Annotated in this window: 107 protein-coding genes and 1 pseudogene (2 of these 108 cut by a window edge); 82 read left to right on the top strand and 26 right to left on the bottom strand. The window is 69.5% G+C overall.

Annotated features, from left to right (window positions below):
* The 6 genes from NF4_RS07495 to NF4_RS07470 form a co-directional block, all read left to right on the top strand.
* Nucleotides 1-823, top strand: partial view of a phosphatidylinositol mannoside acyltransferase gene (locus tag NF4_RS07495; protein ID WP_063126546.1) — the 3' portion only. The gene continues 149 nt to the left of window position 1, outside the view; only the last 823 of its 972 coding nucleotides appear in the window; the start codon falls outside the window, past its left edge; it ends in the stop codon at nucleotides 821-823.
* Nucleotides 820-1,944: a glycosyltransferase family 4 protein gene (locus NF4_RS07490; RefSeq protein WP_063126545.1), complete on the top strand. Its 1,125-nt coding sequence runs from the start codon at nucleotides 820-822 to the stop codon at nucleotides 1,942-1,944. The genes NF4_RS07495 and NF4_RS07490 overlap by 4 nt, the downstream gene beginning before the upstream one ends.
* Nucleotides 1,944-2,993, top strand: a complete 1,050-nt coding sequence (locus NF4_RS07485) for an NUDIX hydrolase (protein ID WP_063126837.1) — start codon at nucleotides 1,944-1,946, stop codon at nucleotides 2,991-2,993. Before NF4_RS07490 ends, NF4_RS07485 begins: the two co-directional genes overlap by 1 nt.
* Nucleotides 2,994-3,374: 381 nt before the next feature.
* Complete coding sequence (gene pdxS / locus NF4_RS07480; protein ID WP_198165249.1) at nucleotides 3,375-4,295, top strand: pyridoxal 5'-phosphate synthase lyase subunit PdxS; 921 nt, start codon at nucleotides 3,375-3,377, stop codon at nucleotides 4,293-4,295.
* A 117-nt stretch (nucleotides 4,296-4,412) separates the two neighbouring features.
* On the top strand, nucleotides 4,413-5,306 hold the full coding sequence (locus NF4_RS07475) for a LysR family transcriptional regulator (protein ID WP_063126544.1): 894 nt from the start codon (nucleotides 4,413-4,415) through the stop codon (nucleotides 5,304-5,306).
* Nucleotides 5,307-5,422: 116 nt separating this feature from the next.
* On the top strand, nucleotides 5,423-6,157 hold the full coding sequence (locus tag NF4_RS07470; protein ID WP_063126543.1) for an SDR family oxidoreductase: 735 nt from the start codon (nucleotides 5,423-5,425) through the stop codon (nucleotides 6,155-6,157).
* Nucleotides 6,158-6,350: 193 nt separating this feature from the next.
* On the opposite strand, the gene NF4_RS07465 is transcribed toward NF4_RS07470, so the two are convergent.
* Nucleotides 6,351-6,965, bottom strand: coding sequence for a nucleoside/nucleotide kinase family protein (locus tag NF4_RS07465; protein ID WP_063126542.1), 615 nt, complete (start codon nucleotides 6,963-6,965; stop codon nucleotides 6,351-6,353).
* A gap of 94 nt (nucleotides 6,966-7,059) precedes the next feature.
* Here NF4_RS07465 and NF4_RS07460 point away from each other — a divergent pair, with 94 nt between their 5' ends.
* The 3 genes from NF4_RS07460 to NF4_RS07450 all read left to right on the top strand — a co-directional run bounded on the left by NF4_RS07460 (nucleotide 7,060) and on the right by NF4_RS07450 (nucleotide 9,419).
* Nucleotides 7,060-7,878 carry an acyl-CoA thioesterase gene (locus NF4_RS07460; protein WP_063126541.1) on the top strand — a complete coding sequence of 273 codons (819 nt, stop codon included), beginning with the start codon at nucleotides 7,060-7,062 and terminating at the stop codon, nucleotides 7,876-7,878.
* A gap of 110 nt (nucleotides 7,879-7,988) precedes the next feature.
* A complete protein-coding gene (pdxT, locus tag NF4_RS07455; protein WP_063126835.1) occupies nucleotides 7,989-8,651 on the top strand; it encodes a pyridoxal 5'-phosphate synthase glutaminase subunit PdxT in 663 nt (220 codons plus the stop codon).
* A gap of 12 nt (nucleotides 8,652-8,663) precedes the next feature.
* On the top strand, nucleotides 8,664-9,419 hold the full coding sequence (locus tag NF4_RS07450) for a YebC/PmpR family DNA-binding transcriptional regulator (protein ID WP_063126540.1): 756 nt from the start codon (nucleotides 8,664-8,666) through the stop codon (nucleotides 9,417-9,419).
* Here NF4_RS07450 and NF4_RS07445 read toward each other — a convergent pair whose 3' ends face one another.
* Nucleotides 9,420-9,914: an SRPBCC family protein gene (locus tag NF4_RS07445; RefSeq protein ID WP_063126539.1), complete on the bottom strand. Its 495-nt coding sequence runs from the start codon at nucleotides 9,912-9,914 to the stop codon at nucleotides 9,420-9,422. It lies immediately after the preceding gene.
* Nucleotides 9,911-10,309: a metalloregulator ArsR/SmtB family transcription factor gene (locus NF4_RS07440; RefSeq protein WP_063126538.1), complete on the bottom strand. Its 399-nt coding sequence runs from the start codon at nucleotides 10,307-10,309 to the stop codon at nucleotides 9,911-9,913. Before NF4_RS07440 ends, NF4_RS07445 begins: the two co-directional genes overlap by 4 nt.
* A 154-nt stretch (nucleotides 10,310-10,463) precedes the next feature.
* Here NF4_RS07440 and NF4_RS07435 point away from each other — a divergent pair, with 154 nt between their 5' ends.
* The 4 genes from NF4_RS07435 to ruvB all read left to right on the top strand — a co-directional run bounded on the left by NF4_RS07435 (nucleotide 10,464) and on the right by ruvB (nucleotide 13,346).
* A complete protein-coding gene (locus NF4_RS07435; protein ID WP_063126537.1) occupies nucleotides 10,464-10,988 on the top strand; it encodes an O-acetyl-ADP-ribose deacetylase in 525 nt (174 codons plus the stop codon).
* A gap of 94 nt (nucleotides 10,989-11,082) precedes the next feature.
* The gene (ruvC, locus tag NF4_RS07430; protein ID WP_030521547.1) at nucleotides 11,083-11,652 is read left to right on the top strand and encodes a crossover junction endodeoxyribonuclease RuvC; all 570 of its coding nucleotides are present in this window, start codon (nucleotides 11,083-11,085) and stop codon (nucleotides 11,650-11,652) included.
* Nucleotides 11,649-12,251 (top strand): Holliday junction branch migration protein RuvA, encoded by a 603-nt coding sequence (gene ruvA, locus NF4_RS07425; protein WP_063126536.1) that lies wholly within the window; start codon nucleotides 11,649-11,651, stop codon nucleotides 12,249-12,251. Before ruvC ends, ruvA begins: the two co-directional genes overlap by 4 nt.
* 6 nt (nucleotides 12,252-12,257) lie before the next feature.
* Nucleotides 12,258-13,346 carry a Holliday junction branch migration DNA helicase RuvB gene (ruvB, locus tag NF4_RS07420; protein ID WP_063126535.1) on the top strand — a complete coding sequence of 363 codons (1,089 nt, stop codon included), beginning with the start codon at nucleotides 12,258-12,260 and terminating at the stop codon, nucleotides 13,344-13,346.
* Nucleotides 13,347-13,368: 22 nt separating this feature from the next.
* Here the strand turns inward: ruvB and NF4_RS07415 are convergent, their stop codons facing one another.
* Nucleotides 13,369-13,614: a DivIVA domain-containing protein gene (locus NF4_RS07415; protein ID WP_063126534.1), complete on the bottom strand. Its 246-nt coding sequence runs from the start codon at nucleotides 13,612-13,614 to the stop codon at nucleotides 13,369-13,371.
* A gap of 192 nt (nucleotides 13,615-13,806) precedes the next feature.
* Between NF4_RS07415 and yajC the strand changes: the two genes are divergently transcribed.
* The 23 genes from yajC (at nucleotide 13,807) to NF4_RS07300 (ending at nucleotide 41,236) form a co-directional block, all read left to right on the top strand.
* Nucleotides 13,807-14,184, top strand: a complete 378-nt coding sequence (gene yajC / locus NF4_RS07410; protein WP_063126533.1) for a preprotein translocase subunit YajC — start codon at nucleotides 13,807-13,809, stop codon at nucleotides 14,182-14,184.
* A 104-nt stretch (nucleotides 14,185-14,288) separates the two neighbouring features.
* Nucleotides 14,289-16,163: a protein translocase subunit SecD gene (gene secD / locus NF4_RS07405; RefSeq protein ID WP_063126532.1), complete on the top strand. Its 1,875-nt coding sequence runs from the start codon at nucleotides 14,289-14,291 to the stop codon at nucleotides 16,161-16,163.
* Between the two features lie 2 nt (nucleotides 16,164-16,165).
* Nucleotides 16,166-17,374 (top strand): protein translocase subunit SecF, encoded by a 1,209-nt coding sequence (secF, locus tag NF4_RS07400; protein WP_084532926.1) that lies wholly within the window; start codon nucleotides 16,166-16,168, stop codon nucleotides 17,372-17,374.
* An 18-nt stretch (nucleotides 17,375-17,392) separates the two neighbouring features.
* Nucleotides 17,393-19,078: an ABC transporter substrate-binding protein gene (locus tag NF4_RS07395; RefSeq protein ID WP_063126531.1), complete on the top strand. Its 1,686-nt coding sequence runs from the start codon at nucleotides 17,393-17,395 to the stop codon at nucleotides 19,076-19,078.
* Nucleotides 19,079-19,107: 29 nt separating this feature from the next.
* Nucleotides 19,108-19,680, top strand: a complete 573-nt coding sequence (locus tag NF4_RS07390; protein ID WP_063126530.1) for an adenine phosphoribosyltransferase — start codon at nucleotides 19,108-19,110, stop codon at nucleotides 19,678-19,680.
* 185 nt (nucleotides 19,681-19,865) lie between these two features.
* Nucleotides 19,866-21,443, top strand: a complete 1,578-nt coding sequence (locus NF4_RS07385) for an ABC-F family ATP-binding cassette domain-containing protein (RefSeq protein WP_063126529.1) — start codon at nucleotides 19,866-19,868, stop codon at nucleotides 21,441-21,443.
* A 176-nt stretch (nucleotides 21,444-21,619) separates the two neighbouring features.
* Nucleotides 21,620-24,016: a RelA/SpoT family protein gene (locus NF4_RS07380; RefSeq protein WP_063126528.1), complete on the top strand. Its 2,397-nt coding sequence runs from the start codon at nucleotides 21,620-21,622 to the stop codon at nucleotides 24,014-24,016.
* A gap of 439 nt (nucleotides 24,017-24,455) precedes the next feature.
* Nucleotides 24,456-26,102, top strand: a complete 1,647-nt coding sequence (locus NF4_RS07375; RefSeq protein ID WP_063126527.1) for a cutinase family protein — start codon at nucleotides 24,456-24,458, stop codon at nucleotides 26,100-26,102.
* A gap of 57 nt (nucleotides 26,103-26,159) precedes the next feature.
* Nucleotides 26,160-27,092: a DUF8176 domain-containing protein gene (locus NF4_RS07370; protein ID WP_063126526.1), complete on the top strand. Its 933-nt coding sequence runs from the start codon at nucleotides 26,160-26,162 to the stop codon at nucleotides 27,090-27,092.
* 14 nt (nucleotides 27,093-27,106) lie between these two features.
* On the top strand, nucleotides 27,107-27,976 hold the full coding sequence (locus tag NF4_RS07365; RefSeq protein ID WP_063126525.1) for a MinD/ParA family ATP-binding protein: 870 nt from the start codon (nucleotides 27,107-27,109) through the stop codon (nucleotides 27,974-27,976).
* Between the two features lie 364 nt (nucleotides 27,977-28,340).
* Entirely contained in the window at nucleotides 28,341-28,961 is a 621-nt protein-coding gene (locus NF4_RS07360; protein ID WP_439956742.1) for a hypothetical protein, read from the top strand.
* A gap of 96 nt (nucleotides 28,962-29,057) precedes the next feature.
* Entirely contained in the window at nucleotides 29,058-29,357 is a 300-nt protein-coding gene (locus tag NF4_RS07355) for a hypothetical protein (protein ID WP_039825607.1), read from the top strand.
* Between the two features lie 7 nt (nucleotides 29,358-29,364).
* The gene (locus NF4_RS07350; protein ID WP_030521531.1) at nucleotides 29,365-29,634 is read left to right on the top strand and encodes a hypothetical protein; all 270 of its coding nucleotides are present in this window, start codon (nucleotides 29,365-29,367) and stop codon (nucleotides 29,632-29,634) included.
* 31 nt (nucleotides 29,635-29,665) lie between these two features.
* The gene (locus NF4_RS07345; RefSeq protein ID WP_232330349.1) at nucleotides 29,666-30,316 is read left to right on the top strand and encodes a DUF8175 domain-containg protein; all 651 of its coding nucleotides are present in this window, start codon (nucleotides 29,666-29,668) and stop codon (nucleotides 30,314-30,316) included.
* Complete coding sequence (locus NF4_RS07340) at nucleotides 30,313-31,119, top strand: DUF8175 domain-containg protein (protein WP_063126523.1); 807 nt, start codon at nucleotides 30,313-30,315, stop codon at nucleotides 31,117-31,119. Before NF4_RS07345 ends, NF4_RS07340 begins: the two co-directional genes overlap by 4 nt.
* Before the next feature lie 5 nt (nucleotides 31,120-31,124).
* Nucleotides 31,125-32,687 carry a conjugal transfer protein TraG N-terminal domain-containing protein gene (locus NF4_RS07335; RefSeq protein WP_232330348.1) on the top strand — a complete coding sequence of 521 codons (1,563 nt, stop codon included), beginning with the start codon at nucleotides 31,125-31,127 and terminating at the stop codon, nucleotides 32,685-32,687.
* Nucleotides 32,684-34,174 (top strand): SCO6880 family protein, encoded by a 1,491-nt coding sequence (locus NF4_RS07330; protein WP_063040030.1) that lies wholly within the window; start codon nucleotides 32,684-32,686, stop codon nucleotides 34,172-34,174. The genes NF4_RS07335 and NF4_RS07330 overlap by 4 nt, the downstream gene beginning before the upstream one ends.
* A gap of 7 nt (nucleotides 34,175-34,181) precedes the next feature.
* A complete protein-coding gene (locus NF4_RS07325; protein WP_063814521.1) occupies nucleotides 34,182-36,230 on the top strand; it encodes a putative type IV secretion/conjugal transfer ATPase in 2,049 nt (682 codons plus the stop codon).
* Nucleotides 36,227-36,535, top strand: coding sequence for a transposase (locus tag NF4_RS07320; protein WP_063040026.1), 309 nt, complete (start codon nucleotides 36,227-36,229; stop codon nucleotides 36,533-36,535). Before NF4_RS07325 ends, NF4_RS07320 begins: the two co-directional genes overlap by 4 nt.
* A 16-nt stretch (nucleotides 36,536-36,551) precedes the next feature.
* On the top strand, nucleotides 36,552-38,228 hold the full coding sequence (locus NF4_RS07315) for a peptidoglycan DD-metalloendopeptidase family protein (protein WP_063126522.1): 1,677 nt from the start codon (nucleotides 36,552-36,554) through the stop codon (nucleotides 38,226-38,228).
* Entirely contained in the window at nucleotides 38,225-38,830 is a 606-nt protein-coding gene (locus NF4_RS07310) for a hypothetical protein (protein ID WP_232330347.1), read from the top strand. Before NF4_RS07315 ends, NF4_RS07310 begins: the two co-directional genes overlap by 4 nt.
* A gap of 28 nt (nucleotides 38,831-38,858) precedes the next feature.
* Nucleotides 38,859-40,808 (top strand): type IV secretory system conjugative DNA transfer family protein, encoded by a 1,950-nt coding sequence (locus tag NF4_RS07305; RefSeq protein ID WP_084532925.1) that lies wholly within the window; start codon nucleotides 38,859-38,861, stop codon nucleotides 40,806-40,808.
* Complete coding sequence (locus tag NF4_RS07300) at nucleotides 40,805-41,236, top strand: DUF4913 domain-containing protein (protein WP_232330346.1); 432 nt, start codon at nucleotides 40,805-40,807, stop codon at nucleotides 41,234-41,236. Before NF4_RS07305 ends, NF4_RS07300 begins: the two co-directional genes overlap by 4 nt.
* An 80-nt stretch (nucleotides 41,237-41,316) precedes the next feature.
* On the opposite strand, the gene NF4_RS07295 is transcribed toward NF4_RS07300, so the two are convergent.
* Entirely contained in the window at nucleotides 41,317-41,910 is a 594-nt protein-coding gene (locus tag NF4_RS07295) for a hypothetical protein (RefSeq protein WP_063126520.1), read from the bottom strand.
* 324 nt (nucleotides 41,911-42,234) lie between these two features.
* On the bottom strand, nucleotides 42,235-43,122 hold the full coding sequence (locus NF4_RS07290; protein ID WP_063126519.1) for a peptidylprolyl isomerase: 888 nt from the start codon (nucleotides 43,120-43,122) through the stop codon (nucleotides 42,235-42,237).
* 192 nt (nucleotides 43,123-43,314) lie between these two features.
* On the opposite strand from NF4_RS07290, the gene hisS reads away from it, so the two are divergent.
* A complete protein-coding gene (gene hisS, locus NF4_RS07285; protein ID WP_063126830.1) occupies nucleotides 43,315-44,577 on the top strand; it encodes a histidine--tRNA ligase in 1,263 nt (420 codons plus the stop codon).
* Nucleotides 44,578-44,678: 101 nt separating this feature from the next.
* A complete protein-coding gene (locus NF4_RS07280) occupies nucleotides 44,679-45,323 on the top strand; it encodes a hypothetical protein (protein ID WP_063126518.1) in 645 nt (214 codons plus the stop codon).
* A 48-nt stretch (nucleotides 45,324-45,371) separates the two neighbouring features.
* On the opposite strand, the gene NF4_RS07275 is transcribed toward NF4_RS07280, so the two are convergent.
* The 4 genes from NF4_RS07275 to NF4_RS07260 form a co-directional block, all read right to left on the bottom strand.
* On the bottom strand, nucleotides 45,372-46,460 hold the full coding sequence (locus NF4_RS07275; protein ID WP_063126517.1) for a 2-oxoacid:ferredoxin oxidoreductase subunit beta: 1,089 nt from the start codon (nucleotides 46,458-46,460) through the stop codon (nucleotides 45,372-45,374).
* Nucleotides 46,457-48,418, bottom strand: a complete 1,962-nt coding sequence (locus NF4_RS07270; protein WP_063126516.1) for a 2-oxoacid:acceptor oxidoreductase subunit alpha — start codon at nucleotides 48,416-48,418, stop codon at nucleotides 46,457-46,459. The genes NF4_RS07275 and NF4_RS07270 overlap by 4 nt, the downstream gene beginning before the upstream one ends.
* A gap of 246 nt (nucleotides 48,419-48,664) precedes the next feature.
* The gene (locus NF4_RS07265; RefSeq protein WP_063126515.1) at nucleotides 48,665-49,681 is read right to left on the bottom strand and encodes an Rv2578c family radical SAM protein; all 1,017 of its coding nucleotides are present in this window, start codon (nucleotides 49,679-49,681) and stop codon (nucleotides 48,665-48,667) included.
* A gap of 31 nt (nucleotides 49,682-49,712) precedes the next feature.
* The gene (locus NF4_RS07260; RefSeq protein WP_063126514.1) at nucleotides 49,713-50,714 is read right to left on the bottom strand and encodes an NAD-dependent epimerase/dehydratase family protein; all 1,002 of its coding nucleotides are present in this window, start codon (nucleotides 50,712-50,714) and stop codon (nucleotides 49,713-49,715) included.
* A gap of 200 nt (nucleotides 50,715-50,914) precedes the next feature.
* On the opposite strand from NF4_RS07260, the gene NF4_RS07255 reads away from it, so the two are divergent.
* Both NF4_RS07255 and NF4_RS07250 read left to right on the top strand, forming a co-directional pair.
* Nucleotides 50,915-51,232 (top strand): type VII secretion target, encoded by a 318-nt coding sequence (locus NF4_RS07255; RefSeq protein ID WP_063126513.1) that lies wholly within the window; start codon nucleotides 50,915-50,917, stop codon nucleotides 51,230-51,232.
* Entirely contained in the window at nucleotides 51,229-52,845 is a 1,617-nt protein-coding gene (locus NF4_RS07250) for a hypothetical protein (RefSeq protein ID WP_063126512.1), read from the top strand. Before NF4_RS07255 ends, NF4_RS07250 begins: the two co-directional genes overlap by 4 nt.
* 18 nt (nucleotides 52,846-52,863) lie before the next feature.
* Here the strand turns inward: NF4_RS07250 and ypfJ are convergent, their stop codons facing one another.
* Nucleotides 52,864-53,790, bottom strand: coding sequence for a KPN_02809 family neutral zinc metallopeptidase (gene ypfJ / locus NF4_RS07245; RefSeq protein WP_063126511.1), 927 nt, complete (start codon nucleotides 53,788-53,790; stop codon nucleotides 52,864-52,866).
* Nucleotides 53,791-53,936: 146 nt separating this feature from the next.
* On the opposite strand from ypfJ, the gene aspS reads away from it, so the two are divergent.
* The gene (aspS, locus tag NF4_RS07240) at nucleotides 53,937-55,763 is read left to right on the top strand and encodes an aspartate--tRNA ligase (RefSeq protein WP_063126510.1); all 1,827 of its coding nucleotides are present in this window, start codon (nucleotides 53,937-53,939) and stop codon (nucleotides 55,761-55,763) included.
* Nucleotides 55,764-55,770: 7 nt separating this feature from the next.
* Here the strand turns inward: aspS and NF4_RS07235 are convergent, their stop codons facing one another.
* On the bottom strand, nucleotides 55,771-56,766 hold the full coding sequence (locus tag NF4_RS07235) for a hypothetical protein (protein WP_063814520.1): 996 nt from the start codon (nucleotides 56,764-56,766) through the stop codon (nucleotides 55,771-55,773).
* Nucleotides 56,767-56,957: 191 nt separating this feature from the next.
* Between NF4_RS07235 and NF4_RS07230 the strand changes: the two genes are divergently transcribed.
* The 7 genes from NF4_RS07230 (at nucleotide 56,958) to NF4_RS07200 (ending at nucleotide 66,223) form a co-directional block, all read left to right on the top strand.
* Complete coding sequence (locus tag NF4_RS07230; protein WP_063126509.1) at nucleotides 56,958-58,124, top strand: protein kinase family protein; 1,167 nt, start codon at nucleotides 56,958-56,960, stop codon at nucleotides 58,122-58,124.
* A 577-nt stretch (nucleotides 58,125-58,701) separates the two neighbouring features.
* On the top strand, nucleotides 58,702-60,078 hold the full coding sequence (locus NF4_RS07225; RefSeq protein ID WP_084532979.1) for a replication-associated recombination protein A: 1,377 nt from the start codon (nucleotides 58,702-58,704) through the stop codon (nucleotides 60,076-60,078).
* 36 nt (nucleotides 60,079-60,114) lie between these two features.
* Nucleotides 60,115-62,793, top strand: coding sequence for an alanine--tRNA ligase (alaS, locus tag NF4_RS07220; protein ID WP_063126507.1), 2,679 nt, complete (start codon nucleotides 60,115-60,117; stop codon nucleotides 62,791-62,793).
* Nucleotides 62,793-63,386 carry a Holliday junction resolvase RuvX gene (ruvX, locus tag NF4_RS07215; protein ID WP_063126506.1) on the top strand — a complete coding sequence of 198 codons (594 nt, stop codon included), beginning with the start codon at nucleotides 62,793-62,795 and terminating at the stop codon, nucleotides 63,384-63,386. Before alaS ends, ruvX begins: the two co-directional genes overlap by 1 nt.
* Nucleotides 63,383-64,855: an endolytic transglycosylase MltG gene (locus tag NF4_RS07210; protein WP_063126505.1), complete on the top strand. Its 1,473-nt coding sequence runs from the start codon at nucleotides 63,383-63,385 to the stop codon at nucleotides 64,853-64,855. The genes ruvX and NF4_RS07210 overlap by 4 nt, the downstream gene beginning before the upstream one ends.
* The gene (locus NF4_RS07205; RefSeq protein WP_063126504.1) at nucleotides 64,845-65,672 is read left to right on the top strand and encodes a shikimate dehydrogenase; all 828 of its coding nucleotides are present in this window, start codon (nucleotides 64,845-64,847) and stop codon (nucleotides 65,670-65,672) included. The genes NF4_RS07210 and NF4_RS07205 overlap by 11 nt, the downstream gene beginning before the upstream one ends.
* A gap of 80 nt (nucleotides 65,673-65,752) precedes the next feature.
* Nucleotides 65,753-66,223 (top strand): B-4DMT family transporter, encoded by a 471-nt coding sequence (locus tag NF4_RS07200; protein WP_232330345.1) that lies wholly within the window; start codon nucleotides 65,753-65,755, stop codon nucleotides 66,221-66,223.
* Nucleotides 66,224-66,415: 192 nt separating this feature from the next.
* On the opposite strand, the gene aroB is transcribed toward NF4_RS07200, so the two are convergent.
* From aroB to NF4_RS07180, 4 genes and pseudogenes are all read right to left on the bottom strand, one after another.
* The gene (gene aroB, locus NF4_RS07195; protein ID WP_063126502.1) at nucleotides 66,416-67,534 is read right to left on the bottom strand and encodes a 3-dehydroquinate synthase; all 1,119 of its coding nucleotides are present in this window, start codon (nucleotides 67,532-67,534) and stop codon (nucleotides 66,416-66,418) included.
* 368 nt (nucleotides 67,535-67,902) lie between these two features.
* A pseudogene (locus tag NF4_RS39095) lies at nucleotides 67,903-68,421 on the bottom strand (shikimate kinase); the annotation flags it as partial.
* The gene (gene aroC, locus NF4_RS07185) at nucleotides 68,421-69,638 is read right to left on the bottom strand and encodes a chorismate synthase (RefSeq protein WP_063126828.1); all 1,218 of its coding nucleotides are present in this window, start codon (nucleotides 69,636-69,638) and stop codon (nucleotides 68,421-68,423) included. The pseudogene NF4_RS39095 and the gene aroC, both read right to left, overlap by 1 nt.
* Nucleotides 69,639-69,735: 97 nt before the next feature.
* Nucleotides 69,736-70,227: a prepilin peptidase gene (locus NF4_RS07180; protein ID WP_063126827.1), complete on the bottom strand. Its 492-nt coding sequence runs from the start codon at nucleotides 70,225-70,227 to the stop codon at nucleotides 69,736-69,738.
* A gap of 166 nt (nucleotides 70,228-70,393) precedes the next feature.
* On the opposite strand from NF4_RS07180, the gene NF4_RS07175 reads away from it, so the two are divergent.
* From NF4_RS07175 to NF4_RS07155, 5 genes are all read left to right on the top strand, one after another.
* Nucleotides 70,394-71,530 carry a M24 family metallopeptidase gene (locus NF4_RS07175; protein WP_063126500.1) on the top strand — a complete coding sequence of 379 codons (1,137 nt, stop codon included), beginning with the start codon at nucleotides 70,394-70,396 and terminating at the stop codon, nucleotides 71,528-71,530.
* Nucleotides 71,531-71,566: 36 nt separating this feature from the next.
* The gene (gene efp / locus NF4_RS07170; RefSeq protein WP_063062821.1) at nucleotides 71,567-72,130 is read left to right on the top strand and encodes an elongation factor P; all 564 of its coding nucleotides are present in this window, start codon (nucleotides 71,567-71,569) and stop codon (nucleotides 72,128-72,130) included.
* 1 nt (nucleotide 72,131) lies between these two features.
* Nucleotides 72,132-72,644 carry a transcription antitermination factor NusB gene (gene nusB, locus NF4_RS07165; RefSeq protein ID WP_063126499.1) on the top strand — a complete coding sequence of 171 codons (513 nt, stop codon included), beginning with the start codon at nucleotides 72,132-72,134 and terminating at the stop codon, nucleotides 72,642-72,644.
* Nucleotide 72,645: 1 nt separating this feature from the next.
* Nucleotides 72,646-72,903 (top strand): YciI family protein, encoded by a 258-nt coding sequence (locus tag NF4_RS07160; protein ID WP_063126498.1) that lies wholly within the window; start codon nucleotides 72,646-72,648, stop codon nucleotides 72,901-72,903.
* 100 nt (nucleotides 72,904-73,003) lie between these two features.
* Nucleotides 73,004-73,537 (top strand): DUF4334 domain-containing protein, encoded by a 534-nt coding sequence (locus NF4_RS07155; protein WP_063126497.1) that lies wholly within the window; start codon nucleotides 73,004-73,006, stop codon nucleotides 73,535-73,537.
* Here the strand turns inward: NF4_RS07155 and NF4_RS07150 are convergent, their stop codons facing one another.
* Complete coding sequence (locus tag NF4_RS07150; protein ID WP_063126496.1) at nucleotides 73,538-74,512, bottom strand: quinone oxidoreductase family protein; 975 nt, start codon at nucleotides 74,510-74,512, stop codon at nucleotides 73,538-73,540.
* 14 nt (nucleotides 74,513-74,526) lie between these two features.
* On the opposite strand from NF4_RS07150, the gene NF4_RS07145 reads away from it, so the two are divergent.
* Nucleotides 74,527-75,162 (top strand): TetR/AcrR family transcriptional regulator, encoded by a 636-nt coding sequence (locus NF4_RS07145; protein ID WP_439956741.1) that lies wholly within the window; start codon nucleotides 74,527-74,529, stop codon nucleotides 75,160-75,162.
* An 11-nt stretch (nucleotides 75,163-75,173) separates the two neighbouring features.
* Here the strand turns inward: NF4_RS07145 and NF4_RS07140 are convergent, their stop codons facing one another.
* The gene (locus NF4_RS07140) at nucleotides 75,174-75,794 is read right to left on the bottom strand and encodes an alpha-ketoglutarate-dependent dioxygenase AlkB (protein WP_063126495.1); all 621 of its coding nucleotides are present in this window, start codon (nucleotides 75,792-75,794) and stop codon (nucleotides 75,174-75,176) included.
* Between the two features lie 337 nt (nucleotides 75,795-76,131).
* On the opposite strand from NF4_RS07140, the gene NF4_RS07135 reads away from it, so the two are divergent.
* Nucleotides 76,132-77,649 carry a serine hydrolase domain-containing protein gene (locus NF4_RS07135; protein WP_232330344.1) on the top strand — a complete coding sequence of 506 codons (1,518 nt, stop codon included), beginning with the start codon at nucleotides 76,132-76,134 and terminating at the stop codon, nucleotides 77,647-77,649.
* A 130-nt stretch (nucleotides 77,650-77,779) separates the two neighbouring features.
* Here NF4_RS07135 and NF4_RS07130 read toward each other — a convergent pair whose 3' ends face one another.
* Complete coding sequence (locus tag NF4_RS07130; protein WP_063126824.1) at nucleotides 77,780-78,364, bottom strand: TetR/AcrR family transcriptional regulator; 585 nt, start codon at nucleotides 78,362-78,364, stop codon at nucleotides 77,780-77,782.
* A 119-nt stretch (nucleotides 78,365-78,483) separates the two neighbouring features.
* On the opposite strand from NF4_RS07130, the gene NF4_RS37560 reads away from it, so the two are divergent.
* Both NF4_RS37560 and NF4_RS07125 read left to right on the top strand, forming a co-directional pair.
* Entirely contained in the window at nucleotides 78,484-78,630 is a 147-nt protein-coding gene (locus tag NF4_RS37560; RefSeq protein ID WP_157120041.1) for a hypothetical protein, read from the top strand.
* Between the two features lie 99 nt (nucleotides 78,631-78,729).
* Nucleotides 78,730-79,608 carry an alpha/beta fold hydrolase gene (locus NF4_RS07125; RefSeq protein WP_063126494.1) on the top strand — a complete coding sequence of 293 codons (879 nt, stop codon included), beginning with the start codon at nucleotides 78,730-78,732 and terminating at the stop codon, nucleotides 79,606-79,608.
* Nucleotides 79,609-79,610: 2 nt separating this feature from the next.
* On the opposite strand, the gene NF4_RS07120 is transcribed toward NF4_RS07125, so the two are convergent.
* Nucleotides 79,611-80,528, bottom strand: coding sequence for a TIGR03564 family F420-dependent LLM class oxidoreductase (locus NF4_RS07120; RefSeq protein ID WP_063126493.1), 918 nt, complete (start codon nucleotides 80,526-80,528; stop codon nucleotides 79,611-79,613).
* A 107-nt stretch (nucleotides 80,529-80,635) separates the two neighbouring features.
* On the opposite strand from NF4_RS07120, the gene NF4_RS07115 reads away from it, so the two are divergent.
* The 20 genes from NF4_RS07115 (at nucleotide 80,636) to NF4_RS07015 (ending at nucleotide 104,196) form a co-directional block, all read left to right on the top strand.
* Nucleotides 80,636-81,217 (top strand): TetR/AcrR family transcriptional regulator, encoded by a 582-nt coding sequence (locus NF4_RS07115; RefSeq protein ID WP_063126492.1) that lies wholly within the window; start codon nucleotides 80,636-80,638, stop codon nucleotides 81,215-81,217.
* A 196-nt stretch (nucleotides 81,218-81,413) separates the two neighbouring features.
* Nucleotides 81,414-82,046, top strand: coding sequence for a bifunctional pyr operon transcriptional regulator/uracil phosphoribosyltransferase PyrR (pyrR, locus tag NF4_RS07110; protein WP_063126491.1), 633 nt, complete (start codon nucleotides 81,414-81,416; stop codon nucleotides 82,044-82,046).
* Nucleotides 82,043-82,999, top strand: a complete 957-nt coding sequence (locus tag NF4_RS07105) for an aspartate carbamoyltransferase catalytic subunit (RefSeq protein ID WP_030521483.1) — start codon at nucleotides 82,043-82,045, stop codon at nucleotides 82,997-82,999. The genes pyrR and NF4_RS07105 overlap by 4 nt, the downstream gene beginning before the upstream one ends.
* A 71-nt stretch (nucleotides 83,000-83,070) precedes the next feature.
* Nucleotides 83,071-84,393, top strand: coding sequence for a dihydroorotase (locus NF4_RS07100; RefSeq protein WP_063126490.1), 1,323 nt, complete (start codon nucleotides 83,071-83,073; stop codon nucleotides 84,391-84,393).
* Nucleotides 84,393-84,890: a PH-like domain-containing protein gene (locus NF4_RS07095; RefSeq protein WP_030521481.1), complete on the top strand. Its 498-nt coding sequence runs from the start codon at nucleotides 84,393-84,395 to the stop codon at nucleotides 84,888-84,890. The genes NF4_RS07100 and NF4_RS07095 overlap by 1 nt, the downstream gene beginning before the upstream one ends.
* On the top strand, nucleotides 84,887-86,005 hold the full coding sequence (gene carA / locus NF4_RS07090; RefSeq protein WP_063126489.1) for a glutamine-hydrolyzing carbamoyl-phosphate synthase small subunit: 1,119 nt from the start codon (nucleotides 84,887-84,889) through the stop codon (nucleotides 86,003-86,005). The genes NF4_RS07095 and carA overlap by 4 nt, the downstream gene beginning before the upstream one ends.
* Entirely contained in the window at nucleotides 86,005-89,364 is a 3,360-nt protein-coding gene (gene carB / locus NF4_RS07085; protein WP_063126488.1) for a carbamoyl-phosphate synthase large subunit, read from the top strand. The genes carA and carB overlap by 1 nt, the downstream gene beginning before the upstream one ends.
* 11 nt (nucleotides 89,365-89,375) lie before the next feature.
* The gene (gene pyrF / locus NF4_RS07080) at nucleotides 89,376-90,200 is read left to right on the top strand and encodes an orotidine-5'-phosphate decarboxylase (protein WP_063126487.1); all 825 of its coding nucleotides are present in this window, start codon (nucleotides 89,376-89,378) and stop codon (nucleotides 90,198-90,200) included.
* 732 nt (nucleotides 90,201-90,932) lie between these two features.
* The gene (gene mihF / locus NF4_RS07075) at nucleotides 90,933-91,253 is read left to right on the top strand and encodes an integration host factor, actinobacterial type (protein WP_030521477.1); all 321 of its coding nucleotides are present in this window, start codon (nucleotides 90,933-90,935) and stop codon (nucleotides 91,251-91,253) included.
* 20 nt (nucleotides 91,254-91,273) lie between these two features.
* Complete coding sequence (gmk, locus tag NF4_RS07070; protein WP_063126823.1) at nucleotides 91,274-91,846, top strand: guanylate kinase; 573 nt, start codon at nucleotides 91,274-91,276, stop codon at nucleotides 91,844-91,846.
* A gap of 62 nt (nucleotides 91,847-91,908) precedes the next feature.
* On the top strand, nucleotides 91,909-92,187 hold the full coding sequence (gene rpoZ, locus NF4_RS07065; RefSeq protein WP_063126486.1) for a DNA-directed RNA polymerase subunit omega: 279 nt from the start codon (nucleotides 91,909-91,911) through the stop codon (nucleotides 92,185-92,187).
* Between the two features lie 42 nt (nucleotides 92,188-92,229).
* Nucleotides 92,230-93,450: a bifunctional phosphopantothenoylcysteine decarboxylase/phosphopantothenate--cysteine ligase CoaBC gene (gene coaBC / locus NF4_RS07060; RefSeq protein WP_063061121.1), complete on the top strand. Its 1,221-nt coding sequence runs from the start codon at nucleotides 92,230-92,232 to the stop codon at nucleotides 93,448-93,450.
* Between the two features lie 274 nt (nucleotides 93,451-93,724).
* Nucleotides 93,725-94,936, top strand: coding sequence for a methionine adenosyltransferase (gene metK / locus NF4_RS07055; protein WP_084532923.1), 1,212 nt, complete (start codon nucleotides 93,725-93,727; stop codon nucleotides 94,934-94,936).
* 158 nt (nucleotides 94,937-95,094) lie between these two features.
* Nucleotides 95,095-97,743, top strand: a complete 2,649-nt coding sequence (locus NF4_RS39090; protein ID WP_439956745.1) for a primosomal protein N' family DNA-binding protein — start codon at nucleotides 95,095-95,097, stop codon at nucleotides 97,741-97,743.
* Nucleotides 97,744-98,081: 338 nt separating this feature from the next.
* Nucleotides 98,082-98,753 carry a PadR family transcriptional regulator gene (locus tag NF4_RS36325; protein ID WP_084532922.1) on the top strand — a complete coding sequence of 224 codons (672 nt, stop codon included), beginning with the start codon at nucleotides 98,082-98,084 and terminating at the stop codon, nucleotides 98,751-98,753.
* A gap of 134 nt (nucleotides 98,754-98,887) precedes the next feature.
* Nucleotides 98,888-99,841 carry an esterase/lipase family protein gene (locus tag NF4_RS07035; protein WP_063126821.1) on the top strand — a complete coding sequence of 318 codons (954 nt, stop codon included), beginning with the start codon at nucleotides 98,888-98,890 and terminating at the stop codon, nucleotides 99,839-99,841.
* Nucleotides 99,842-100,152: 311 nt separating this feature from the next.
* Nucleotides 100,153-100,695 (top strand): peptide deformylase, encoded by a 543-nt coding sequence (gene def / locus NF4_RS07030; RefSeq protein WP_063126482.1) that lies wholly within the window; start codon nucleotides 100,153-100,155, stop codon nucleotides 100,693-100,695.
* A complete protein-coding gene (gene fmt / locus NF4_RS07025) occupies nucleotides 100,695-101,615 on the top strand; it encodes a methionyl-tRNA formyltransferase (RefSeq protein WP_063126481.1) in 921 nt (306 codons plus the stop codon). The genes def and fmt overlap by 1 nt, the downstream gene beginning before the upstream one ends.
* A gap of 854 nt (nucleotides 101,616-102,469) precedes the next feature.
* On the top strand, nucleotides 102,470-103,780 hold the full coding sequence (locus NF4_RS07020) for an RsmB/NOP family class I SAM-dependent RNA methyltransferase (RefSeq protein WP_063126820.1): 1,311 nt from the start codon (nucleotides 102,470-102,472) through the stop codon (nucleotides 103,778-103,780).
* Nucleotides 103,781-103,848: 68 nt separating this feature from the next.
* Nucleotides 103,849-104,196 (top strand): MmcQ/YjbR family DNA-binding protein, encoded by a 348-nt coding sequence (locus NF4_RS07015; protein WP_063126480.1) that lies wholly within the window; start codon nucleotides 103,849-103,851, stop codon nucleotides 104,194-104,196.
* Between the two features lie 51 nt (nucleotides 104,197-104,247).
* Here NF4_RS07015 and NF4_RS07010 read toward each other — a convergent pair whose 3' ends face one another.
* From NF4_RS07010 to NF4_RS07000, 3 genes are all read right to left on the bottom strand, one after another.
* A complete protein-coding gene (locus NF4_RS07010; RefSeq protein WP_063126479.1) occupies nucleotides 104,248-106,398 on the bottom strand; it encodes a molybdopterin oxidoreductase family protein in 2,151 nt (716 codons plus the stop codon).
* A gap of 194 nt (nucleotides 106,399-106,592) precedes the next feature.
* Entirely contained in the window at nucleotides 106,593-107,366 is a 774-nt protein-coding gene (locus NF4_RS07005; protein ID WP_063126819.1) for a SigB/SigF/SigG family RNA polymerase sigma factor, read from the bottom strand.
* Nucleotides 107,367-107,482: 116 nt separating this feature from the next.
* Entirely contained in the window at nucleotides 107,483-107,905 is a 423-nt protein-coding gene (locus NF4_RS07000) for an ATP-binding protein (RefSeq protein ID WP_030521463.1), read from the bottom strand.
* 237 nt (nucleotides 107,906-108,142) lie between these two features.
* Between NF4_RS07000 and rpe the strand changes: the two genes are divergently transcribed.
* Complete coding sequence (gene rpe, locus NF4_RS06995; protein ID WP_063126478.1) at nucleotides 108,143-108,814, top strand: ribulose-phosphate 3-epimerase; 672 nt, start codon at nucleotides 108,143-108,145, stop codon at nucleotides 108,812-108,814.
* Between the two features lie 39 nt (nucleotides 108,815-108,853).
* On the opposite strand, the gene NF4_RS06990 is transcribed toward rpe, so the two are convergent.
* Entirely contained in the window at nucleotides 108,854-109,318 is a 465-nt protein-coding gene (locus NF4_RS06990) for a hypothetical protein (RefSeq protein WP_063126477.1), read from the bottom strand.
* Nucleotides 109,319-109,980: 662 nt separating this feature from the next.
* Here NF4_RS06990 and NF4_RS06985 point away from each other — a divergent pair.
* The 4 genes from NF4_RS06985 to NF4_RS06970 all read left to right on the top strand — a co-directional run bounded on the left by NF4_RS06985 (nucleotide 109,981) and on the right by NF4_RS06970 (nucleotide 112,936).
* On the top strand, nucleotides 109,981-110,601 hold the full coding sequence (locus NF4_RS06985) for a riboflavin synthase (protein WP_063126476.1): 621 nt from the start codon (nucleotides 109,981-109,983) through the stop codon (nucleotides 110,599-110,601).
* Nucleotides 110,602-110,679: 78 nt separating this feature from the next.
* The gene (locus tag NF4_RS06980) at nucleotides 110,680-111,924 is read left to right on the top strand and encodes a bifunctional 3,4-dihydroxy-2-butanone-4-phosphate synthase/GTP cyclohydrolase II (RefSeq protein ID WP_063126475.1); all 1,245 of its coding nucleotides are present in this window, start codon (nucleotides 110,680-110,682) and stop codon (nucleotides 111,922-111,924) included.
* A gap of 28 nt (nucleotides 111,925-111,952) precedes the next feature.
* Nucleotides 111,953-112,432: a 6,7-dimethyl-8-ribityllumazine synthase gene (ribH, locus tag NF4_RS06975; protein WP_039825524.1), complete on the top strand. Its 480-nt coding sequence runs from the start codon at nucleotides 111,953-111,955 to the stop codon at nucleotides 112,430-112,432.
* A gap of 3 nt (nucleotides 112,433-112,435) precedes the next feature.
* Nucleotides 112,436-112,936, top strand: coding sequence for a PH domain-containing protein (locus NF4_RS06970; RefSeq protein ID WP_084532919.1), 501 nt, complete (start codon nucleotides 112,436-112,438; stop codon nucleotides 112,934-112,936).
* Between the two features lie 89 nt (nucleotides 112,937-113,025).
* On the opposite strand, the gene NF4_RS06965 is transcribed toward NF4_RS06970, so the two are convergent.
* Nucleotides 113,026-114,372 carry a DUF1254 domain-containing protein gene (locus NF4_RS06965; RefSeq protein ID WP_063126474.1) on the bottom strand — a complete coding sequence of 449 codons (1,347 nt, stop codon included), beginning with the start codon at nucleotides 114,370-114,372 and terminating at the stop codon, nucleotides 113,026-113,028.
* 72 nt (nucleotides 114,373-114,444) lie between these two features.
* On the bottom strand, nucleotides 114,445-115,343 hold the 3' portion of the coding sequence (locus tag NF4_RS06960; RefSeq protein WP_063126473.1) for a gamma-glutamyltransferase family protein. Its footprint extends 1,054 nt past the window's final position; only the last 899 of its 1,953 coding nucleotides appear in the window; its start codon lies off the right edge, out of view — the gene reads right to left on this strand; the stop codon is at nucleotides 114,445-114,447.

Below are 115,343 nucleotides of genomic sequence, written 5' to 3'. Positions count from 1 at the left end.
CAATCTGGCCCGGGTGGTCGGGATGCCCGCGGAAGCCGTATCCGACGAACTCGTCCGGGAGAGTATGCGTTCCTACGCCCGCTACTGGCGGGAGGCGTTCCGGCTGCCGACGATGGATCACGCCGAACTGGTGAGGTCGGGCCGGATCACGGTGATCGGCCGCGAACACCTGGACGCCGCGCTGGCCCGCGGTCGCGGAGTGGTGTTCGTCCTGCCGCATTCGGGTAACTGGGATATGGCCGGTACGTGGCTGGTCCAGAACTACGGGACGTTCACCACCGTCGCGGAACGGCTGGAACCGGAATCGCTGTTCGAACGGTTCGTCGCCTACCGGGAGAGTCTCGGCTTCGAGGTGTTCCCGCTGACCGGCGGCGAGCAGCCGCCGTTCACCGCGCTGGTGCAGCGGTTGCGTGACAACAAGATCGTCTGCCTGATGGGGGAGCGTGACCTCACCGGTCGCGGTGTCCCGGTCACCTTCTTCGGCGAACGGACCTGGATGCCCGCCGGAGCGGCCGCGCTCGCCGTGGAAACCGGTGCCGCGCTCATGCCGGTACACGTCTCGTTCACCGTGGACGACCGCGGCCGTGAGGGCTGGCTGGTCCGTACCCGGGAACCCCTGGATGTGACGGACGGTGTCGCGGCCGCGACGCAGGCGCTGGCGGATTGTTTCGCCGCCGGTATCGCCGAGCACCCGGCCGACTGGCATATGTTGCAGCCGCTGTGGGAAACGGATCTGTCCGAGGCCCGGCTGGACCGTATCCACGCCGAACAGGCCCGGCGCGAGACGTATTCGATCGAGGCCGGTGGAGACCGCGCCCTATGAGAATCGGCATGGTCTGTCCCTACTCGTTCGACGTACCGGGCGGCGTGCAGGCGCATGTGGTGGAGCTCGCGCAGGTCTTCCTGGAACGCGGCCACAAAGTGAGCGTGCTGGCGCCCGCCGCCGAGACGACCGAGCTCCCCGATTTCGTCGTCTCGGCCGGGCGCGCGGTGGCGATCCCGTACAACGGCTCGGTGGCCCGGCTCTCCTTCGGGCCGACCGCCTACACCCGGATCCGTCGGTGGATCGAGAGCAACGAATTCGATGTCCTGCACATCCACGAACCCAACGCGCCCAGTCTGTCCATGCTGGCTCTGAAGATCGCCGAGGGCCCGATCGTGGCCACCTTCCACACCTCCACGACGAAGTCCCTGATACTGGCGACATTCCAGGGTGTGCTGCGGCCCTATCACGAGAAGATCAGCGGCCGGATCGCGGTATCGGAACTGGCCCGCCGCTGGCAGGTGGAGGCGCTCGGTTCCGACGCGGTGGAGATCCCGAACGGGGTCGATGTGCAGGCGTTCGCCCGCGCCCCGCGACTACCCGGCTATCCGCGACCGGGCGGCACCGTACTGTTCCTCGGACGCTACGACGAGCCGCGTAAGGGGATGCAGGTCCTGCTGGGGGCGCTGCCGGCCCTCGTCGCGCGGCATCCCGAGGTGGAGGTCCTGATCGTCGGTCGCGGTGACGAGGAACGTCTGCGCCGGGAGGCCGGTCCGCTCGCCCGGCACCTGCGCTTCCTCGGCCAGGTCTCGGACGCGGAGAAGGCCTCGGCCATGCGCAGCGCCGATGTCTACGTGGCACCGAATCTGGGTGGGGAGAGTTTCGGGATCATTCTCATCGAGGCCATGGCCGCCGGGACCGCCGTGGTGGCCAGCGAACTGGACGCTTTCCGCCGGGTACTGCGCGACGGCGCCGCCGGGTTGCTGGTGCCGATCGGTGACGCAACGGCTCTGGCGGACGCCCTGGACACGGTGCTCACCGACGAGGCCCGGCGCGGCGATCTGGTGCGTACGGCGACACAGGTGGTCGGCACCTACGACTGGCCGGTGGTGGCCGAACAGATCCTGCGGGTCTATGAAACCGTGGTGGTCGGCGATCTGCGAGTGCGGGTGGCCGGATGATCACCTTCTCCGCGACCACGGTTCTCGTTCTCGCGTTCGTCGCCGCTCTCGTGGTCGCACTAGGGGTGTGGGCTTATTCCACCGCCAACCGGCTCGACCGCCTGCATGTGCGCACCGATCTGGCCTGGCACGCGCTGGAGGCGGCGCTGGCCCGCCGGGCCGTGGTGGCCCGGGCGGTGGCGACGTCGCTGTCCGGTGCGCACGCCGGCCCGGACCCCGATACGGCCGAGTCCGCCCGGCGACTCACCGCACTGGCCGACCGTGCCGAGCGCACCGGCCGCGAAGACCGGGAAACCGTGGAGAACCAGCTGGCGGCCGCCCTGTCGGCCGTCGATATCGCCCGGCTGCCGACCCAGCAGGTCGCCGAACTGGCCGATGCCGAAGCACGGGTGCTCATCGCCCGCCGGTTCCACAACGACGCCGTGCGTGACACCCTGGCGCTGCGGACCCGCCGCCCGGTGCGCTGGCTGCACCTCGGCGGCACCGCCCCCATGCCGACCTATTTCGAGATCGCCGAACGAGCCACTCCCGCGGCCTCCACCGGACTGGAGGTCGACACCACGCGGGTCTCGGCGCGGGTGGCACTGCTCGACGAACAGGACCGGATCCTGCTCATGCGCGGCCACGATCCGCTGGCCCCGGAGGTGTCGTTCTGGTTCACCGTCGGCGGCGGGGTGGAACCGGGGGAGAGTCTGCGTGACGCCGCAGTGCGCGAGGTGTACGAGGAAACCGGGTTCACCGCCGATCCGGCCGCCCTGCGCGGCCCGATCTGGCGGCGGGTGGCGGTCTTCCCCTTCAACGGCGATCTGATCCGGTCCGAGGAACTGTTCTTCGCGCTGCGGGTACCCCGATTCGAACCCGCCGCGGCCGATCTGACCTACGTCGAGCAACGCTCCATCACCGGTAACCGGTGGTGCGGTCCGGACGAGATCCGGGCCCAGGTCGCCGCAGGTGAGATGGTGTATCCGTACCAGTTGGACGAACTGCTCGCGGAAGCCGCGGCCGCGGCCGACGGCGCCGGCGATCCGGAGGTCCGCTCCATCCGGTGAATGTGACCGGGCTCACTGGCGTGGTAGGGTCGCAGACGGTTTGACACGCCGAGGATGTGTCGATTCGGTGTGTGGAGGTGAGTACGTGTCCTACATCCTGTTCGATTACCTGTTGCCGATTCTGGGTCCCGGCGCCGCCGAGTACTGGGCGAAGTTGCTGGTGGTCGATCCGATCTGAATCGGTTCGCAGCGCCCCGCCGGGCCGGTGTCGCACCGGTCCGGCGGCGCCGTTTTCCGGTCCAGTAGCCGGCGGTAGCCGGTAAATCGCAGGTGGTTGCCAGGCCAGTGTGCGTCAACTGGCTATGAAGCCGGTTTGTCGCCCCACCTAGAATCGTGGTGTTCATCGACGATCCCCACCTGGCAACAGACACAGGAGCTGCCGTGACCACGCCCGAGACCACCCAGACCCCCGACGCGACCCGCGAGGCCGGTACCGCCCGCGTGAAGCGCGGTATGGCCGAGATGCTCAAGGGCGGGGTGATCATGGACGTCGTCACCCCGGAGCAGGCCAAGATCGCCGAGGATGCCGGTGCCGTCGCGGTGATGGCGCTCGAACGGGTACCGGCCGATATCCGCGCCCAGGGCGGGGTGTCCCGGATGAGCGATCCGGACATGATCGACGGGATCATCGAGGCGGTTTCCATCCCGGTGATGGCCAAGGCCCGGATCGGGCATTTCGTGGAGGCGCAGGTGCTGCAGAGCCTCGGTGTCGATTACATCGACGAATCCGAGGTCCTCACCCCCGCCGACTACGCCAACCACATCGACAAGTGGAATTTCACGGTGCCGTTCGTCTGCGGCGCCACCAATCTCGGTGAGGCGCTGCGCCGGATCACCGAGGGCGCGGCCATGATCCGCTCCAAGGGCGAGGCGGGCACCGGCGATGTCTCCAACGCCACCACGCATATGCGCAAGATCCGGCAGGAGATCACCCGGCTGGCCTCCCTGCCCACCGATGAACTGTTCGTCGCCGCCAAGGAACTCCAGGCGCCCTACGAACTGGTGAAGGAGATCGCCGAAACCGGGAAACTGCCCGTCGTGCTGTTCACCGCCGGCGGTATCGCCACCCCGGCCGACGCGGCCATGATGATGCAGCTCGGCGCCGAGGGCGTGTTCGTCGGTTCGGGCATCTTCAAGTCCGGCAACCCGGCACAGCGCGCGAGCGCGATCGTCAAGGCGACCACGTTCTACGACGACCCCGATGTGCTCGCCAAGGTCTCGCGCGGACTGGGTGAGGCCATGGTCGGTATCAATGTCGACGAGATCCCGCAGCCGCACCGGCTGGCCGAACGCGGTTGGTGATCGGCGCGCAGAACTCCGGCCGCACCGCGCCGCCCCCGTGCCGGTCGTGCGCCGGCAGCCTCCATCCGGTGCCGCGGTGCGACACCGGATCGCGGTGGGCTCGGTAACGCGGCGCGGATGGAACTGCGGCAGCTGCGGTACTTCGTCGTACTCGCCGAGGAACTGCATTTCGGTCGCGCCGCCGACCGTTTGTTCATCACCACGCCCACCCTGAGCCAGCAGCTGAAGGTACTGGAACGGGAACTCGGTACCCCCCTGGTGCTGCGCGGCCGCCGGACCGAATTGACTCCGGCGGGAGCCGCACTGCTGGTATCGGGTCGTGCGGTGTTGCGCGCCGCCGACGAGGCGGTCCGGTCGGCCCGGCGAGCGGGCGGCGTCGACGATCCGCGTTTGCGTCTCGGGCTGGTCAACGGCGCACCGCCCTGGTTACCCACCCGGATCGGCGAACTGGCCCGGGCCGCGGTTCCGGGCGCTCGGACGGTGCTGACCAGCGGTACCACTACCGAGCAGGCCGAGTTGCTGGCCGCGGGCGCGGTGGATCTGGCTCTGCTACGGGCACCGGTCCAGTTGCCTGCCGCCTTCGCCCAACGCCCCGTGGCGGCCGAGGAACTCGGGGTTCTCATGTCGGCCGGTCATCCGCTCGCCGACGCCTCGGCCCTGACTCCGGACGATCTGGATGGGCACGAGCTCATCCTCTTTTCCCGCGACGTGGCTCCCGGACTGCATGACCGGCTGCTCGGTGAGCTCCGCGCGCGAGGCGTCCGGATGCGGCTCAGCGACAGTGTGCTCGGTCATGCCCAGATGGTTTCGGTGCTGCCGTCTCGTGATGATGTGGTGGGTCTGGGGTCGCCGCGGGCACGGCGCCCGGGCTTGGTCTGGCGTGCCTTTCCGGGTGATCCGCTGATCGTCACCTACGTCGCGGCCTGGCCGCGCGACAGTCGCCATCCGGTGCTGCGGGGCGTGCTCGCGACGCTGCCCGCCGGTGCGCTCACCGGACCCGCCGAACTCTGAACCGCGCTCCGCGGGCGGAGCACACAGGCGCTTTCACCTGCGGTGTTCGCCGGAACCGAACGGTGGTGTGTGATCACCACATGGACCGGGGATCTCGCCGGTGGTCGACTGGCGCCATGACAGCAGATACCACGGCGGCCGAACGGGTCGTCATCATCGGTGGCAGCTCCGGAATGGGTCTGGCGCTGGCCCGGGAACTCGTCGGCACGGGTGCCGAGGTGGTGATCGCCGGCCGGTCCGCCGCCCGGCTCGCGACGGCGTCGGCCACGCTGCCCACAGGGCCCGGTACGGTGCACACCCGGCAGGTCGACATCACCCGGGAATCCGAGGTCGAGACGCTGTTCGCCGACCTCGGCCGGATCGACCACGCGATCGTCACCGCCGCCGATGTGCGGGGTATGTATGCGCCCATCCGGTCCTTCGAACCCGCGGCGACCCGGGCCCTCGTCGAGACGAAACTCTTCGGACCCGCGCTGGTCGCCAAGTACGCCGATTTCGGTCCCGGAGGTTCGCTCGTGCTGACCTCGGGTATCGCCGCCTATCGGCCGGGCCCGGGTTCGGCGCTGGTCGCCGCCGTGAACGGCGGCGTGGCCTCGCTGGCCTACGCGCTGGCCCTCGAACTCGCGCCGACCCGCGTCAATGTGATCTCGCCGGGTTGGGTGGACACCCCGATCTGGGAGTCGATCGGTGGTGGTGACCCGGTGCAGCGACAGCGCGACATGGCGGCGCGGCTACCGGTGGGCCGGATAGGGCGGCCCGGCGATATCGCGGCCGCGATACTCGCGCTCATGCGCAATCCGTTCGTCACCGGCACCGTGCTGCACGCGGACGGCGGCCACCGCTTGGTCTGACGTTTCGGTACCCGCGGCGGCGAGGGTCCCGATCCGCGCCGGCGAGTGGCGCGGATCGGCGCTCTGGCCGCAGAGAGATTCCCGCCGGGTAGGAGGTCGCGTGCGTTGGGATGTCTCCACAGAGGAAGTCGAGATCGGCTCGGCCCTCCCCGGTCCCCGGTGTGGACTGGCGGATCGGCCGTTTGTCGCGCGGTCAGCCGGTGCCTGTCCGCAGCGCCGGCCGGTCGGGATGGTCCCAGCGCACGAAGTATTCCGCTGTCCCGCCGTGTGCACGATCGTGGGCCAGCAGTGCCGGTACGGTCCAGGCCTGGTCGTCCGGGGTGCCGCGGGTGAGCGCGGCCGCGCTGAGGTCGAGGTGGACGGTGCGGTCGAAGGGCAGGTCGCGCCCCAGCAGCATGGGGCCCGCCACGAACAGCACGGTCCCGGGCAGCGCGGTGCGCCGGCGGGCCCGCGCGGAGCGATCGGCGGCCTCGTCCCACAGCGCGGGCAGCCAGGTGCCGGTGTGGTGCACCGCATCGAGTACTTCGCGCCGCAGCGCCGAATAGTCGAACCAGCTCGTGCGATACGAGGTGTCGTCGCGGCCGAATTCCATCCGCAGCGAGGCGGGCCGGACATAATCGTGCAGGGACACCGTTTCGGCGGGCCGTCCGTCCGCGCGCACCCGCTCGGCGGCGCGGTCCGCGAACCCGAGCGGGCGCGCCGCGTCGGCGCCGTCGACACCGACCACCCGGTACCCGTCCAGCATCCGCAGGTCCCGGGTCAGTAGTTCGGCGAGAGCGTCGGGGGTGGTCGGAGTGAAACGCGGCACCGGACCATCACAGCAGGTCCGGCCGGGCGGTCGGTGACGGGGATTACCCGTGACCGGATCGTGGAAAAACGGGGGCTCGGGATAATCTCGGCGGATGGCGACTATCGAAGAGGCACTGGAGATCGAACGCCTCGAGCGGGACATCTTCCGCGGCGCGTCCACCAAGACCCAGCTGCCGCGTACGTTCGGCGGCCAGGTGGCGGGCCAGGCGCTGGTGTCGGCGGTCCGCACGGTGGAGCCGCGGTTCCAGGTGCATTCCCTGCACGGCTACTTCCTCCGGCCCGGTAACCCCGAGGCGCCCACCGTCTACATGGTGGACCGGATCCGCGACGGTCGCTCCTTCTGCACCCGCCGGGTCACCGGTGTGCAGGACGGTGACGCGATATTCACCATGTCGGCGTCCTTCCACATCGGGGACGAGGGCCCGTCGCATCAGGACGAGATGGCCGATGTGGCCCCGCCGGACCATCTTCCCGATGCCAAGACCAGCATGGATCCGGAGCGGCTGTGGGCCATGCGGGAATGGGAGCACTGGGATATCCGCCCGGTGCCGCAGGATCAGGTGACCCGGCGGCCCGGTGTGGTCTCCCCGCAGCAGGTGTGGTTCCGCTACCGGCATCCGCTGCCCGACGATCCGCTGTTCCATGTGTGCACGCTCGCCTATATGAGCGATATGACGCTGCTCGGCTCCTCCAAGGTCACCCATCCCGACGAGCCCACCCAGAACGCCTCGCTCGACCACGCGATGTGGTTCCTGCGCCCGTTCCGCACCGACGACTGGCTGCTCTACGACCAGTCGTCGCCGTCGGCCGGGTTCGGCCGGGCCCTGACCGGCGGGAAGATCTTCGATCGTGGCGGCCGGCTGGTGGCCGCGGTGGTGCAGGAGGGGCTGATCCGGACCCTGCGTTCCTAGCCGGGATGGTCCGCGGCCCCCGGGTGTCCGTCCGGGACCGGCGTGACCCCGCGCACACCGGCTCGGCTCGTAAGCTCGCACACGTGAACGAGTCTGCGGTGTCCCCGGAAGTGGCGGCCGCACCGGATGCCGGTGCCGCGCCCGACCAGCCCACCATCGGCGTGCTGGCTCTCCAGGGCGATGTCCGGGAACATATCGCGGTGCTCGCCGAATGCGGTGCCCGCCCGGTCCTGGTCCGCCGCCCGGACGAGCTGGCCGCCGTCGACGCGCTGGTCCTGCCCGGCGGGGAGTCCACGGCGATCAGCAAACTGCTCGAGATCTTCGAACTGCTCGAACCGTTGCGCGCCCGGCTGCGCGCCGGGATGCCGGCGTTCGGGTCCTGCGCCGGGATGATCCTGCTGGCGAGCGAGGTGCTCGACACCCGCGCCGATGCGAAACATCTCGACGGAATCGATATGACGGTGCGCCGCAACGCTTTCGGGCGTCAGGTCGACTCGTTCGAAACCGATATCGAATTCGCCGGGCTGCCCGGCGACCCGGTCCGGGCGGTGTTCATCCGCGCGCCGTGGGTCGAACGGGCCGGTGACGGGGTGGAGGTGCTGGCCCGGGTGCCGAGCGGTCCGGCCGCCGGCCGGATCGTCGCCGTCCGGCAGGGTCGCGTGGTGGCCACGGCCTTCCACCCGGAAGTCACCGGTGATCACCGTGTGCACCGAATGTTCGTCGATCTGGTCCGTGGCGTAGCGTTGTCGAGCGATACCGTGCCATCGACCTGAAGGAAGTAGGGAATGAGCGGCCACTCCAAATGGGCCACCACCAAGCACAAGAAGGCGGCGATCGATGCTAAGCGTGGCAAGCTCTTCGCCAAGCTGATCAAGAACATCGAGGTGGCGGCCCGGACCGGCGGTGGCGATCCGGAAGGCAACCCGACGCTGTTCGACGCCATCCAGAAGGCCAAGAAATCGTCGGTTCCCAACGACAATATCGAGCGGGCACGTAAACGCGGCGGCGGCGAGGAAGCCGGCGGCGCCGACTGGCAGACCATCATGTACGAGGGCTACGGCCCCAATGGTGTCGCCGTCCTGATCGAATGCCTCACCGACAACCGCAACCGGGCCGCCGGTGAGGTGCGCGTCGCCATGACCCGCAACGGCGGGAACATGGCCGATCCGGGGTCGGTGTCCTACCTGTTCCACCGCAAGGGCATCGTCACCCTGGAGAAGAACGGTCTGTCCGAGGACGATGTGCTGATGGCGGTGCTGGACGCCGGCGCCGAGGAGGTCAACGACCTCGGTGAGTCCTTCGAGATCATCAGCGAGCCCGGCGACCTGATCGAGGTCCGCAAGGCGCTGCAGTCGGCCGGTATCGACTACGACTCCGCCGAATCCGGTTTCCAGCCGTCGGTGAGCGTCGCGGTCGACGCGGACGGCGCCCGCAAGGTGTTCAAACTGGTCGACGCGCTGGAGGACAGCGACGACGTCCAGAACGTGTACACCAATGTCGATATCTCCGACGAGGTACTGGCCGAACTGGACGCCGACTGACTAACCGGCGAGGCCGGCGTAGTAGTTCCGCAGGGCGGGGTAGTAGTCGTCGAAATCGGGGTGTCGCGCATCCGTGCGCGACGCCCCGAGCGCGTCCAGGTAGTAGTCCCAGCCCGGCCCGATCTCGGGCAGTTGGTCGGGCGAAATCCGGTGGTGGACGAAGACGAGTTCGGTTTGCCCCTCGTGTTCGGTGAGCGTGACCTCGAGATGCCAGCTGCCGTGCTCGTCGACGGCGCTCAGGGCGAGGCGATACGGCGGGTCGCACGCGTCGACGGTGTACTCGCTCCACGGCTGCCCCTCTTCGTAGGACAGCCGCACCTGTATCGTCCGGCCCGGTCCCGGCTCGCCCTGCCACGGCCCGAACCAGCGGGCGGTGCGCTCGGATTCGGTGATACTGGCCCACACGTCCGCGATGGGTGCGCGATAGGTCCGGGTGAGGACCAGATCGTGGCCGGCCGGTGTCTTCTCCAGGCGTCCGGTGGGGCGGATGGTCATGCCGAGTTCTCCTCGTTGTCGGTAGCTTCCGGGGCGCCCGGTGGCGGCCCCGGCCGAGCTCGGGCGGCGGTGGACCTGCGCTCGCGCCGGGTCCGGTGGACCTCGGTGGCCAGCGCGTCCAGCCGGTGTTCCCACGCGGCCGGTTCGTCCAGCGCGGCGAGCCAGGTGCGCAGCTCGCGCAGTGGTGCGGTGTCGAGGGCGTAGTAGCGCTGCCGCCCCACCAGTTCGTCGCGGACCAGGCCGCTGTCGCGCAGCACCCGCAGGTGCCGGCTGATCGCGGGCCGGCTGATGGGGAACCGGGCGGCGATCGCGCCCGCGGTGTGCCGGGTGCCGCGCAGCATCTCCAAGATCTCCCGTCGTATCGGGTCGGCGATCGCCGCGGCCACCTCGTCCACGGGACAAAGCGTAACCAGTTGGTTACGCTTTGTCCAGGGGACGCTCCGGGGTAGGTCACGGACGACGGCGGCAGTGCCGGGCGCGTAGGTATCGATCGAGGGAGCGCGGGCGTGCCACCTGGGGAGGGCCGGCGGGCGGCGGCACAATGGCGGCATGGTCGCTGTGACTCTCGTGCACGGGGATATCACCGAGCAGCAGGTCGACGCGGTGGTCAATGCCGCCAACTCGGAGCTGCTCGGCGGCGGGGGTGTGGACGGTGCGATACACCGGCGCGGGGGTCCCGAGATCCTGGCCGAATGCCGACGGCTACGGGAGACCGACTACCCCCGCGGACTGCCCACCGGGCAGGCGGTGGCGACCACGGCCGGTGACCTGCCGGCCCGGTGGGTCATCCATACGGTCGGCCCGGTGTGGTCGGCCCGCGGCGACCGCGCGGCGCAGCTCGCCCCGCTGCTGGCTTCCTGCTACCGCGAGTCACTGCGGGTCGCGGACGAACTGGGCGCGCGGACAATCGCGTTCCCGGCGATCTCCACCGGTGTGTACCGCTGGCCGATGGACGACGGGGCCCGGATCGCGATCGACACCGTCCTCGCCACCGCGACCCGGGTCGAGGAAGTCCGGTTCGTGCTGTACGACGCCGCCGCGTACGACATCTTCGCAGCGCAACTGGGTCGCTGACCCCCCGCCGACCCGGGCCCGTGTCCCTGGCGCCGAGATACCCGGTCCTGCACTAGACTTCGAACAACTGTTCGTTCTGGGAAGGGATTCGTCGGTGCGGGTGATGGGCGTCGACCCCGGGCTCACCCGGTGTGGGGTGAGCATGGTCGAAGGGGGCGCGGGGCGCACCGTACGGGCGATCGCGGTGGATGTGGTCCGCACACCGGCCGAGATGGACCTGGCCCGGCGACTGCTGCGGATCTCCGATGCCGCCGAGGAGTGGATGGAAACCCACCGTCCCGAGGTGGTGGCGATCGAGCGGGTGTTCGCGCAGCACAATGTGCGCACCGCCATGGGCACCGCGCAGGCGGGCGGGGTCATCGCACTGGCGGCCGCGCGCCGCGATATCCCGGTCATGTTCCATACTCCCAGTGAGGTGAAGGCGGCCGTCACCGGTAACGGCGGTGCGGACAAGAAACAGGTGACCGCCATGGTCACCCGGATCCTGGGGCTCGCGACCCCGCCCAAACCGGCCGATGCCGCCGACGCGCTGGCGCTCGCCATCTGTCACTGCTGGCGGGCGCCGCTGCTGGAGCGGATGGCGCGGGCCGAAGCCCTGGCCGAACGGGCCCGGCAGCAGTACACACAACGACTGGAACAGCAGCGGAAGGCGGTACGCGGGTGATCGCGTCCATACGCGGGGAAGTCCTCGAACTCGCCCTCGATCATGTGGTGCTGGAGGCTTCGGGCGTCGGATACCAGCTCAACGCCACCCCCGCGACCCTGGCCGGTCTCACCCGCGGTACCGAGGCCACGCTGTTCACCGCACTGATCGTGCGCGAGGACTCGATGACCCTCTACGGGTTCGCCGACACCGAGTCGCGCGATCTGTTCGGTCTGTTGCAGACCGTGTCCGGGGTGGGCCCGCGGCTGGCCATGGCGGTGCTGGCGGTGCTGGAGCCCGAGGCGCTGCGCAAGGCGCTGGCCGCGGGCGATATCGCGGCCCTCACCCGAGTGCCCGGCATCGGCAAACGCGGCGCCGAGCGGATGGTCGTGGAACTGCGGGACAAGGTGAACCTGGTACCCGTACCGGCGGACCGCGCGGCCGCTGTCGCGCCGGTAGCCACGCCGGTCCGCGATCAGGTAGTGGAGGCGCTGACCGGCCTCGGCTTCCCGCTCAAACAGGCCGAGCCGGCCGTGGACGCGGTACTGGCCGAGAATCCCGACGCCGGTACTTCGGCGGCATTGCGTGCCGCGCTCGCGACACTGGGCAGAAACCGTTAGGCCGTAATGGAATACGACGACGACCAGACCTCGCCGGAATCGCCGGTCAGTGCCGGCTACCTCGCCTCCGACGGTGATACCGATTCCGGACTGCGTCCCACCTCACTCGACGGGTTCATCGGTCAGCCGCGGGTGCGCGAACAACTCGCCTTGGTGCTGCGCGGCGCCCGGGCGCGCGGCGGTACACCCGACCACATCCTGCTGTCGGGTCCGCCGGGGCTGGGTAAGACGAGCCTGGCGATGATCATCGCGACCGAACTCGGCACCGCGTTACGCATCACCTCCGGTCCGGCCCTGGAACGCGCGGGTGATCTGGCCGCCATGCTCAGCAACCTGGTCGCCGGGGACGTGCTGTTCATCGACGAGATCCACCGTATGGCCCGGCCCGCCGAGGAGATGCTCTATCTGGCGATGGAGGATTTCCGGGTCGACGTGGTGGTCGGCAAGGGGCCGGGCGCGACCTCGATTCCGCTCGATATCGCGCCGTTCACCCTGGTGGGCGCCACCACCCGCTCGGGTGCGCTCACCGGCCCGCTCCGCGACCGGTTCGGTTTCACCGGCCATATGGATTTCTACGAGCCCGACGAGCTGCTGCTCATCCTGCAACGCTCCGCGCAGATCCTCGGCGTGGGCATCGACACCGATGCCGCCGCCGAGATCGCGGGCCGCTCCCGGGGGACGCCCCGGATCGCCAACCGGCTGTTGCGGCGGGTGCGCGACTACGCCGAGGTCCGGGCCGACGGTCTGATCACCCTGGCGGTCGCCCGGGCGGCGCTCGAGGTCTACGACGTCGATCCGATGGGCCTGGACCGGCTCGACCGCGCCGTGCTGGGCGCCCTGGTCCGGGGTTTCGGCGGGGGACCGGTGGGTGTATCGACGCTGGCCGTGGCGGTCGGTGAGGAACCGGCCACGGTCGAGGAGGTGTGCGAACCGTTCCTGGTGCGGGCCGGGATGGTCGCGCGTACCCCGCGCGGCCGGGTGGCGACCGCCACCGCCTGGACACATCTGGGGCTCACGCCGCCGCCCGACCTGGCTTTCGGTGGATTGGAGGTCCGGAGCCGGGAACCCCACCCGACGCTCGATCTGTTCGAGTGAGGGGCGGCGGCCCGCCGTCCGGTCAGAGACCGAACTCGCGCCGTACCCGCGCCACGAAGGCGTCCACCTGGTCCGGGTGGTAGCCGCGCCCGAACACGCCCGAGGGCGCCCGGAAACCGCGATTCAGGATCTCGCCGGTCAGCGTGACGCGGTTCTGCAGGGCGGCGGCGACGAGGTCGAGCAGTTCGTCGACATCCTGCTCCCGATAGCCCCGCCGCCCGAACGGCGCTCGCGCGAAAGTGATCTCGTGAACTTCCTCGGGAGTCATCCATCGATTATCGCGGGGCCGGCCGTTGCTCGCCGGGTGTTCACCGGGGGGTGAGATGTGCCACCGGCCCACCCCCGGCGCCACCCGGACACCGGGTGTTCGGGCGTGCGGGTGTGGCGCGGATCCGAAGAACTGGCAGACTGTGTGCGTACCTGTCCCCCTCCCCACCCAGATCAGGAACTGACTTCGACCATGGATCTGCTGTTTCCGCTCATACTGGTCGCGCTGCTGGTGCCGATGTTCCTAGGCATGCGCCGCCAGAAGAAAGAGGCCGACAAAGTCGCCCAGATGCAGGACAGCCTGAAGGTCGGTGACCGGGTCACCACCACCTCGGGCCTGTACGGCACCGTGGTCGAGGCCGACGACACCAGTGTCGATCTCGAGATCGCCGAGGATGTCGTGACCACCTGGCTGCGTGCGGCCATCCGCGACGTGCGCGTGGACGATACCGACGACGAAACCGCCGGTGACAGCGACAGCACCGAGGGCGCCGAGTCGACCGAGTCCGCCGCCGTCCCCGCCGCCGAGGAGACCCCGGCGCAGACCGAAACCCGGCTGACCAAGGACTGATCACCACGGCCCGGCCACCGGAACCGGATATCCCGGGCAACCGGTGGTATACGCATGTGCCGTGGCCGTTCCACCCAGAACTTCCGCCTAGGAGATGACGACCTGTGCCACCGTCCCAGGGATCGGCGCACCAATTCCGCTGGCTCGCCTTGTTCGGCGTGCTGGTGGCCGCGATCTACGCGCTGGTGTTCTTCACCGGTGACAAATCACCGACACCCAAACTCGGCATCGACCTGCAGGGTGGTACCCGGGTCACCCTGACCGCGCGAACGCCCGACGGGAACCGGCCCAGCAAGGACAGTCTCGCCAAGGCGCAGGAGATCATCGAGAACCGGGTCAACGGTCTCGGCGTCTCCGGCTCCGAGGTCGTGATCGACGGGGACAACCTGGTCATCACCGTCCCGGGCGAGGACAGCCAGCAGGCCCGGACCCTGGCCAGCACCGCCAAGCTGTACATCCGGCCGGTACTGAACGCTTCGCCGGCGCCGAGCGCGCAGCAGCCGGCCCCGGGCGGCACCACCCCGGCCCCGGGCCAGACCACCCCGGCGCCCGAGCCCGCTCCCGCACCGGCCGGTGCGGAGGGCGCGGTACCCGATACCGGTGCGGAGGGCACAGCTCCCGATACGGGCACCACGCCCGATACCGGCACTCAGGACGGTACGGCTCCCGATGCCGGCGCCACCGCACCGGCCGAGGAGACCCCCGCCGCCGCGCCCCTGCCGGAGAGCGAGATCGACGTCCATCCGGCTCAGGCGCCCGGTGCACCGTCCACCGAACCTTCGGCGCCCGCCGAGACCACTCCGGCGCCCGCCCCGCAGGATCCGAATGCCCCGCCGGCCACTCCTGCCGAAGGATCGCTGAGCCCGCAGGAACAGGCGCGGCAGGAGATCGAGATGGCCAAGGCCGTCCGGCAGAGCACCGATCCCACCACCCAGCAGCTCGCCATGGCGTCCCTGGACTGCACTGCCGCCGATCCACTCGCCGGCAACGACGATCCGAACCTGCCACTGGTCACCTGCTCCACCGACGGTAAAGAGGTGTTCCTGCTCGACAAGAGCCGGATCGACGGACAGGAGATCGCCGACGCGACCTCCGGTCTGAACACCGAGCAGGCGCGGCACGAGGTCAACCTCGAATTCAAGGGCAGCGGTAGCGATGCCTGGGCCTCGCTCACCGGTGAGTACGTGCAGCAGCGGGTCGCCTTCGTCCTCGATTCGGAGGTGGTCAGCGCACCGGTGGTACAGCAGGGTCCCCAGCTGGGCGGGCGCACCTCGATCTCCGGTGATTTCAACGCGGCCAGCGCCAAAGAACTGGCGAACACGCTGAAGTACGGGTCGCTGCCGCTGTCGTTCCAGACCTCCGAGGCCGAGACGGTTTCGGCGACTCTCGGGCTGTCCTCGCTGAAGGCGGGCCTGCTCGCCGGGGCGGTCGGCCTGATCGCGGTGCTGATCTACTGCCTGGTCTACTACCGCATGCTCGGATTCCTCACGGCGTTGTCGCTGATCGGATCGGGTTTCGCGGTGTACGGGATCATGGTTCTGCTCGGCCGCTGGATCGGGTTCACCCTGGATCTGGCCGGTATCGCCGGTCTGATCATCGGTATCGGTATGACCGCCGACTCGTTCGTCGTGTTCTTCGAACGCATCAAGGACGAGATGCGGGAGGGACGAAGTTTCCGGTCGGCGGTACCGCGCGGCTGGCAGCGTGCGCGCAAGACCATCCTGTCCGGTAACGCAGTCAGCTTCATCGCGGCCGCCGTGCTGTACGCGCTGGCCGTCGGCCAGGTGCGCGGCTTCGCGTTCACGCTCGGTTTGACCACCATCCTCGACGTGGTGGTCGTGGTCCTGGTGACGGCGCCGCTCGTCCACCTGGCCTCCCGGTCCACTTTCTGGGCCAAACCGTCGGTGAACGGGCTCGGTGCGATGCAGGAGCTCGCCCGGGAACGCAAGGCGGCCGAGGCCGCGGTCGGGAAGGCGTGACGATGAACAGCCCCGTGACGATGGACAAACCCGCCGCGCCGCGCCCCTCCGGCGCCCGGCACAGCTGGTTGAACCGCCTCTACACCGGCACCGGTGTACTCGATGTGGTCGGCAACCGCCGCCGCTGGTACCTGATCACCGCCGGGGTCGTGCTGGTCTGCCTGGTCAGCATGGCGGTGCGCGGTTTCACCTTCGGTATCGATTTCGTCGGCGGCTCCCGTATCCAGCTGCCGGCCGGTGATGTCACCACCGAGCAGGTGGAGACGGTCTACAGCGACACCATCGGTTCGGAACCCGAATCGGTGCAGACCGTGGGTACCGGCGAGGGCAAGACCATCCTGATCCGCTCGGAGACACTGGACGCCGAACAGCTCGGTGCCCTGCAGACCGCGCTGTTCGACGAGTTCCAGCCGCGCGACGACAGCGGGAACCCGAGCCGCAATGCCATCAGCGCCTCCGATGTCAGCGAGACCTGGGGCGGGCAGATCACCAGGCAGGCGCTGATCGCGCTGGCAGTGTTCCTGGTACTGGTCAGCATCTACATCGGTATCCGCTACGAACGAGATATGGCCCTGGCGGCGCTGGCCGCCCTGGTCTTCGACCTGCTGGTCACGGCCGGGGTGTATTCGCTGGTCGGCTTCGAGGTGACCCCCGCGATGGTGATCGGCATGCTCACCATCCTCGGTTTCTCGCTCTACGACTCGGTCGTCGTCTTCGACAAGGTCGAGGAGAACACCCGCGGGGTGCTGCACACGAGCCGGCGCACCTATGGGGAACAGGCGAACCTGGCCATCAACCAGACCCTGATGCGTTCCATCAACACCACCCTCATCGGCGCGCTGCCCATCATCGGCCTGATGGTGATCGCGGTGTGGATGCTGGGGGTCGGCACACTGCAGGACCTGGCGCTGGTGCAGCTCGTCGGTACCGTGGTCGGCGCCTACTCGTCGATCTTCTTCGCGACTCCGCTGCTGGTATCCATCAAGGAACGCTGGGGCCCGGTGGCGGCGCATACGAAGAAGGTGCACGCGCGCCGCGCCGCGCCGGCGAGCGGACGGCCCGTCCCCGGTGCCGAACGGACCGCGGCAGCCCCCGGCCGGCGCCCCGTGGGCGCACCCGAGGATCCGAATCAGCGCAACCCACGCAGGCCCGGGCCCGGCGGGCCTCCGCCCGGCGCCCGCCCCACCGGAAAACGACAGAGGCGGCACTGACAGACGAGGGGTAGTTCGATGCGACACTCATCTCTGCTCCGGACGATCGCGCTGCTCGCGGCCACGGCCGCGGCGGCCGGACTGGCGGCCGGATGTTCCGGCAAGGACAAGGTGCCGTCGATCGGCTACGCCGTCGACACCACCGTCACCAGCTACAACGGCGGGACCACCGCCGGGGCGGCCGCGGCCCAGGCGGTGTTCGGCCGGGTGCTCACCGGCTTCTTCTACACCGGCCCCGACGGGCAGCCGATCGCCGATACCGATACCGGGTCCGCCAAGGAGGTGCCCGGGGAGGCGCAGACCATCCAGTACCGGCTGAACCCCGCGGGTGTCTACTCCGACGGTGTCCCCACCTCGTGCGACGACCTGGTGTTCACCTGGGCCGCGCGGAGCGGCCGGTTTCCCGGGTTCGATTCGGCGAGCACGGCCGGCTACGAGGATATCGAGCGGGTGGAGTGCCAGCCCGGATCCAAGGACGGCACCGTGGTGTTCCGGCCGGGCCGTCGCTACGCGCCCTGGCGCACCCTGTTCGGCGCCGGCGAACTGATGCCCGCGCATGTGGCGACCCAGGCGGCGAATGTGCCCGATATCGTCGCCGCCGTCCAGAACGACGACCGGCCCGCCCTGGACCGGCTGGCCCAGTTCTGGAACACCGGGTGGAATCTGGCGCCCGGTGATCTCGATATCACCGCGTTCCCGTCCTCCGGGCCGTACCGGATCGAATCGTTCGATCTCGACAACGGACTGGTCCTGGTGGCCAACGAACGCTGGTGGGGTGACGCACCCGCCACGGGCCGGATCGTGGTGTACCCGAAACCCGCCGACCTCGCCGCCCATATCGAGGACGGTTCGGTCTCGGTGGTCGATATCGGTACGGGCTCGCTGCCGGACCTGAACCTGGACGCGTTCGCGGTCGAACAGCAGCCCAGCCGCGGGGTCGAGCAGTTGGTGCTCGGCACCGGCGGAGTCTTCGAAACCGATGCCGCGCGACGCGCGTTCGCGCTGTGTGTGCCCCGCCAGGCGTTGTTCGACCAGCTCGGCCGGATGGCGGAGGCACCGGAGACCGGGCTGGGCTCGGGTCTCGCGGATTCGCGGACGGTGCAGCCGGATTCGCCGTTCTACCCGGCGGTGACCGGCGCCGCCGATCCATTCGCCGACGGTGATGTGGCCGGGGCGAAGTCCGCGCTCGCCGAGTCCGGGAAGAAGCAGCTCACCGTCCGTATCGGCTATCTGGCCCCGGATGCCCGCCGCGCGCGCACCGTATCGATGATCGCCGACTCCTGCCGGCAGGCCGGGATCACCGTGGAGGACGCCGGCACCCCGGACTTCGGCGCCGCGCAGCTGGCCGGCGGCGCGGTGGACGCGGTTCTCGGCGGACCCGGCGGACTGCCCGGTCCGGCGGGTTCGCTCGACGGTATCGCCGCGGTGAGCGGACTGCGCAGCGGCAGTGGACTCAATGTCGGTCAGTTCCGAAACGGCCGTTACGATGCGATCACGGATCAGCTTGCGGCCGACGAGAACTCGACGGATCAGCTGAATCTGCTCGCCGAGGCGGAGAACCTTTTGTGGGCGCAGCTGCCGAGCGTTCCGTTGTTCGCGACCCCGCGCACCATCGCCTTCGGCGGTGGGCTGCAGAACGCCGTCGCGGGGCCCACCCGGGCCGGATCCGGCTGGAATATGGACCAGTGGGTCCTGCAGCGCTGAGCTGCGCGGTAGCCGATCATGGAGGTGTGATGAGCAAGCATGCGGCGGTCGAACCCGCGGACGCGGTGGCCGAACGATCCGGTGAGGCCGCCGCATTGGTGCGCAGATACACCCGCTGGGCCGACGACTTCCCGGAGCCGGGGGTCCGATTCGCCGATCTCACTCCGGTTTTCGCCGATCCCCAGGGCTTCCGCACGGTGGTCGACTGTCTGGCCGCGCTGGTGCCCGATGCGGATCTGGTGGCCGGGGTCGATGCCCGGGGCTTCCTCCTCGGCGCCGGAGTCGCCACCACACTGGGAACCGGTGTGCTGGCCGTCCGTAAGCGCGGCAAACTCCCACCGCCGGTGATCACGCGAGAGTACGAACTCGAATACGGTACGGCGGCGCTGGAGATTCCGGCCACCGGCGTGGCGCTGGCGGGCCGCCGTGTCCTGCTGCTCGACGACGTCCTGGCGACCGGCGGCACGCTGGCCGCGGCCGCCGATCTGTTCGCCGCTGCCGGCGCCGAGGTGGTGGCAGCCGCGGTCGTGCTGGAGATCGAGGCGCTGCGCGGCCGGGACCGGCAGGGCGAGTACCCGGTCACATCGATCGTCACCGTGTAGGCCACGCGGCTCGGGGGCCGAAATGTGACCCGATGCGTAATGTGCTGGCGTCCGGGGTGGCCGGCGCGTATCGTCGCGGGAGTCTTGTTCCCGAGGATCGGAGCTGCCATTGCTCTCGTGAGGTAGTCGCTCGTGCGGCCCGCGTTCTGCGCGTCGTCTTCGTATCGATACCTCCAGGGGCAGCCATGGCCGATATTTCTCTTTCCGATCTTTCGTTCACCTGGCCGGATGGGACTCCGGTGTTCGACGGGCTCGACGCCGTGCTCACCGCGGGCCATATCGGTCTCGTCGGAGCCAACGGCGCCGGGAAGTCCACTCTGCTGCGGCTGGTCGCGCGTGATCTGCTGCCCGCCCGCGGGTCGATCACGGTGACCGGGCAGCTGGGATATCTGCGCCAGGATCTCGGGCTCGCCGTCGGCCGGCGCGTCGACGAGGTACTCGGTATCGCCGGGATCCGAAAAGCATTGCATCGCATCGAGTCCGGTAGCGGTGCCGACACCGATTTCGAGGTCGTCGGAACGCAGTGGGATATCGAAGAACGCGCGGTGGCGATGCTCGGCCGGCTCGGACTCGGTTACCTCGCCGACGGTGTACAGCAGCTGGACCGCCGCCTGGCGACGCTGTCCGGTGGTGAGACCGTACTGCTCGGCCTGGGCGCACAACTGCTGACCGAACCGGATGTGCTGTTGCTCGACGAACCCACCAACAACCTCGACCGGGCCGCCCGTGCCCGCCTCTACGAGGTGGTCGCACAGTTCACCGGGACGGTTGTGGTGGTCGGCCACGACCGCGAGCTGCTGGAGCGGATGGACACCATCGCCGAACTCCGCGGCGGCGCGCTGCGAGTGTTCGGCGGCAACTACAGCGACTACGAACGTGCCGTCGAACAGGAGCAGGAGACAGCGCGGGCGGCGATCCGGGAGGCCCGCAGCGATGTGCGCAAACAGTCGCGGGAACTGGTGCAGGCCCGGATCAAACTCGACCGGCGGCAGCGGTACGGGCAGAAGATGTTCGAGAACAAGCGCGAACCGAAGATCATCATGGGCCAGCGCAAACGGCAGGCGCAGGTCGCGGCGGGCAAACTGCGCAACAACCATCTGGAGAAAGTGGAGGACGCCGAGGAACGGCTGGACCAGGCCGAGGAGATGCTGCGCGACGACCGCGAGATCCGCGTCGATCTGCCCGGTACGCGCCTGCATCCCGGGCAGGAGGTCTTCGAGCTGGACGGGGTGGAACTGGCCAACGGTCCGGTGGTGTCCCTCGCGGTGCGGGGGCCGGAGCGGCTGGCGATCACCGGCCGCAACGGCGTGGGGAAGACCACGCTGCTGCGGCGGATCACCGCGGAACCGCCTCGGGTGCCCTGGCGGCTGCTCCCGCAGCGTCTCGATATCTTCGACGAGCACCGGACCGTATACGACAACGTCGCCGACGCCGCCCCGCACGCCGCACCGGAACGGATCCGCGCCCAGCTCGCCCGCTTCCTGTTCCGTGGTGCCGCCGCCGATGTGCCCGCTGCCGCCCTGTCCGGCGGCGAGCGGCTGCGGGCCGCGCTGGCTGTCCTGCTGCTCGCCAATCCCGCGCCCGGCCTGCTGATACTGGACGAACCCACCAATAATCTCGACCTGGTGAGTCTCGGCCATCTGACGCAGGCGCTCGCCGCGTATCAGGGAGCGTTGCTGGTGGTGAGTCATGATCAGCGGTTCCTGGACGAGATCGGGGTCACCCGGCAGTTGGAACTGACCCCGGCAGGTCTGGTGGAATGACCCCGGACCGCGCCGCCGGGGGAGCGCCGGGGTGCGATCGGGCGTTCCCCCGGGTGGCCGGGGATATCGATCCATGTCGATGGTGTTGCGGCGGGGGTTTCCCACGGTGCTGTGGGGGTTAAAGTTGGTGGTCTGGAACGTTGCGGTGATCTGCCGCGGCACGGAGAGGTGGTGGCATGACTCAGCATCTGGGCGAGGCGAATGTCGAGCAGACGTCCGGTTCGCAGTCGAACGGTGCCGCCACCCCTGCCCCTGCCGCCGGTGCGCGCCCGGAGACCGCGCCCGAATCCGACGGTGTCCGGCCCTCCGGCGCGGTACCCAGTTCGGCGTCGCGCCGGGTACGGGCCCGGCTGGCCCGGCGGATGACCGGTCAGCGTGGCATTCCGGCCGTCAAACCGGTGCTCGAGCCGCTGGCGACGGTACACCGCGAGCTGTACCCGAAGGCCAACCTCACTCAGCTGCAGCGGGCATTCGATGTGGCCGACGAGCGGCACGCGACCCAGTTCCGCAAATCCGGTGATCCGTACATCACCCACCCGCTGGCCGTCGCGAACATTCTGGCCGAGCTGGGGATGGACACCACCACCCTGGTCGCGGCCCTGCTGCACGACACCGTCGAGGACACCGGGTACTCGCTCGAACAGCTGACCGCGGATTTCGGTTCCGAGGTGGCCCACCTCGTCGACGGTGTCACCAAGCTGGACAAGGTGAACCTGGGCGCCGCGGCGGAAGCCGAGACCATCCGCAAGATGATCATCGCGATGGCGCGCGACCCGCGTGTCCTGGTGATCAAGGTGGCCGACCGGTTGCACAATATGCGCACCATGCGGTTCCTGCCCCCGGAGAAGCAGGCCAAGAAGGCACGCGAAACCCTCGAGGTGATCGCGCCGCTGGCGCACCGGCTGGGTATGGCCACCGTGAAATGGGAACTGGAGGACCTCGCGTTCGCGATCCTGCATCCCAAGAAATACGACGAGATCGTCCGCTTGGTCGCCGACCGCGCGCCGTCACGTGACACCTATCTCGCGAAGGTGCGCGCGGAGATCGTCAACACCCTCGCGGCGTCCCGGATCCCCGCCACCGTCGAGGGCCGCCCCAAGCACTACTGGTCGATCTACCAGAAGATGATCGTGAAGGGGAAGGATTTCGACGATATCCACGACCTGGTGGGTATCCGGATCCTGTGCGACGAGGTGCGCGACTGCTACGCCGCCGTCGGTGTGGTGCATTCGCTGTGGCAGCCCATGGCCGGGCGGTTCAAGGACTACATCGCCCAGCCCCGCTACGGCGTCTACCAGTCGCTGCACACGACGGTGGTCGGCCCGGACGGTAAACCGCTCGAGGTGCAGATCCGCACCCACGATATGCACCGGACCGCCGAATTCGGCATCGCCGCGCACTGGCGCTACAAGGAGACCAAGGGCCGCCATTCCGGCGACGCCGCCGAGGTCGACGATATGGCCTGGATGCGGCAGCTGCTCGACTGGCAGCGGGAGGCCGCGGATCCGGCGGAGTTCCTGGAATCGCTGCGCTTCGACCTCAAGGCGCCCGAGATCTTCGTCTTCACCCCGAAGGGTGATGTGATCACGTTGCCGCAGAAGTCCACTCCGGTGGATTTCGCCTACGCGGTGCATACCGAGGTCGGGCACAAATGCATCGGTGCCCGGGTCAACGGGCGGCTGGTTGCGCTGGAACGCCAGCTGGAGAACGGGGAGGTCGTCGAGGTCTTCACCTCCAAGGCGCCCAATGCCGGGCCCAGCCGTGACTGGCAGACCTTCGTCGTCTCGCCGCGCGCGAAGGCCAAGATCCGGCAGTGGTTCGCCAAGGAGCGTCGCGAAGAGGCACTGGAAAGCGGCAAGGAACAGATCAACAAGGAGGTCCGCCGCGTCGGACTACCGCTGCAGCGGTTGATGAGCGTCGACGCCATGACCGCCGTCGCCCACGAACTGCACTACAGCGATATCTCCGCGCTCTACACCGCCGTCGGCGAACATCAGGTCTCCGCGCACCATGTGGTGCAGCGGCTGATGGCCCAGCTGGGCGGAATCGGCGATGTCGAGAACGAACTCGCCGAACGGTCCACGCCGTCCACCACACCGTCGCGGCAGCGGCTCACCGGCGATGCCGGCGTTCTGATCCCCGGCGCCGAGGGGACCGTCGCGAAGCTGGCCAAATGCTGCACCCCCGTACCGGGTGACGAGATCATGGGTTTCGTCACCCGCGGCGGGTCGGTGAGTGTGCACCGGGTCGACTGCACCAACGCCGATTCGCTGCGCGCCCAGTCCGAACGCATCATCGAGGTGGAGTGGGCGCCGTCGCCGCATTCGGTGTTCCTGGTGGCCATCCAGATCGAGGCGCTGGACCGCACCCGGCTGCTCTCCGATGTCACCAAGGTGCTCGCCGACGAGAAGGTCAACATCCTGTCCGCGTCGGTGGCCACCCACGGAGACCGCGTGGCGATCAGTAAATTCACCTTCGAGATGGGTGATCCGAAGCACCTCGGGCATTTGCTGAATGTTGTCCGCAATGTCGAAGGTGTCTACGACGTGTACCGGGTGACCTCCGCCGCCTGAGCGTCCCCCGCGTCCGCTGGGGTCGTCGTCTTTCCGGGTGCCTGCGCGTCCGCCGTGGCCGCGGGCTTGTGTCCAGGTGCGTCCGCGGCGGTGTTCGCGGCGGCCGAGCGGTGCGCAGACGTCGGCCGGTGGTTCCGTGTTCCCCGTGGTGACCGGGTGTGTCTCCTGCGGATTCTGTCCTTCGCCGAGTCCGGAAGAGGGGTGTCCCCTGGCGTGTTTCGGGGCCTTGCCAGCCCTTCTGCTGTTGCCGGAAGAATATAACGTTCGGGCTTCGGCGCGCCGTGTCACGTCCGGGTCGTGCTGGCGGGTCGCGTAAACTCTTCGGCGCTTCAGCGGTCATAGCCGGAATCTGTTACCGTTTACTGCGTTTCGTCGCGCTCGGTAACTGCGGTAGGACTGATTGCGGGTCGCTATGGCTGGATGCACAAGATTCTCGGGGATGCTGATCGCATTCACCGTCGCTGTGGCGACGGCGGCAGCGGGCACACTCGCCGCTCCCGCGTACGCTCAACCGCCGAATCCGGCGGGCCCGTCGACCGAACTCGCGGTGACCTCGTGTCCGGCACTGTACGCGTTGGGGATCCAGGGCACCGGTGAATCCTCGCCGGATGCCGCACCCACGACCGATACCGGCATGCTGTCCACCGTCTTCCGCCCGCTCATGGCCGCGGCGCCCGACCAGGGGCTGGTCGAGCGTGCGTACGTGCCGTACGAGTCCAGCTTCGGCGGAGTCGACGGCGGTAGCGCCACACCGTATTCGGATTCGGTGAAGGGCGGCCTGATCAGGCTGCGCAGTATGGCGAGCTCGGTGGCGCAGCGCTGCCCGGAGACCCGCTTCGCGATCGTCGGGTATTCGCAGGGCGCGCATGTGGCCTCGGTGTTCGCGCAGGAGGTCGGCCAGGGGCAGGGCGGCCTTCCCGCCGACAAGGTCGCCGCCGTCGCGTTGATCGGTGACCCGACCCGCAACGCCGGAGCCCCGCTGTTTCCCGGTGCGCCGGGTAAGGCCAACCCCGACCCCGCGCCCGGTACCGAGGGCACCGAGATCGGGCATATCGCGGCGCTGAACCAGACGCCGGCCACCGGCGGCGGTATCGCGCCCGACCGGGATACCGCGGAGAATTTCGGTGCGCTCACCGGGCGGGTGGCCAGTTTCTGTGCCGCGGGCGATCTCGCCTGCGATGCCCCAGAGGGCGCGCCGATCCTCAAGGCGGTGGCGGGTGTCGTAGGGCAGATGAAGCTCAGCGGTGGCGATCCGATCGCCTCGCTCACCTCGATCGCCCAGGCCCTGGCGTTCACCTCGATCAAAACGGCCACCAAGGTGGTCAACGAGGACATCCAGGGCACCTCGCTGGCGACGCTGAACATCTCGCCGAAGAAGTCGATCTCCGAACGGCTGGCCGATGCCGCCGATCCGCGGACCCCGCTGGATATTCCGGGCGCCATGCGAGCTCTGCTGAAAGTGGGCATGATCGGGCTGAACGCGGTGGTCACCGTCGTCCGTACGGTGCTGAACCCCACGGCGATCGCCGAGCTGGCCACCGCCGGTCTGGCGAATCCCCCGGCGGCGCTGCTGATGCTGGGAGTCAAACTGCTGGGCGCCGTTCCGCAGCTCGTTCCGCCCACCACCGGTATCCGGTTGGTGAGTCAGGCTTTCGACGCGGTCGTCGACAACATCACCGACAACCACGCCCTGCTCGACACCACGACATGGGTGCGCTACTGGGACACCATCCAGCGGCACCAGGCCTATGGCAATGCGGCCATTTCGGCCACCGGTGAGGCGCCTACCCGCTTCATCGCCGACTGGTTCGCCGCGGCCGCGCGGGATCTCGCCGCGGTACACGGCAGCGGCAACGAACCCGTCGCGGAGAAGGCGATACCGCAGGTCCCGAGCATGCCGGACAGCGGAGTTCCCGCTCCGAACGGATTCTCAGGGGCCGGTCCCGGCGCGTCGCCTGCGCCCGCTCCCTCCGGTACGGGACAATTCCCATTTGGGACAGGAGTGAACAATGGTGCCCCGGAGGGTCCGGTGACCACCACTCCAACACCCCGTACAACCGAAACCGACTCGTTCTCCGTGAACTGATCGCCGAGAGGGATCGATGATGCCAGATCACGCGCCCGGCGCCACGGGAATGGGGGAATGTTGAAGTCCTACAAAAAGCTCGATCGATGGTACGGTCCGCTGGAGCCGGAGGGGGCGCGCGACACGGATGTGCCGCCCCGCGCGCCGGAGTCCGGCGGCGAGACCGTCCCGGGGGCCGACGACGACGGCCCCGCCAGGTACCCCGACTACATCGCCGAGGCCGGAAGCGCGACAGCCCGGCCCGATCCGGCGCCCGCCGAACTGTCCGGTCGGCGCACCGAATTCACCGGTGGCTGGTCGGACTGGGTGGACGCGCCCGGCGACGAGCGGGACGCGGACCTGGTCCGGTTTCCCTGGGCCGACGACGAGGAACTCACCGAACCGGCGCGGATCGGCCGTACCCCCGCCCGGCTCCGCGATATCGGGGCCGAGAACGGCGCCCGCCGGCGCCGCACCGCCGGAGTACTCCTCGCCGCCGTGGTGCTGCTCGGTATCGCCGCCGCCGTGGTCCTGTACCTGCTGGCGCCGGGCACGCCCGGTGCCGCCGGCCCCGGAGCCGCGCCCGACGGGGGCGCGGGCCTGCGCTTCACCGCCGGGAGCGCCGGCGCCGATCCCGGCGCCGCGGCGTGTCCGGCCGAACAGACCGCGCAGGTGGTGCGCGGCGCGGGGCCGGGTGGCACGAATTCCGGGCCCGACGCCGTGCTGCGCTTCCAATACGCCTACTACGTGCAGCGTTCCGGCGCCGCGGCGCGCGCCGCGGTCGCACCCGACGCTCCGGTGTCCTCCGCCGAGGTGATCCAGGCGGGTATCGACAGCGTGGCGCCCGGCACCGCGCACTGCGTAGAGATCGTGACCGTGGCCGATGGCCGGTACACGGTGGAGGTCACCGAGTTCCGGCCCGGTGGCGAGCCCGCTACCTACAGCAGGCAAACGGTCACCACCGCGGTGATCGACGGCCGCACCCTCATCACGGGTATCTCGGCCGGATAGAGGAGAGTGCTGCGATGGGAGAGGATTGGAGCCGCTGGCTCGACACCGCACCGGACGCCGAGGCGATGGACGGGCGAGACGGAGACCGGAAGGCGCGGGTGGTGCGGTTGCCGGGTGGCGCCCGGACCCGTGCGGCCGGCGAGCCCCGGCCGATCCTGGTGGTGGGCGGCTGCGGTGGCGCCGGCACCACGACCACCGCGCTCGGGCTGGCGGGTGAACTCGGTCTCGCGGGGACCGCCACGGTCGCGGTGGACGCCACCCCGGCCGGGGGTGATCTGGCCCTGCGCGGCGCCGACGAACATCTGCACCCGATCAGCATGCAGCAGTGGTTGTACGGCCGCGGCGACGACGAGCCGGCCCCGCTGAAGGACTGTATGTCCCGGGCCACCTCCGGAATCGGCCTGCTGTGGCGTGACGCCGCGCCGCTGCGCCGCCGCGCGAGCTATCTCACCGTGGCCCGGGCGGTCGACCAGGCCGGATACACCGGCGTCTACGACGGCGGGAACCCGATCGCGAGCCGGCAGTTGCGGCCGTTGCTCGACGACGCGGATGTCGCGCTGGTCCTGACCATCCCGGCGCGGGTCGACGCGGCCAACCGCCTGCGGGTGACCCTCGAATGGCTCGACGACGAATACGGCGACTCCTCCGAACCCATGGGCGGCGGGATCGTCGGCGACACCACCATCGTGGTATCCCATCAGCAGCGCGGCGCCGATTCGCGGGTAGCCGACCATTTGCGGGAACATCTGGCCGGCTGGGTCCGCGATATCGTCGAGGTGCCCTACGACCCGCATCTGGCACGCGGCGAACTGGTGCGTCACGTCGCACTCGCCGACGAGACGCGGCAGACCTACGAGCGCCTACTCGCCGGGATGTCATCATGATGCGATCCCTTCGTCAAGGATCCGGCCGTCGCGGACCGTGTGTTGCGTCCCGCGGGCGGGATCATGGGGTCGCTGCGCCTTCGTTGACTCCGCGGGCCGTCCGGAACTTCTCGGGGGGAGGCATGGTGTTGCGATCCTTCCGTCAAGGATCCGGCCGTCGCGGACCGTGTGTCGCGTCCTGCGGGCGGGATCATGCGGTCTCTGCCCCTTCGGTGACTCCGCAGGCCATCCGGAACGCGGAGGGAGGCATCATGATGCGACCCCTCCGCCTTGGCTCCGGGCTCCGCGGACTACAGGTAGCGCCTTCGAGGGAGGCATTATGTCCCTTGCTATGAATCTTCCTCGTCGACCTGACCGTAACGCTGTGGCCGGAGTGGTACCACCGCCGGAATCACGTCGCGCCGCGGTCTGGGACCGTCCTGTTCCGGGCGCCGGTCGTGCGCCGCTGGTGTGGCTGCTGGGCGTCCACGGCGGCGCCGGCGCCAGTTCGCTGGCCCATGTCCTGGCGCCGGCCGCGGATTCGGGCCGGCGCTGGCCCGGTGTCTTCGAACGGGAATCGCCGTTCGTCGTGCTGGTGGCGCGGGAGACCATCGCCGGACTGACCCATGCGCACGATCTGCTGCGCCAGCACCACTCGGGGTTCGCCGGGCCCAGCCAGGTTCTCGGCCTCATCACGGTGGCGGCGCGTCCGGGCCGGATGGCGCCGGAGATCCGGCGCTACCGCGATGTGGTCGCCTCACTGGCCGGACAGGTCTGGCAGGTGCCCTGGTACGAGGAGTGGACGCTGGTCGAACCGGAGAAATTGCCGGTGTGGACGCCGGGAGTCGCGACCTCGCCGCAGCGCCGCCGCCGGATCGACCCACTCGACGAGGTTCCCCTGGACATCAGGGAACTCGGTTCGGAAATCGTCGCGGCCGCCCGGGCCGCGCTGGAGGAATCGGAGGCCGCCCCCACTCGGGGCCGATCGAGATTCGTAGAGGAGTGATGCCGTGATCGCCGCCGTCGAGCACGTATTCCGTGTCGTGCTCCCCGCGCTCGCGCGGACCGAATGTTGCACCTCAGCTATCGAGAAAGGCACCCGATGAGCACCGTACTTCTCGCCGTTCACCAGGCCTACGACACCGTTGTGGTGGCTCAGGTGGGCAATCCGACGCCCGAGGCTCCGCCCGGGTCGGAGAAGATCCTGCAGCTGGTGCGCTACCTCACCTGGTTCGTCCTGCTGTCCGGGATCTGCGGCATCATCTACGCGGGCGGCAAGTTCGCGTGGGAGAAATGGACCGGCGGTGGACTGGAGTCACCGAAGATGGTGGCCGGAGCGATGATCGGCGGCGTGGTCGCGACCAGTGCCGGCACGATCATGAACGCCGTCATCGGAACGTGAGGTTGTAATGGATCTGGTCGGGGCGGCCGGTGTTCTGGCGTACAAGCAGATGCCGGCCGAAGTGTTGGAACCGTTGATGCAGCTGCTGAACTGGCTGCTCTGGTTCGTTCTCATGGGCTGTCTGGCGTGGATGATCGTTTCGGCCGGAAAGCTGTGGCTGACGTTCAAAGGCGATCTGGCGATGAACGACGCCTCGCACGGGGTGCTCATGAGCCTGCTCGGCGCGATCGTGGCCAGCGGCGCCTCCGGCATCGCCCTGGCGTTCCTGCCCGGATGATCCGGGGCGAGGCGAGGAGAACGACCTGCGCATGAAATCGACCGTGATTCCGGCCCCGCGCCGGTCCGGCCGGCCGTATGTCCTCAGGGCTGCCCCTGTGCTGTCCGCGCTGCTGCTGGCCGGCGTCGTGGGCTGTGGCGGCGGGGACGCCGCGGCACCGCCCGATCTTTCGGCCCCCCCGACGAATGTGCGCTGGGTGCCGTTCCAGGGCGTATCGTTACCGCATAGCGATCAGGGTCCGACGGCTCAAACCGACGGTGCCGCAACGGGTTTCGAGCAGACACCCGCCGGTGCCGGGGTGGCCGCCATGGTGCACGCCGTGCGCCTGGCGATCGCCGACGACGGACAGTGGTCGAATATTGTTGCCCGGGAAGTGGTTCCGGGCCCGGCGAAGGACGAATGGGCGGTGAACCGGGTGCAGTTGTCCATCAGTGGCCCCGCGGATCCGGTCTACGCGCCACGGCTGCTGGGGTACCGGATCACCGAGTACAGCGACCAGCGCGCCGCGGTGGATGTGTACAGCGAGTACTCGGACAGTTCGAGAGCGGTGAACCACACGACGGTGGAGTGGTTCGCCCGGGATTGGAGGTTACGGCTGCCGGATCCGGAATCGACCACGCGACCGATCGACCCTGTGACCGAATTACCCAGTGACACTGTGAAAGTGGAGGCGCCCAAGTGAGCGGGAAGGAGACCTATCAGCGTGACCGTGTCTCCTTCGGAGTCATCGCCTCCGCGGCGGTACTGGCGCTGATCGTGGTGGTCGGCGTCGTCATGTGGACGGGCCGCGACGACGAACCCGTCTCGGCGCCGCCGCCCCCGGCCGCGGTGGGCGAGGGATTCGCCGATCCGGAGGTGGATGTGTTCAACCGGCGCATCGATATCCCCAACAACCCTGCGGGGCAGGTCCTTCCACAGGACCCGTCCCCGCAACGCAAGCCGACGGACCCCGATTGGCTGACCGCCGCGCCGGCGGGCACCACCGATCCCCGCGGCTGGCAGCGGGTGTACGGGGCCTCGGTGCCGTTCTCGAGTTCCGACGGTCCGAACCGGATCGAGGACGGACTGGCCGTGGGGTACTCGCACACCCCGCAGGGCGCCGCGCTGGCCGCGGCCCAGATCACCTACCGGCTGAACGCCCGGCCGGCGGACCGTGATCTCTATGTACGGCAGGTGCGGGTTTCGGCGCAGCAGATCGCGGCCTACGACAAGGCACTGGAAGCGGATCGGCTGCCCGAACAGCAGCCCGAATCGGTGACCCGGTACCTCGTCGCGTCCGACGCGTTCAAGATCGACGACTACGCGGACGATATGGCGATCGTGCGGTTGGCGCTGCGTGCTCCGGCGCTCGACGCGAAGCCGGTGTGGGTGACGTTGCGACTGATCATGGTGTGGGACGCGGGGGATTGGCGGCTCAAGCCGACCACCTCGCCGAACACACAGACCGAGTATGTCGAATCGCTCGAGGGGTGGACTCGATGGTGATTCCGATGTTGGGACGGAATGTGGAAGCTCAGGTAGTGCGCGCAGACCGCCCGTCCGAGCGCGGGGAACGAACTCCCGCGGTCTCGTACCGGGTGTCACTGGCCAGACGGCTCGTCACGATCCTCGCGGTGATCTTCACCGTGTCGATGGCGACGCCGGTGGTGGCCTACGGTCAGTCCTACGGGTTCGACGAGACCTGTAACGAGATACACGATGCCCTGGACGAGCTCGGCATTCCCGGGATCTCGCTCGGCGACGCCGCCGCGGCGGTGTGCAAGGCGGGCAATGCCGCCACCCATCCCGGTGAAGCGGCCACCGCGGTCAAGGACAAGGCGTGGGATTCGACCTTCGGCAAAGTGGTCGATTCGCTGATGAACGGTCTGGGCGAAGCCATCATCCTGGCGCTGACCTTCTGGATGAAGGTGCCCAACGAGGTGGCCAGCGATTCCGGTTCGCTCTTCACCAAGATCAACGACTACACGTATCAGGTGCAGATACTGCTGTTGATGGCCTCCATCATCATCACGGGTCTCAGATTGGCCGAGGCCAGACGCGGCGGTGCGATGCAGGAGGCGGCCGAATCGTTCCGGATGTTCACCCGGGTGGTGTTCAGTTCCTGGATGCTGGGCGCGGTGATCGTGGCCGGCACCGTGGCCTCGGACCGCTTCGCCGAATGGATCATCCAGGACTCCACCGACGGCAATGCCCGCAACATGGCCGAGCTGATGGTGAAAACCAGTAAGCTGCAAGCTTTCTCACCCGGCCTCGTCCTCATCATCGCGATAGTCGGACTGCTCGGTGCGCTGGCCCAGATCGTGCTCGCCATCGTCCGGCAGGGCCTGCTGGTGATCGCGGCCGGTGTGCTGCCGCTGGCGGCCGCCGCCTCCGGGATGAGCACCGGTAAGCAGTCGTATCAGAAACTGGTCGGCTGGATCATCGCCTTCATGCTGTGGAAACCGGTGGCGGCGATCGTGTACATGATCGCGTTCACCACTGCCGGGCACGTGGACGAGATGACCCCGGCGGGCGGACTGCCCGAGGCCGAGGAAGCCCAGCGCATGCTGGTGGCCATCGTGCTGCTGTGCAGTGTCGCGTTCGTGCTGCCCGCGCTCATGCGGCTGGTCACGCCGGCGGTCGCCATTGTCGGCAGCGGCGGTTCGGGTCTCACCGCGACCGGTGGAACCCTGATCGCGGCAGCCGGTCTGGGCGCCATGGGTACCAAGGCGGTCGGCGCGAAGGGCGCCGCGGCGCCCGGTCGCGCCGGCTATGTGGGCGGCGCGGCCGGTCCGCCGCCGCCCGGCGGTGGCCGCGGTGGTGGTGCGCCCCGCCCGATGCCCCCACCGCGCGGTGGTGGAGGCGGCGGCGCGCCGGCCGGCGGACAGGGACCTCGGTCGAGTGGGTCCCCGGGCGGTGTACCGTCCGGTGCGTCCCGAGTGGCCAACAGGATGGGCGCAACCCGTGCCGCGACCGCCGGGATGACCCGCGCGGACCAGGCCATGGGTGATGTCGCGGGCGACCGCTGGACCAACCGTTCCCCCGACCTCGGTAGGAGCACCATCCCACGATGACCAGCACCGAAATCTACGAACGCCGCTCGTACGGTCTGTGGCAGAAACCCCGCAGCGCCGGACTTTTCGGGCTGCGGTGGGAAGAGACCGTGCTCGGCTTCGTGGTGGTGATCACCGCGCTGCTCACCGCCATGATCGGCGGTTTCCAGTGGGGCGCCGTCGTCGGCGGGGTCGGTGTGGTGATCATGGCGCCCCTGGTCATGCGACGCGGTGGGCGTTCGGGCTACGAGACGGGATTGATGATGTTCCACTGGATGCGTTCGCGTAACCGCGGTGAGCACGTGTACCGCGGTGGCCGGTTCTCCCGGGTGCCGGGTGGTTTCACCCGGCTGCCGGGGTTGCTCGCGCCCTCCAAGCTCTACGAGGGAATCGACGCCGGCGGTTACAGCTTCGGCATGATCCACCTGCCGCAGTTCGCGCAGTACACGGTGGTGCTGCGGGCGTGGCCGCAGGGGCACGAGGCGGTGGACCAGCCGGTGATCGACCGCTGGGTTTCGGCCTGGGGCACCTTCCTCGCCTCGGTCGGTCAGACCAGCGATATCGTCGCCGTGGTACCGGTGATCGACACCGTCCCGGAAACCGGGAATCGGCTGCTCACCGAGGTTTCCACCATTACCCGGCCGGAGGCGCCGGACCTGGCACAGCAGGTGATGTATGAGCTGGCCACCGAATTGCCGCAGGAGCGGGTGCAACTGCTGCCCCGGGTCGCCATCACCTTCAAGGCGACCACGGCCGAACGGCGTAAGAATCCGGCGGAGGAAGCGGTCGAGATCGGCCGCCGGCTACCGGGTATCTGCGCCGCGCTCGCCGAAGCCGGGGTCCGTGCCCAGCCCATGTCGGCCGACGAGGTGATCTCGTTCATCAGGCGCAGCTACGACCCGGCCTCGCAGGCCGATCTCGAGGTGGCCGCGGGCGAGCCCGAGGGCCACGGCCTGGACTGGGCCGATGCCGGGCCGGTCTCGCACGACGAGAAATGGGACCACCTCATCCACGACGGCGGCCGGTCGGTGACCTGGGAAATGGACACCGCCCCGGAGGGTGCGGTGGACGAGCGGGTGCTGCAGCGGCTGCTGGCGCCGAATCCGGAGGTGCCGCGGAAGCGGATCGCCATCGTGTACCGCCCGCATTCGGCGGCCGACGCGGCCGAGATCGTCGACGACGATTTCAAGAACGCCCTGGTCGCTCAGCAGAGCGAACGCGGTGTGGTGTCGGCGTCGGCGACCCTGCGGGTCGGCGCGACCCAGCAGGCCCGGGAGGAGCAGGCGCGCGGTCACGGTGTCACGCGGTTCGGCGCCCTGGTCACCATCACCGAACCGAACCGCGGTGACCTGCCGCGGATCGAGGCGATCACGCGCGACCTGTCCACGCAGGCCCGGCTCAAAATCCGCCGCTGCTACCGCTACCAGGCGGCGGCCTTCGCGGCATCGCTCGGTTGCGGGGTGATCCTGCCCGAGCACGCGACCATTCCCAAAGCATTGGCGGGGTGAACGACTGATGGCACGCGAGCACGAGCCACCCGTACGGGAGCGCAACAGAACCCGGGTCGCCACCGGCGACCGGACGCGGTCCGGCCGCGACGACGAACGGCGCATCCGGGCCGACCGGGACGGGCAGCGCGGATCCGGCGCCGCCGAACGGCGCGATCCTGATCGCTCGCGGGCCGATCGCCGGACCCGTACCGGGCGTGACGGCGAGGCGGGCGCCCGAGAGCGGACCCGCCGCAACCGGGTCGATACGGCCGCCGACCGGGCGATGGGCACCCCGGAGTTCGACAAGGCGGCCCGCCGGGCGAAGGCGCGAGCCGAGAAACGCCGGCAGCAGGGCCCGCCGCTGCTCGACGCGGCCACGCGCTCGCGGCTCGAGGAGGTCAGCCGGGAAGGCGCGGGTATCCGGGCCGCCTGGGCCACCTTCCGGATCCGCACCGACGATATCCGCCGCCGCAACTACGCCGCGCGCGCCGAACAGGAATACCAGGACGGATTCGACCGCCAGACCGCCCAGTTGACCGACCGCGGGTTCGCCGGGGCCGGTGGCGGCCGGATGAACGTGGTGGGTCGCCCGGTCGAGTACCGGGCCACCACCGCGCAGGTCGCGGGGCTGTGGCCGTGGTCGGTCGGGGCCGGCGCACCGCTGATCGGTACACCGCTCGGTTCTCATCTGCACACCGGGGCCCCGGTGTGCTTCGACCCGATGAACTGGTTTCTGCGCGGTAGCTTCATCACCGCGCCCAGCCTGTTCGTGCTGGGTCTGAACGGTTTCGGTAAATCGTCGCTGGTCCGGCGGATCGTGCTCGGCGGGGTCGCGCAGAACATCACCCCGCTGGTGCTGGCCGATGTGAAACCCGACTATCGGCGGCTGGTGGAGCTGGTCGGCGGTCAGGTGATCGATCTCGGTTACGGGCACGGCAAACTCAATCCGCTCGCCGGCGGTGTACTCGGCGATATCGTGCCGCGGCTGGAGGAGCACCCCGAGTTGCAGCTCCAGGTACTGCAGGATCTGCGGGCCCGGCAGGTGACGCTGATCGCGGGTCTTGTGGAACTGGTGCGCGGGGCGCGCGTGCGCGACTACGAGGAGACGCTGATCTCCACCGCCCTGCGCATCCTGTACCGGCCGGGTAGTGGTTACACCCCGGATCAACCGCCGATCATGGAGAACCTGCTGGAGGTCATCGTCGGCGGCGGCGAGGAGATGATGCTCGACGCCGGCGCCGACAGCCCCACCGAATACCATGAGGCGATCCGCGGCCTGCGGCGTTCGCTGCGCGCGCTCACCCAGGGTCCGTTCGGTGCGGTGTTCAACGGTCAGACCTCGGTGCCGATCGATACCGATTCGGTCGCGGTGTGCATCGATGTCTCCCATATCCCCGCCGGCGACAAGAAGCTCAAGGCCGCCGTCATGCTGGCCTGCTGGGCCGACGGATTCGCCGCAGTCGAGGCCGCGCATACGCTGACCGACGCCGGAATGGCCCCGCAGCGGTACTTCCAGGTCGTGATGGACGAGTTGTGGCAGGTGCTGGGCCTGGGCGATTTCATGGTCGACCGGGTCGACGAGCTCACCCGTCTGCAGCGCGGGATCGCCACCGCCCTGATCATGATCAGCCACACCATCAAGGACCTGCAGTCGCTGGGTTCGGAAGCCGCCATCGCCAAGGCTCTCGGATTCCTGGAGCGGGCCCGCGCCAAGATCTTCGGCGCCCTGCCCGCCGAGGAGATCAAACGGCTGGACAGTACGGTCCCGTTCACTGCGGCCGAGGAAGAGATGGTGACCAGCTGGTCGGCCCCCCAGGCACTGACCGGGGAGGCACTCAGGCCGGGCCAGCAGCGGCCCGCGCCGCCCGGTACCGGCAAGTTCCTGTTGAAGATCGGTGAGGACCGGCGGCCGGGCATTCCCTTCCATATGGAATTCACGGCGGCCGAGAAGCTCAGCGGAATCCACGACACCAACCAGCGTTTCGAGGAATTCACCTCCTACCCGGGGCGCTATGCGGCCGAGCAGGCCGCGGCGCCGGACGGTTCATATCCGGTAGGCGGGAGCAATTCATGATGCCGCATCGGTCCTATCGCCGGGTCTCGCCGGAGGTCCGGGCCGCCGCGGTGGAACAGGTGCTCGCGCTCACCGGCAAACTGCGCAGCGAATCGGAGGCGTGCCGGCTGGTCGCCGAACAGATCGGGGTGCACACCAATTCGGTACGCAACTGGGTGCGCGCGGCGGAGGGGCCGAGCCTGGAGCGGATGGACGCGGCTGCCCTGCGCCGCAAGGTCGCCGCGCTGCAGCAGCAACTGGCGGCCGCCGCGGAGGTGAACCGCGCCCTGGCCGACACTCTCAACGAAACCCGGCGCGAGACGTGAACCCCGCGGGAGCGCGGTGAACGCGAAATCGGTGCTGTGGACCTGCCTCGGTCTGGTGCTCGGCCTGATGACGGTCATCCTCGTCATCGTGATGCCCGCCGTGGACGACCCGTGCGAGGGCGGGTCGGTGCTCGACCCGAGTCAGGCGACGCTGCCGCCCCTGGGCGGATACCCGCCGGGTGACCCGCGCGCGGCCGGCGAGCCGGGAATTCCGGACGGGTCCACCGCCAACCCCACCGCGATCGCGACGCCTTCGCTGGCCGCCGGCGCGGGTCCGCTGGGCCGCAGCTGGCCGATGGCCGCCGGCACCTATTCGGTGTCGGATGTCTTCGGTTCGCGTGGCGGCGGGCACAAGGGTATCGACCTGGCCGCGCCGGACGGCACTCCGATCTTCTCGGTGGCCGACGGAATCGTGGTGGCCGCGGGCCCGGCCTCCGGTTTCGGCAACTGGATCGTGGTGGATTCGGTGGATGCGGGCAACGGGCGCGCGTATTCCGCGGTGTACGGGCATATGTGGGACAGCGGGGTACTGGTGCGGGTCGGCCAGGTCGTGCAGGCCGGCCAGCATATCGGCGCGGTGGGGTCGGCCGGTGAATCCAGTGGGCCGCATCTGCATTTCGAGATCGTGCCGGGCGGCCGGTTCACCGGCGGCCGCCAGATCGACCCGATGCCCTGGCTCGACGGTGCGCCCACCCCGGATCTGGGTGGTGCCCGCGCGTATTCCACCGATCCGGCGTGTGTGCGCGGTTTCGGTACACCGGGTGGGGCACTGGCCAATGGGAAAGTGCCGCCGGAACTGGAGATCTGGTACCGCCGCGCGGGATCGCTGTGCCCCGAGGTCACCCCGTCCCTGCTGGCCGCGCAGGGGCGGCAGGAGTCCGGTTTCCGGCGCGGGCTCACCTCGCCTGCGGGCGCGCAGGGGCTCGCGCAGTTCCTGCCCGGCACCGCCGCGAGTATCAATCCCGACGACGGCCAACCGTACGTGATCGATGCCGACGGTAACGGGGTGGCCAGCGTGTGGGACGACGGTGATGCCATCGTGGGACAGGGCCGATACATGTGCGCGATCGCGCACAAGATCACCGGCTGGATCGGCGAGGGGCGGGTCCAGGGTGATGTGGTGGCGTTGACGTTGGCCGCCTACAACGCAGGCGAGGGCGCAGTGCTGGCGTCGGGCGGTATGCCGAATCAAGTGGCCGCGCACTACTCCGAGACCCAGCCCTACGTCACGAACATTCTGGCCATGGAAGCGGAATACCGCGCGCCGGGGGCCACGGGGCGTTTCGCTCCCGACAGTGCGGGAGCGGCCGGGGACCAGGTCGTGCAGGCCGCGCACGAATGGCTGGGCACTCCGTACGTATGGGGTGGCGGTGGCCCGCAGGGACCCAGCGGTGGCGGGCTCGACGGGCCGGGCCTGACCTCGGCGGCAGTGTTCGCCGCCTCGGCCGGTGCGGTCTCGCTGCCGCGTACCGCCGAGCAGCAGTGGGAGGCCGGTACCGAGGTGCCGCTCGCCAAGGTGCAGCCGGGGGATCTGGTGTTCAGCGAATTCGGGCCGCGTGGACCCGCGCGGGTCGGAATCTACAGCGGGAACGGGCAGATGATCCAGGCGGCGCCCGCGCTGACCGCGGACTCTCCCGGTGGGGTGGCCGAAACTGCGGTGCCCGGCGATGCCCGGGCGAGGAGGGTGCTGTGAACACGCGCGGATCGGCGGCGTTTACGAGGTCCGGGCGGTTAGCCTGGAACGAGAAGACGAGTGCTGGTGCGGGACTGGTGGTGGTGCTGATGCTGGGCATCACGGTACTGAGCGGATGCGGCGGCAGTGGCGAGGACGTGGGATCGGGTGGCACCGTGGCCACCTCGACCATCCGGCGGCTCGAGGCCGTGCCCGCCCCGGATCCGGTGACCCCGGACGGGGTCGCGGTGGCGGCGCTGCGCGAGATCTATCAGTGGGAGCCCGCCACCGAGGTTCCGGGCGCTTCGCTGCAACGAGCGCGGGAATGGCTGGGCCCCAGCCTGCTCCGGGTACTGGACGCGTCGACGGCCACGGCCGGCGCTCCGGCGGTATCACTGCAGTGGGGTGACTGGGCGGCGGCCGGGGCGCGGGTGGAGGCGTTCACCTTCGCCTCCGGCGATCGGCCGCCGACCGGGCCGGATCCCGGTGTGCAGCAATTCAAGATCGGAATCGAGCAGACCGTCGTCTATCCGGACGGCCGCGAGGAACCCCTGGCGCCGTCCACCGTCATCGCGACCGTCGTTCGTACGCCGCAGGGTTGGCGTCTGGACGGCTACCGGTGACCCGGCAGGCATCATTCAGGAGGCAGTAATGGCCAAGAAGAAACCGGTGAAGGACCCGGCCGTGGTCGGGCCCGATCTGACCCTCATCGCGATCTACGTCGGCGGCGCCGTCCTGGGAACCGTATGGGTGGCCCTGCACCTGGGCAATATGCTCTCGCTGCAGAAGCAGGACATGCCGATCAACCCGATCGATATCGTGGCCGGGATGGTGAAGGGCGAGCTGCGCTGGCCCGCCGGTACGACGGTGATCCTGCTGCTCGTACTGCTCGCGCTGGCCCTGTTCGTGCTGTACCGGCGGCGGGCCACGGCCAAGCGGCTGGTGGGCCGCCTCGCCGTGGACGACAAGGCCGATGTGATGGGCAACGGCGGCGCCATCGCCGCCTTGACCGAGGCCGGGGTCCGGGAGAAGGCCCAGAACATGGGCGTCCAGCTCGGCTACAACGACGCACCCGGGGTGCCGATCGGCGTCGCCGTCGCCGACGGCACGATGCTGTACGGCTCCTATGAGGATCTGCACCTGGACATCTGGGGGCCGCGGCAGGGCAAATCGACCTCTCGGGTCATCCCGGCGATTCTCACCGCCATCGGACCGGTCCTGGCCACCTCGAACAAACGCGATGTGGTGGACGCGACCCGCGATGTCCGCGAGGCCAAGGGCAGCCGCACCTTCGTCTTCGACCCGCAGGGCGTGGCCGCCGAAGAGCCCACCTGGTACTGGGATCCGCTGGCCTGGGTGGACGCGAACAGCGACGGCTGCGAGATGCGGGCCGCTCGCCTGGCCGGTCATTTCGCCGACAGCGACAGCGGTTCCGATTCGCGCAACGACGCCTTCTTCGATCCGGAGGCCGAGGATCTGCTGGCCGGGCTGTTCCTGGCCGCGGCGATCGCGAAGAAGCCGATCACCCAGATCTGGGAGTGGGTGACCGATCCGCAGAACATCGAACCGATCAAATTCCTGCGTGACGCGGGCCACGATTTCTCCGCCTCCGGTCTGGCGGCGCAGTACAACGCCGACTCGCGGACTCGCAGCGGCATCTTCGGCACCGCGAAGAAGATGGTGCGCTGCCTGAAGCTGCGCAATGTGCACAAGTGGATCACCCCGCACGACCCGCAGAAGCACGAGCCGGCCCGTGCCCAGTTCGACGAACTGGAGTTCATCGAGAAGAACGGCACCCTCTACAGCCTGTCGCTGGAAGGCCGCGGGTCGGCGGCCCCGCTGGTGAGCGCGCTCACCGAGGCCGTGATCGATGTGGCCATGCGCAAGGCGTCGCGTTCGGCATACGGACGCTTGCCGATTCCGTTGCTGGCGGTGCTGGACGAGGCCGCGAACGTGGTGCGGTGGAAGGATCTGCCCAAGCAGTACAGCCACTTCGGCTCCCGCGGCATCGTGGTCATGACGGTGCTGCAGTCGTGGGCGCAAGGCGCCCGGTGCTGGGGGGACGACGGGATGTACGCACTGTGGTCGGCGGCCAATATCAAGGTGCTCGGCAGCGGCGTCGACGACACCAACTTCCTGCGAGAACGGTCCGAGTCCATCGGCGAGCACTCCGCCATCTCCGCCTCGGTCTCCGAATCCAAGGGCGGTAAGAGCTACTCGCGGTCACTGGGTTCCTCCAAGACCTTCACTGTGCAGGCGCTGGCGACGCTGCCGCGCGGCCGCGCCATCGTGTTCTCTTCCGGTGCCCCACCGGTGCTGGTGCGCACAGTGCCCTGGTGGGAGGGCGATTATGCGGCTGCGGTGAAGAAGTCCATCGAACAGCACGACCCGCAGCGCAAGACATTGGTCACCGATCTCATCGGTTCGCCCGCGCTGATCAAGGAGAAGCCCACGGAGCCGGACCACGGCCCGGCGGGCGCGCCGACGATCTTGGACAAGAAGCCGGCGGGAGCACAGACGGAACCGGATAACGGTTCGGGCGGAACACCACCGGGTCCGGAGAACGGGCCGGGAGAGAGGCAGGAGGTTCGACCGCTGTGACCGAGATTTCCCGAGAGCAGCAGATACCGACCTACAAGAACGTGGTGGAGTTCGTCGAGAACTACCTCAGCGTCGTCTATCGGCGGCAGGTCAGCGATCTCAGCGATACCGTGTGGTGCCCCGAGTGGTGGAAGCATACGGAGGCCATCGCGCGCCTGGACGCGATGTGGCGGGCCTGGGAGCATCTGCGGCAGGACGGCGCCACCGGGATGAGCGTCTGGTTCCTCGACCATGCCGACCAGCACATGGCCGTACTCCTCGACCCGAAGGGCCCCTTCAAATATTGCAGCGTGCGCCACGGGCACAAGGACATGCTGGTGCCGCTGCCGCTGACGGCTCCGCCCGACGGAATGTTCAGCGATCCGTTCGACACCACCGAAGAAGCCGAGGCCCCGGTCCGGCCGGCCGGTAGCGAAGTCAAGAGCTGACGACCCGCCGGCGGCCCGGATACGGAGAACGCCCGTCCTCAAAGGACGGGCGTTCTCGTATTCCGGCCGGAACTCCCGGCCTAACGACTGCGTTCGAGACCTCGGGCGAGTTCCTGCTCCCGGGCGCGCTGCACCGACGGCGCCCGATCGGGCCGGTTGCGCACCGCCTCGCTCGGTGGGGTGGCCTGTCCTACCTCGACCAGCATCCGGGCCGCGGCCAGTTCCGGTGCGACACCGATCTTGGCCAGATGCGCGGCCAGGGCAGCCCGCCGTTCCACCGAGTCATAGCGCACCGCGTCTGCCGCGCTGCTCGCCTGATCGGATTTCTCGGCGAACGAACTCATCGAGAAGCGGTCCTTCTCGAGCTGGACGCCGCGATAACCGGGCGCTTCCCGGTGCGGTACCGAGGCGCCCGGTGGCCCGACCTCCGCGACCGACCGCGAAATGGTCTGGGCCAGGGCGAGATTGCGTGGATCCTTGGCCTTGGCGTCGCGCGCCTCACGGATCTGCAGCTCCCGCGCCTCTTTCACCCGGGCCTCGGTCATCTTGACCCGCATCTCGGCTTCACGCTGGCCGCGTTCCCGGGCCTTGAGTGCGACCAATGTCGCGATCTGCAACATCGTCTTCATCATGGCCGCGGTTTCCCGGCCGATGTCGTCCAGTTCCTCGGACATGGCTGCTCCCCGATACTGCGGTGTGCACTATTGGATGTTGTGGTGCCCCGGCGTCACGGACCGCGCCGGCGGATCGGGATCCGCCGGCGCGGTCCGCGCAACCGCCCGGCGAAGGTACGCCCGGCGCGACGCGAACACCGGGAGAACTCGCGAGCGGCGCCCCGGCCCGGAACTGCGGCCGGAGAGCACGACTTGGTCACGCGCACTCCCTTTTTCGAGATTACCCGAGAACTGGGGGCTCAGTCTTCGCAACGTTGCGCCGACCAGCATATATCGCCGGAAACCGAGGTGAGCCGAACGCGCCCGAGGGCGGGGCCGCCGGGATCAGTCGATACGTACCGAGTTCAGCGTGACCGGCTGCGTGGGTTTGCCGTCGCCGGGACCGTTGGATTCGTCCTGGCCCTGACCGGCGATCTTGTCCAGGGTCGCCAGGCCGCCCTCGTCCACGGTGCCGAAGATCGTGTAGTTCGGCGGGAGCATCGAATCGCCGTACACGATGAAGAACTGGCTGCCGTTGGTGCCCGGTCCGGCATTGGCCATGGCCAGCACGCCGCGTCCGTAACTGATCGGCTGCTGCAGCGCCGGATCGTTCGGCGCGAACTGATCGGTGGGGTACTCGTTGTCGAATTCGTATCCGGGGCCGCCGGTGCCCGTGCCGGTCGGATCACCGCACTGCAGCACCTTCAGGCCCTCACCCTGGGTGAGCCGGTGGCAGTTGGTGCCGTCGAAATAGCCCTGGCCGGCCAGGCTGGCGAAGCTGTTCACCGTGCACGGCGACTCGGCATTGTTCAGCGTCAGACCCAGCGGACCCTGATTGCTGTCCACACTGATGCTCAGCGAGGAGTTGCCGTCCCCGGTCTGGATACCCTCCGCACGGGGCTTCTGCACCGGCTTGGACGCCGGTTCCGCGCTGTCCCGGTAGGAGCAGTTCACGCTGGCCGGTTTGGCGGCCGCGGGCGGGGGCGGGGCCGCGCCCGGCGTGCTGGACAGCGAGGCGTCCGGTGTCTGCGAGGCATTGGAGGCCGTATCGGCGCTCTCGCCGCCGCGGGTCAGAAAGTACACCCCGGTCACCGCGGCGATCACCACGACGACCCCGAGCGCCGATCCGGCGATGGTCAGTTGTTTACGCTTACGCGCGCGTTCGGCCCGGTTGGCGAGCTGTCGTTCCAGCTTGCGTTTCGCCGCCGCTCGGCGTTGTTCGTTGCTGGGCACTACCACGTTCCTCCCGTGCGGCGGCCGGGCCGGCAGGCCCGGCCGGTCGCGGCTGGTCTGTTGCTTCCGGCACTAGAGTCTGCCATCTCCGGCGCCCGACACCCGGATATCGACCGGACCGGCCGCCTCGGAGCCCGGGTACGGCGGAACCGGTTGGACTCGACCGGGGCGGGTGGGGGAAACTGGTTCACCGTGACCAAGACCAGCAGCTTCTCCGCCCCGAAGGGGGTGCCGGATTACGTTCCGCCCGGTTCGGCCGAGTTCGTCGCGGTACGCGACGGTCTGCTCCGTGCCGCCCGACTCGCCGGGTACGGGCATATCGAGCTGCCGGTCTTCGAGGACACCGAGCTGTTCGCCCGCGGTGTCGGTGAGTCCACCGATGTGGTGAGCAAGGAGATGTTCACCTTCTCCGATCGCAGCGAGCGCAGTGTCACCCTCCGCCCCGAGGGCACCGCCGGGGTGATGCGTGCGGTGATCGAGCACGGCCTCGACCGCGGCCAGCTGCCGGTCAAGCTGAGCTACGCCGGCCCCTTCTTCCGCTACGAGCGGCCGCAGAAGGGCCGGTACCGGCAGTTGCAGCAGGTCGGCGTGGAGGCCATCGGCGTCGACGATCCCGCGCTGGACGCCGAGGTCATCGCGGTCGCCGATGCCGGATTCCGGAGCCTGGGCCTGACCGGGTTCCGGTTGGAGATCACCTCGCTCGGTGACGAGACCTGCCGCCCGCAGTACCGCGAGCGGCTACAGGAGTTCCTGTTCGGGTTGGACCTGGACGCCGAGACCCGGCGGCGGGCCGAGATCAACCCGCTGCGCGTGCTCGACGACAAGCGGCCCGAGGTGCGGGAGATGACCGCGACGGCGCCGCTGATGATCGATCACCTGTCCGAATCCGCGAAAACCCACTTCGACCAGGTCCTCGCGCATCTCGACGCGCTCGGCGTTCCGTATGTCCTGAATCCGCGCATGGTGCGCGGGCTGGACTACTACACGAAGACGACCTTCGAGTTCGTGCACGATGGATTGGGGGCCCAGTCCGGGATCGGCGGCGGCGGCCGCTACGACGGACTCATGGCCGAGCTGGGCGGGCAGGCCCTGTCCGGGATCGGGTTCGGTCTCGGAGTCGACCGCACGGTTCTGGCGCTGGCCGCCGAAGGCGTCACGGCGGGCGACCCGGCCCGCTGCGAGGTATTCGGTGTCCCACTCGGCGAGGCCGCCAAACAGCGCATGGTGGTGCTGGCCGGTGAACTGCGCGCGGCGGGGGTCCGGGTGGATCTGGCCTACGGGGGCCGCGGGGTGAAGGGCGCCATGAAGGCCGCGGACCGATCGGGCGCGCGGTCCACGCTGATCCTGGGCGATCGCGATCTGGCCGAGGGGACCATCGGGCTGAAGGATATGCAGTCCGGGGATCAGCGGCAGATCCCGCTCGACGAGATCGTCGCCACGCTGGCCGCGCAGTAGTCGCCTCGGCCGTGGGGCCGAGGAGTCGCGAAATGCGCGCTGTGCCACGTGTCGTAGTACTGTCCGGTGCGACCATTCCCTCGGACCGAAATGCGCCCGCCGTGACCGATGCACCTCTGCCCGACGACGCCCAGCGAATCGGGCTGGATCTGGTCGCCCCGGAGATCTATGGGCCGGTGCTGCGACGCCTGGCGTCGATCGCCCTCGCGCTCGCGCTCGTGGTCGGTGTGATCGCCGGATTCCTGTTCGGCCCGCTGGTGGGGCTGGTGGCGGCACTGGTGGTGGCCGTACCGGCCGTGGGCTACGCACTGGCGGTACCGCGGCGCCGGCTGTGGCTACGCGGGACCTCGATCAACGCGCGCACCCTGCTCGGCACCCGGTCCCTCGATATCGCGGCCGTGACCGGCGTCGAGCTGCTGGTGTACCCCGGCCGGCTCAGCCGCCTGGTGCTGCGGCTGACCGCCGGTCCCGACCGGCAGGTTGTGCCGCTGGCCATGTATACCGACGCGGGGAGCGGCCGGGAGCTGCATCTGCTGGGGCTGCGGCGGCTGGCGGACGCCCTGGTGCGCAGTGACCTTCCCGCGGCGCTCGGGGTGGCGGATCTACTCGTCCACCAGCTACGCGCCGAGGCGCGCGACGCGCCGCTTCCGCAGCGGCCGCTGTACCGCGCGGTGACGTTGACCCGGGCCAAGGACTATGTCGCTCCGATCGTGCTCACCGACCAGGAGATCGCGACCTTGTACTGAACGCGGAACCGGCGTCGTCCGGCGACCGCCCGCGCGCCGACGAGACGCTCAGCCCACCGTCCAGGTCTCGGAGCCGGTGAGCAGATTCTGTAGCGACTCGTCGGCCACCGGGAACCGTTCCCGGGCCGCGGCGGTCTGGGCCCGGACTCCGTCGTCGTAGGTGGGCCGGTCCACCGCCCGGAAGACACCCGTGACCACATGGGCGAGACCCTGATCGGAGAGCCGGGACAGCGCGTAGGCGTACTCGGGGTCGTCGGTATGCGCGTCGTGCACGACGATCTCGTCGTCGGGCACATTCGCCGCCGGCGCCACGGCGAGACCGAAACCCCTTCGCACCACGGCGTATTCACCGTCGGCGCCGAACCGTAGCGGTTCACCGTGGCGCAGGCGGATCAGCCGGGATTCGCTGTCCCCGCGGCGCAGTACATCGAAGGATCCGTCGTTGAAGATCGGACAGTCCTGCAGGATCTCCACGAAGGAGGTGCCGCGGTGTTCGGCGGCGGCACGCAGTACCTCGTTCAGGCCGGTGCGGTCGGAGTCCAGGGCGCGGGCGGCGAAGGTCGCTTCGGCGCCCAGGGCCACCGACAGGGTGTTGAACGGGTGGTCCACCGAGCCCATCGGGGTCGATTTGGTCACCTTGCCCGGTTCCGAGGTGGGGGAGTACTGACCCTTGGTCAGGCCGTAGATCCGATTGTTGAACAGCAGAATCGTCATATTGACGTTGCGGCGCAGCGCGTGGATCAGATGGTTGCCGCCGATGGAGAGGGCATCACCATCGCCGGTCACCACCCAGACCGACAGATCCGGGCGGGTCACCGCCAGCCCGGTGGCGATGGCCGGCGCGCGGCCGTGGATGGAGTGGATACCGTAGGCCTCGAGGTAGTAGGGGAAGCGGCTCGAGCAGCCGATCCCGGAGACGAACATCAGGTTCTCCCGGCGCAGGCCGAGGTCGGCCAGGAAGCCGCGCACGGTGGCGAGGATCACGTAGTCGCCGCAGCCGGGGCACCACCGCACCTCCTGGTCGGAGGTGTAGTCCTTGGCCTTCTGCGGGCCGTCGGCCGTCGGCACCCCGGAGAGGCCGGAGACCGGTGTGAGCCCCAGCTCGGTTCCGGTCAGCGATGTTTCGACGATGGTCATGATGCGCCCCCGTTCGTGCGGTACGTGGCCCGGGCCCGCGCGGCGCGGGCCTTGTCGTGCTCGAGTCCGGCCAGGGTGCCGTCCAGCGCCGCGTCGATGACGCCCACCAGTTCTTGGGCGGAGAACGCCGTACCGGCGACCTTGGTCCACGGTTGGACGTCCACCAGGTACTTCGCGCGCAGCAGCATGGCCAACTGGCCGCCGTTCATCTCGGGGGCGACCACCGTGGGGTACCGGCGCAGCACCTCACCCAGATCGGGAGGCAGCGGATTGAGATGCCGCAGATGCAGCTGGGCCACTCGTCCGCCCCGGCGCCGTACCCGCCGGCACGCCTCTCCGATCGGTCCGTAGGAACTGCCCCAGCCGACCAGCAGGATCTCGGCCGCACCGTCGGGATCGTCCACCTCGGCCGACGGTACCTCGATCCCGTCGATCTTGGCCTGCCGCAACCGGACCATCAGATCGTGGTTGGCCGGATCGTAGGAGATATCGCCGCTGCCGTCGGCTTTCTCGAGCCCGCCGATCCGATGGGCCCGGCCCGTGGTACCCGGGATCGCCAGCGGGCGCGCCAGGGTTTGCCGATCGCGGGCATAGGGCAGGAACTCGCCTTCCGCGCCGGTCTCGAAGCCCGGGTCGATGGGATCGAGGTCGGCTACCGTCGGGATGGCCCACGGTTCCGATCCGTTGGCGATCGAACCGTCGGACAGCAGCAGCACCGGGGTCCGGTAGGTGAGGGCGATCCGCACGGCTTCCACCGCCGTGGCGAAACAATCGGCGGGTGAGCGCGGCGCCAGCACGGCCACCGGGGATTCGCCGTTGCGTCCGTACAGGGCCTGCAGCAGGTCGGCCTGTTCGGTCTTGGTGGGCAGCCCGGTGGACGGGCCACCGCGCTGCACATCGATGATCACCAGCGGGAGCTCGGTCATCACGGCCAGGCCGATGGTCTCGCTCTTGAGCGCCAAACCGGGGCCCGAGGTGCTGGTGACCCCCAGTGCGCCACCGAGGGACGCCCCCAGCGCCGCGCCGATCCCGGCGATCTCGTCCTCGGCCTGGAAGGTGGTGACGCCGAAGTTCTTGTGTTTGCTCAGCTCGTGCAGGATATCGGAGGCCGGGGTGATCGGATAGGTCCCCAGGAACACCGGCAGGCCCGCCAGCGAACCGGCCGTGATCAGCCCATATGCCAGTGCTGTGTTACCGGTGATCTGCCGGTAGGTGCCGGTGGGCAGGACGGCCGGGGCGACGCTGTAGGTGGTGGCGAAGGCCTCGGTGGTCTCGCCGTAGTTCCAGCCCGCCCGGAAGGCGAGAACATTGGCCTCGGCGATATCCGGTTTCGCGGCGAACTTCTCCCGCAGGAACTTCTCGGTACCGCCGATGGGCCGCCCGTACATCCAGGACAGCAGGCCCAGCGCGAACATGTTCTTGGCGCGTTGACCGTCCTTCTTCCCGACCCCGGTGGATTCGGTCGCGGCCAGGGTGAGCGAGGTCATCGGCACCTGGTGGACCACGAACTCGCCCAGGCTGTCGTCGGCCAGCGGATCGGCCGCGTATCCGACCTTGGTGAGGTTGCGTTTGGTGAACTCGTCGGTGTTGACGATGACGGTGCCGCCCCGCGGTAACTCGCCCAGATTGGCCTTCAGCGCCGCCGGGTTCATCGCGACCAGCACATCCGGCTGATCACCGGCGGTGAGGATGTCGTGATCGGCGATCTGGATCTGGAACGACGACACACCCGGTAGCGTCCCCTGCGGTGCCCGGATCTCGGCCGGGAAATTGGGCTGGGTGGCCAGATCGTTGCCGAAGGCCGCCGCCTCATGGGTGAACCGATCGCCGGTGAGCTGCATACCGTCGCCCGAGTCGCCCGCGAAGCGGATGACGACACGGTCCAATACCGCTGTGCCGGAGTCGTTCCCGGCGGTAGCGGGGTCCGGGCGGCCGATATTGTCGTGGTGCGAAACCATATGCGTGCTTCACTTCCTCGTCGAAATGAGCTGCCGGTCGCCAACCTACCCCGGGGCGGGGTCGCCGCGCCGGAAAAGCACACGGCCGGGTCGGCGGCGGAAGCGGAACGAGGTGTTCCTGCGTTGTGTTTGTGTGATACCTACCAGCGTAGTGCGCCGGGCGTGCCGGGCCCTATGACCTGGAACTCGCCGTTCCTACGGCCGCCCGGAGGGCAGGGACGACCGGGTACCCCGCGGGGGTTCCGGTCAGGCGAAGAGCTCGAGCTGGGGGGCCGTCCGGGGCTCGGCAGGGGGTGGGGTGCGGGGTTCGGCTTCGGGCTCCGGGAGCAGACCGTGCCGCTCCAGGAGCGGATCGATACGCTCGCGCAACCAGCCGGCGTATTCCGGGGCGACCACCGCGCCGCGCCGATACAGCTGGCGGTATCGGCGCAGCAGTGCCGGATGATGTTCGGCCAGCCAGCCCAGGAACCAGCCCCGGGTGCTGCCGCGCAGATGCAGGGGCAGCGCGACCGCCGACGCCGCGCCGGCCGCGGCCAGTTCACCGAACAACTCGTCGAGCTGGGACCGGCCGTCGGTGAGGTACGGGATCACCGGCGCCACCATGACGTTCACCGCGAAACCGGCGTCACTGCAGGCGCGCACCAGGTCCAGCCGGGCGCGCGGCGACGGGGTGCCCGGTTCCAGCCCGCGATGCAGTTCGGGTTCCAGCAGCGCCAGCGAGATACCGATGTGCACCGGCACCTCCCGCGCGGCCAAGGTGAGCAGCGGCAGATCCCGGTGCAGCAGGGTGCCCTTGGTGAGGAGGGAGAACGGCGTCCCGGAATCGGTGAGGGCGCGGATGATTCCGGGCATCAGCCGATACCGGCCCTCCGCGCGCTGGTAGGGATCGGTGTTGGTGCCGAGCGCCACCTTCTCCCGGTGCCAGGACCGGCGGGTGAGCTCGCGCCGCAGCACGGCGGCGATATTGGTCTTCACGACGATCTGGGTGTCGAAATCCGTTCCGGCGTCGAGATCCAGGTATTCGTGCGAACCGCGCGCGAAACAGTAGCGGCAGGCGTGCGAACAACCGCGCATCGGATTGACCGTCCACCGGAACGGCAGATTCGATTCGTCGGGAACCTTGTTCAGCGCACTCTTGCAGAGCACTTCGTGGAAGGTGATCCCGTCGAATTCGGGAGTCTGTACGGTGCGGGCGAATCCGGCCCGGTCCAGCCCGGGCAGCGCGCCGTCGTCGGCGTCCAGGGTTTGGTTCTGCCACCGCACCGGACCAGTCGAACACGCGTTCTATGTGGTGTCAAGCAGTCGGGGTGAAATCGGGCAGTGGGGCGTGTGGGTCGGCGAAGAAGGCGACCAGGTCGCGCACCGTGTCGTCGATGGGACGCGGTCGGTAGCCGAGTTCCCGGGTGGCCTTGCCGTGGTCGACCAGTGGCGCCGAGACCAGCGCGCCGAGCGCGGCCTTGGAGACGATATCGGTGCCGAGCCGCTTACCGATCGGCTCCATCACGGGGATGAGACCCGAGACCAGTTTCGGGGAGATGGAGAAGCGCGGCCCCTTCTTCCCGCCGTGCCGCGCGGCCATCCGGCACAGGTCGAGCATGGAGATCATCTCGCCGCCGATCAGATAGTTCTCCCCGGTCCGGCCGTGCTCGCCGGCCAGGACGAGACCGCGCGCGACATCGCGGACGTCGACCAGGTCGAAACCGCCGTCGATCATGGCCGGAATGCGGCCGCGGGCGGCGTCGCGCAGTGAGCGGTTGATGCGCGACAGCGGGGTGCCGTGATCGGCCGGACCGAAAACCCCGGTGGGGTTGCAGATCACCGCGTCCAGTCCGGTGTCGACCACCGTGCGCAGTGCGATCTCGCCGGCCCATTTGGAGCGGTCGTAGACCGGCAGGCCCGCGTCGGTGGACCGCGGCGTCGTCTCGTCGATATTGCCGCCGCAGCTGTACTGGTCGAAGGCGTGGATCGAGCTGGCGTGCACGAACCGCCGTACTCCGACGGCATGGGCGGCCTCGGCGACCACGCGGACGCCCTCGGTGTTCACCCGCCAGGCCAGATCGTGCTTGTCGGCGAGGGTGATCACGGCGACCAGGTGGTAGACGATCTCGGCGCCGTCGAGCGCGGCACGCATGGATTCGGGGTCCAGGACGTCGGCGCTCACCCAGGAGATATTCGCCGCGCCGGGTTGGCGAGGTGCCACCCGGTCGATGGCGACGATCTCGTCACCCCGCTCGGCGAGCAACGGGAGCAGATTCGTACCCAGGTAGCCGGCGGCGCCGGTCACTGCGACCTTCATGGACACGAGAATATAGAACTTGTTCTAATTTGCAACAGGTTCTAGTTTTGCGGCTCTGTCGCGTCTCGTGTCCGGTAGGTCGAGTGGGCTATATTCGGGCGGCAACCATTTGGTGCCGCAAGGGGTGCGCGTCGTTGCGGCATAGACACGTTTCATGCGGTGGCCACGATGATGTTCACGAAGAATCAGGGGGGAGCTCGATGAGTAATCTTTCGGTAGCGACCGAAGCGCTGCGGGCGTTCGGAATCACGAATTCCGGAATCGGGACCGAGATCGCGGCGGCCGGCAATATCGACGCCGTGGCCAATGTCGCCGCACTGACACCGGTTTTCGGTTTGATCGGTGCCGACTATCTGGCCATGTTCGCCGCCGCGCAGGTGCTGCAGGCGCGCGATATCAACGATCTGTCGGCCAAATACCAGAAACTGTCGGAGGCCGCCTTCACCTCCGCGTTCAACTACGACGCCACCGACGACGGTACGGCCGGTGTGCTCGGCGCGGCCGGGGGTGGCCTGTGAAACCGCTCGACACCACCGCCTCCGCGGGCCTCATCGCCCCCGAGCTCCAGCAGGCGGCACCGGCCGCCCCCGTGAACGTTCCGGAAACCGCCGCGCCGGCGGCCGTACCGGACCCGGCCGCCGCCATCCAGGATGTTCCGCTCGCTCAGCTGCCCGAGGGCGAACAGCCGGTGGACGCACCGGAATTCGTGCTCTCGCGGCGGATTTCCGACGACGCACCACAGACCGGCGTACCCGCGGCGGGTCTGCCCGGGTCGTCCGGGCCGGGCGGGGAGCCGGCCGGAGCGCAGGACATCCTGTCCGGTGCCGCCGAGGAGGCCTCCGCTCAGGCGAACGAACTGCTGGGGGTCGTCAACGAGGCCGCGGCGCCGGTGCTGGAGACCGCCGAGGGCGTGCTGGGGCAGGTGCTGAACACGGCCGCCGGCGGCGGTGTCCCCTCCGGTGCCGGCGCCGCCGCGGCCGGAGCCACACCGGCCGCGGCCGCCCCGGCTCTGCCCGCCGATCCGGTGGGAGCATTGCTCGGTGGCGCGGCCCTGCCTGCCCTGCCCGGTATCGATGTGCTGTTCCAGCCCATCCGCGACCTGCTGAGCAGCTTCGGCACCGGGGTCATCGGAGCCCTGGACCCGACCGCCATCCTGAGCCAATCCTCCCAGATCATCGAGGTCGCCATGAGCGTGGGCAAGAGCAGCCTGACCGCCATGGGACAGGTCTGGGAGAGCGACGCCGCGCAGACCGCGCAGACCGCCGGGCAGGAGGCCAACAACTCCGGGCTCCAGACCAGTCAGCGCGGTATCGATATCGCCGCCCTCACCCAGGCTGCGGCCGCGGTCGTACAACAGGGCAATGCCCAGCTCAGTACCATCGCGACGTCGTTCCTGGGGCAGGCGGTCGCACTCGCCCCGGTGGTCATGACGCCGCCCGCCCAGACCGCCCTCATCGCCTCGGCGACCGAGCATCTGGGGCAGGCCGTGATCGTGGCCAATGCCACCCGCGGTGATCTCGCCGGGAAGACGGCGGAGCTGGGCGGAATGGTGCAGAACCTGCTCGGTGTGGACGGGCAGAAGGCCGCCGAGGCCGCGCAGAGTGTGGCCCAGAGTGTCGGCGAGCCGATCATGCAGCAGGCGCAGAGCATGGCCTCCGATACCTCGGCACTCGAATCGGCACTGGGCTCCGGCGACGATCCGGCCGCCACCACCCTGGCCGGCCTGAACTCCGGGAGCCCGAGCACCACGCCCGGCAGCCCCGGACTCACCACGGGAAGCCCGGGCCTGTCCACCGGATCGCCCGGCGGAACACCGGGTACGCCCGGTTCGCCCGCGCTGCCCGGAGTGCCCGGAGCGAGCCAGACACCGCTGACGGGTGTGGTCCGTCCCGGTGTACCGATGGCGGGTATGCCCTCCGCCGCCACCACACCCGCGTCGAGTTCGTTCATGGGTTCGCCGGGCGGCGCCGCCGGGCAACGCAACAACGACGACGAACACTCCCGCACGGTCGACCCCTACCGGAGTCCCACCGGTAACGACGATCTCACCGGGCCGCTCGGTGAATCCGCGCCGGAGGTCATCGGCGCGGTGGACGCCGATGAGGACGCGGGCTACGACAGCCAGTTCTGAACCGGCCGTCCCGGCGGGTCAGCGCAGGCCCGCCGGGTTGCTCAGATCGCCGGCCGAATAGGTGTCGCAGGCCGCCACCTCGCCGGTGCGGTATCCGGTGAGGAACCACTTCTGACGCTGGTCGGCGGCGCCGTGCGTCCACGCCTCCGGGTTCACCCGGCCCGTCGCGGCTTCTTGGATCCGGTCGTCACCGACCGCGGAGGCGGCCGACAGGGCGTCCCTGATATCGGTATCGGCCAGTGGCATCAGCAGGGGTGTATCCGATCCCGGCGCGGGTGTCTTGTCCGCGTAGTGGGCCCAGATACCCCCGTAGCAGTCGGCCTGCAGTTCGGTGCGCACCGCGCCGGACTCCGGACCGCGGGGATCCTGCTGTGCCCGGCCGATATCGCCGAGCAGATTCTGGATGTGGTGGCCCACCTCATGCGCCACCACGTACTCCTGGGCGAGCGGCCCACCACTGGCGCCGAACCGGTCCACCAGTTCCTGGAAGAAACCGACATCGAAATACGCGGTCCGGTCACCGGGGCAATAGAACGGGCCCACTTCGCTGCTCGCGTACCCGCAGCCGGTGGAAATGCCGCCGGTGAACAGGCGGATACCGGGTGCGGTATAGGCGACACCGGTCTGTTCGGGCAGTTCCGCCGACCAGACCGAATCCAGGCTCTGTGCGGTCAGCACCACCCGGCAGTCCACGTATTTGTTGGCATCGGCGCCGGTCCGGCAGTGCTCGGGAGTACCAGCGGTCTCGCCGGTGCCCTGCTGCGCATCCTCGACCCCGGTGAACTGGCCCAGCATCGAGCCCGGATCCCCACCCAGCAGCAGGGCCAGTACCAGAACGATCAGGCCGCCGGCGCCGCCGCCGAGGGCGATTTTCCCGCCCCGGCCCCGACCCGGGCCCGACGAGGCGCGACCCGGGTCGATCTGTGATCCCTCGTTGAAGGTCATGGCTGATCCCGTCTGTGAACGTGTTCACCGCGGCGTGCTCAGGTGCTCGCAAATATATCCGTTTACGTCCGCTCGGCGGGGCCCACTACGATGGCAACCGCATCCGGAGGCCGTCCCGGTGTGCTCCGACCGTCGAAAGGAATACCGTGCTGCGCACCCACTTGGCCGGTTCATTGCGAAGTGAACAGGCCGGTCAGACCGTTACCCTCTCCGGTTGGGTGGCCCGGCGGCGTGACCACGGTGGCGTGATCTTCATCGATCTGCGTGATGCGTCCGGGGTGGCGCAGGCCGTGTTCCGGGAAGGTCCGGCGGCGGAGCAGGCGCACCGGTTGCGGGCGGAATACTGCGTGCGGATCGTCGGCGTGGTGGAACAGCGGCCCACGGGCAACGAGAACCCGGAACTCCCGACCGGTGCGGTCGAGGTCGATGTCAAGGAACTCGAAGTGCTCAACGAGAGCGCGCCGCTGCCGTTCCAGCTCGACGAACAGCCCGGTGAGGAGGCCCGGCTCCGGTATCGCTACCTGGACCTGCGCCGCGAGGGCCCCGCCCATGCCATCCGGCTGCGGTCCAAGGTGAACGCCGCCGCCCGCGCGGTGCTGGCACGGCATGAGTTCGTCGAGGTCGAAACTCCGACGCTCACCCGTTCGACCCCCGAGGGTGCCCGCGACTTCCTGGTGCCCGCCCGGCTGCAGCCCGGTAACTTCTACGCCCTGCCGCAGAGCCCGCAGCTGTTCAAGCAGTTGCTCATGGTGGGCGGTATCGAACGCTACTTCCAGATCGCGCGCTGCTATCGCGACGAGGACTTCCGCGCCGACCGGCAGCCCGAGTTCACCCAGCTAGACCTGGAGATGAGCTTCGTCCGGCAGGAGGATGTCATCCTGCTCGCCGAGGACATCCTGGTGGCGCTGTGGGACCTCGTCGGCTACCGGATCCCCACGCCGATCCCGCATATGACCTATGCCGAGGCGATGCGGCGGTTCGGCAGCGACAAACCGGACCTCCGCTTCGGGGTCGAGATCACCGAATGCACCGAGTACTTCGCGAACACCCCGTTCCGGGTGTTCCAGGCGCCCTATGTCGGTGCGGTCGTCATGCCGGGCGGGGCGAGCCAGCCGCGGCGGCAGCTCGACGCCTGGCAGGACTGGGCCAAACAGCGCGGCGCCAAGGGCCTGGCCTATGTACTGGTCGGCGAGGACGGGACCCTCACCGGGCCGGTGGCCAAGAACCTCACCGAGGAGGAACGCGCCGGCCTGGCCGCGCACGTGGGCGCCGTGCCGGGTGACTGTGTGTTCTTCGCCGCCGGACCGGCGAAGGCGCAGCGGGCACTACTGGGGGCGGCCCGCTCCGAGATCGCGCACCGGGTGGGGCTGATCGACGAGAACGCCTGGTCGTTCGTATGGATCGTGGACGCGCCGCTGTTCGAACCGGCCGCCGACGCCACCGCCAGCGGCGATGTAGCGCTCGGGCATTCGGCCTGGACGGCGGTGCACCACGCGTTCACCTCGCCGAAGCCGGAATCGCTGGACACCTTCGACACCGACCCCGGCGCCGCGCTGGCCTACGCCTACGACATCGTCTGCAACGGCAACGAGATCGGCGGCGGCAGTATCCGCATCCATCGCAAGGACGTGCAGGAGCGCGTGTTCAAGGTGATGGGGATCAGCGAAACCGAAGCGCAGGAGAAGTTCGGCTTCCTGCTGGACGCGTTCGCCTTCGGCGCCCCACCGCACGGTGGCATCGCCTTCGGCTGGGATCGGATCGTCGCGCTGCTGGCCGGGCTGGACTCCATCCGCGAGGTGATCGCCTTCCCGAAGACCGGTGGCGGGGTGGACCCGCTCACCGACGCGCCGGCGCCGATCACCGCCCTGCAGCGCAAGGAAGCCGGTCTGGACGCCGCATCCCAGCCCAAGGGGAAGGGGTCGGAGAGCAACGGCGCGGTGCAGGCCGCGGCCCCGGCGGGTGGCAGCGCCTAGGCTCCCGCTACGCGGGTGAAACCGGGCCCCCGGTGAGCGTGCGATACGCGTAGGTGACCGCGATCGTCGCCACCGGGCCGGCCGCCAGCAGGCCGAGCCCGCAGGCCAGCAGGCCGAGTACCGTCACCACAACCACCGTGAGCACCAGGAGCAGGACTCGTACCGGGTCCCGCAGCACCAGCAGGAAGCTGGACTTGATGGCCTCCACCGGGCTCTGCCCCTGTTCGATCGCGAAGTGCAGCGAGAACATACACCCGATCCCCACCGCGATCCCCGGGAGCAGGCACAGCGCGGACGCCAGGGTGGTCGCGAGGAAGGCCAGCAGCGCGGTCAGGAACGCGTTGGCCATACTGCCCAGATAGAAGTAGGAACCGAAACCCGGCCGGTAACCGTCGGTTTCGTACAGCGCACCCCGCACCATGGCGGCCTGCAGCAGCCACAACCCGGCCATGACGGCGGCGAATATCACGAACAGGCCGAGCGCCGAACGCGGCTCCACCACCCGGACGACCAGACAGACCAGCAGATAGATGATCAGGCCGAGCGAGGTGACCGCGACCCACGGCCCCGGATTGAGCTTGAACTTCTCCAAGCCGTAGCTGAGCGCGTGGCCGATATCGAGCCGGCCCGGGATCCCGGTGCCGTAGGCCTGGTAGCCGTAGGCCCGGGTGTTCGGGTCCGGTCCGGTGCCGGCCGGCCCATACACCGGCTGACCGGGGACATCGCCGGGCGCCGTGGTGCCCGCGGGCCCCGGCGCGCCGGCCCCGGCGGCATCGGCCGGTCGGGTGTCGAGCGGCGCGCCGGGCGTTTCGTCCACGGTGCCCTGCCGGGTCACGGGCGGTTTGCCCACCGGTGGTGGGGCGCCGGGGAGCGGAGTGTCGCTGCTCACCACGGCACTGCCGCCCTGGGCCGCGGCGGCGGGCGGCGGGCCGCCGGGGGCGGGGGGCTGCTCACCTGCCGGATCGCCGGGAGAGGCCGGGGCGGAACGCGGTGTGTCGGTCACGCTGGCATACCTTTCGACGCAGCTGGTTTCCGGTGTGGCGCACAGCAGTTCAGATCGAGAAAACCCGACCGGCACAGCGGTGTCAAGCAGGCCGGTCACGCGGCGGGGAACGCGGCGGACACGCCGGACGACACGGAAAGGTTGTTCAACCGCTCGCTAGAAGTGACCGAATGCGAGTAACTTGAGATGCGATGACTGCACTACTGGCCGAACGAGCCACCGAAGTCGTATCCGCAGCGCAGCAGTTGCTCACAAAGCGAATGGGTGCTCCGGTGAGGCTGAGCGACCCCACCGAACTCAGCGGCAGTGGACGGACGACCGTCCTCCGCGTCCGGGTCGCCGAAAACGCTTTCTCGCTACCGCGCACCCTGATCATCAAGCAGGTGCGCGGGTCGGTGTCGGATCCGAAGAACGTGACCGTCACCCCGGGTGTCGCGAGCGTCGATTCGGCCTTCCTCCGGGAGGCGGTGTCCTACCAGTTCACCACCGCACTGAGCCGCGGGGAGCGCCCCGGCGCCTATCTCATCGCGCACAGTCTGCCCGACCGGTTGCTCGTCCTCAGCGACCTCGGGGAGAACACCAAACTCACCGATGTGCTGAGCTCCGGAATGGAACCGGCCACCCGCAATGCCATGATGGCGTTCGCGCAGGCGCTCGGCCGGATGCACGCCGCCACGGTGGGCCGCGAACCCGATTTCGTGGCCCTGCTGCGCCGCGTCGATGTCGTGCACCGGGTCGACGGAATCGCCCAGCAGGCCGAGGCCGCGGTCGGGGAGATGCCCGCGCTGCTGCGGCGCGAACTCGGTATGGAGGTCCCCGACGAGGTGAGTGAACAGCTCGCGCACGGCGCGCGCCTGTTCACCGGCGGCCGGTTCCGGGCGTTCAGCCCGTCGGACCTGTGCCCCGACAATGTGATCCTCAACGAAGAAGGCGCCCGGATCCTCGACTACGAATGGGGCGGCTTCCGGGACGCCACCCTCGATATCGCCTACGCACTGGTCTCCTTCCCCGGATGCCTCTGCGATATCGAACTCTCCCGCGAACGCGCCCTGCAGATGGTGGAGGCCTGGCGTGCCGAAGTGGTCGGCGTCTGGCCGGCCCTCGCCGACGATGCGCTGCTCGCGGACAAGATCCTCGAAGCCCGGCTGATCTGGGTGTGGCTGAGCACCTACTGGTTCCTGCCGGCCGATCACGCGCGCATCGCCGTCGCCCGCGAACACGGCCTGTCGGTGCCGCGCTCGGACGCGCTGCTCAACCGGTGGGCCGGTCTGGCCGAGGACGCACGGTGCCTCGGCAACGACGCCGTCGGTGATTTCGCCGAAGCCGTCTGCGCCGTGCTCGACGAACACTTCAGCTGAGCTGTGTTTATTTGCGGCGCCTTCGGCGCCGCGGGGTCGAGGCCCCCGAAGGTCCCGCCGTTCGGGCCTCGAGACTCGCGCTTCGCGCATGCGCTTCGAGGCCTGAACGGCGGGACGGGCCTCGACCCTTTGTGGGCCTCGCTGAACTCGGCGCCGAGTGGGAGCTGCTAGTTCGTGAAACGATGAGACGCCAGGTCGGCCGGGCGGTCGAGTCGGCATCCGATCCGGCCATCGAATGCCGACGCAACCGCATGTGTCGAGTTTTGCGAGACACCTCCAAGGGTTGAGGCCCGTCTCGCCCCTCGGCCGAAGGTGCTCAAAGGTCGCACTCTATGGACGGCCCACCGCACATCGCATGCGGCGAAGCCGCGAGTCTCGAGGCCGAAACGGCGAGACCAAGGGGGCCTCAACCTCGCGCGCGCCAGCGCGCCCAAAAACACAGCACCTTGGCGAGCAAGTTCACCTCCTACCTTGGCAACCAACGCACCTCTCGTATGACGAGTCGAGAGGCGGCCGGTGCGGGCTCCGGAGGCTGGGCCCCGACTTGGTGTCGGCGGTGGGCGGTACCGTCGCAGGAATGAGTGACGGTCTGTTCGATATGCCCGGTGCGGGGGCGGGCGCACCGGATATCGCCTTCGCGGGTGAGGCCGCACGGGACGGTGGGGCGCGCGCTCCGCTCGCGGTGCGGATGCGGCCCGCCTCGCTCGACGAGGTCGTCGGGCAGCAGCATCTGCTGGGCCCCGGTTCGCCGCTGCGGCGGTTGGTGGAGGGGTCGGGTGCGGCGTCGGTTCTGCTGTACGGGCCGCCCGGTACCGGGAAGACGACGCTCGCATCGCTGATCTCGTATGCCACCGGGCGCCGGTTCGAGGCCCTGTCGGCCCTGTCCGCCGGCGTCAAGGAGGTGCGGGCGGTCATCGACATCTCGCGTCGGCGGCTCACCGCGGGCGAACAGACCGTGCTGTTCATCGACGAGGTCCACCGCTTCTCCAAAACCCAGCAGGACGCGCTGCTGGCCGCGGTGGAGAACCGCATCGTGCTGCTGGTCGGCGCGACCACGGAGAATCCGTCGTTCTCGGTGGTCGCGCCGCTGCTGTCGCGATCGCTGGTGCTGCAACTGCATTCGCTCGGGTCCGACGATATCCGGGCCGTGCTCACCCGGGCCATCGCCGATCCGCGTGGTCTGGACGGGCAGTACACGGTGACCGGCGAGGCCCTCGACCACATCGTGCGGATCGCCGGTGGCGATGCCCGGCGGGCCCTCACCGCGCTGGAGGCCTCGGCGGAATCCTCGCTGGACGGGACGGTGGATCTCGACCTGGTGGCCGCCAGTATCGACAAGGCGGCCGTCCGGTACGACCGGGCCGGTGACCAGCACTACGACGTGATCAGCGCGTTCATCAAATCGATCCGCGGCTCCGATGTGGACGCGGCGCTGCACTATCTGGCCCGCATGCTGACCGCGGGGGAGGATCCGCGCTTCATCGCCCGCCGCCTGATGATCCACGCCAGCGAGGACATCGGTATGGCCGACCCGACCGCGCTGCAGACCGCGACCGCGGCGGCTCAGGTGGTGCAGCTGGTCGGGTTACCGGAGGCCCGGCTGGCGCTGGCGCAGGCCACCATCCATCTGGCGACCGCGCCGAAATCGGGCGCGGTGGTCGCGGCCATCGGCGCGGCCATGGCCGATGTGGCCGCCGGGAAGGCGGGCACGGTGCCCCCGCATCTGCGAGACGGGCATTACGCGGGCGCGGAGCGGCTCGGCAACGCCCAGGGCTACCGCTACCCGCACGACGACCCGGACGGGGTCCTCGCCCAGCAGTACCCGCCGGACGAACTCGTGGGGGTGGACTACTACCACCCCACCGACCACGGTCACGAGCGGGCGGTCGGGCCCCGGGTCAGCACGCTGCGCCGGATCGTGCGCGGTCTGCGCCCAGGAAACCCGGCTCGGTGATAATTCGGGTGCGCGGCACCGGTAGGCTGGATATTCGTGCAGACCCACGAGATCAGACGGCGGTTCCTGGACCATTTCGTTAGTGCCGGGCATACAGAGGTGTCCAGTGCATCGCTGATTCTCGACGACCCGAACCTGCTGTTCGTGAACGCGGGCATGGTGCAGTTCAAGCCGTATTTCCTCGGTCAGCAGACGCCGCCGTTCCCGCGCGCGACCAGCGTGCAGAAATGTGTGCGCACCGGTGATATCGAGGAAGTCGGCATCACCACTCGGCACAATACGTTCTTCCAGATGGCGGGTAATTTCTCGTTCGGCGACTACTTCAAGGAAGGCGCCATCCGCTTCGCCTGGGAGCTGATCACCAACGCACAGGAGGACGGCGGGTACGGATTCGACCCGGAGCGTATCTGGGTCACCGCGTACCAGGACGACCCCGAGGCCGCCGAGATCTGGCGCCGGGTGGCCGGTATCCCCGAGGAGCGGATCCAGTTCCGCGACGGTAAGGACAACTACTGGGATATGGGCGTGCCCGGTCCCGGCGGGCCCTGTTCGGAGATCTACTACGACCGCGGGCCCGAGTACGGCCGCGACGGCGGCCCCGTCGCCGACGAGGACCGCTACCTGGAGATCTGGAACCTGGTCTTCATGCAGGACATCCGCGGCGAGGACAGCCCGAAGCTGGGTTTTCCGCCGGTGGGCGTGCTGCCGAAGAAGAACATCGATACCGGTATGGGCGTCGAGCGCATCGCACTGCTGTTGCAGGGCGTCGACAACGTCTACGAAACCGATCTGCTGCGTCCGATCATCGACAAGGCCGAGGAACTGACCGGCCGCTCCTACGGTGTCGAACACGCCGACGACGTCCGGTTCCGGGTGATCGCCGACCATGCGCGCACTTCGGCCATGCTGATCGCCGACGGCGTCAACCCCGGCAACGACGGCCGCGGCTACGTGCTGCGCCGGTTGCTGCGCCGGATCGTTCGCTCGGCCCGGCTGCTCGGCGCCGAACAGCCGGTGATGAGCGAGTTCATGCGGGTCGTGAGCAAGCTCATGGCGCCTTCCTATCCCGAGCTGTCCACCGACTACACGCGGATCGAAACCGTCGCGGTCGGCGAGGAGACGGCGTTCCGTAAGACCCTGAGCACGGGTTCGAAGCTGTTCGACGAAACGGCGGAGCAGGTCAAGGCGGCGACCTCGCGCGGCGGTACCGGCACCATCTCCGGCGCCGACGCCTTCACCCTGCACGACACCTACGGTTTCCCGATCGACCTGACCCTGGAGATGGCCGCGGAAGCCGGCCTCTCGGTGGACGAGGACGGGTTCCGCACGCTCATGGCCGAACAGCGGCGGCGGGCGAAAGAGGACGCGCACGCCCGCAAGCACGCGCACGCCGACCTGTCGGTGTACAAGGAACTGGTCGATCGCGGCGATACGGAGTTCACCGGTTTCGACGAGCTGACCTCCGAGGCCCATGTACTGGCCCTGATCTCCGAGGGAGTCCGGGTGCCGACCGCGCCGGCGGGCACCGATATCGAGGTGATCCTGGACCGTAGTCCGCTCTACGCGGAATCCGGTGGTCAGATCGCCGACCGCGGCACGATCACCGCGGCGGGGACGAAACTCGTCGTCAACGATGTGCAGAAGATCGCGAAGAAGCTCTGGGTGCATCGGTGCACCGTCGAACAGGGACAGATCACCGAGGGTGATGTGGTGTTGGCCCAGGTCGATCCGGCCTGGCGGCGCGGCGCCACCCAGGGACATTCCGGTACCCATATGGTGCACGCGGCACTGCGCCAGGTGCTGGGACCGAACGCGGTCCAGGCCGGTTCGCTCAACAAACCGGGCTACCTGCGGTTCGATTTCAACTGGCAGGGGCAGCTCAGCGAGCAGCAGAAGGCCGATATCGAGGCGGTGTCCAACGACGGCGTCGGCGCGGACTTCCCGGTGAACACCTTCGTCACCGATCTGCCCAAGGCCAAGGAAATGGGCGCGCTGGCGCTGTTCGGGGAGAACTACGGCGACCGGGTCCGCGTGGTCGAGATCGGCGGGCCGTTCTCCATGGAGCTCTGCGGTGGCACCCACGTGGGTCACTCCTCGCAGATCGGCCCGATCACCCTGCTCGGCGAGTCGTCGGTGGGCTCGGGCGTACGCCGGGTGGAGGCGTTCGTCGGGCTCGACTCCTACCAATATCTGGCCAAGGAGCGCGCGTTGCTGGCCGGGGTCGCCTCGATGCTGAAGGTGCCCTCGGACGAGGTACCGGGGCGGGTCGAGCAGCTGGTGGACCGGCTCCGCGCCGCGGAGAAGGAACTCGAGCGGAGCAAGATCGCGGCCGTGCTGTCGTCGGCGGGTTCCTATGCCGATGCCGCCGAACGGCTCGGGGACGTGCTGCTGGTCGCGGCCGCCGCGCCGGCCGGAGTATCGGCGGGTGATCTGCGTACGCTGGCCACCGATATCCGTGGCCGGCTGGGTTCCGCCCCCGCCGTCGTGGTGTTGCTCGGAAATAACGAGGGCAAGGTGCCGTTCGTGGTGACGGTGAACAAGCCCGCCCAGGCGCTGGGCTTCGCCGCCGGTGATCTGGTGGCCGTCTTCGGGCCGCGGATCTCCGGCCGCGGCGGCGGCAAGCCGGAGATGGCGCAGGGCGCGGGCTCGGACCCGTCCGGTATCGACGCGGGCCTGGCGGCGGTACGCGATTACATCGGCGCGCACGCCGGCTGATGACGGTGGGCTCGCTGGACGACCCTCCCGTCGACCGGCCCGATCCTGCCACGGATCCGGGCCGGGGCAGGCGGCTGGGCATCGATGTGGGCAGTGTGCGGATCGGGGTCGCCGCGAGTGACCCCGACGGGATCCTCGCGACCCCGGTGGAGACCGTGCCCCGCGATACCGGCTCCCGGCGCTCCGGCCGGCCGCGGGCTGCCCGCGGCGGCGGTTCCGCGCCCGGGCCGGGCGCGGATATCGCGCGGATCGCGGCGATCGCGGACGAGTACGAGGCGGTGGAGATCATCGTCGGGTTGCCCCGCACGCTGCGCGGCGAGAAGGGGACCTCGGCGCGTATGGCAACGGAGTTCGCCGGAAGATTGCGCGACTCGCTGCCCGAACTGCCGATCCGGCTTTCCGACGAACGTTTGACTACGGTGTCTGCTGCACGCGCTCTGCGGGACAGTGGTGTTCGAGCGCGCGGACAGCGGCAGGTGATCGACCAGGCTGCTGCTGTGTCGATCCTGCAGAGCTGGTTGGACGAACGGAGTTCTGTGATGAGGTCGGCCGAGGACGCGGCACGTACCGCGTTGTCCGGAGACGATGAATGACGGATCGATGGGCGCGGGCGGAGGCGCAATTCCGGCAGCGTGAGGCCGAGCGGCGATATCGTCGTGACGACAAGGCCTGGGAGCGGTCCCGCCGGGCCTCCGCCACGCCGGTGGCCGACGAGCCGGACTGGGACGACGAGCCCGAGGACGGCTGGGACCCCTACGAGGACGACGACACCGCCGTCATTCCCCGCTATGTCGACGAAGACGAGTACGACGACGATGACGAGCCCGAACCCGAGCCGCGGCCGCGGCCCCGACGCCGCGCCGGTGCGCGGACCGCGCCCGCTCGTGGGGGCCGCGCGGCGGCGCGGAAAGCCGCCCGTAAACAGGAGGGCGGCCGCCGCCGGCTGATCTGGGTGGCCGCCGCGGTCCTGCTGGTGCTGGTCGTCGGCGCGGGGGTGTACAAGCTAATCAATCGCTACACCCCGGCCGAGGATTTCGCCGGTCCCGCCGGTGCGCCCGTGGTGGTCCAGGTGAAATCCGGCGATACCGCCACCGAGATCGCTTCGACGATGGCGGAAGCGGGAATCGTCGCAAGTTCCGCCGCCTTCTACGAGGCCGCCGTGCAGAACGAGGGGATGAATTCGCTCCAGCCCGGCTACTACGCGATCCCGGTACACAGTCCGGCCGCGGACGCGGTCGCGGCGCTCGTCGCGCCCGGATCGCGGGTCGGCAATGTCGTCGTCTCCGAAGGCCGGCAGCTGCACGATCAGCACGATGTGAATACCGGCGCGCGCAAGGAGGGCATCTACACCAAGATCGCCGCCGCCAGCTGTGTGGGTGCAGAACCCGAACGCCGCTGTGTCACCTACGAACAACTGGAGCAGGCCGGCGCCACCACCGATCTGGCCGCGCTCGGTGTCCCGGAATGGGCGGTCGAGTCGGTCCGCACGGTGCCCGACCGTGCCCGCCAGCTCGAGGGCCTGATCGCCGCCGGTAGCTGGGATTTCGATCCGAGCGGTTCCGCGCTGGACATCCTGCGGCAGCTGGTGACCGAGAGCGCCCGCAGCTACGAGTCCACCGGACTTCTGGAATCCGGCCGGGTCAACGGGCTCAGCCCGTACGAAACGTTGATCGGTGCCTCCCTCGTGGAACGCGAAGCGCTGCCGCAGGATATGAGCAAGGTGGCCCGGGTGATCGTGAACCGGTTGGAGATCGACCAGCCGCTGCAGTTCGATTCCACCGTCAACTACGCACTCGACAAGACCGAGGTGGCGACCACCGACGCCGACCGCGGGCAGACCACCCCGTGGAACACCTACGCCATGCCCGGGTTGCCCGCGACCCCGATCTCCTCGCCCTCGATCGCGGCGCTGGAGGCCATGGAGGAACCCGAGCCCGGGACGTGGCTGTACTTCGTGACGGTCGACAAAGAGGGGACCACCCTGTTCACCCAGAGCTATTCCGAACATCTGCAGAACATCGAATTGGCGTTGGAGAGCGGGATCCTGGACAGTGGGCGCTGAACCGGCGGGCCCGCGCCGCGCCGCTGTGCTCGGCAGCCCCATCATCCATTCGAAGTCTCCGCAGCTGCATCTGGCGGCCTACCGCGCGCTGGGTCTGGATTGGACCTACGAGCGGATCGAATGCACCGCCGACCGGTTACCCGGTCTGGTGGCGGGGCTCGGCCCGGAATGGGCCGGATTGTCGGTGACCATGCCGGGCAAGGAAGCGGCCCTCGCGTACGCGCAGGTGCGCACCGAACGCGCGGTACTGGTCGGTTCGGCCAACACCCTGGTGCGGACGGCGACCGGCTGGCGTGCCGACTGCACCGATGTCGACGGGGTGCTGGGCGCACTGCGGGGCGGCGGAGTGCGGGAGTTGTCCGAGGCGGTGGTGCTGGGGGCCGGGGGCACCGCCCGTCCCGCGCTGCTGGCGCTGGCCGAACTCGGGGCCACGACCATCACCATCGTCGCCCGCGATGCCGGCCGCGCGGCCGGTGCGCGCGAACTCGCCGAGCGGCTCGGCGCGGCCGTCCGGGTGATCGGGTTCGACGCGCCGGAGCTGGCCGGTGTCTGTGGCCGCGCGGGCGCTGTGGTGAGCACCGTGCCGGCCGCGGCGGCCGCGGCGGTCGCCGGATCGGTGGCCGCGGCTCCCGTGGTGCTCGACGCGCTGTACGACCCGTGGCCCACACCGCTGGCCGAAGCGGTCGCCGCCGCCGGGCACACGGTGATCGGCGGTCTGCAGATGCTGCTCGAACAGGCCTACGGTCAGGTCGAGCAGTTCACCGGCCGTCCCGCCCCCCGGGAAGCGATGACCGCCGCGCTCGCCGACCTCGGCTGATGCCGCCGGTAGCGCACCGGATCACGGCGAATATCTGTAACGGGTTCTAGTCCGGTGCGCGGGGAGTTATGGTGATCGGCATGACTGCGTGGTTGTTGCGGGCACTGGCGCTCGGCGGGCTGGCCGTCGTCCTGCGGGTGCTCCTCGGGTTCGCGATGGGCTACATCCCGACCTACGGGGTGTGGTTGCGGCTGCTGTGCCTGGTGGTGCTGGTCGGTGCCGCGGTGGCCTTGGGCGTGCGCGACGGCCGGGCCGACCGCCACGAGCACCCGAACCCCGAGCACGGCGCGGACCTGACGATCCGGTGGCTGCAGACCGCGGTGGTCGCCGGCGTGGGCAGCGGACTGGTGTCCTGGCTGCTCGATTTCCTGCCGAAGGTCGACCTCGGCGACGGCGGCCTGCTGTTCGAGGCCACCGCCGCCTCGTCGTTCATCGTCCTGCTGGTCTTCGTGCCCGGACTCGTCGGGGTGGCCGTCGGACGGCGGCTGGGCAGCCGTGACAACGAGCGGTCGGCGGGTGGTGTCACCCCCGCGCTCGGCTCGCCCGCCTGACGGTCCGACGAGCCCGATCCGGCCGGGAACAGCTGTCGCCGGTCATCACGCGGCGGAGAGGACGGGCTCGGACAGGCGGAATCGCCGTGGACCGGGGTGAGCTTCCGGAAAGAGTGCGGGTACCCGGGCACGCGGGCCGCGATCGTAGCGATCGCGGCCCGCGTCTGGTCTCACAGCCGGGGTCGGCCGGTCTCACAGCAGGATCGCGCTGCCTCCGGTGGACCCGGAGCCGGCGACCGCCGAATACGCGGCGGCGAGCAGGGCGGGGTCGGGGCCTTCCAGCCGGCCGGGTTTGGCCAATCCGTCGAGCACCACGAACCGCAGCACACCGGAGCGGGTCTTCTTGTCGGTCTGCATACTCTCCAGCAACTGCGGCAGAGCATCGGGATCGTAGGTGGTGGGCAGCCCGACGCTCTCCAGGATGCTGCGGTGCCGGTCGGCGGTGGCGTCGTCGAGCCGGCCGGCCAGCCGGCCCAGTTCCGCGGCGAAGACCAGACCCACCGACACCGCCGCGCCGTGCCGCCAGCGGTAGCGCTCCCGGCGTTCGATCGCATGGCCCAGCGTATGACCGTAATTGAGGATCTCGCGCAGCGCGGACTCCTTGAGATCGGCCGCGACCACCTCCGCCTTGACCGCGACCGCCCGGCGGATGAGCTCTGGCAGTACCTCGCCGGTCGGGTCCAGCGCGGCCTGCGGGTCGCGTTCGACCAGGTCGAGAATTACCGGGTCGGCGATGAACCCGGCCTTGATGATCTCCGCCATCCCCGCCACGATCTCGTTGCGCGGCACGGTTTCCAGGGTCACCAGATCGACCAGCACCGCGGACGGCTCGTGGAAACAGCCGACGAGGTTCTTCCCCGCTTCGGTGTTGATACCGGTCTTACCGCCCACCGCGGCGTCCACCATGGCCAGCAGCGTGGTGGGTACGTGGACGACCTTCACCCCGCGCATCCAGGTCGCGGCGACGAATCCGGCGAGATCGGTGGCCGCGCCACCGCCGAGGCTCACCACCACGTCGTTGCGGGTGAGACCGATCCGGCCCAGCACCTCCCAGCAGAAACCGGCGACGGCGAGTTCCTTGCCCGCCTCGGCGTCCGGGATCTCGATGCGGTGGGCGTCCAGGCCGGCCTCGGCCAGCGTGGCACGCACCACCTCGGCGGTCTCGACCAGCGACGGCTGATGGAACAGGGCGACGGTCCGTACGCCGCCCGCGCCGGTGACCGCCTCGACGAGGTCACCGAGCAGACCGCGGCCGATGATCACCGGATAGGGCTGTGCGGTGCGGACCTCGATACGCGTCGGTTCTGTCACGTGTGCTGCTCCGATCCTGTCTGTGTCTGTTCGGCCTGTTCTCGTTGCTGCCGCCGGGCCCGGGCCCGTCTGGCGCGCGCCCGCCGGGACCGGCCCGGGGTGCGCAGGCCGTTGTCGGCGGCCTGCGCGGGCTCGGCGGCGGGTGAGGTTCCGGTGTCGCTGCCCGTGGTGCCCGATGCCGCCGCATCGCCTCCGGAAGCGGCCGGAGTACCGGGCTCGCCGGGGGTCGTCGCGCGTTGTGCCGCGGCCCGGCGCGCCCGCGCCCGGGCCCGCCGGCGGGCCCGGGACCGGCTGGTGCGCTGGATACCCGAGCCTTCGAGCAGATCCGTGTCGGGGGTGTCGGCGGCCACCCGGACCGATTCCAGTGCGAGTTTCCCCAGAATCGAGCGGACCACACGGCCGGGACTGCGGCCGTCGGTGCGCACCCGGACCGAGGTCACCTCCCGGTAGAGCGGCCGCCGGGTTCGCATGAGTTCCCGGTATTTCGCCCCCGGGTCGGCGCCACCCAGCAGCGGCCGGTGGGTACCGGCGCCCGTGCGGCGCAGTCCCTCGGCGATGCTGATCTCCAGATACACCACGGTCCGGTCGCGGAGCAGGGCACGAGTGCGTTCCGAGAGCACCGCGCCGCCACCGAGGGAGACGACACCGCTGCGGGTGGCGAGCGCGTCGCCGACCACCTCTTCTTCGATCCGGCGGAATTCGGTTTCCCCGTCCTCGGCGAAGATCTCCGGAATGGTGCGGCCGGTCGCCTCCTCGATCCCGGCATCGGTGTCGTAGAGCTCGACGCCGAGTTCCCGGGCGAGTTTGCGGCCGATGGTGGTCTTGCCCGCCCCGGGCGGGCCGATCAGCACTACCAGTGGGCCGTGCGGACCGGTCTGCTCGGTCATTACGCCGGGTCGGCGACGGTATCGCCCGGGTTCAGATGGGGGCGCCCGCTGATCCGCTTCATATAGCCGTCGAGGTTGCCCACCGTCTCGGCGAGCGAATCGCCCCCGAACTTCTCCAGCGCGGCCTGGGCCACCACCAGCGCGACCATCGATTCGGCGACCACGCCGGCCGCCGGAACGGCACAGACATCGGAACGCTGGTGGATCGCCACGGCCTCTTCGCCGGTGGACATATCGACCGTGGCCAGGGCGCGCGGCACCGTGGAGATGGGCTTCATGGCCGCGCGGACGCGCAGGGCCTCCCCGTTGGTCATCCCGCCCTCGAGACCGCCGGCGCGGTTGGTGGACCGCAGCACGCCGTCGCCGCCGGGTCGCATCTCGTCATGGGCCTGGCTGCCCCGGCGCCGCGCCGTCTCGAAACCGTCGCCGACCTCGACGCCCTTGATGGCCTGAATACCCATGAGCGCCGCCGCGAGCCGCGAGTCCAGCCGGTTCTCGCCGCTGGTGAAGGAGCCGAGTCCGATCGGGAGCCCGGTGACAACCACCTCGACCACCCCGCCCAGCGTGTCGCCGTCCTTCTTCGCCGCCTCGATCTCGGCGATCATGGCCGCCTCGGCGTCGGCATCGAACGCGCGCACCGGGCTCTCGTCGATCGCTGCCAGATCGGCGCCGGTGGGGACCACTCCGGTGGTGTTCGCGGCCGTACCGATGGAGACCACATGGGAGACGACCTCCACCCCGAGGGCCTGGCGCAGGAAGGCGCGCGCCACCGTCCCGGCCGCGACCCGGGCCGCCGTCTCGCGGGCGCTGGCGCGTTCCAGCACCGGGCGGGCGTCGTCGAAACCGTATTTGAGCATGCCCGAGTAGTCGGCATGGCCGGGGCGGGGGCGGGTGAGCGGAGCGTTGCGGGCCAGTTCGGCCAGTTCGGCCTCGTCGACGGGATCGGCGGACATGACGGTGGTCCACTTGGGCCATTCGGAATTGGCGATCTCGATGGCGACCGGCCCGCCCATGGTCCGGCCGTGGCGGACCCCGCCGATCACGGTGACCTTGTCGGCCTCGAACTTCATCCGGGCGCCGCGGCCGTAGCCCAGCCGTCGGCGCGCCAGCTGTGCGGAGATCTCCTCCGAGGTCACCTCGACACCGGCGATCATCCCTTCCAGGATGGCGACGAGAGCGGGTCCATGGGATTCTCCAGCAGTTATCCAGCGCAGCACGCCGACCATCTTCCCATGTCGGCGCGACAGACGGGGGATGCGGTCGGCCGTGCTCATCGCCCCCGGGACGTGCGTGGTGCCCGGGATTGCCGCGGGGTCACCACAGGGCGAGTCCGAGAAGTGTCGCCGCACACATCGACGGACCGTGCGGGATCGTGGGTCCGGGGCCTTCCGGCGCGGGCGCCCGCGGGCCGGCGCCACGGTACCGGCCGCCGTATATCCGTCGGCCCGCCCGGGAGCCGAGCAGTGCGCCGACTCCGGCGATCGCGGTACACACCGGTGCCGCGACCGCCGACCAGACCCAGACCGGACCACCACCGAGCCCGGCAGCCGCGCCCAGTCCCACGGCCAATTTCACGTCACCGGCCCCGAGGACGGCCGGGCGCGTCAGGTGGATCAGCAGATACGGGGTCGCGAGCAGCGCCGCGCCCCGGGCGGCGGCGGGGAAGTGTCCGGTCAGTGCCGCGTAACCGAGCACGGTCACGGCTCCGGGCGCCGTGAGCAGGTTCGGTAGGCGCCGGGAGCGGATATCGCTGATGCTCAGCGCCGCGCACCAGACTGCCAAGGCGAGGAATCCGAGGGTCGTCATACCGTCCACGATCGCCGCCGGCGGGCCGGACCGGTGGCGGCGAACGCGATCTGTGGACAAGTCGGGCCGCCGGGCCGGTATGTGAATAGCGGGTGGTCCTCATTTCCCGGTGGCTGCCGCCCGGTCGGCCCGTGTGCCGAGGCCGGGTCGGCGGTACTTTTATGCCATGTCTGCTGATGCCGGTCGGAGCCCGCGGGTCCGGCCCGATTACGCTTCCCGGCGCGGTGCCCTGCGCAACCTGCTGGTCCAGAACGAGATCGACGGCCTCCTGGTCACCGATCTGGTGAACATCCGCTATCTCACCGGATTCACCGGCTCGAACGCCGCGCTGCTGGTGCACTCGTGGGACACCCCGGGCGCGGAGGACCGCACCGTGATCTCGACCGACGGCCGCTACGACACCCAGGTTGCCGAGCAGGTTCCCGATCTGCGCGCCGAGATCGCCCGGGCGGTGTCGCGCCGGGTGGTGGAACTGGCGGGGGAGTGGCAGTTCGGCAGGCTGGGTTACGAGAGCCATATCGTCACCGTCGATCAGCACCGGGCGCTGCTCGAGCTCGGTTCGGGCCTGGAGTTCGTGGCGACCCCGGGCCTGGTCGAGCAGCTGCGCATGGTCAAGGACGAGTACGAGATCGACCTGCTGCGCACGGCCTGCGCCGTCGGTGACGGGGCCTTGGCGGCACTGCTGGAGACCGGGGCGCTGCGGCCGGGACGCACCGAGCGTCAGGTCGCCCGGGATCTGGAATGGGCGATGTTCGAGCGCGGGGCGGCCGGGATCGCCTTCGAGACCATCGTCGCGTCCGGGGCGAATTCCGCCGTTCCGCATCACCGGCCCACCGAGGCGGTACTGGCCGCCGGTGATTTCGTGAAGATCGATTTCGGCGCCGTGGTGGACGGCTACCACTCGGATATGACCCGGACCTTCGTGCTGGGCGAACCCGCGTCCTGGCAGCGCGAGGTCTACGACCTGGTGTATGCCGCGCAGCGGGCCGGCCGCGAGGCGCTGCGGCCCGGTGTGCCGTGCGCCGATGTGGACGCGGCCGCCCGCGAGGTCATCGCCGCCGCCGGGCACGGGCGGCTGTTCGTGCACGGTCTGGGGCACGGAGTGGGGTTGCGCATCCACGAAGCGCCCGGAATCGCCAAAACGGGCACGGGTACACTCCAGTCTGGCGTGGCGGTGACCGTCGAACCAGGTGTGTACTTTCCCGGCCGCGGCGGGGTCCGGATCGAGGACACGCTCGTGGTGCGCGAAGGGGGCCCGGAACTGCTCACCAACACCAGCAAAGATTTGATCGTCGTCGGATGACGACGGTCGCCCGAGAACCGAGGAGACCCGAAGACAGTGGCGGACACCAGCGACTTCAAGAACGGCCTCGTGCTGAAGATCGACGGTAATCTCCAGCAGATCGTCGAGTTCCAGCACGTGAAGCCGGGTAAGGGTCCCGCGTTCGTGCGGACGAAGCTGAAGAACGTGCTGTCGGGCAAGATCGTCGACAAAACCTTCAACGCGGGTGTGAAGGTGGAGACCGCCACGGTCGACCGCCGCGATATGACCTACCTCTACCACGACGGCTCCGATTACGTCTTCATGGACGGCGAGACCTTCGACCAGATCGCCATCGCGGAGAGCACCATCGGCGAGCAGGCCCGGTTCCTGCTGGAGAACATGACCGTGCAGGTCGCCACGCACGAGGGTGCGCCGCTGTACGTGGAGCTGCCGGTCACCGCCGAGCTCGAGGTCACCCACACCGATATCGGTCTGCAGGGCGATCGCTCCACCGGCGGCACCAAGCCCGCCACCGTGGAGACCGGCGCCGAGGTCCAGGTCCCGCTGTTCATCAACACCGGTGACAAACTCCGCATCGACACCCGCGACGGCAGCTACCTGGGCCGCGTCAACTCCTGACGTGCCCGATCAGTCCGCGGACAAGAAATCCGCCTACAAGAAACTCGGCGCCCGCCACAAGGCGCGCCGCCGGGCAGTGGACCTGCTCTTCGAGGCCGAGGCGCGCGATATCGATCCCGCCGATCTGGCCGACGAGCGGATCGAGCTCGCGGCCCGCGATCAGGGTGTGGCGCCGGTACACGCCTATACCCGCACCCTGGTGGACGGTATCGCCGAGGAACTCGACCGGGTGGACGGGACCATCGAGTCCTATCTGCAGGATTGGACGCTGCCCCGGTTGCCCGCGGTGGATCGCGCCATTCTGCGGGTCGCGGTATGGGAGCTGCTCTACGCGCCCGATGTCCCGCCGATCGTCGCGGTGGACGAGGCGGTGGAACTGGCCAAGGAACTGTCCACCGATGATTCCCCGGGGTTTGTGAACGGGGTGCTCGGGCAGGTGGTGCTGGTAGCTCCGCAGATCCGGGCCGCGGCCGCGGCCGCCGGGCGTTCCGGCGATCCGGAATCGGAGGACTGAGATGCGCAAGTACCTGGTGCTGGCCCTCCGCGCTCCGGCCTACGACCCGGCGGTGGCCGAACCGCACCGCCGGTTCCTCGCCGAGCTGCGGGCGAAGGGCATGCTGCAGGAAAGTGGTCCGTTCACCGACGGCAGCGGCGGCGCGTACCTCGTGCTCGCGGATTCGCTCGCGGCCGCCGAGGCGGTGGTGTACACCGATCCGCTGCACACCACCGGCTCGTCGGCGATCACGGTCCACGAATGGGAGATCACCGGCTGACCCCGTACCGGACCCCTTCGGCCCCGGTCCGAAGCGCGACTCGATGAGAGGGCGATAGGCTGTTCATCGCAACGTCCCATGATGTCGAGGAGTGCGGACCATGACCGAGAACGCGGGTATCACCCTGCCCGACGGCGGATGCACTGCCGCGGAGGCCTGGGAGATCTTCGACCGGTTGCCGGCCGCGCGGGTGGACGAGGTGACCACCGGCCGCTGGCGCGGCTCGGAACTACCCACCGGCCACCCGATGGACGGCACCCTGTCCGAATCGGGTTGGTACGGAAAACAGTTCGATGCGCCCGATCAGGTGCATCCGCTGCTGTTCACCGATGAGCGCGGCACCGTATTCGCGGTGGATCCGCGCCGGGTCCCGCTTTCGCTGGCGGGACGGATTCCGGCGCACTGGCTGCGCCCGGTCCGCAGGAATCTGCGCACTCTCGGCCCGCTGCTACGTACCCGCAAAGCGACGGCCCGGCTACGCGATATCGAGTACCGCGGCGTGGTCAGCGCCGCCATGGTCTACGACCATCTGCCGATCATCGACCATTTCCGCCGGCTCGGCGACGACAGGCTGCTCGGGGTCATGGATATGCGCGGTCTGGCCGAACCGTACTTCTTCGTCCTGACGCGCTGATCAGCGCCCCGCCGGGCCCGGCCGCAGGATGATCTTGCCGAGCGGCGCCCGGGATTCCAGCAGCTCGTGGGCCGCGGCGGCGCGGTCGAGCGGCAGGATCGTCTCCACCGGTGCCGCCAGAGCGGGTACCCGCTCGAGTATCGCGGCGCGGGCGCGGCCCACCCGGCCGTGCCAGGCGGGGCCGGAGCATCCGGTGAGCGTCAGCCCGTGCGGGATGAGGTCGGCCGCCGAGATGCGGGCGGGTTCCCCGGAGAGCCAGCCGTAGCTGAGCATCCGGCCGGAGCCGGGCGTCATGATATCGAGCAGCGCGGCCGCCGAGGTACCGCCGAGTGAGTCGAACACGATATCGATCGTGCGGCCCGCTTCCTCGCGCAGTTCCCCGGGCCAGTGCTCGTGGCGGTGGTCGATCACGTCGTCGGCGCCCAATTCCCGCGCGCGCCGGACCTTCTCCGGACCGCCCGCGGTCGCGATCACCCGGGCCGCGCCGAATTCGCGGGCCAATTGGACCAGGTAGGCCCCCACGCCGGTGGCGCCCGCCTCGATCAGCACTGTTTCGGCGCCGGTCAGCGCTGCGGCTTCCAGCAGCGCCAGTGCCACCGAACCGCTCATCGTCACCGCCGCCGCGTCGGCGGCCGTGACGCCCGCGGGAATCGGGGTCGTGGCTTCCACTCGCGCGCGGACCAGCTCGGCGTACGACCCCGTCCCGTCCGTATCGGCCACCACCCGTCGCCCGAGGTGCTCGGGTCCGACGCCCTCGCCCACGGCGATCACTTCGCCGGCCGCCTGGAAGCCGAAGACGACCGGCGGTGGCGAGGCCATCGGAAACGCGCCGGAACGCAGCTGGGTTTCGGGGTACAGGACGGGAATCGCCTCGGTCCTGATCACTACTTCGCCCGGGCCGGGGGTCGGGTCCGGGGCTTCCCGGGGTACCAGCACCTCGGGGCCGCCGGTATTCGTCATTACGATTGCCTGCATTGAAACTCCATAAGTTGACTGACGGTCCAGATAACTTCTTCAAGATATGGACCGTCGGTCAAGTTGTCAACGAAGGTGGTGCGACAATTCCGAAGGAACGCGCGGACGCCGCCCGCAACCGGCGCGCCATTCTGGACGCGACCGCGGCGCTACTCGCCGAGCACGGCCCGGAGGCGGTCACCATGGACCGGGTCGCGGCGGCCGCCGGCGTGGGCAAGGGGACGATCTTCCATCGCTTCGGCAACCGTGCCGGATTGCTGCACGAGATGGTCGCCGAAAGCGCGGTCACCCTGATGTCCGCCGTCACCGACGGGCCTCCGCCGCTGGGGCCCGGTGCGCCGGCCGCTGACCGATTGCTCGCCTTTTTCGCCGCCATGGCCCGGTTGGTGATCGACAACCTGGCGCTCATGGAGGTCTATCGGGTGGTCCCGCCGCACCCGCGCACCGAGGAGTTCCACCGGTTCTGGCGCGCCCACATCACCGCGCTGCTGAGTGAAGCGCGCCCGGATCTGGACGCGGAGACGGTCGGGCGGCTGCTGCTGGACGGTCTGGCAGGTCAAACCGTACCGGACATGGTCCGCGCGGGATCGACCGATCGGTTGCTGGCGGCGGTCGATCAGCAGGTGCGCGCGGTACTGCGCGCGCCGTAGCGCCTCGGGTTTCAGCGCACGTTGCGCGGCCGGAACTGGATGCTGATCCGCGGCCCGGTCACCCGCCGGGTCTTGGGTACCGCGTGCTCCCAGGTGCGCTGGCAGGAGCCGCCCATGACGAACAGATCGCCGTGACCCGGGTGGAAGCGCAGGCTCGGCCCGCCGGCGCGCGGTCGCAGCAGTAGTGGCCGTGGCGCTCCCAGGGTGAGGATGGCGACCATGGTGTCGTGCGTGGCGCCGCGTCCGATGGTGTCGCCGTGCCAGGCCACGCTGTCGCGGCCGTCGCGGTAGTAGCAGAACCCCGCGGTGCGGAACGGTTCGCCGAGTTCGGGTCCGTAGTAGGCGCTGAGGGCTTCGCGGGCCTCCTCCAGTACGGGGTCCGGTAGCGGGTCGGATTCGCCGAAGAAGCAGAGCAGTCGCGGTACCTCGACGACCCGGTCGTACATCTGCCGCCGCTCGGCCTGCCACGGCACCGTCGCGGCCAGTTGTTCGAACAGGTCGTCGGCGCCGCGCAGCCAACCGGGGCGCAGATCGACCCAGGCGCCGTGGGTGAGCGGGGTGCGCCCGACGCCGGTCAGCGGGGCGAGTTCCGCCGCCCCGAAGCCGTCGAAGAGTGAACCCTGCAGAGCCATGCGGTCAGATTACCCGGTATTCGAACGTATGTTCCCATCGGGTCGGTAACGGGACCTCGACGCGCCGATCGCCGGGCGCCGGCGCTCGCGGAGCATCGCCGGTGGGTGCGCGGAGAGGGACACATGACTGCTCCGGCTGGTTCTGAGTCGGCTGAACAGCGCCGATGCCGTATCAGCGGCTGTATCAGGCCGGCATCAGGGCGGTGTCAGCGGATCCGGCGACAGTATTCCCATGAGCAGCACAGTGAACAGCGTGCCTCGGACGGACCCGGTATCCGTTCGATCGGATTCCGCCGCAGCATCTTCGGCGGCAGCATCTTCGAAGGAGTACGTCACCATGTCCGTCACCCTGACCGACCGGGAACAAGCCATCCTGCGGACCGCCGCCTACGGCGCCGTGTCCTTGATCGCCGCCACCGGTGCGGCCCACTCGGCCGTGGCACAAGGGTCCCTCGCCCTGGCCTCGGCGACCGGCTTGGTCGGCCGTGTGCTCGCCGCGAGGTCCGCGGACACGGAACTCACCGGAAAGACCGTCGCCGAACTCGCCGACCAGGTGTTCCCGGCTCTGAGTGCCGCGGTGAACCTGCTGGAGAGCAAGGATGCGGCCGAGGCCGAGAACTTCCGTGGCACGGTCGGCCGCGCCGTCGGCGCCGCCGCCCGGCCCCGCCGGGGCGAGCCCGGCCCGGCGACGGTCGAGATGGCCCGCAAGATCACCGTTGCCCTCGCCGGGGCGGGGTCCGCGGACCGCCGGACCGAGCCGGCGGCCGCCGGACCGGATCGTCCGGGGTTGCGGAAAGCGCTGGAGGAGATCGTGGCGTCCGGTTTCACCGGGATCACGGTGCGGGTGCACGATGAGCGGGGCGAGTGGGCCGGCAGTGCGGGGTTGGCCGAGCTGGGTGGTTCGGTGCCGCCGCCGATCGACGGGCATGTCCGGATCGGCAGCAATACCAAGACTTTCACCGCGACGTTGGTGTTGCAGCTGGTGGGTGAGGGCAGGATCGGGGTGGATGTCCCGGTGGTGGAGTATCTGCCGGAGTTCGGGTTCGACGCGCGGATCACGGTGCGGATGCTGTTGCAGCACACCAGTGGCCTGTTCAACTTCACCGGGGAGTACTACGACGACGGGACGGTCGTCGCGGGGATTCCCTGCACCATCTCGGGTAAGGCGTGGGTGGACAACCGGTTCCACAGCTACGAGCCGGAGGAGCTGGTCCGGCTGGCGCTGTCGAATCCGGCGCGGTTCGAGCCGGGGGCGGGCTGGAGTTATTCGAATACCAATTACGTGGCGGCGCGGCTGCTGATCGAGAAGGTCACCGGACGCCCGGTCGCCCAGGAGATGCAGCGCCTGATCCTGGGACCACTGGGACTGACGGGCACCATAGCGCCGACCACGCAGACCGGGGTCCCCGAGCCGCACGCGCACGCCTACTACCGCTACGAGGACGCCGGCGAGGAACTGACGATCGACGTCACCGAACACAATCCCTCCTGGATCTCCAGCGGCGGTGACATGATCTCGACCGCCCGGGACCTGCACCTGTTCATCTCAGCGCTGAACAGCGGCAAGCTCCTGGCGGCCGACCTGCTGGCCGAGATGCGCGCCTCCCGTCCGACGGGTATTCCCGGGATGGGTTACGGCCTGGGGGTGTTCGTCCAGGACATAGCCGGCGGCGGCACCGTCGTCACGCACAATGGCGGCGCCGGGGGCCATGCGGCGCTGATGTACAGCACGCCTGACGGCAGCAAGACGCTGACTGCCACGCTGAACTATGTGGACGACGCGGCGCTCTCGCTCTCCGCGCAGTTCCAGCAGGCGACGCAGCGGCTCGTCGGCGAAGTGTTCGGCGCCGAGTAGCCCGCTCCGGCCGGGTCCGGCCGCGCCGGTGACGGCGACCCGCTCTCCGCGAGAGCCGGCCTCGGTCACACCGTGCGTTCGCGCATACAGGCCGCCGGCGGGGTGAACTCGATGCGCCGGACGGGGCGCGTCATCGATCGACGGTGGTGGGGATCGCGCGCTCCACTGCCGTTCGCACCAGGTCACGGGCCTGTTCCTCGGTGAAGACACCGGGGAGGGTGAGTCGTTCGAGGATCAGCCAGTTCAGGGCGAGGAACAGCAGCACGACGGTGTCCTCGTCGCCGGGCATCCCGAAGTCCAGGTGGTTGCGGATATTGAAATCCAGATCGGCGCGCACCCGCTCGGTGAGCAGGGCCTGTAGTTCGGGTCGCCGGGTGGCTTCCAATCGGAGTTCCAGGAGGGCGAGATAACCGGTGCGGAAGCGGGTGACGCGGCCGACGACCTCGGTCATGAGCTCTGTGACGGTCTCGCGGGTGCGTGGTCCGTGCAGGGCGGCCATGGCCGATTCGTCGGGGATCAAGCGCTCGTAGTACCGGTGGCCCACCTGGACCAGTAGATCGTCGCGGTTGCTGAAGTAGTTGGAGGCGGTTCCGGCGGGTACCGCCGCCGCTTTGTCCACTGCGCGGAAGGTCAGTCCCCGGGCGCCGTCTCGGGCCAGGATCTCGATCGATGCGTCCAGCAACGCCTGACGGCGTTCGGGATTCGTGCGGACCACTTGACACCACTCCATCTGTAGTACTACGGTTCAAACCACTTCGAACAGAGTACTACATCTGAGGCGGTAAGGCTGCGTAGCTCCCGCCGTCCCCTCGAAGACCCGGTACGCACCGGTACATGAAAGGCGCAACCGATATGCGAAAGCAGCACGGCACCTACCCCGTCCGTACCAACCAGCAGCGTTTCGTGGCTCGTCCCGTCCCCCCGCGGGTGACCGCCGCCCGCAACGGCGGGCCCCGCACCGGTCGGCGCGGCGCCCGCTGAGGCGGAGCCGGAAGCCCGCCTCGCCAGGGCGCGCAGTGGAACGCAACAAGGAACAGCACCGGCGCGACCGGTGCGTGTACAGAAGAGGACACCCGCCCCATGCACGACGTGAATCTCTGGAGTGAAGAGTTCGGCACCGCGACGGATACGCCGATCCTGTTGATCATGGGGTCGATGTCGCAGGGCATTCTGTGGCCGGACGAGTTCGTCGGCCGCCTCGTCGCCGGGGGTCGCCGGGTGATCCGGTACGACCACCGCGACACCGGCCGGTCGGACGCCGTCGATTTCGCGGCGCATCCGTACACGTGGAGTGATATCAAGGACGACGTCTATCGCGTGCTGGACGCGCACGGGCTGCGGAGCGCGCACCTGGTCTGCCACTCGGCGGGTGGGCTGCTCGGCCAGTACATCGCCGTGGAGCGGCCGGAGCGGGTGCGCTCGCTGACCGTGATCGGTTCCTCGCCGCTCGGCGGCGGCGAAGGCATGGTCCTCATGCGGGCGCTGCTGGGTGAGCCGCAGCCCGAAGGGAGCCTGCCGGAGCCCACGCCGGAGTTCGTCGCGTTCTACCGCGCGCTGATGGCCGCTGCACCACCGGACAACCGGCACGACCGGATCGACGGCATGGTCGCCGAGCAGCGCCTGCTGCACGGCGCCGGGTTGCCGTTCGACGAGGACGCGGCACGCCGGCTGCAGGAGCGGATCCACGACCGCGCCCGCGATCTGCCCGCCGTGGCCAACCACCGGCTGGCCGCGGCGGCGCAGCCGGATTTCGAACCGGTGGGCGTGCTGCACCGAGTGCAGGCGCCCACGCTGGTCGTCGAAGGCAGCCACGAGCCGGCCAAACCGGGCCACGGCGCGCTCATCGCCGAGCAGATCCCCGGGGCGCGGCTGATGATCGTGGCGGGTATGGGCCATACGCTGCCGCCGGAGGTGCACGAGGAGCTGGCCGCCGCCGTCCTCGCGCAGACGAAGGAATGAGATCACCGGTTTTCGCCGACCAGCTCGGCCAGCAGTTCGACCGTGCGGTCCTGTTCGGCGGCGGTGCCGAAAGGGACCGCCATGAATTCGGTGACTCCCGCATCGTCGAGCCGGGCCAACGCCCGCCGCACCCGCGTCGCGGTGCCCACGATCGCGATGTCCCGTGGGCCGGCCACTCCCTCGCGGTCCAGCGTCGCGCGGTATTCCGGCACCTGGGTGGCGAGCGCGAACTGTTCGGCGATCCGGGTGCGGACGTCGTCCTCGGCGTCGGTGAGACAGACCGGTAGGCCGGCGACGATCCGCGGTGCGGGCCTACCGGCGGCGGCCGCTGCCGCGGTGATCCCCGGGACGATGTGCTCGGCCAGGACCCTGGGCCCTGTCATCCAGGTCGCCGCGCCGTCCGCGAGCTCTCCGGCCAGTCCGACCATTCGCGGTCCCATCGCTGCGACCAGTACGGAGGGTGCGGGCACGGCACCGGGGATCGTCACCGCGCCCACGGCGGTCAGTGTCTCGCCGCGGTGATCGACGGTCTCTCCGCGGAGCAGCGGGCCGAGCACGGTCAGGTATTCCCGCATACGTGCCGCCGGCCGGTCCGCCGAGAGGCCGAGCATTCCCGTCACCATGGCGCCGATTCCCGCGCCCACGCCCAATGTCAGCCGTCCCGCCACCGCGGCCTGCACGGTCAGGGCCTGTGCCGCGAGTGTCATCGGGTGCCGCTGGGGCGTGGGGACCACCGACGTGCCCACTGCGATATCGAGGCCGCCGCCGACCGCTGCGAGAGTGGTCAGCGCGTCCCAGCCGAGTGCCTGGCTCACCCACGCGGTCGTGAATCCGGCGTTCGCCGCGGCTCGGGCCTGGGTGGCTATCTCTGCCCATGTCGCGGGACCGCGAACCTCACCGACGGCCACACTGATCTGCATTCTTCCGGTCTCCTCGGATCGAACCCCGGTTAAGTGGAGGGGTCACCCCATTTATTGTCCGGTACGATATGGGGTCTCCACCCCATTTGGCAAGAAGGTGCTCGTAGATGGCCGAGAGTCCCGGTCAGGCCGGTCGGCGTCGCGCCGATGCGCGCCGCAATCGAGACCGATTGGTCACCGCAGCGAGTGCGGTGATCGCCGAAGCCGGCCCCGGGGCCTCGCTGGAGGAGATCGCCCGCCGCGCCGGAGTCGGTTCCGCCACCCTCCATCGGCATTTCCCCCACCGGTCCCAACTGCTGGAGGCGGTGCTCCACGACCGGGTGCAGGCATTGAGCACGCGCGCCGAAGAGCTGCGGGCGGCACCACATGCCGGTGCCGCACTCATGGCCTGGCTACGCGACCTGGTGGCCCACGCGGCTGCCGCGCGCGGGTTCGGGCCGGCGCTGACGGGCTACGAGTTCACCGGGGACTTCTCACCCCACGCTGTGCTCCGGGATGCCGCCGGGGGTCTGCTCGCCCGTGCCGGGCAGGAAGGTTCGGTCGCTCCCGCGGTGACGGTCGACGATGTACTGCAACTCGCTCACGGCATCGCGCTGGCCGCCGAATCATTGCCGGAGCCGACGAAGCGCGCGGACGTGTTGCTGACGCTCGCGGCCGAGGGCCTGCTGCGCTCCGGCGCGACCGGCTGAGATGCCGGTCGACAAGGACCGCTCACCGCTGCCGGTAACCGCAGTCACAGCCGGTGGCCCCCCCGGCGGGCGTGGCCCCACTCACACTCCGAGGCCGGTCCTCACCTGGTGAAAGTCCCCGTTCGGCGGCTGATAGGCTGCTCGGCGTAAGACATCCTTTAACGGACCGTCCAGTGAGGCGGGGAAGGAGGTCGGTATGGCCGTGCCCGAAGAACGCGGTGCTGCCGAGGCGACGTCAGCTCCCGAGCGGCACACCCCGGAATGGGTCGCGACGGGGCGCGAACTACTTTCCGCCTCCGATGTCGGCCGCACCATCGCGCGGATCGCACACCAGATCATCGAACGCACCGCCCTGGATTCGGGCGATCCCGGTACGCCCCGGGTAGTGCTCATCGGTATTCCGACCCGCGGCACCACCCTCGCGCACCGGCTCACCGACAGGATCGAGGAATTCTCCGGAGTCCGGCCCGCGCTCGGGTCCCTCGACATCACGCTCTACCGCGACGATCTGCGCACCAAACCGCATCGTCCGCTGGAACGCACATCGGTCCCCGAAGGCGGGATCGAGGACGCGCTGGTCGTACTCGTCGACGATGTGCTCTTCTCCGGACGCACGGTGCGCTCCGCGCTGGACGCGCTGCGGGATCTGGGCCGGCCGCGCGCCGTCCAGCTGGCGGTCCTGGTGGACCGCGGACACCGCGAACTACCGATCCGCGCCGATTTCGTCGGCAAGAACGTGCCCACCGCGCGCACCGAGGACGTGTCGGTGCTGCTGTCCGAACCCGACGGCCGCGACGGGGTTTTCCTGCATCAGGGGGAGGGTCAGTGAGACATCTGCTGACGGTGACCGATCTGGATCGCGACACCGCCACCGAACTGCTCGACGAGGCCGAACGGTTCGAACAGGCACTGCTGGGCCGCGAAGTGCGCAAGCTCCCCACCCTGCGTGGACGCACGGTGATGACGGTGTTCTTCGAGAACTCCACTCGCACCCGGGTCTCCTTCGAGGTCGCGGGCAAATGGATGAGCGCCGATGTGATCAATGTGAGCGCGAGCAGCTCCTCGGTGGCCAAGGGAGAGTCGTTGCGCGATACCGCGCTCACCCTGCATGCCGCGGGTGCCGACGCGCTCATCGTGCGACATCCCGCCTCCGGTGCGGCCCATCAGATCACCCGCTGGTTCGAGGACTGGTCGCGGCAGTCGGGCAGTTCGGTGCCCGCGGTGATAAACGCCGGTGACGGCACCCATCAGCACCCCACCCAGGCGCTGCTCGACGCGCTGACCCTGCGTCAGCGGCTCGGCGATATCGCCGGAAAACGGGTGGTGATCGTCGGCGACATCCTGCACAGCCGGGTGGCCCGGTCCAATGCCTTCCTGCTGTCCACGCTCGGCGCGGAGGTGGTGCTCGTCGCGCCGCGCACGCTGCTGCCGGTAGGCGTCGAGGGCTGGCCGGTGCGGGTCTCGACGGACCTGGATTCCGAACTGCCCGGCGCCGACGCCGTCCTCATGCTGCGGGTCCAGGCGGAGCGGATGAACGGCGGATTCTTCCCGTCGGCCCGCGAATACTCGATCCGCTACGGCCTCTCGGAGCGCCGGCTGGCGCTGCTCGACGAACAGGCGGTGGTGCTGCACCCCGGCCCGATGCTGCGCGGTATGGAGATCGCGTCGTCGGTGGCCGATTCGCCTCGCGCCGCCGTATTGCAACAGGTGACGAATGGAGTCCATATGCGGATGGCGGTGCTGTTCCGCCTGCTGGTCGGAGTGCAGGAGGCCGCGGCGTGAGCGAGTCGGGCCCGGAGGCGGCAGCCGAGCGTAACCACGGAGAGTCCTCGCGCACACCCGGAGCGCACAGGGTGAGCGATAACGTGCTGATCACCGGGGTGCGGCCCTACGGCGAGGGCGAGCCGGTGGATGTGCTGATCGCCGGCGGCGTGATCCGGCAGATCGGGACGGGCCTGCCGGCCGAGGACGCCGAGATCGTCGACGGCACCGGGCAGGTGCTGCTGCCCGGATTCGTGGATCTGCACACCCACCTGCGCGAACCCGGCCGCGAAGACACCGAGACCATCGAATCGGGTTCCGCCGCCGCGGCGCTGGGCGGCTACACCGCGGTCTTCGCCATGGCCAACACCTCGCCGGTCGCCGATACCCAGGTGGTCACCGACCATGTCTGGCGGCGCGGGCAGGAAGTCGGGCTGGTCGATGTGTACCCGGTGGGCGCGGTGACCGTGGGCCTGGCCGGCGCGCAGCTCGCCGAGATGGGCACCATGGCCGCCGGCGCGGGCGCGGTACGCATGTTCTCCGACGACGGCCACTGCGTGCACGACCCGCTCATCATGCGGCGCGCGCTGGAGTACGCCCGCTCGCTGGGCGTCCTCATCGCGCAGCACGCGGAGGAGCCCCGGCTCACCTCCGGCGCGGTGGCGCACGAGGGACCGACCGCGGCCCGGCTGGGTCTGGCGGGCTGGCCGCGGGCCGCGGAGGAATCCATCGTCGCGCGCGACGCGCTGCTGGCCCGGGACGCGGGCGCACGGGTCCACATCTGCCACGCTTCCACAGCCGGCACCGTGGAATTGGTGAAATGGGCCAAAGCGCAAGGTATCTCGATCACCGCCGAGGTCACGCCGCATCATCTGCTGCTGACCGACGCCCGCCTGGAAACCTATGACGCGGTGAACAAGGTGAACCCGCCGCTGCGTGAGGGCTCCGATACCGAGGCACTGCGGCAGGCCCTGGCGGACGGCATCGTGGACTGTGTCGCCACCGATCACGCCCCGCACGCCGAACAGGACAAATGCTGCGAATTCGCGGCGGCCCGGCCCGGGATGCTGGGTCTGGAGACCGCGTTGTCCATCGTGGTGGAGACGATGGTGCGGCCCGGTCTGCTGGACTGGCGCGGGGTCGCCCGGGTGATGAGCGAACGGCCCGCCGAGATCGTCGGCCTCGACGACCAGGGCCGCCCGATCGCCGAGGGCGAGCCCGCCAACCTGGTATTGGTCGACCCGGAGGCCGACTGGACCGTCGAGGGCGGGGACCTCGCGAGTATCGCGAGCAACACCCCCTATCAGGCGATGACGCTGCCGGGTCGGGTCACCACCACACTGCTGCGCGGCCGGATCACCGCCCGCGACGGGGTGGCCGCCGCACCCGCGGGCGTACGAGTAGGAGAGCGCTGATGGAGCGGACACTGTGGGTTATCGGCTGCGTTCTGCTGTGGGCGCTGTTCGTCTACCTCATGTACCGGGGCTGGCGTAACCGTGCCGCCCGGCAGGCCGACCGCATCGGCGACCTGCCCCCGGTACCGGAGGAGACGGGCGCGCAGGTCCTGGATCCGACCACCGGTCTCTACCTCGGCAGCACCATCGCGCCGAGCTGGCAGGACCGGATCGCGGTCGGTGACCTCGGCTTCCGCGCGACCGCGGAGCTCACCCGCTTCGAACACGGAATCCTGCTGGAACGGCAGGGCGCGTCCGCGATCTGGATCCCGGAGGAGTCCATCTCCGTGATCCGCACCGAACGCGGACACGCGGGCAAGGTCATGAGCGAGGGCGGCGTCCTGGTGATCCGCTGGACGCTGCCGTCCGGGACCGAGATCGACACCGGGTTCCGCGGCGACGACAAAACGGTGTATCCGGCCTGGGCGCGGGCAACGACGGGAGACGACGAGAAATGACGACAACAACGGCCGCAGCCCTGGTTCTGGAAGACGGACGGGTCTTTCGCGGCACCGCCTACGGCGCGGTGGGCCAAACCCTCGGCGAAGCGGTGTTCTGCACCGCCATGACCGGGTATCAGGAAACCCTCACCGACCCCAGCTATCACCGGCAGATCGTGGTGGCCACCGCCCCGCAGATCGGCAATACCGGCTGGAACGACGAGGACGACGAATCGCAGCAGATCTGGGTCGCGGGCTACGCGGTCCGCGATCCCGCGCGCCGCGCCTCGAACTGGCGGTCCAGCGGCACCCTGCCGGGACAGCTGGAACAGCAGAACATCGTCGGCATCGCCGGTATCGACACCCGTGCGGTGGTGCGGCATCTGCGCAGCCGCGGCTCGATGAAGGCGGGGATCTTCTCCGGCCCGGCGCTCGCCGATACCGAGGAACTGCTCGCCCGGGTCACCGGCCAGCCGTCCATGCTGGGCGCCGATCTCGCCGGTGAGGTCAGTACCGACCGGATCTACACCGTCGAACCGGAGGGCACTGCCCGGTTCACCGTGGTCGCCGTCGACCTCGGGATCAAATCCAACACTCCGCGGATGTTCGCCGCCCGCGGTATCCGGGTGCATGTGGTCCCGTCCTCGACGAGCCTGGACAAGCTGCTGGAACTGAAGCCCGACGGCGCGTTCCTGTCCAACGGTCCGGGTGACCCGGCCACCGCCGATACCGCCGTCGCCCTGACCCAGGGCATCCTCGACAAGGGGCTGCCGCTGTTCGGTATCTGCTTCGGTAACCAGATCCTGGGCCGGGCGCTGGGCCGCGGCACCTACAAGATGAAATTCGGGCACCGAGGGATCAATATCCCGGTCGTCGAACACGACACCGGCCGTATCTCCATCACCGCGCAGAACCACGGGTTCGCGCTGGAGGGGGAGCGCGGCGAACAGTTCGACACCCCGTTCGGCAAAGCCGAGGTCAGCCATGTCTGCGCCAACGACGGCGTCGTGGAGGGGGTGCGCCTGATCGACGGCCGCGCCTTCTCCGTGCAATACCACCCGGAAGCGGCCGCCGGGCCCCATGACGCCGCGTACTTGTTCGACCGGTTCTCCGGTCTGATGGAGGGATCCTGATGCCACGCCGTACCGATCTCGAACACATTCTGGTCATCGGCTCGGGCCCGATCGTCATCGGTCAGGCGTGCGAGTTCGACTACTCGGGCACCCAGGCGTGCCGGGTGCTGCGCGCCGAGGGACTGCGCGTCTCGCTGGTCAACTCCAATCCGGCGACCATCATGACCGACCCGGAATTCGCCGATTCCACCTATGTGGAACCGATCACCCCGGAATTCGTCGAAAAGGTCATCGAGAAGGAACGCCCCGACGCGCTGCTGGCCACCCTCGGTGGGCAGACCGCGCTGAACACCGCGGTCGCGCTGCACGAGCGCGGGGTGCTGGCGAAGTACGGGGTCGAGCTGATCGGCGCCGATTTCGATGCCATCCAGCGCGGTGAGGACCGGCAGAAATTCAAGGACATCGTGGCGCGGGTCGGCGGGGAGAGCGCCCGCTCCCGGGTCTGCTACACCATGGACGAGGTCCGCGAAACCGTCGCGGAACTGGGCTTCCCGGTCGTGGTGCGGCCCTCGTTCACCATGGGCGGGCTCGGGTCCGGGATGGCCTACGACGAGACCGATCTCGACCGGATCGCCGGCGGCGGCCTGGCCGCCTCACCGACCGCCAATGTGCTGATCGAGGAGTCGATCCTCGGCTGGAAGGAATACGAACTCGAGCTGATGCGCGACGGCCGCGACAATGTCGTGATCGTCTGCTCGATCGAGAACGTGGACCCGATGGGTGTGCACACCGGCGACTCCATGACCGTCGCCCCTGCCCTCACCCTCACCGACCGCGAATACCAGAAGATGCGCGATCTGGGTATCGCGATCCTGCGCGAGGTCGGGGTGGACACCGGCGGCTGCAATATCCAGTTCGCGGTGGACCCGGCCGACGGCCGGCTCATCGTCATCGAGATGAACCCGCGCGTCTCGCGGTCCTCGGCGCTGGCGTCCAAGGCCACCGGTTTCCCGATCGCCAAGATCGCGGCCAAACTGGCCATCGGTTACACGCTCGACGAGATCGTCAACGACATCACCAAGGAAACCCCGGCCTGTTTCGAACCCACCCTCGACTATGTCGTGGTGAAGGCGCCGCGGTTCGCGTTCGAGAAGTTTCCCGGCGCCGACCCCACCCTGACCACCACCATGAAATCGGTGGGCGAGGCCATGTCACTGGGCCGCAATTTCGCCGAGGCGCTCGGCAAAGTGCTGCGCTCGCTGGAAACCAAAGCGGCCGGGTTCTGGACCGCCGCGGACGGGAAGTGGGCACCGGCCTCCACCGATCAGGCCGATATCGACGCCGCGATCGCGGAGATCCTCGCGGATCTGCGCACCCCCACCGAGGGCCGGATCTACCAGGTGGAGCGCGCCCTGCGGTTCGGGGCGAGCATCGAGGACGTGGCCGCCGCCTCCGGGATCGACCCGTGGTTCGTCGCCGAGATCGCCGGCCTGGTGGACCTGCGCGCGGAACTGCTCGAGACCCCCGTCCTGGACGAATCGCTGCTGCGGCGGGCGAAATACCACGGCCTCTCCGATCGCCAGATCGCCGAGCTGCGGCCGGAACTGGCCGGTGAGAGCGGTGTGCGCGCCCTCCGGCACCGGCTCGGGGTGCGGCCGGTGTTCAAAACGGTCGATACCTGTGCCGCCGAATTCGAGGCCAAGACCCCGTACCACTATTCGGCCTACGAACTCGATCCCGCGGCCGAATCCGAGGTCGCCCCGCAGCCCGATCGGGACAAGGTGATCATCCTGGGTTCCGGGCCCAACCGGATCGGCCAGGGCATCGAATTCGACTACTCGTGCGTTCACGCCGCGCAGACACTGTCGGCGGCCGGCTACGAGACCGTCATGGTCAACTGCAACCCGGAAACGGTGTCCACCGACTACGACACCGCCGACCGCCTCTACTTCGAACCCCTCACCTTCGAGGACGTGCTCGAGGTCTACCACGCCGAATCCGAGTCCGGTACGGTCACCGGGGTCATCGTGCAGCTCGGCGGGCAGACCCCGCTGGGGCTCGCGGAACGGCTCACCGCCGCCGGGGTGCCGGTGGTCGGCACCAGCGCCGCCGCCATCGACCTGGCCGAGGACCGCGGCGAATTCGGTGACGTCCTGATCGCCGCCGGGCTGCCCGCGCCCAAGTACGGCACCGCCACCACCTTCGAGCAGGCCCGCAAGATCGCGGCCGATATCGGCTACCCGGTCCTGGTGCGCCCCTCGTACGTGCTGGGCGGTCGCGGTATGGAGATCGTCTACGACGAGCAGTCCCTCGAGGGCTACATCTCGCGCGCCACCGAACTCAGCCCCGAACACCCGGTGCTGGTGGACCGGTTCCTGGAAGACGCCATCGAAATCGATGTGGACGCGCTCTGCGACGGCGAGGAGGTCTTCCTCGGCGGCGTCATGGAACATATCGAGGAAGCCGGTATCCACTCCGGCGACTCCGCCTGCGCGCTGCCGCCGATCACGCTGGGCCGCAGCGATATCGAGGCGGTGCGCCGCTCCACGGTCGCGCTGGCCAAGGGGATCGGCGTCAAAGGTCTGCTGAATGTGCAGTACGCGCTCAAGGACGACATCCTCTACGTCCTCGAGGCCAACCCGCGCGCCAGCCGCACCGTACCGTTCGTCTCGAAGGCCACCGCCGTACCGCTGGCCAAGGCGGCCGCGCGGATCATGCTCGGCACCACCATCGCCGAACTCCGCGCCGAGGGCATGCTGCCCGAGGGCGACGGCGGGCATGTCGCGCTGGACGCTCCGGTGGCGGTCAAGGAAGCGGTCCTGCCGTTCCACCGCTTCCGCCGTGCCGACGGGAGCCAGGTGGATTCGCTGCTCTCGCCGGAGATGAAATCCACCGGTGAGGTCATGGGAATCGACGCCGACTTCGGTACCGCGTTCGCCAAGAGCCAATCCGCGGCGTACGGATCGCTGCCCACCGAGGGCACCGTGTTCGTCTCCATCGCCAATCGTGACAAACGTGCCATGGTGTTCCCGGTGAAACGCCTGCACGACCTCGGCTTCCGTATCCTGGCCACCGCCGGAACCGCGGAAATGCTGCGTCGCAACGGAATCCCCTGCGAGCAGGTCCGTAAGCACTCGGATCCGGTCTCCCCGTCGGGCGGCAGCAATACGCCCCCGCAGCCGTCCATCGTGGACCAGATCCGCGACGGGGAGGTCGATATGGTCTTCAACACCCCCTATGGCAATTCCGGCCCCCGGGTGGACGGCTACGAGATCCGCAGCGCCGCGGTCGGCGTCAACATCCCCTGTATCACCACGGTCCAGGGCGCCGCGGCGGCCGTCCAGGGCATCGAGGCCAGTATCAACGGCGGACTGGGCGTGCGGTCGCTGCAGGAACTGCACTCGGCGTTGCGCGGCTGAGGGCGCGGGCGATGACGACCACGACGTTCGGTGCGCGGCTGGCCGCCGCCATGGACACTCACGGGCCGATCTGTGTCGGGATCGATCCCCATCCCGCCCTCCTCGGCGCCTGGGGCCTGTCCGACGACGCCGACGGGCTCGAGGCCTTCGCCGAGCGCTGCGTCGAAGCATTCGACGGAACGGTGGCGGTGATCAAACCACAGGTCGCCTTCTTCGAGGCCTACGGCGCCGCGGGGATCGGGGTGCTCGAACGCACCATCGAGGTGCTGCGCGCCTCGGGCACCCTGGTGCTGGCCGACGCCAAACGCGGCGATATCGGCTCCACCATGGACGCCTACGCCCGCACCTGGCTCGCCGACGGCCCGCTGGGCGCGGACGCGGTCACCGTATCGCCCTACCTGGGCTTCGGTGCCCTCCGCCCCGCCCTGGAGCTGGCCCACGCCAACCACCGCGGCGTGTTCGTCCTGGCCGCCACCTCCAACCCGGAAGCCGCCCAGATCCAGCAGGCGACAGTCGGCGGCCGCACCGTCGCGCAGACGGTGGTCGACGACGCCGCCCAGCTCAACCCGGCCGGGCAGCCGGGTTCGGTGGGGGTGGTGGTCGGCGCCACGCTCACCGAGACCCCGGACCTCACCATGCTCAACGGGCCGATCCTGCTCCCGGGAGTCGGGGCGCAGGGTGGTACCGCGGACAAGGTCCGGGCCTTGCTGCCGCAACACCTGTGGCGGGCGGCGGTACCGAACGTCTCTCGGGACGTACTCCGGGCCGGACCCTCGGTAACGGCGCTGCGCAGCCGCCTGGCGGAGTTCCAGGAGGAGTTCGCGTTCCTCCGGTGAGAGGGCGTTCCGGTGCCTGCGCGGTCGGCCCGTAGGCCGCTCCGCCGGGCGTCCGGGTTCTCGTGCCTCTTGCGGACCTGCCCGCCGATCACCTCTGCGACAGCCGCACGCTCTCGGCGCCGAGTTCGGCGCGGGTCGCGGTCGTGGGTCGCCGTGGGGCATCGCAGGGGCACCGGCAGTGCCCGTCCGGCCGTGGCGGCCATCCGTCGGGTCGTGGATGGTGCCGGCGAAACGTCCGAGGGGCCGGGATCTGTTTTCGCCTCCGTTCGTGAGCACGCGGATGTGCTCACCGGGCGCCCGCTGTACGCTGTACATATTCGGACGATACGGGCGCCCCGGTGGTTGTCTCGGATGGTTCGAGAGATCCCGTTTTTTGTTGCCGGACCCGCTTTTGCTCGCTCAGCAGGGGCTCGGGCGAAAATTTCCCAGAAAATTCCTGGTAGGGCGGCTGGGAGGTAGCCGGGAGGGTGATCCGAAGTGTGGTTATCGCGCCGCAACTCCTGTTGGCACTCGAAAAGCCGCTGATGGCAGGCTGTTTCGTGGGTAGGGGGGTGAAGGTCGCAGTTACGGCAAGCAGGGATGCGGGCGGGTCGGCAAGGGGGCGATACCGGGTCCGATTCATGCCCTGACCTGGGGGGTGGGTTCGCAATCCGGGGGCGTCGTGGGTACGGTCGCTGAGACTGCCGGGTTGTTCGGCAGGTTTTGATGCAGGAATGATGAGACGGAGGAACCGTGGCCCTTCCCCAGCTGACTGATGAGCAGCGCGCCGCTGCTCTGGAGAAGGCGGCTGCCGCTCGCCGTGAGCGGGCAGAGCTCAAGGATCGCCTGAAGCGCGGCGGCACCGACCTCAAAGAGGTCCTCGGCCAGGCCGAGAGCAATGAGATCATCGGCAAGATGAAGGTGCGCGCGCTGTTGGAAGCCCTGCCCAAGGTCGGCAAGGTCAAGGCCGAGGAGATCATGAACGAGCTCGAGATCGCGCCGACCCGCCGGCTGCGTGGTCTCGGTGACCGGCAGCGCAAGGCGCTGCTCGCCAAATTCGATCTCGGCGCCTGACACCCTCGGTGATCGAGAACATGACGAAGGGTCGGCTGGTTGTACTGGTCGGCCCCTCGGCCGTGGGCAAATCCACCGTGGTGCGATGTGTCCGCGAACGGCTGCCGGAACTGGTTTTCAGTGTCTCGGCGACGACACGGGACCCGCGTCCCGGTGAAGTCGACGGTCGCGACTACCGGTTCGTCAGCCGGGCCGAGTTCGACGCGATGATCTCCTCCGGCGATCTGCTCGAATGGGCGGATATCCACGGCGGGTTGCAGCGGTCCGGTACGCCGGCCGCGCCGGTGCGCGCCGCTCTGGCGGAGGGGCTGCCGGTGCTCATCGAGGTCGATCTCGAAGGAGCACGGTCGATCCGGCGGGTGATGCCGGAGGCCGTGCTGGTGTTCCTCGCGCCGCCCAGCTGGGAGGAACTGGTGGACCGGCTGCGCAGCCGCGGCACCGAATCGCCGGAGGTCATCGAACGCCGCCTGGCGACGGCACGGGTGGAACTGGCCGCACGTGACGAGTTCGACACTGTGATCGTGAACGACACCGTGACCAGCGCCTGTGCGCAGTTGGTATCGTTGTTCGTCAGCACGAATTCCAATTCGTAGCCAGTTGTGCGGCCGGACAGCCGCCGCGCAGCCGAGCCACCGACCCCGCAGGAGCTTCCTCAGTGAGCAGTTCGGATACCGCTACGCCCGCCTACGACACCCCGGTCGGCCTCACCAATCCGCCGATCGACGAGCTGCTCGACCGCACCTCGTCCAAGTACAGCCTGGTGATCTACGCGGCCAAACGGGCCCGCCAGATCAACGACTACTACAACCAGCTGGGCGACGGCATCCTCGAATACGTCGGCCCGCTGGTGGAGCCGCTGCCGCAGGAGAAGCCGCTGTCGGTGGCGATGCGGGAGATCCACAGCGATCTGCTCGAACACACCGAAGGCGAATGACCCGCTAGCCGGGTGATGGGCCGATAGGGCAGGAGGCGCGCTATGGCGCGGGTAGTTGTCGGGGTGGGTGGCGGCATCGCCGCGTACAAGGCGTGCGCGCTGGTGCGGCGGTTCACCGAGACCGGCCATACCGTACGGGTGATCCCCACCGAGGCGGCACTGCAGTTCGTGGGCACGGCGACCTTCGAGGCGCTGTCCGGCCATCCCGTGCACACCGGGGTCTTCTCGGATGTGCCGGAGGTGCCGCATGTGCGGCTGGGCCAGGAGGCGGAACTCGTGGTCATCGCGCCGGCCACCGCGGACCTCATGGCGCGGGCCGCCCACGGGCGTGCCGACGATCTACTCACCGCGACTCTGCTCACGGCCCGATGTCCCGTGCTGTTCGCGCCCGCCATGCACACCGAGATGTGGGAGCACGCGGCGACCGTCGCGAATGTGGCGGCTCTGCGCGCGCACGGCGCCACCGTGATGGAGCCCGCGTCCGGCCGGCTCACCGGTACCGATACCGGCCCCGGCCGGCTGCCCGAACCCGAGGAGATCTTCGGCCTCGCGTCACTGCTGCTCGAACGCCCCGACGCGATACCGCGGGACCTGGTGGGCCGGCGGGTGGTGATCACCGCGGGCGGCACCCGGGAACCGCTGGATCCGGTCCGTTTCCTCGGCAACCGCAGCTCCGGTAAGCAGGGTTACGCGCTCGCCAGGGTCGCCGCCCAACGCGGCGCCCAGGTCACGCTCATCGCCGGCAACACCATCGAGATGGCACCGCCGGCCGCGGTCGAGCTGGTCCACATCACCACGGCCGAACAGCTGAAAACCGCGGTCGACAAGCACGCAGTCGGTGCGGACGCGGTGATCATGGCCGCCGCGGTCGCCGATTTCCGGCCCGCCACGGTGGCTGCCGCGAAGATCAAGAAGGGCAAGGACGAACCCGACACCATCGCCCTGGCCAAGAACGAGGACATCCTCGCCGGTCTGGTCCAGGAACGCCGGGAAGGCCGGTTGCCCGGAACGGCCATCGTCGGATTCGCCGCCGAGACCGGCGACGCGGACGGCGACGTGATCACCCACGCACGGGCCAAACTGGCCCGTAAGGGCTGCGATCTGCTGGTGGTGAACGCGGTGGGCGACGGTAAGGCGTTCGAGGTCGACACCAACGACGGCTGGCTGCTGCGCGCGGACGGCAGTGAACAGGCACTCGACCACGGATCCAAGGCGCTGCTGGCCAGTCGCGTCCTCGACGCGCTCGGTCCCCTGCTGAGCTGAGCCCGGCCGGGCCCGCCGAACCGCGGGATCTGCCTGTCGGCACGGCCGTGCCGGGTGCGAGGGCGCCCGCCGCGGGCGCGAACACGATACGATCCAGCCCGCTCGGGGTGCGCGTGCCGCGGAGTCGGCGCGCACGATCGGAAACCCGTCCAGGACGGTGTCCGAAACCCCAATTACGCCGCCCGTTCTAATAGTCTGGGAGTCCAGGGGCGTGACCGGAGCCGTGCGCTACGGTCCCTCCGGACACGAGTAACCGTTGAGGAAGAGGGAAACTGTGCGCACGTCCGGTAGCCGGCTATTCACCAGTGAGTCCGTGACCGAGGGTCATCCCGACAAGATCTGTGACGCCATCAGCGATTCCATCCTCGACTCACTGCTGACCCAGGATCCGCGCAGCCGGGTCGCCGTGGAAACCATGGTGACGACCGGTCAGGTGCACGTCGCGGGCGAGGTCACCACCGAGGCCTATGCGGATATCCCGCATATCGTCCGGGAGAAGATCCTCGAGATCGGATACGACTCCTCGGCAAAGGGATTCGACGGGAACTCCTGCGGGGTGAACATCGCGATCGGTGCGCAATCACCCGATATCGCGCAGGGTGTCGACACCTCGCACGAGGCACGCGTCGGCGGCTCCGACGACGAGATCGAACAGCAGGGCGCCGGCGATCAGGGCCTGATGTTCGGTTACGCCAATACCGACACCCCTGAGCTCATGCCGTTGCCGATCGCGCTGGCCCACCGCCTGTCGCGCAAACTCACCGAAGTCCGCAAGACCGGTGTGCTGCCGTATCTGCGGCCCGACGGTAAAACCCAGGTCACCATCGAATACGACGGTGACAAGGCGGTCCGGCTCGACACCGTGGTCGTGTCCACCCAGCACGCCGCCGATATCGATCTGGACAATCTGCTGGCCCCCGATATCCGGGAGAAGGTCGTCGACGCGGTACTGGCCGATATCGCCATCCCCGACCTGGACATCTCCGATATCCGCCTGTTGGTGAACCCCACCGGCAAGTTCGTGCTGGGCGGCCCGATGGGCGATGCCGGCCTGACCGGCCGCAAGATCATCGTCGACACCTACGGCGGTATGGCCCGCCACGGTGGCGGCGCGTTCTCCGGTAAAGACCCTTCGAAGGTCGACCGCTCGGCCGCCTACGCCATGCGCTGGGTCGCCAAGAACGTGGTCGCCGCCGGTCTGGCGGACCGGGTCGAGGTGCAGGTCGCGTATGCGATCGGCAAATCGGCGCCGGTCGGTCTGTTCGTGGAGACCTTCGGTACCGAGAAGGTCGATCCGGCCCAGATCTCGTCGGCGATCACCGAGGTGTTCGACCTGCGCCCGGGCGCGATCATCCGCGACCTGGATCTGCTGCGCCCGATCTACGCGCCGACCGCCGCCTACGGGCACTTCGGCCGCACCGATATCGATCTGCCCTGGGAGCGCACCGACCGCGCGGAGAAGCTGCGCGCCGCGGCCGGACTGTAAGTTCCACGTCCCGCGTGGATCGACCACCCACCGACACCCCCGCCGACCCCGCGTCGGCGGGGGTGTCGGCCGAGTCGGGGCCGGCGCGTCGCCGGGCTGCACGCGCGAAGAAGGCCGCGCCCCCGGCCTCCGAGCCGGTCGAGAACCCGATCGCCCGGGTGCTGCCGCTGCTCACCCCCGCGCATCTGGACCGCGATTTCGACTATCTGGTGCCGCCGGAGCTCGACGATATCGCCCGTCCCGGTGTCCGCGTCCGGGTCCGGTTCGCGGGGCGGCTGGTGGACGGTTATCTGCTGTCCCGGCACGCCGAATCCGATCATCCGGGCAAGCTGGTCCGGCTGGAGCGGGTGGTATCCGCCGAACAAGTGCTCACCCCGGAGATCCTGCGCCTGGCGACCACCGTGGCGGCACGGTGCGCCGGGACCCGTGCCGATGTACTGCGCCTGGCGATCCCGCCGCGGCATGCGCGGGTGGAGAACGGGGGGCCGGCGAAGAAGAGCGCCGAGACGGACGGCCCGACCGCTCCCGCGGTCGGCTCGGCGGCGTCCGGGGCGGCGGGGCCGGACGCGGAGACAGGGCCGGGTGTGCAGGACGGGCCGGGCACGGACGCCGGGTTGGGTGCGGACGCCGGATCGGATTCGGATGCGGGGACGGCAACGGACGCCGGATCGGGTGTGAGAGCCGGGTTGTGTGCGGACGCTGAGCCCGGCCCAGATGCCGTGCGGGGGACGGACGCCGAACCGCGTATGGACGCTGCGTCGGGTGTGCATGCCGGCGCGGGTCCGGCCGACGAGCCGGGGACGGACACCGGGTCGGGAAATTACGCCAGGTCCGGTGCCGACGCCGATCCGGGTGCGGACGCGGGTTCGGGTGCGGACGCGGGGTCGGGCGCGGATGCGGGGTCGGGTACGGAGACCGGGCCGAGCATGGACCACGGACCGGGCACCGGCAATGACGCGGGCACGAACAGCGGAGTAGGCACGCCGCAGGGTGCCGGCCGAACGGTCGGTTCCGGCTCGGGCGGCGAGGCGGTGCCGTTGCGTGTGGTCGACGTGCCCGGAGCCACGGTGGCGCCGGAAGAGTCCGGTGGTTCGCCGGTGGTGCGCGGCTCGGATACCGGCAGCGCGGGGGCGCGGGAGCCGGACCGTTCCGACGCGGCGGGACGCGCGGCACTACCCGCGGGAATGGACACCGGCGCCTGGCGCCGATACCGGCACGGGGACGCCTTCCTGACCGCGCTCGCGGGCCGCCGGGCGCCGCGGGCGGCGTGGCAGGCGCTGCCGGGAGAGGACTGGGCGCGGCGATTGGCCGAGCTCGCGGCGATGGTGGCCGCGGACGGCCGCAGCGCGATCCTGATGGTGCCCGACCAGCGCGATCTCGACCGGGTGCTGCGCGAATGTGAACGGCTGGTCGGTGATTCGGCCGTCGGGTTGTCGGCGGGGCTGGGCCCGGCGGCCAGATACCGGCGCTGGTTGGCCGTTCTGCGCGGTACCGCCCGCGTGGTGGTGGGCACCCGCAGTGCGGTTTTCGCGCCCGCGGTGGATCTGGGCCTCGTCGCGATCTGGGACGACGGCGACGACACCTATGCCGAACCCCGTGCCCCCTACCCGCACGCGCGGGAGGTCGCCATGCTTCGCGCCCACGACACCGGCGCGGCGTTCGTGGCGGCCGGATTCGCCCGGACTGCCGAGATCCAGGCCGTCGTGGAAACGGGATGGGCCCACGATCTGCTCGCCGACCGGGCGACCGTACGGGCTGCCGCGCCGCGGATCAGCGCCCCGGGGGATAGCGATGCCGCGCTCGAACGCGACCCGATGGCGCGGGCGATCCGGATCCCCGCCACCGCCTTCGCCGCGGCCCGGAAGGCACTCGCCGCCGGGTCCGGGGTGTTGGTGCAGGTGCCGCGCCGCGGGTACGTTCCGGCGCTCGCCTGTACGAAATGCCGTACACCCGCCCGTTGCCGCCGGTGTGTGGGGCCGCTGTCGTTGCCCGGGTCGGATCGTCCCGCCGGTGACCCGGGGGCGGCGCACAGTCCGGTCTGCCGCTGGTGCGGGCGTACCGAGGCGGCGTTCCGTTGCCCGACCTGTGGGGGCCGGGTGTTGCGCGCCGTGGTCATCGGTGCGGGACGGACCGCCGAGGAGCTCGGCCGGGCATTCCCCGGGGTGCCGATCCGCGGGTCCAGCGGCGCGGCCGTACTGGACACGGTGCCGCCCGGGCCCCAGGTCGTGGTGGCCACCGTCGGGGCCGAACCGTTGCTGGTCGGTGGTTACGGTGTGGGTCTGCTGCTGGATGGGTGGGCGCTGCTCGGCCGCGCCGATCTGCGCGCCGCGGAGGACGCCCTGCGCCGTTGGCTCAGCGCCGCGGCGCTGGTGCGGCCCGACGGTGAAGTGCTGGTGATGGCCGATCCCGCCGTGCCGACCGTGCAGGCGCTGCTGCGCTGGGATCCGGCCGGGCACGCGGCCGCCGAACTGGCGCAGCGGACCGAGGTCGGGTTCCCGCCGGCGGTGCGGATGGCGGCGGTGGACGGCACTCCGGACGGTATCGCCGGTCTGCTCGCGGCCGCCGAACTCCCGGCAGCGGTGGAGGTGCTGGGCCCGGTGCCGCTACCGGCTGCCGCGCGGCCGCCCTCCGGTATGCGCGGCGACGGCGACGATCCGGGTGCCGAGGTCGAACGGGTGCTGTTGCGTACGCCGCGAACACATGGCGCGGCGCTGGCGCGGGCGCTCACGGCGGCGCAGGCGATCCGGAGCAGTCAGCGGGCGGAGTCGCCGCCGCGGATTCAGATGGACCCGCTGGAAATAGGCTGACCCGCCCGCACCGGGGACGCGTGGCGCCTCGGGCTCTTCCGGGAGACCGCGCGAGCAGGCTTCCCTTTTCACGTTGGCGCGACGCCACCGGTGTGCGGGCATATCCGACATACGTATCGCGGGCGTTCTCGTCGGCCGCGATACGTCGGCCGATCCCGCCGACCTCCGGCGTGCTCTTTCCTGTTGCGGTGGTCCGCCCCGGTATGCCCGCCGATTTCACGGGGCGGATGCGTGGTCTCGGGAGGATCGAGGAATTACTCGGCCAATGGTTGCATTGGATAGATTGTCGATATATCGTCGATGCTATGCAAACCGATCGAGTAGCTCAGGAGGCTGCTATGGAAAACATCGAGAACACAGAATTCCGCAGGGGTCGCGGACGTCGTGGGCGCGGCCCACGTCCGGGCGGCTTCGGTCCGGGTGGCCAGTTCCGGCACGGTGGCCCGCCCGGATTCGGTCCGGGTTTCGGCGGGGACTTCGGTCCCGGGTTCGGCCCCGGATTCGGTCCGGGTTTCGGCCCGGGCTTCGGACGCGGCCGCGGCCGGGGTGGCCGGGGGCGGCGCGGCGACGTCCGGGCGGCGATCCTGCTGCTGCTCGCCGAGCGCCCCATGCACGGCTACGAGTTGATCCAGCAGATCCGCGAACGCAGTGACGACCTCTGGCGGCCCAGCCCCGGATCCATCTACCCGGCGCTGTCACAGTTGGAGGACGAGGGTCTGATCACTATCGAGAAAGTCGCCGGCCGCAAGACCGCGCAACTGACCGAGACAGGGACGGCTCACGTGACGGAGAACCGGGCGGAGCTCGGGGACCCGTGGGCCGACGTCAAGGAAGGAGTCGGCGCGCACACCAGCGATCTGCGGGCCCTGATCGGCCCGCTCATGGGCGCAGTCGCGCAGGTGGCGGCGGCAGGCACGCCGGAGCAGGCGGCCAAGGCGGCCGAGGTGCTCACCGATGCCCGGAAAGCGTTGTACCGCATCCTCGCCGGAGACGAGGACTCTGGAAAGTAACGGGGTGATCAAAACCTCCGGCCCCGGTGTTCCGCCGGGCCGGCAGGGTAGAAGATTGTGTTGTGAAACAACTTCGATGGCCGATGGGGCGGGGCGGTTCACAAACCGGCAGGCGTGTCCTGCGGGCGGTGACCGTGGCTGTCGCACTGGCTGGGTCGGTGTTGCTCGCGAGTGTCGAGAGCACCGCCCAGCCGGCCGGTTACCTTCCCGCGTCGGTCCCCACGGACCCCGCTCCGCCCCAACCCGACCACCTGGGAGCGGTGCTCTATATGAAATCCCATCCGGACGCGGTGCCTCGGGGCGTCAACGATTTCGGATGTGTCCCGAACGCGGCCCATCCGCGACCGGTGATCCTCGCGCACGGTACCGACGCGAGCGCCTACACCGACTGGTCGGTTATCGGGCCGCAGCTCGTGGACCACGGCTTCTGTGTCTTCGCCCTGAACTACGGAGGTAAACCGGGCGCCGGTACCTACGGCACCGAGGACATCGTGCTCAGCGCCTACCAGATTGTGCAGTTCGTCGACGAGGTACGCGCCGCGACGGGAGCCCGGCAGGTCGATCTGGTCGGGTTCTCCCAGGGCGCCAATGTCACCCGGTACTACATCAACAAACTCGGCGGCGCGCCGAATGTCGGCAACTGGGTCGGCCTGGCCTCGCCCACCTACGGCGGGGTGCTGTACGGCCTGGTCCCGATCGCCGAGCAGCTTCCGGGCGCGATGGACCTGGCGACCCGGGCGGTCTCCGTGGCGGCGGTCCAGCAGGTGCAGGGTTCGCCGTTCATGCGGGAACTCAACGCGGGCGGCGACACCGTGCCGGGGGTGCGCTACACCACGGTCGGCAGCCGGGTCGACGAGGTGATCCAGCCCTTCGGCAATATCGCCCTGCGCGGACCGGGGGCACACAACATCGTCCTGCAGGACCGCTGCCCCGTCGACCTCACCGGTCATTTCCACATGGTCTACGACCCGTACGTGGTCCAGTTGCTGTTCGAGATCCTCGACCCCGAACACGCCTCCGAACCGGTATGCGTCCCGGTGCCGCTCGGCACCGGGATCCCCCAGGTGATCATCGGCGGGAACATCTGATGCCGGGAGTCGCCGGCGGCGCCCCGGGCCCGGGGCTTTCGCGATCCGGCCCCGAATGGTGACCGTCCGGGGAGGACGAGAGGTGTACGCAGATGTGCGGCTCGACCGACCCGAGTAGGTTCGCACGATGGTCGCCGTTCTCCGGGCGGTCGACCGCACATCGCACACGCTCGGGAACCGGCGCGGGACCCGGCCGGTAGAACCGGTTGTCCGGAGTGAACGGAAGGTGTGCGCGGACGCCTCGCGCACGGTCGTGCCGGGCTACCTAGAATGAAACCTTCCTGCCCTGCCACCTGTCTTCGGGAGCTACCGTGACCGTCCAGTCCGTCCGCCTCTTCGGCGATCCGATCCTGCGAGCCCGCGCGGCGGAGGTCACCGAGTTCGGCCCCGAACTGCGGCAGCTGGTGACCGATCTGACCGACACCATGTACGACGACGGCGGAGTGGGGATGGCGGCCCCGCAGATCGGTGTGGGCCTGCGGGTGTTCGTCTACGACACCCACGACGCCCGCGGGCATCTGATCAACCCGAGCTGGACCGCGCTGGACGAGGAGGAACAGATCGGTCCGGAGGGCTGTCTGTCGATCCCGGGGGTCAATCACGATACGAGGCGGGCCATGCGGGTGCGGGCGACCGGCGTGGATGTGGACGGCAACCCGGTCGAATTCGAGGCCGAAGGGCTGCTGGCGCGCTGTGTGCAGCACGAAACAGATCATCTGGACGGCACACTGTTCATCGACCGGCTCGATGCCCCCGACCGGAAGCAGGCCATGCGCACCATCCGTGAATCCGACTGGTTCATCGCCGGGCTGACCGTCCGGCCGAGCCGCGCGCTCGCCGAGCGGGACCGCTGATGCGGATCGTCTTCGCCGGTACTCCCGACCCGGCGGTTCCATCGCTACGCCGGCTCCTCGATTCCCGGCACGAGGTGGTCGCCGTGGTGACGCGGCCCGACGCCGTCGCGGGGCGCGGCCGGAAGCTGAAACGCTCGCCGGTCGGGCAACTCGCCGACGAACAGGGTATTCCGGTCCTCACCCCGGGTATGCCCGGCGATCCCGAATTCGTCGAGGCGCTCACGGAGCTGGCGCCGGACTGCTGCCCGGTGGTCGCCTACGGCGCCTTGCTACCGTCGCGGGTGCTGGAGATCCCGAAGTACGGCTGGATCAATCTGCATTTCTCCCTGCTGCCCGCCTGGCGTGGCGCGGCACCGGTCCAGGCCGCCATCGCGGCCGGCGACGAGATCACCGGCGCGTCCACTTTCCGGATCGAGACCGGTCTGGACACCGGGCCCGTCTACGGTGTGGTGACCGAGCGGATCGCGGTCACCGATACCGCCGCCGATCTCCTGGGCCGGCTGTCCGACAGCGGCGCCGCGCTGCTGGAGCAGACCCTCGACGGTGTCGAGGACGGCACTCTGCAGGCGATACCGCAACCGGCGGAGGGGGTCTCCTACGCACCGAAGATCACCGTCGAGGCGGCGCAGGTCCGCTGGGATCAGCCCGCGCTGGCCGTCGGCCGCGCCATCCGGGCGGTGACTCCGTTCCCCGGCGCCTGGACCACGGTCGCTGGGAATCGGCTCAAACTGGGTCCGGTGGAACTGGTCGAAGAGGTGCTGCCCGAGCGGCAGATCGAGGTGCGCAAAACCGGTGTTCTCGTCGGTACCGCCACCACCGCGGTGCGGTTGGACCAGGTGCAGCCGCAGGGCAAACGGATGATGGCCGCACTCGACTGGGCGCGCGGTGCCCGTCTGGCGCCCGGCGCGGTGGTCGAATGACCGGCGCGAGCGACGACCGGCCCCGGAGCTTCCGGCGTCACGCCGAACCCCCCGCGGCCGAATCCGACGCCCCCGGCAACGAATCGCCGGAGCGCCGGGGTGATCCCGGGCGGGGCGGCCGTTCGGCGGGGCCCGCATCGGGTCGGCGTCCGGCCGAATCCCGGCAGGACCAGCGCGAGGGCGGTTCTCGCCGGGGCGCGCGTGTGTCCGGGTCCGCGCAGGACCGGCGTCCGGGTGGTTTCCGCCGGGGCGAGCGTGCGGATGATTCCCGGCAGGGCGAGCGGTCGGACGGGGCCCGGCAGGACCAGCGCTCGACAGGTTTCCGCCGGGGCGAGCCGCCGGCCGGCTCGCGGCAGGATCGGCGCCAGGGCGGTTCCCGTACCGACCGGCGTCCGGCCGGTGACCGGCCGGACCGCCCGGCCGGTTCCCGCCGAGATCGTCCGGCCGCGGATTCCCGGGGTAACCCTGAGGGCATCGCCGACCCACGTCGACGCCGGGAGACCAGGGGATCCGGTGAGCCCGGCGGGGGCCGCGGGAAGCCGCCACACCGCGAGGCCGAGCCCGGTCGCGGTGCGGGTGGCGGTCGTCGTCCCGACCGCGAGAACGCTGCGAGTCGGGCCCGCCGCCCGGCCGGAGACTCCGACCGTCCCGGCCGGAGTGGAGCCGCCGGGGGCACCGATGCCGCCCGGAAACGAACGGATGACAGCCGGGACGACCGGCGCGGGGATCGGCGCCGGGGATCGGCGCAGGGCCGGACCGCCGGGAAACGGGCCGACGGCCCGGACCGGGACCGGCCCGGGCGGAGTGACGGTGCCGCACGCACCCGGCGCACGCCGGCGGATCCGGCGCGCACCGTGGCGCTGGAGACCCTGCGCGCCGTCCGCGAACGGGACGCCTACGCCAACCTGGTGCTGCCCGGACTGCTGCGCGAGTATCGGGTGGAGGGGCGTGACGCGGCCCTGGCCACCGAACTCGGTTACGGAGCGTGCCGGGCCCTGGGTGTGCTCGACGCGGTGATCGCCGACTGCGCCGGCCGTGAGATCGACGAGATCGACGGCTCGCTGCTGGATATCCTGCGCCTCGGCGCCTACCAATTGCTGCGCACCCGGGTCGAACCGCACGCCGCGGTGCACACCGCGGTCGAATTCGCCCGTGCCGAATCCGGTACGGGGCGTTCCGGTTTCGTCAATGCGGTGCTGCGCCGGGTCGCCGAGCGGAGTCCGCGGGAGTGGATCGAGCGGCTTGCCCCCACCGATCCGATCGGCCGCATGGCCTTCGAATACGCCCATCCGATGTGGATCGCGCAGGCGTTCGCCGATGCGCTGGGCGCGGACGCGGGTGAACTGCCGGACCTGCTCGCCGCCGACGACGCCCGGCCGCTGGTGCACCTGGTGGCGCGTCCCGGCGATATCACCGCCGAGGAACTCGCGCTGGTCACCGGTGGCGAGGAGGGCCGGTGGTCGCCGTACGCGGTGTATCTGGAGGGCGGTGACCCGGGCGCGCTGGAACCGGTGCGGGAGGGCATGGCCGCGGTCCAGGACGAGGGCAGTCAGCTGGTAGCCCTGGCGCTCACCCGCGCCCCGCTGCACGGCACCGACGGCGGCCGCTGGCTGGACCTGTGCGCCGGTCCGGGCGGGAAGGCGGCGCTGCTCGGGGCACTGGCCGATATCGACGGTTTCCGGGTCGACGCGGTCGAGCCGGCCCGGCACCGGGCCGAACTGGTCCGCACCGCGACGCGCGGGCTGCCCGTGCAGGTGCATATCGCCGACGGCCGCGACAGCGGCCTGGCCGCCGGCTACGACCGCATCTTGGTGGACGCCCCGTGTACCGGCCTCGGCGCGCTGCGCCGCCGCCCGGAGGCCCGGTGGCGGCGGACCCCCGGTGATACCGCCGATCTGGTTGCTCTCCAGCGCGAACTGCTGACCGCGGCCTGGGACCTGGTGCGCCCCGGTGGTGTGGTGGTGTATTCCACCTGCTCGCCCCATCTGCCGGAAACCGTTGCCGTAGTGGCGGATACGGTTCGACGAACTGGTGCCGAACAACTCGACGCCCGCCCGCTGCTCCCCGGGGTCACCGGGCTCGGCGCGGGCCCGGCCGTCCAGCTGTGGCCGCACCGGCACGGGACCGACGCCATGTTCGTGGCCGCGCTGCGCAAACCGGCGTAACCGCCGGGCGCGCGCGAGTGGCGACGGATTTCCGAACCTGCCGCGTCCGCGCCCGGCACACTGTCGCTATGGGTATCACCTGGGCGCACGTGGTCCGGATGGCCACCGAGCTACCGGAGGTCGCCGAATCGACGTCCTACCGCACCCCGGCGCTGAAAGCGGCGGGCAAGAGTTTCGCGCGCTTGCGTACCGAAGCCGAGGGCGGTCTCGCGCTGCGCTGCGAGATGGTGGAGAAGGAGGCGCTGCTGGCCGCCGGCGACCCTGCCTTTTACACCACCCCGCACTACGACGGCTACCCCTATATCCTCATCGACCTCCACCGTGTCGACCCCGGGCAGTTGCGCGAACTGCTGGACGCGGCCTGGTGGCTGGTCGCGCCCGCGCGGTTACGGCGCGCCCGTGAGCGCGAGCTGTGACCGTACGATCCCACCGGGGGCGAGTCGGGACGGTCCCGGCCCTCGGCGGGCCTAGACGGCGTGGACCTTCACCCAGGTGCTGTTGACCGCGGCATTACCGGAGATACGGTCCACCTGTTCCGGATCGTGTAGCAGGTTCACGTTCGCGCCCGGTACCGCGGCCGCGACGGTCCAGCCGACGCCCGGCTCGCCGTGACCCCAGCCGTGCGGGATGGCGACCGTACCCGGCCGGATCTCGTCGCTGATCTCCACCGGCACCACGATGGAGCCGATGGGTGAGCTCACCGTGACCCGGCCGCCGTCGGACAGTCCGCGCGCGGTCGCGTCCTGCGGGTGCATGAGCGCGGTGCAGCGGTCGCGGCCCTTCACCATCGACGGCACATTGTGCAGCCAGGAATTGTTGCTGCGCAGATGGCGCCGGCCGATGAGGCGTAGATCGAAACCGAGGTCGCGGTCCGCGCCACCCGCGCGCGCCTCGTCGAGGAGCCGGCGTGCCTCGGTGAGGAACTGCCGCGGCGCCAGCTGGACTAAGCGGTCGGCGGTGGCGATGAGCGAATGCAGCCGTGGCTGCAGCGGGCCCAGGTCGATACCGCCGCGGGCTTCGCGCACCTTCTGCAAGGTCACGCCCTTACGGCCCCGGCGCAGTACGCCGTGCGGGCCGACCGCGATACCGAGTGCCGCGGCCCGCAGCGGGCTGAACCGGGCGAAGACCGCGTTGAGGGCGCGGCCGGTGAGCGGGCGCAGCGGAAGCGGCAGGATCTCGGTGGTCAGCCGCGCCATGATCTCCCAGTCCTCCAGTCCCTCCTGCTCGGGTGCGACCGCTCGCGCGTTGAAACGAATGTTGTTGTGCACGCTGAACATGGTGAGCAGGATGTCGAGGTCCTCGCGTTCCAGCGGCGACAGCGGCGGCAGGATGATGTCGGCGTGCCGGGTGGTCTCGGTGATGTACATGTCCACGGCCACATAGAAATCCAGCGAAGCCAGCGCCTTGTCGAGCTGTCCGCGCTGCGGGGTGGACAGGACCGGGTTGCCCGCGTAGGTGATCATGGCGCGGATACGGTCCGGGCCGTCGTCGAGAATCTCCGAGGCCAGCGCGGCGACCGGCAGTTCGAACCGGAACGATTTGTACTTACCGGATCGGTCGGTCCACGCGCCGTAGGACGGCGGCACCCGGCGCGCCAGCGGCAGCAGGTCCACGGCCGGGGTGGCATACATCTGGCCGCCCGGACTGTCGAGGTTTCCGGTGATCGCGTTGATGGTATTGACCAGCCAGTGGGTGACGGTGCCGGTCAGCGTCTGGCACACCCCGATCCGCGCGTACATCACCGCCGATTTCGCGGCCGCGTGCTCGCGGGCCAGCCGCCGGATCGTCTCGGCGTCCACACCGGCGTAGGGTGCGGCATCCTCGGGCGGGAAATCTGCGACCAGTTCGCGGAGTTCGTCCAGTCCGGCGCACTGGGCGCGGACAGCGGTCCGGTCGCAGAGGTCCTCGGTGATCAGTACGTGCAGGACGGCCAGCAGCAGATAGGGATCGCCACCCGGCAGGACCGAGATGTGCTCGTCGGCCAGGCGGGCTGTCTCGGTACGCCGTGGATCGATCACCACGACCTTGCCGCCGCGGGCGCGCACATCCTTGATGCGGTCGCGAGCGCCCGGCATGGTGGTGACCGATCCGTTGGATACCGCGGGGTTGGCGCCGATGATCACCATCCGGTCGGTGCGGTCGATATCGGCGATGGGCATGAGGAAATTCGAGCCGTACATCTGCCAGGCCACGAATTCCTGCGGGAACTGGTCGATCGAGGAGGCCGTGTAGAAATTGCGGGTCATCAGCGCCACGCGCAGCGCGAAGGCGTACATGATCGCCGAATTGTGGGCGGCCGGATTGCCCAGGTACATGCCCACCGCATGCGGTCCGTGCTCCCGGCGCACCCGGCGCAGGCGGCTGCCGATCTCGCGGAAGGCCTCGTCCCAGCCGATGGGCTCGAATCTCTCGCCGACCCGGCGCACCGGGGTACGCAGCCGGTCCGGATCATCGTGCAGGCCCGCCATGGCGGTGGCCTTGGGACAGATGTAGCCCTTGGACAGCACATCGTCGGGATTGCCCTCGACCTTGGCCACCTTCGTGTCCTCGACGGTCACCAGGATGCCGCAGTGCGCTTCGCACAGGGTGCATTGCCGGGCGATGGTTTCAGCGGTCATAACTCACATCACCTTCCGCCGCGTCGTCGTCGACGCGCGACCCGCAGGAGCGCCGGATTACGGGCTGATCCGGCTGATCGGTTGCTGGGGGAGAAAAGCGGGCTCTCGGAATGGTCATTTGAGATAAATACCCGCTCATACTCTCAAAGATGAGGGTAGACCGAACGGCGAAGCAGGCACAACAGGTGCGGCGGTTACTCCCGGGACGACTGCTCGCGCAATCGGGCCAGCGTCTTGGCGAGAATGCGCGATACGTGCATCTGCGAAATACCCATCTGCTGCGCGATCTGCGTCTGGGTCATCGACTCGAAGAACCGCATGGTGAGAATCCGCCGCTCCCGCTCGGGCAACCCGGCCAGCAGCGGCCGGATCGCCACGTATTCTTCGACCCGGTCGAACTGCGCTTCCTCTTCGCCGAGCGTGTCCAGCAGGGACGCGTCCGTATCGCGTCCCACCGAGGCGGCGTCGATCGATGTCGGCTGATAGGCGTTACCCGCGATCACGGCCTGGGTCACTTCGTCCGGATCGACATCCAGCTCGGCGGCGATCTCCTTCGCCGTCGGCGAACGACCCAGCGACTGCGACAGCGAATCCACCGCCGCGCCGATCCGCAGATGGGTCTCCTTGACCCGGCGCGGCACCCGCATCGCCCAGGTGTTGTCCCGGAAATACCGGCGCACCTCGCCCATGATCGTGGGCACCGCGAACGACAGGAAGTTCGAACCGCGCGAGATATCGAAGCGGTCCACCGCGTGCACCAGGCCCACCCGGGCCACCTGGGTCAGATCGTCGAACGGTTCGCCGCGACCACTGAACTTCCGGGCGATATGGTCGGCCAGCGGAATGCAGCGCGCGATCAACTCGTTGCGCAGCGCCGCCTGCTCCGCCGAATCCGGTTCGGCAGCGGCGAGCCGGACGAACAGATCCGCGACATCGTCGTATCCGCCCGCCGAGGACGAGTTCTCCAGCTCCTCGCGGGTTTCGGTATCGGCCTCGGCATCGGCTTCGGCGGTGTCGGCCTCGCTCGCCGATTCCCGGTCGTGCTCGTCCTCGGGAGATTCGAGCGGCTTGTCCTGCTCGCTCACTACGCTTTCCCCCGGACCCGACGGAACTCGACCGCTGTCGGATATCCGGAAACCTGCTGGTCGAAGGGGTCCTGCCGGGCGTCCACCGAATCGGTCAGGGTACGTAGGACGTGCCAGCCGAAACTGCGCGCGTCGGGCAGTCCCTCCTGCGCCGCCACCCCGGCGACCTGCACCCGTAATTCGGTGTCGCCGATGCTGAACACACACTGCAGGCTCGTCTCGGGCGCCGCCAGGCCGATCAGCGTGGAACACGCCTCGTCCACCGCAAGCCGGATATCGGCGACCTCGTCCAGCGTGAAATCACTGAGCAGGACCAGAGTCTCGGCGAGACCGCGCACGATCGGCAACTGCGTCACCGATGCCGCCACCCGAATCTCCACCGGGGCACCGTGGAGCCCTTGTTCCGCCGAAGTATTGATCACGCAGCCGAGTGTATGGGCGCATCGTCACACAGAGGGGGGCGGGGCACGCCCGCAGGCGGAATCCGGCCGGGAAACCGGGTCCGCGATGCCGCACGTCTGGTCCCGATGGGCGGCGACCACGCCCTGCCGGAGGCGCCACCGGCGAACACGGCCCCCGGGCCCGCGCCGTTGCGGGCACCGCCATACACTCCCGCTGTGACTGCGTCCGAGCCCACGTTCACCCGTCCTACGGTCCCGATGATCGCCCCGTCGATTCTGTCAGCCGATTTCGCCCGGCTGGCCGACGAGGCCGATGCGGTATCGACCGCCGACTGGTTGCACGTCGATGTGATGGACGCGCATTTCGTCCCGAATCTGACCCTGGGACTGCCGGTGGTGCAGAGCTTGCTGAAGGCCACCGATATTCCGCTGGACTGCCATCTGATGATCGAGGATCCGGCCCGGTGGGCGCCCCCGTACGCGGAAGCGGGTGCCTACAACGTGACCTTCCATGCCGAGGCGACCGAGGATCCGGTGGCCGTGGCGCGTGATATCCGGGCCGCCGGCGCCAAGGCTGGGTTGTCGGTGAAGCCGAACACCCCCATCGAGCCGTACCTGGAGATTCTGCGCGATTTCGACACGCTGCTGGTGATGAGTGTCGAGCCCGGGTTCGGCGGACAGTCGTTCATTCCGGAGGTGCTGGAGAAGGCCCGGATCGTGCGGCGTCTGGTCGATGCGGGGGAGCTGCGCCTGGTGGTGGAGATCGACGGCGGAATCAACGCCGACACCATCGAGCAGGCCGCGGCGGCCGGTATCGACTGCTTCGTGGCGGGTTCGGCGGTGTACAACACCGAGGATCCCGGCGCGACGGTGGAGAAACTGCGCCGGCAGGCCGAGTCGAGCCGGTCGGTGCACCACGCCGCCTACTGACGCCCCCGCCGGTGCCGTCGACGGGCGGACGGCCACCGGTCAGCGCAGACCGCGACCGCCGCTTTCCCGGGCGGCGTCGATCACCACGTGCTGTGGTGGCCGGGTGCCCAGCGCGTCCGGCCCCGCCACCCACAGGCGGTAGCCGCTGGCCTCGTCCTCGGCCGAGGGCAGCACGATCTGGCTGCCGGTGCCCGCGACGGTGGTGTAGAGGCGGAAGAGTTCGGCGGCCGCGGCGGCGGTGAATTCGTCGTGCCGGGTGGGGCCGGTCAGGAAGGTCCAGCGTCGCGCCCGCGGATGGGCGAAGACCGGACCGGCGATACCCGCCGCCCGCAGCTGCCCCAGGACCTGTTCACCGAGTTCGGTCGGCATGGTGACGGCGCCGTAGGTGGCGCCCACGTGCAGCAGGATGCGTCGGGAGGCGGCATCCACCACCGCGGGCAGTAGATCCTTCTCCCGGTACCGCCGGCAGTGGCGCTCCAGGGCGGATTCGGTGAAAGTGGTCATAGCGGTTCGGCTTCCTCGAGGAGTGGTGGTGTGCCCGGCCGGGGCGCGGGCATCCACCGGGGCGGATGTCGCACGGATCCGACGGGTGTGGTCACCGCAGGGATCCGGTGCCCGGACAACACTGTCGCCGCGCCGAGAGACGCTGGATCACCGCGGCGGTGCGGGGTCTCCCCGGCCCGAGCTGTCGTGGGCGGATCCAGTTGTCGTGATGGCTTGTGGCGCACGGTGTTCCGCGGCGGTGGCCGTCCTCGTACGAATACTGCGCCGGGCCGCACCGCGGGGTGGTCGAGGTGGGTGAACCGGTCACCTCACAATATTGCGTCAGCCGCTGTGAGCGTGCAAATCGAGAAACATTTCGGGTTTCGATGCGGTATCGGTGGGGCAAAGAGAGGGCGAGTGAGTCCGGTCCGGACCGGATCGCGGCCCGTCGGAAGTGGTATGAGCGAATGCCGGCCGAATGTGACCGCCATCTCTCGATCGGAAAATTTCCGGATCGCCTCCCGCGGTGCCGCGGCCGCCCGACCAGGCGCTCCCGCAGGGTGGTCCGCGTCATGGCCGGGCCGGGGGGCGGGAACTAGTCTGGTCGTGGACGGCGAACTGGGAATACTCGGTACCACTCCCGCCGTTCCGTATGCGGAACACCGACGCGAACGGGAGAAGACATGTTCACGGGCATCGTCGAGGAACTGGGCGAAATCGTCGCCCGCGAACAATCCGCCGACGCGGCGCGGCTGACGATCCGCGGAAAAGTGGTCACCTCCGATGCCGGACACGGAGATTCGATCGCGGTCAACGGTGTCTGTCTGACCGTCGTCGACGTCGTCGACGACGCGTTCACCGTCGATGTCATGGGCGAAACGCTGCGCCGGTCGAGTATCGGCGGTCTGGAACCGGGTTCGCGGGTCAATCTGGAGCGCGCGGCCGCGGTGAACAGCCGGCTCGGGGGCCATATCGTCCAGGGGCATGTGGACGGCACCGGCACCATCCTGGCCCGGACCCCGGAGGACAACTGGGAAGTGGTCCGGATCTCGCTGCCCGACGCGATCGCCCGGTACGTGGTCGAGAAGGGCTCCATCACCGTGAACGGCATTTCGCTCACCGTCTCCGGGCTGGGCCGGGCCGACACACCGGCCGCCGACGGCAACCGGGATTGGTTCGAGGTCTCGCTCATCCCGACCACGCTGAGTCTCACCGATCTGGGCGCATCCACCCCCGGGACCGTCGTGAACCTCGAGGTCGATGTGATCGCCAAGTACGTCGAGCGCCTCCAGCAGCGCGGTTGATGACTGCGGCCGCGCCCGAACCGGCCGAACAGACCCAGTAGTGTGATCGGGGACCTATCGAGATGGAGCATTACAGACGTGACCAGGTTCGACAGCATCGAGCGCGCGGTCGCCGATATCGCGGCCGGTAAACCGGTCGTCGTGGTCGACGACGAGGACCGGGAGAACGAGGGCGACCTCATCTTCGCCGCGGAGAAGGCCACCCCGGAGCTCGTGGCGTTCATGATCCGCTACACCTCGGGTTACATCTGTGTACCGCTCACCGGTGACGATTGCGATCGGCTGGGATTGCCGCCGATGTACGCGGTGAACCAGGACAAGCACGGCACCGCGTACACGGTGTCGGTGGATGCCCGCGAAGGCGTGACCACCGGTATCTCCGGTGCCGACCGGGCCACCACCATCCGGCTGCTGGCCGACGGCGATGCCAAACCGAACGATTTCACCCGTCCCGGTCATGTGGTGCCGCTGCGCGCCAAGGACGGGGGCGTGCTCCGGCGGCCCGGTCATACCGAGGCCGCCGTGGATCTGGCACGGATGGCCGGGCTGCGGCCGGCCGGGGTGATCTGCGAGATCGTCAGCCAGAAGGAAGACGGGCATATGGCCCGCACCGATGAGCTGCGAGTTTTCGCCGACGAGCACGAACTGGCGCTGATCTCGATCGCGGAGATGATCGCCTGGCGGCGTAAGCACGAGAAGCATGTCGTGCGGGTGGCGCAGGCGCGTATCCCGACCGTGCACGGCGAGTTCACCGCCGTCGGGTACCAGAGCATCTATGACGATGTCGAACATGTCGCGCTGGTCCGCGGGGAGGTCGGTGACGGCGAGGACATGCTGGTCCGGGTGCATTCGGAGTGCCTGACCGGTGATGTGTTCGGTTCGCTGCGCTGCGACTGCGGGCCGCAGCTGGATGCGGCCCTGGAGATGGTGGCCGCCGAGGGCCGCGGCGTGGTGCTCTACATGCGCGGGCACGAAGGCCGCGGTATCGGGCTCATGCACAAGCTGCAGGCCTATCAGCTGCAGGATTCGGGCCACGACACGGTCGACGCCAATATCGAGCTCGGCCTGCCCGCCGATGCCCGCGACTACGGGACCGGCGCGCAGATCCTGGTCGATCTGGGACTGCGGTCCATGCGGCTGCTCACCAACAACCCGGCCAAACGGGTGGGGCTCGACGGCTACGGACTGCGGATCACCGAGCGGGTGCCCATGCCGGTCCGGGCCAATGCCGAGAACCTGCGCTACCTGCGCACCAAACGCGACCGGATGGGCCACGACCTGGTGGGTCTCGATGATCTGGATCTGGGGGAGACAGCGCAGTGACGTCCTCCGGATCGAAAGGCGGAAACCGATGAGCGGCACCGGAGTACCGAGTTTCGCGCTCGCCGACGCCAAGGACCTGCGGCTGGCGATTGTGGCCTCGCGCTGGCACACCGAGATCTGCGACACCCTGGTCGCCAACGCCGAACGCGTCGCCGCGGAGGCCGGGGTGCGCCACACCACCGTCGCGCGGTGCGCCGGGGCGATGGAGCTGCCGGTGCTGGCCCAGGAACTGGCCCGTACCCACGACGCCGTGGTCGCGCTCGGCGTGGTGATCCGGGGTGACACCCCGCATTTCGACTATGTCTGCGATTCGGTGACCGCCGGCCTGACCCGGGTCTCGCTGGACGAGAGCACCCCGGTTGCCAACGGCGTGCTCACCACCAACGACGAAGCGCAAGCCCTCGACCGGGCCGGTCTGCCGGATTCGGCGGAGAACAAGGGCGAACAGGCGGCGGCCGCCGCCTTGGACGCCGCCCTCACCCTCCGCGGCCTGCGCGCGGCGGGCTGAGCCGTGCCGGTCGTACGGATCTGGCGCCGGGGGGAAGCCTCCGGCGGTGACTCGGGCGGCTCTCCCGAATGGGAGCTGGAGGTACGCCCGCGGAAGTCGCGTCGCACGGCGGTGATCGTCGCGGTGCTCCTGGTGGTGGCCTTCGTACTGTTCGGCGTCTTCCTGCGGACCGACTACACCGGGGTCAACTTCCGGGTGGTCGATCAGTTCGCGATGGCGTGCATCGGGATCTTCGGCGCTGCGGCCGTCCTACTGCTCACCCGCCCGCGCGTGCGGGCCGGCCGGCGCGGGGTCGTGGTCCGGAATGTGCTCGGAGACAACGAGTTCGAATGGAAGCATATCCGTGGTGTGACGTTCCCGGACCGTAAGGCGTGGGCTCGGCTCGAACTGGTGAACGACGATTACGTCCCGATGCTGGCGGTGCGATCCAACGACGGTGAGCACGCCGCAGCGGCCCTGGACCGGCTCCGCGACCTCGGCGTCAAATACGCCCCGCCGGACTGACCGGGCCCGGTGCCCGGCTCCGGACGAGCCGTATCGCCTGCCGTGTCCCGGCCGCTGCCGGGTCTCGTGGGCCCGTCGGCGACGGGCGACTACTCCACCCGGACGATCGGCGGCAGCTGGTAGCTGCCGTCGAAAACGGCGTCGCGCGGTTCGTAGATACGCAGCATCGGCCGGAACGGGCCGGCCGGAGCGGGTAGCCAGTTGGCCCGCCGCTGCGGATCGGTGGGTTCGTCGTGCTGCACCACCACGGTCAGCGATCCGTCCTCCGTCCGCAGACCGGGCGTCCGGTCACCCAGCGAGTAGCGTCCGATCGGGTTCTCGACCAGGAAGAAATCCGGGGTGTCGTACATGGTCAACGACCAGAATGCCCCGCAGGGTGGTGGCTCGGTGAAGCGCACCTCGTAACGGTGGGAGCCGTGCAGCGGCCGGTCGTCGCCGTCGGTGAAGGCCACCGCGTAAGCGGCCTCGTAGCCGTGGTTGCCCCAGAGTCCGGCGCGGGCCGCGCCCGCACGCAGCAGATAGCGGTCCGGGTCGTCGGGGAGTTTCCAGTGCGGATCGTCGAGGGCGCCGACGCCGAAGAAATCCAGGTTGTAGTCGAAGAGGTGATAGGTCAGATTCCAGCCGTTCTGCCGCGGCGCGCTGCTGTGGGTCGCGGCCGTCTCGAGGCGCTCCTTGCCGACCGCGAGGCCCTCCCGCAGTGCCGACGCCCGTTCCGGGTCGAGATCGGTGTAGGGCGTATCGGCGTCCAGCAACCCCAGCGGCTCGTAACGCCGCTGGTAGCGGCGGTCACGGTCGGCGGGCGGGAAGGCCCGGATACCGACGCGGAGCTCTTCGAAGAAACGCAGATCTTCCGGGACCCCCGGCGCGGGGGCGGGCAGGTCTGGGGCGGCCGCGGTCGGCATGAGGTGCAGGGCGTTCTGGAGGGCGCGGACTGCCGGTAGATCCGACTCCCCGTCCACGGCCCACCGGCCCACGATGGTGGCGACTGTGGTCGGGAACTCGATGACGGTGACGCCCTCCGGGGGCATACCGTCCCAGCCGGGCGCGACCAGCAGATACGCCCCCGGGAGAGTGCCGGTGGCGCGATGACCGATATAGGCGAAGTTGTTCGTCCAGGCGTCGACGAACTGCATCACGTAGTAGCGGCCCGCCGTATCCGGTATGTCCAAGCGCACCGGGCCGGCCGCGGTGGAGACATTCGCGATCGAATAGACGGTGTCGTTGTTGATGGAGACGAAGGTGTCCTGCGGCCCGGCCAGCGCGGTGGCATGGCCGAACACGTTGAGCGGGGTCGGCGGCAGGCCGCCTACCCCTTCTCCGATGAACCGCGCGATCTGCCGGAGGTCGTAGACGAGCGGGAAACCGTAGACGAACGCGTCGGCCGCCAGGGTGGCGAGTTCGGCCCGGGACAGCCCGGCGGTATCGGTGCTCGGCATGACACCAGGGGACCACCGGATACGGCGCGGCGGCTCACCCGGCGCGGGTGAGCCGCCACAGCGCGGCGTGGTTCACCGCGTATCGCCGAGGACCTCGCCTTCGCGCCGGGGGTCGGCCCCGCCGATCCAGCTGTTGTCACCGTCGCGGCCGAGCACACTGAGCCCGCTGGTCTGCGGGGCCACCGAGATCTGATGGCCCCGTTCGCGCAGCCGGGTGACGAGGGGGTCGTGGACGCCGTCGTCGCGTGCGTCGATCGCCGGATGCTCGCCGCCCACGTTGGTGACGGGCGTATTCGCGGCGCCGACGGCCGGCGCGGAGACCGCCTGCTGCGGATCAAGACCCCAATCCAGCATGCCGACAAGGGTTTTCACCACGAATTGGATGATGACCGAGCCGCCCGGCGAGCCGACCACATGGGTGAGCTCGCCCCGCTCGGAGTCGTTGCCCTGCTCGAACACCAGGGTCGGGCTCATGGAACTGCGCGGCCGCTTTCCCGGTTCGATCCGGTTGGCGACCGGCTTCCCGTCGGCGCCGAGCGGATCGGTCGCGAAATCGGTGAGCTGGTTGTTCAGCAGGAATCCGTCGACCATGTGGAAGGAACCGAAGGCCGATTCCACCGTGGTGGTCATGGCCGCGGCATTGCCGTAGGAGTCGACCACCGAGATATGGCTGGTGCCGTGTTCGGGCTGCTGGGGGCCGATACCCACCGGCGCTGCCCCGAAATCACCGGGCTGCGCGGTGCCCATGCTCCGGCGTGGGTCGATGAGTTCGGCGCGTTTGTCCAGGTACTCCGGGTTCACCAGCGTCTCCGGTGAATTTCCGGGCAGCGGAACGTAATCGGGATCGGCGACGAATTTGTCCCGGTCGGCGTAGGCGAGCCGTTCGGCCTCGGCGATGAGGTGCACGGCCTCGGCCTGCGGGACACCGCCGTTACGGTCGACCTTCTGTGGCGGCAGGGCCGGAAGATCGA

Source organism: Nocardia fusca NBRC 14340 (assembly GCF_001618425.1).
Lineage (GTDB): Bacteria > Actinomycetota > Actinomycetes > Mycobacteriales > Mycobacteriaceae > Nocardia > Nocardia fusca.
This window is presented reverse-complemented; position numbering and strand designations above follow the sequence as displayed.

Coding starts and splice junctions, on each gene's coding strand:
- NF4_RS07490 (WP_063126545.1), top strand. CDS start 820: ATGAGAATCGGCATGGTCTGTCCCTACTCGTTCGACGTACCGGGCGGC.
- NF4_RS07475 (WP_063126544.1), top strand. CDS start 4,413: ATGGAACTGCGGCAGCTGCGGTACTTCGTCGTACTCGCCGAGGAACTG.
- NF4_RS07470 (WP_063126543.1), top strand. CDS start 5,423: ATGACAGCAGATACCACGGCGGCCGAACGGGTCGTCATCATCGGTGGC.
- NF4_RS07460 (WP_063126541.1), top strand. CDS start 7,060: ATGGCGACTATCGAAGAGGCACTGGAGATCGAACGCCTCGAGCGGGAC.
- NF4_RS07450 (WP_063126540.1), top strand. CDS start 8,664: ATGAGCGGCCACTCCAAATGGGCCACCACCAAGCACAAGAAGGCGGCG.
- NF4_RS07445 (WP_063126539.1), bottom strand. CDS start 9,914: ATGACCATCCGCCCCACCGGACGCCTGGAGAAGACACCGGCCGGCCAC.
- NF4_RS07435 (WP_063126537.1), top strand. CDS start 10,464: ATGGTCGCTGTGACTCTCGTGCACGGGGATATCACCGAGCAGCAGGTC.
- ruvB (WP_063126535.1), top strand. CDS start 12,258: ATGGAATACGACGACGACCAGACCTCGCCGGAATCGCCGGTCAGTGCC.
- NF4_RS07415 (WP_063126534.1), bottom strand. CDS start 13,614: ATGACTCCCGAGGAAGTTCACGAGATCACTTTCGCGCGAGCGCCGTTC.
- yajC (WP_063126533.1), top strand. CDS start 13,807: ATGGATCTGCTGTTTCCGCTCATACTGGTCGCGCTGCTGGTGCCGATG.
- secF (WP_084532926.1), top strand. CDS start 16,166: ATGAACAGCCCCGTGACGATGGACAAACCCGCCGCGCCGCGCCCCTCC.
- NF4_RS07395 (WP_063126531.1), top strand. CDS start 17,393: ATGCGACACTCATCTCTGCTCCGGACGATCGCGCTGCTCGCGGCCACG.
- NF4_RS07390 (WP_063126530.1), top strand. CDS start 19,108: ATGAGCAAGCATGCGGCGGTCGAACCCGCGGACGCGGTGGCCGAACGA.
- NF4_RS07385 (WP_063126529.1), top strand. CDS start 19,866: ATGGCCGATATTTCTCTTTCCGATCTTTCGTTCACCTGGCCGGATGGG.
- NF4_RS07380 (WP_063126528.1), top strand. CDS start 21,620: ATGACTCAGCATCTGGGCGAGGCGAATGTCGAGCAGACGTCCGGTTCG.
- NF4_RS07375 (WP_063126527.1), top strand. CDS start 24,456: ATGCTGATCGCATTCACCGTCGCTGTGGCGACGGCGGCAGCGGGCACA.
- NF4_RS07370 (WP_063126526.1), top strand. CDS start 26,160: ATGTTGAAGTCCTACAAAAAGCTCGATCGATGGTACGGTCCGCTGGAG.
- NF4_RS07365 (WP_063126525.1), top strand. CDS start 27,107: ATGGGAGAGGATTGGAGCCGCTGGCTCGACACCGCACCGGACGCCGAG.
- NF4_RS07355 (WP_039825607.1), top strand. CDS start 29,058: ATGAGCACCGTACTTCTCGCCGTTCACCAGGCCTACGACACCGTTGTG.
- NF4_RS07350 (WP_030521531.1), top strand. CDS start 29,365: ATGGATCTGGTCGGGGCGGCCGGTGTTCTGGCGTACAAGCAGATGCCG.
- NF4_RS07345 (WP_232330349.1), top strand. CDS start 29,666: ATGAAATCGACCGTGATTCCGGCCCCGCGCCGGTCCGGCCGGCCGTAT.
- NF4_RS07335 (WP_232330348.1), top strand. CDS start 31,125: ATGTTGGGACGGAATGTGGAAGCTCAGGTAGTGCGCGCAGACCGCCCG.
- NF4_RS07330 (WP_063040030.1), top strand. CDS start 32,684: ATGACCAGCACCGAAATCTACGAACGCCGCTCGTACGGTCTGTGGCAG.
- NF4_RS07325 (WP_063814521.1), top strand. CDS start 34,182: ATGGCACGCGAGCACGAGCCACCCGTACGGGAGCGCAACAGAACCCGG.
- NF4_RS07320 (WP_063040026.1), top strand. CDS start 36,227: ATGATGCCGCATCGGTCCTATCGCCGGGTCTCGCCGGAGGTCCGGGCC.
- NF4_RS07305 (WP_084532925.1), top strand. CDS start 38,859: ATGGCCAAGAAGAAACCGGTGAAGGACCCGGCCGTGGTCGGGCCCGAT.
- NF4_RS07295 (WP_063126520.1), bottom strand. CDS start 41,910: ATGTCCGAGGAACTGGACGACATCGGCCGGGAAACCGCGGCCATGATG.
- NF4_RS07275 (WP_063126517.1), bottom strand. CDS start 46,460: ATGACCATCGTCGAAACATCGCTGACCGGAACCGAGCTGGGGCTCACA.
- NF4_RS07270 (WP_063126516.1), bottom strand. CDS start 48,418: ATGGTTTCGCACCACGACAATATCGGCCGCCCGGACCCCGCTACCGCC.
- NF4_RS07260 (WP_063126514.1), bottom strand. CDS start 50,714: ATGAAGGTCGCAGTGACCGGCGCCGCCGGCTACCTGGGTACGAATCTG.
- NF4_RS07255 (WP_063126513.1), top strand. CDS start 50,915: ATGAGTAATCTTTCGGTAGCGACCGAAGCGCTGCGGGCGTTCGGAATC.
- ypfJ (WP_063126511.1), bottom strand. CDS start 53,790: ATGACCTTCAACGAGGGATCACAGATCGACCCGGGTCGCGCCTCGTCG.
- NF4_RS07230 (WP_063126509.1), top strand. CDS start 56,958: ATGACTGCACTACTGGCCGAACGAGCCACCGAAGTCGTATCCGCAGCG.
- NF4_RS07225 (WP_084532979.1), top strand. CDS start 58,702: ATGAGTGACGGTCTGTTCGATATGCCCGGTGCGGGGGCGGGCGCACCG.
- ruvX (WP_063126506.1), top strand. CDS start 62,793: ATGACGGTGGGCTCGCTGGACGACCCTCCCGTCGACCGGCCCGATCCT.
- NF4_RS07210 (WP_063126505.1), top strand. CDS start 63,383: ATGACGGATCGATGGGCGCGGGCGGAGGCGCAATTCCGGCAGCGTGAG.
- NF4_RS07200 (WP_232330345.1), top strand. CDS start 65,753: ATGACTGCGTGGTTGTTGCGGGCACTGGCGCTCGGCGGGCTGGCCGTC.
- NF4_RS07180 (WP_063126827.1), bottom strand. CDS start 70,227: ATGACGACCCTCGGATTCCTCGCCTTGGCAGTCTGGTGCGCGGCGCTG.
- NF4_RS07175 (WP_063126500.1), top strand. CDS start 70,394: ATGTCTGCTGATGCCGGTCGGAGCCCGCGGGTCCGGCCCGATTACGCT.
- NF4_RS07160 (WP_063126498.1), top strand. CDS start 72,646: ATGCGCAAGTACCTGGTGCTGGCCCTCCGCGCTCCGGCCTACGACCCG.
- NF4_RS07155 (WP_063126497.1), top strand. CDS start 73,004: ATGACCGAGAACGCGGGTATCACCCTGCCCGACGGCGGATGCACTGCC.
- NF4_RS07150 (WP_063126496.1), bottom strand. CDS start 74,512: ATGCAGGCAATCGTAATGACGAATACCGGCGGCCCCGAGGTGCTGGTA.
- NF4_RS07140 (WP_063126495.1), bottom strand. CDS start 75,794: ATGGCTCTGCAGGGTTCACTCTTCGACGGCTTCGGGGCGGCGGAACTC.
- NF4_RS07135 (WP_232330344.1), top strand. CDS start 76,132: ATGTCCGTCACCCTGACCGACCGGGAACAAGCCATCCTGCGGACCGCC.
- NF4_RS37560 (WP_157120041.1), top strand. CDS start 78,484: ATGAAAGGCGCAACCGATATGCGAAAGCAGCACGGCACCTACCCCGTC.
- NF4_RS07125 (WP_063126494.1), top strand. CDS start 78,730: ATGCACGACGTGAATCTCTGGAGTGAAGAGTTCGGCACCGCGACGGAT.
- NF4_RS07120 (WP_063126493.1), bottom strand. CDS start 80,528: ATGCAGATCAGTGTGGCCGTCGGTGAGGTTCGCGGTCCCGCGACATGG.
- NF4_RS07115 (WP_063126492.1), top strand. CDS start 80,636: ATGGCCGAGAGTCCCGGTCAGGCCGGTCGGCGTCGCGCCGATGCGCGC.
- pyrR (WP_063126491.1), top strand. CDS start 81,414: ATGGCCGTGCCCGAAGAACGCGGTGCTGCCGAGGCGACGTCAGCTCCC.
- NF4_RS07095 (WP_030521481.1), top strand. CDS start 84,393: ATGGAGCGGACACTGTGGGTTATCGGCTGCGTTCTGCTGTGGGCGCTG.
- carA (WP_063126489.1), top strand. CDS start 84,887: ATGACGACAACAACGGCCGCAGCCCTGGTTCTGGAAGACGGACGGGTC.
- carB (WP_063126488.1), top strand. CDS start 86,005: ATGCCACGCCGTACCGATCTCGAACACATTCTGGTCATCGGCTCGGGC.
- pyrF (WP_063126487.1), top strand. CDS start 89,376: ATGACGACCACGACGTTCGGTGCGCGGCTGGCCGCCGCCATGGACACT.
- gmk (WP_063126823.1), top strand. CDS start 91,274: ATGACGAAGGGTCGGCTGGTTGTACTGGTCGGCCCCTCGGCCGTGGGC.
- coaBC (WP_063061121.1), top strand. CDS start 92,230: ATGGCGCGGGTAGTTGTCGGGGTGGGTGGCGGCATCGCCGCGTACAAG.
- NF4_RS36325 (WP_084532922.1), top strand. CDS start 98,082: ATGGAAAACATCGAGAACACAGAATTCCGCAGGGGTCGCGGACGTCGT.
- fmt (WP_063126481.1), top strand. CDS start 100,695: ATGCGGATCGTCTTCGCCGGTACTCCCGACCCGGCGGTTCCATCGCTA.
- NF4_RS07015 (WP_063126480.1), top strand. CDS start 103,849: ATGGGTATCACCTGGGCGCACGTGGTCCGGATGGCCACCGAGCTACCG.
- NF4_RS07010 (WP_063126479.1), bottom strand. CDS start 106,398: ATGACCGCTGAAACCATCGCCCGGCAATGCACCCTGTGCGAAGCGCAC.
- rpe (WP_063126478.1), top strand. CDS start 108,143: ATGATCGCCCCGTCGATTCTGTCAGCCGATTTCGCCCGGCTGGCCGAC.
- NF4_RS06990 (WP_063126477.1), bottom strand. CDS start 109,318: ATGACCACTTTCACCGAATCCGCCCTGGAGCGCCACTGCCGGCGGTAC.
- NF4_RS06985 (WP_063126476.1), top strand. CDS start 109,981: ATGTTCACGGGCATCGTCGAGGAACTGGGCGAAATCGTCGCCCGCGAA.
- ribH (WP_039825524.1), top strand. CDS start 111,953: ATGAGCGGCACCGGAGTACCGAGTTTCGCGCTCGCCGACGCCAAGGAC.
- NF4_RS06965 (WP_063126474.1), bottom strand. CDS start 114,372: ATGCCGAGCACCGATACCGCCGGGCTGTCCCGGGCCGAACTCGCCACC.